Origin of the sequence: Bacteroides sp. MSK.20.82 (assembly GCF_019052485.1) — a bacterium.
Lineage (GTDB): Bacteria > Bacteroidota > Bacteroidia > Bacteroidales > Bacteroidaceae > Bacteroides > Bacteroides thetaiotaomicron.
Genome location: NZ_JAHQUN010000006.1, coordinates 1 through 115,343, shown reverse-complemented (window position 1 = coordinate 115,343; position 115,343 = coordinate 1). Strand labels below are relative to the sequence as shown.

Here is a 115,343-nt window from a genome sequence, read left to right as displayed (position 1 = left end):
CCTGATGGAATCTGGACTGCACCTACCGATGAAGCCCTTAAAAATGATATTTTACTAAGTAAGAAAGCCGGCTTCAACGGGGCACGGCTTCATCAAAAGTTTTTCGAAGAACGATTCCATTACTGGGCAGATAAGCTGGGATTTATCACTTGGGGAGAGTCTCCTAACTGGGGAATGAATCCCGATGACGAGGTCGCATCAAGAAATCTTCTCAGTGAATGGATAGAGATACTCGAACGAGACCGTAATCACCCTTCTATCATCACATGGGCACCTCTTACCGTACCATTGAGCAATGTTTCGTCCGGTACATTTGCACGCTTGGTATTTGACCTGCAAAAACTGACAAAAGCAATCGATCCCAGTCGTCCGTTCAACGACCTTACCGGCAGTGGATTCCATTTCCTGACAGATATCTGGAGCATCAGTACTTACGAACCGGATGCAACACGTTTCGCACTAAGCTTAAAGCCGGACAAGAACCAGGCAGCTTATGCCAACCAACCTTTTATCATCGGTGAATTCGGCGGTATTGTATGGGAGACATCCAGAACCAAGGAAGACACATGGGGACATGGAGGAACATTTACCAATGAAGATGCCCTCTTCGAACGCATCGAAAAACTCATCAATGCGATTCAATCCTCCGGAATCATCAGCGGATTCTGCTATACACAGTTTTCAGATATCGAACAAGAGAAAAACGGTATCTACACTTACGACCGACAGCCTAAATTTGATATGGAACGGATTAGATCTATCTTTGAAAAGATTCCAAGCAGACCGATAAAGAAATAAGTTCAGCTTGCTAATAGTATAATTCAGCCCGTCAATATATTCAAATCGAATTATATCGACGGGCTGAATATCCCTTTAATCAGGGTGAAACCTTACCGTTTACTCTCAATATATTCAATCGCTTTTCTAATCCACATATCTTCTCCTGCAGCTATATCTTCTACAGTCTGTTCCACCGGAATATCAATAGTCACTCCATCCCGTTGATTCAATTTCCATTCAGGATAGAATGCTCCCGCCATTGTATAGGTGAATTTGATTCCCCGAGGCAAATATAAATATCCGACATGACCGTTCGCACCGGCAGTTTGCGTACCGATAACCGCACTTTTTGGTGCCACTCTATAAGCGACAGACATTAGCTCTCCAAAACTCTGAGTCATCTCATTTACAAGAATAGCAATCTTACCTTTGAAATAATCAGGATTTTCTTTAAAACCAATTTTTCCAATTATATCAAGACCAAAGTTACCCGGAAATTTCTTCGAATTAATGGAATACCACATAAATGTAGTCGGTTGAGGATAAAGGTATTTTCCAAGTACTTCCATAATGTCCCATCTCGGATACTTACGCATATCCAATATCATTCCTTTGGCATTCAAATTTGTTTTCATCATCTGATCCAGTTCCAGAAGCCCTATTATACCTGCATCTACATAAAGAATCTTTCTGGCATCCAGTCCGTAATCTGACGGACTCTTTCGGCCTTTAAAAGATGCTCTTTCAAAAGACTGCATGGGTATCGTATATTCATGAGACTGCCCTTGATTCTCCACTGTGACTTTCATTTCATTCTCCGATGTAACAAATAGTCTGAATGAGACATTCCTCAGTAAACCATGCTCATTTGAAGAAGGCAATATAGAACGGTAATTGTCGATTATTTCCGAAATCGGTTTATCATTTACAGCCAGTATGACCGATCCCCGCTCAATCTGTTTTAATGCAGTTGATTCTACTACAAGCTTTCCGTCCGTTGTCTGAGTCAGTCCCAATGGAAGACCATACAATCGGGGAGCATGATTCGGAAATTCAAGCCCTCCATGTGAATCATTGATTTCAGCAGCCAGTTTTCGTATAGAATGGTCCAAATCTTTTTCCGAAGAGGCATTAAGAAATTCAGGCAGATATTGCGCCAGCAGAGTACTCCATCTATGGTCTGTAAGGTTGGCGTAAGGATATCCATGTTCGATGGCATTCCACAATCTATAAACCGTAAGAATACGATATCCCTGATCTTCCCAGTCGATTGAAGGATAAGGTTTGTCTCTGGCAAATTCCACCTCCTCCTTTCCGGTTAATATCGGAAGATAGTAGTTCAATACACTATTACGTTTGGCATTCTTGATTCTCACTAGTTTTTCAGACAGTTTCTTATCGAAGACATTCGGATCTTCCAGCCAGCCAAGCTGTGCAAAACGATGATATTGGGCCGAATCTCCGATTACATACTCCTCGGTTTCCGTGATTTTACCGTACTTATCTATCCATTCATTTAATAGTGAGTTCCTTTCCTTTTTGCTCTTCGCAGCTGCTATCCCGGGCATCACTCTGAACAATTCAAAATCCCAGTTATACTTTCCAACCACAACCTGCGGATGAAAATATTTAAGGAATCCCCAAACCTTGCCCAAAACCACCAAATTTTCCAATGTTTGCCCGTCAACGTCTCCAAGCGATATTCCTGAATTTCCTGCGAACTCCAGATCCTTGTCTACTTCAACATCCGGATTCTTAATTAAATCAAGTGACTGTCCATCTATCAGCACCTGGCAGTCGTTCACCCAAAGCCTGGCCTCCCCGTCACAGAGTATTCGAAAGAAAAATTTCTTGGAACGTGTAAACGGCATTTCCACATAAAAGTCTTTCCAGTCCTGACTGCCGTTACATTCAAAATCAATAGCCTTCTCGTCTATTCTTTGAAGGTGAGTGTCCAGTTTAATTGCGAAACTCACTTTGGCATTATTTGCCTGCTGATATTTGTATTTGCCTTTAAACACAATCGTCTTACCTGTAATATCGCGGTTATTCATGCTGAAATAAGCTTCTGTTTTCTTTCCCCGTACAGACGGAATCAACAATGACGACTGATTATTAAAGAGCACTTCTTCATCTACCCGAATATCTTGATTTTCACTATACCAAGCCATCTTAGGCATTTCCCGCATTGGATCAAAGGAAATAATACGCGTACCGGTAAAAGTAAGAAGTCCCTTTTTACTTTGATCAGACTGCGCATATAAGTTAAAAGCAACCAACGCGAACACTAATAAGCCAACTAATCTGTTTTTCATATGTATCATAGTTTTGTTGTCAATTCAAATATTTACAGGTTTGTACTCTGGACACACCAAAGGTCAGAAAAAAGAAACACTACCAAAGAAAATATCTGTTCATAATTTAGCAATATCTGTTTATTTCAACCCTAAACACATGTTTTAGCGAAAAATTCGATATACTCAACAAGAAAACAGAGACAGCTTCATACGTTTCGGACGTAATCTCTATTTTATAATTCAAACATAATATCATCTTATCTATTATGAGTATCTTTGCACTCCGAATATATACTTAACTATGAATAAAGTCAACGGTTTCCTGTACGGTCTGCTTTCGTCGGCCTCTTTTGGGCTTATCCCCCTATTCACCATTCCTGCCATGCAGGCGGGCATGCAATTCGAATCGATACTCTTCTATCGCTTCCTGTTTGCGTGTATGGCATTAGGCGGGATTCTGCTGATCAACGGGCAATCCTTTCGAATCAGCAGACGGGACATTCCTTCCCTGCTCCTGCTTGCGATACTTTATCTGATGTCTGCCGTCTTCCTGTTCTGGGGATATAAGTTTATGGCAAGCGGTGTAGCCACCACCATTCACTTCATGTATCCGGTACTGACTACTTTGGTCATGATGCTATTCTTCAAAGAAAAAAAGTCCGGTTGGCGGATAGCCGCCATCGCCTCTGCCGTGATAGGTGTCTACTTCTTATCCGGTGGAAATACAGAGACAGGAAGTTTCTCATTTTTCGGCCTTTTCATCGTTCTTTTATCAGCATTGGGATATGCACTGTACCTTGTCACGATGAGCCAGTTAAAAATCGGCCGGATGAAAGGATTACTGCTCACTTTCTATGTATTTCTTTTCGGAGGAATCTTTCTCTTTATCGGAACTACTAGTATCAGCCATCTTCAGCCTATCAGTGAATGGCATACTGCCGGAAATCTAATCTTGCTGGCATTGATCCCGACCGTCGTTTCCAATCTTGCACTGGTCAGAGCAGTAAAAAGCATCGGCTCCACACTCACCTCTGTATTGGGAGCTATGGAGCCGGTAACTGCCGTATGTGTAGGCATCTTCCTCTTTGGAGAAGCATTCACCACAAGTATTGGCGTAGGCATTGCACTGATTATCGTTGCTGTAATGGTAATTATACTGAAACGATAAGAGCAGCCTTCTTATAAGATTGTTTTGTTTTCCGTTTCAGCGGGTTAATTTCAGTTCCTCGATAAGGTTAGCAGCCTTTCCATACTTTTCCATAATGAAAAGCATATAGCGGACGTCTACTCCAATACAACGCTGCAAGTCCGGTTCAAAGACAATGTCACTGCTCATCGCTTCCCAATTGCCGTCAAAAGCAAGGCCAAGCAATTCCCCTTTCGCATTGAACATGGCACTGCCGGAATTTCCTCCCGTAATATCATTATTCGAGATAAAACAAACGTTCATATCTCCCTTTTCATCGGCATATCTGCCGAAATCACCGGAAGAGAGTAAAGCCAGAAGATCCGGTTGAACTGCAAAGTCTATATCGCCTGCATGTTCCTTTACTTTCTCGAAAATTCCTTTTACCGTCGTATAATAACTAAAGGTAGCCCCGTCAAAAGGAGAATATCCACAGACTGTACCAAAACTAAGGCGCATAGTGGAGTTGGCATCAGGATAGAAGTTACGGTCGGCATACATACGACGCATAGCGGCATTGAACAGGCGTTCATCCTGCTCGATCTGTTCGGAAGCCTCTGAAACGCTCTGATTCATCTCATAGTATTTCACTATCAGGTCGAGGCTTAAAGAAATGGCAGGGTCTTCGATGAGATTATAAGTCGTATCACGTTCAAGGAAGCGCTTCAGTCCCTTCGGGGAAGTGATTTGAGAGGTAGCATACAAAGAGTCTACATAAGTCTGGACATTTCCGTTATACAAGGTGTCTATTTGCAGATACATCGCCGGTAGGTATTTCTTATCCACTTTGGACCGGTACTCTTTGAGCATGGCCGCAAATACTTCCTTATCAATAGACAGATTCAGGTTATCGTATTTCTCCAGCAACTTCTTCATGCGGGTAACGACCAACTTCTCTTCGGCCTCAAAATCGAAGTTCAGAATTTCGAGTGCCAGCTGAACCAGTTCGGGACCATTAATGAACGACTCCCCGAAATAAGCAAGGGCACGGTTTGTTTCCCTACGATTATTATAATTCAGTTCCAGAGAAGAGAACAGGCGAATCAGTTTCTCCCTTTCTTCCGGATGAGACTGAATCCAGTCACGGAGGGCTGCTTCTGCTGCGCGCTTCTTTTCCAGCACTTTCAGGTGCCGGATGGCTTTATTGGTTCCTATGCTGTTTTTCCAGTAATTAGAACTTTCATCGTATTTAGAAGCATACTTGATACGGATATCCGGATGGCGATCCATTTCCCGCTTCCAGATAGCCTGTTTTACCCCGCGCACATCGATCATAGCCTGATTAATGCCGTTCATCATTTCTTCGATCCCATACGAAGAGAGATAGCGCTCCGTACTGCCCGGATAGCCGAGAGTCATACAGAAAGAGCCTTCTTTATATCCATCCAATGAAATAGGAGCTACGTATTCCGGATGATAAGGGACGTTCTCTGGCGAATAATCCGCCGGTCCGTTCTGTTTGTTGGCATAAATACGGAAAACGCTGAAGTCACCTGTATGGCGAGGCCACATCCAGTTGTCCGTGTCCCACCCGAACTTGCCGACTGAAGAAGGAGGAGCAAAAACCAGCCGGACATCATTATAATCGCGGTAGACAGAAAGCCAGAACTCGTTTCCGGCGTAATACGCATCGACAATTCCCGTCAGCGTAGAGTCCTTCTCTGATACTTCCATGCCGATTACATTCATGACAGAGTCGACAACTACGCGACGTTCGCTTTCCGTATGAGCATGTTTGGCAGCCGAGAGCACACGCTTGGTCACATCCTCCGTACGAAGAAGGAAACGGACATATAATTCAGGATTCGGCAGTTCTTCACCAAGATTGCGGGCTACAAAACCATCCTTCAGATAATCATGTTCTACGGAAGAATGCTGCTGGATACTGCTGAAACCACAGTGATGATTGGTAAACACCAGACCATCTTCGGAAACCACCACTCCCGAACAAAATCCACCGAAACTGACAACGGCATTTGCCAAAGCCGGCTTCTTCGGATTATACAGTTTATTTACAGGCATCTGCAAACCGAGTTCCTTCATCACCCGTTCCGCCTGTTTGTTCTTGCGAAGGTTCCCCAATAGCCACATTCCCTCGTCAGCAAATGCCTGTGACAGGCAAAGGGAGAGGAGAATCATTGCGGTTAGTCTGAGTTTCATGCTATTATTTTTAGATTTATATATTCTATGATCAATCCGGGGGCCATTATTCGGTAATGAGCCTCAACTTCTTCGCTCCCACCCGTGCTTTCAGCCATGCACTGATTTTCTCCTTCTCGGCAACTGACGGATGTTTGCCAAATTTCAAAACAGCCAGTGTCACCGTATCCGTTTTCATCGAGTCTACCCGTGTTTCCAGCGAGTGAGCGATAGAAAGCGAAGTGATGGAAGGATAAAGCACCTTCAATTCGGGCACTAAAGTACGTCCCATCGTATCATACTCTTTATATTGAGCGAGGTTTTCTTCCAGTCGGGTTATCTTTTTCTGCTGTTCCTGCAGGCGTTGTTCGCTGTTTTTATAAAAGTCCTCCATCACCATGGCACGAATGGAAGAGACATCTACCGCCTCATTATTCATCCCTTGCAGTACAGTCAGCTTTGTTTCTTCCAGCTTGTATTCTTTCAGTTTGCTACGGGCAATGGATATCGAAGCATCCGGAACTTCGGGACCGATCAGAACTACTCGGATGTCTTTATGCTCATAACTGATCTTCTTATCAAGTACCTGCGTATTCTCAAAGTTCAACTGCTCATTGATAAACCGATTGGCTGCCGTCTCATAAAAAGTACTTTTAATGATGCCGAACGTCAGATAAACAGCCGGGCACATCGTCAGCACAACAATCAGAATGATGTATTTACGCACCATCTTCTCGCGTGCCTTATCCACAAATTCCTTACGCTGGAAGTGCATCACCCGCACACCGATGAAGGTAGCCAGACTGATAAATACGGAGTTGATAAAGTAGAGGTAGAATGCACCCAGAAAGTAAACCAGATTGCCCGATGCCAGGCCATAACCTGCCGTACAAAGCGGAGGCATCAACGCCGTAGCAATGGCAACTCCCGGAATCACATTTCCCTTTTCTTTGGTAGACAGGGCGACAACTCCCGCCAAACCACCGAAAAGTGCGATGAATACGTCATAAATCGTAGGCGAAGTACGCGCCAACAGCTCCGATTGTGCTTCGGCAATAGGAGTGAAAAGGAAAAAGATGGTTGCCGTCGTCACACTGAAAGCAGTCGTGATGAGGAAGCTCTTCAAAGAACGTTTCATCAGCTCGAAATCATTCAAACCGACAGAAAGTCCGACACCCATGATAGGCCCCATCAACGGTGAAATCAACATGGCACCGATAATCACTGCCGTAGAGTTGACATTCAATCCCAGTGATGCCATAAAGATGGCAAAAATAAGAATCCACAAATTGGCTCCTTTGAATTCTACTCCTTTTCGGATAGAGTCAACGGTTTCCATTTCATTGTCTTTATCCTTTTTCAAGTCCAGGTATTCACCCAGGAACGACTTGATCGCAAACTTATTCCGTTCATCTGTCTTCATAGTCATTTCTTTTTTATAATCCGGTTAATAACAGGAATCTGACTCAAAGGCAGGTCCCGTTTGATAATATAAGCAATAAATAGTAGCAGAAGGACTGTGCGGAATGCAAGAAGCAAGACTGTATTATGAATCGGCGTCCATTCACCAATCAGATACAGAATAATAGCTAAGCCTACATAACAACCTATTCCACGCAGATCATAAGCAATAGGATATTTCTTCTGACCGACAAAATAAGAAAGCAACATAGCTATGGCATATCCGGTAAAACCCGCCCATGCGCAAGCTACATACCCATATACAGGAATCAGGAAGATATTCATCAGAACAACAGTCAGACAGGCTATAATGGAGAAATATGCCCCCCATCTGGTATCATCCGTCAGTTTATACCAAAACGAGAGATTAAAATAAATCCCCATAAACATCTCCGCAATCATCACGATGGGAACTACCCTGAGTCCCTCCCAATAGTCTTCTGCTATGATATAACGTAAAATATCCAGATAAAACATGACTGCCAGAAATGCCAGCAGCGTAAAGATAATAAAGAACTTCATTGCCTGCGCATAGATTCGTTTATTATCCTTATCCTTACTTTTGCCAAAGACAAAAGGCTCGTATGCGAAGCGGAAAGCCTGCGTGATCATTGCCATTATCATGGCTATTTTAGTAGCTGCACTGTAAATACCCAACTGTACATCCGCTTCCACCTTATCGGGGTAGACAAAAGGAAAAATAATCTTGTCTCCAACCTGATTCACAATGCCTGCCACTCCTAATATCAGAATAGGGAATGAATAATATAACATCCGCTTCATCAGCAAACGGTCAGGACAATAGCGGAATTCACGGAATTCAGGTATCAGCCCGAGCATTACAACAAAAGAACAGATCAGATTAATAAGAAAGGCTACCCCTACGTCATTACCTTTCATGACAACAAAATAAAGGATATTCAGCAAGATACTGACAAATATAAATAAGAGTTTCAGTCCGGCAAACTTGATAGGACGTTTCTTATAACGAAGATAAGCAAACGGAATAGCCTGAATGGCATCCATAGCCAGTACAATCAGCATCATGCCCAGATACCATGGATGTTCACTATACCCCATCAGCCCTGCAATAGGATTGAGGAAGACCAGACACAACAGCAAAAACAGGAGCGATACGCCCCCTACCATCAATAACGAAACAGAATATACCTTCTTCGGGTCGTCATCTCCTTTATTGGCAAAACGGAAAAAGCCGGTTTCCATTCCGAAGGTTAGCACCACGAGCAATAACGCCACAATAGCATACATCTTGGTGATCACTCCATATCCTCCGGAAGCAGCAGGAAGTGAAAAAGTATAAATCGGTACCAGAAAATAGTTCAGAAACTTACCAATAATACTGCTGGCACCATAAATCGCAGTGTCCTTTGCCAATGACTTTAGTTCTGCCATGTTTATTTAGATCTCTTTATTATCAATGAATAATATTATTTCTTTTGTTTGAACAGCCACTCCATGAAACCCGGATAATTGAATGCAGGATTCCAGCTGCCATGATTGCAACCGGGGAATTCGATATATTCCACCTTTGCTCCGGCAGCTTTCAGTGCTTTGTACGCTTCACGCGACCCTTCAACTGTTACCACATCATCGGCATCCCCATGAAATATACGGAACTTCACTTCTTTGGCAGCCGGCAAACGGTCCGGATTCACCGATCCGCAAATGGGAACGGCAGCCGCAAAAATCTCCGGATAACGGACCACCAAATCATACGTCCCCATCGCTCCCATTGACAATCCGACAATATATATCCGTTTTTTATCGACTTCGGGCATGGCCAGATAAGTATCCAGCAATTGTTTGAGAGTCCGGGTAAGAGAACTCATCTCCTGTCCTGCAGGCATATCTGCCGGAAACAGTGATTTCGGACGTTCCGTATAAGCCCAGTAGCTACCTGCCGGACATTGAGGAACAAGTACGAAAGCCGGATATTTCTCTCTGTTGACAGGATTCAGAAACATCTGTCCGCCATGCGTCAGTTGTCTTTCATTGTCATTTCCACGCTCACCGGCTCCATGCAGGAACAGGACCAGCGGATATTTCTTCCCCGCCTTCATTGACTCGGGACGAATCATCCGGTAAGGCAAAGAATCTCCTGTGGAAGAGACAAATACGTCCTTCTCATAACCTTGTTGAGCTGATAATGACAGACTCAAAGAGAGAAATACAAGTAAGATACTCCACTGCTTCATACTCCAATCATTCAATAAAATCAGTTATCTGTTTAAACGTTCCTCAAAAAGCCTGCTGTTAATTGTCGCCAACACTCTCCATACCGACAGCCGTCAGATCAGACTATCAGTCATTAAACAAGGTTTTCTGACTGCTATAGAGGCTCCTTCCCAAATGCTTATAGGCAAGCTCCGTCACTTCACGTCCACGAGGAGTCCGTTTCATAAAACCTTCCTTGATCAGGAAAGGTTCATACACTTCCTCGATAGTGCCCGCATCTTCGCCCAAAGCGGTAGCAATGGTTGTCAGACCGACAGGACCGCCTTTAAACTTGTCTATGATGGTGCAAAGTATCTTGTTGTCTATCTCATCCAAACCATACTTGTCGATATTCAACGCTTCCAGCGCAAACTGAGCTATTTCCGTATCGATAGAACCGGAACCTTTCACCTGCGCAAAATCGCGTACGCGACGAAGCAAAGCATTGGCAATACGGGGCGTACCACGACTTCGGGAAGCAATCTCCGATGCCGCCCGCACCGAACAAGGTACGTCCAGTATGGAAGCTGAACGCCGGATGATATTACTCAGAATATCATCGTCATAGTACTCTAAATGCAGATTAATACCAAAACGGGCACGAAGTGGAGCCGTCAGCAATCCGCTACGGGTGGTTGCACCGACCAGCGTAAACGGATTCAGGTCAATCTGAATACTGCGTGCCGAAGGTCCCTTATCAATCATGATATCTATCCGGTAATCTTCCATAGCCGAATAGAGATATTCCTCTACCACCGGCGATAAGCGGTGAATTTCATCGATAAAGAGCACATCGTTCGGTTCGAGGCTGGTCAAAACTCCCGCCAAATCACCCGGTTTGTCGAGCACCGGACCGGAAGTTACTTTAAAGCCTACTCCCAATTCGTTAGCTATAATATTGGAAAGCGTTGTTTTACCCAATCCGGGAGGCCCGTGCAGCAGAACGTGGTCGAGCGCTTCGCCACGCAGACGTGCCGCCTTCACAAAGATGCGAAGGTTTTCCACCACCTTATCCTGCCCGCTAAAGTCTTCAAAGCTTAACGGACGGAGCGCATTTTCAAAATCCCGCTCCCGTGAAGTCAGCTGATGTTCGCGTATGTTAAAATCTTCTTGTTCCATTTTCTTCTTGAAATGTAGGAGACAAAGATAGAGAAATCCATTCATTTTCGATATAAGAAAGAATAATAAAAACCTTCGGCCATTATCCATTTCTCTTTTCCAAGAGGAATAATGAAGAATAAATCTCAAAATCGATGCGATGATAAGATGTCATTCAGCCTTCTTTCGGTGACTTCATTCCCTGATAACAAGGGGATCATTTTCGATATTACCAAAGCGCAATTATTCTCAAAGGCATGAGAAAAATTTCTCAATGCAATGAGAAAATATTCTCATAGGCATGAGTATTTTTTCTCACGCCTTTGAGAATTTTTTCTCATCACGGTGAGAATACTCTGAGAATATAGCAACCTGCATCTGGCTGTGTATAAACACAATAACAAGTAATTGCTTTCCGCTTTTCCTCTGCTATTTAATGACCATAAAAGCCTCTTCTTCCTAAAAATACCGTATTTACACATTCTTTTCTTAAGCAACGCATCATTCTATTGAAGAATAGAGTGAAAAAGTACACAAGCCCGGTTCCGGTCTTCTACTCTTTTGCCCGAAAACAATTAGTTTATTTAAAACGTAATAACTACTTTTGCACCATCTATATACACGCAATCGACTATGGTTCTAAATTATATCTGGATAGCATTCTTCGTTATCGCCTTCATTATCGCCCTGATAAAAGTAATTTTTCTGGGAGACACGGAGATATTTACAGCTATCATGAACTCAACATTCGACTCTTCGAAAACCGCTTTCGAAATATCTCTGGGACTGACCGGAGTACTGGCCCTCTGGCTCGGTATCATGAAGATCGGAGAGAACAGCGGACTAATCAATGCACTCGCCCGCTTTCTGAGTCCGGTACTCTGCCGCCTGTTTCCGGACATTCCCAAAGGGCATCCGGTATTGGGTTCCATCTTCATGAATATGTCCGCCAATATGCTCGGGCTCGACAATGCCGCCACCCCATTGGGACTCAAAGCGATGAAAGAACTGCAGGAACTGAATCCGAAGAAAGATACGGCTTCCAATCCGATGATCATGTTTCTGGTTATCAATACTTCCGGCCTCATCATCATCCCGATCAGTATCATGGTCTACCGTGCGCAGATGGGGGCTGCCCAGCCTACGGATGTGTTTATCCCTATCCTGCTGAGTACTTTTATCTCGACTCTGGTCGGTGTCATAGCCGTCAGTATCGCCCAGAAGATCAATCTGATCAATAAGCCTATCCTGATATTGATGGGCGTTATCTGCCTTTTCTTCTCCGGATTGATTTATCTGTTTCTGAATATTTCGCGTGAGGAAATGGGTACTTACTCTACGCTGATAGCAAATATTCTTCTGTTCGGGGTGATCATCCTGTTTATTCTGACAGGGGTCCGGAAGAAGATTAACGTATATGATTCTTTTGTAGAAGGTGCCAAAGAAGGCTTCACGACAGCCGTACGAATCATTCCGTATCTGGTTGCCTTCCTTGTAGGCATTGCCGTATTCCGTACTTCGGGAGCGATGGATTTCCTTGTGGGAGGCATTGGTTATGTAGTCGGTCTGTGCGGAGTGGATACCAGTTTTGTGGGAGCATTGCCGACAGCGCTGATGAAGTCTCTCAGCGGTAGCGGTGCCAATGGGCTGATGATTGACACGATGAAAGAGATGGGACCGGATTCGTTTGTAGGCCGGATGAGTTGCGTAGTACGCGGAGCTTCGGACACCACTTTCTATATCCTTGCCGTTTACTTCGGCAGCGTCGGAATCAGTAAAACCCGGAATGCAGTCACCTGCGGCTTGATTGCAGACTTCTCCGGTATTATAGCCGCCATCTTAATCAGTTATTTATTTTTCTTTTAAAGCATAGACTCAATTATGGCTGTAACTTATCAAACCGAAGGCGTCAAGATGCCTGATATCAAAAAACGGGAAACTACAGAATGGATAAAGAATGTAGCTGCCTCTTATGGAAAAAGACTCGGTGAAATCGCTTATATCTTCTGCTCCGATGAAAAGATTCTGGAGGTAAACCGAGAATATCTGCAACACGATTATTACACGGATATCATTACTTTTGATTATTGCGAAGGTGATCGTCTGTCGGGCGACCTGTTTATCAGTCTGGATACGATACGCACCAATGCCGAGCAATTCGGGGCAGCTTATGATGATGAACTACACCGGGTTATTATTCACGGTATTCTTCATCTCTGCGGTATCAATGACAAAGGTCCCGGGGAAAGGGAAATTATGGAAGAGGCGGAGAATAAGGCGTTGGCAATGCGATAGTTGGCGATGCAATAAAAAGCCATTGACCGGATAAAATTAGCACCCCGCCACAATCACTGCGACGAGGTGCCCCCAAGTATCTAAGAGAGATAGTTATTGTTCCGTTAACGCTTGCTTTATTTTAAAGACAAGACTTTGATAATGTGCCCGGGTAGTAGCATCACCCGTATTTACTTTGCTTCGCAGCAAACTATAGCTATCCATTACCTTCTGATAAATAGCCGGATTCTTAACCATATCCACACTTCCGAGCGGGTTGAGTTCAAAGCCGGCTTTCGTCCAATCGACATTATCCGTAAGCAGTTGTTTCTCAACTTCATTCAAGTCTTTAAATGAGAATGGAGAAGATTTTTGTTTCAGCATTCCTCCTTCTTTCAACAACTTTTCCACATAAGTAATTTGCAGGTTACGGTCGTACATATTCAACCGGGCACCGGATATAGTTTTCTTCCACACAAAATCATAAATATCATCCATATATTCAGCAAAAGTATAAGCCTGTTTGGGATATAACTCCTCATACAAAACAAGACTGGATGTAATGTATGTGAAGAACAAACGATTCATAATGATTGACTGCAAAGTACTTGGCGAATAAGTCGGACCGGTATACTCAATCACCTTCTTGTCAAGTACCCATTCGGGTAGTTCCATCATAGTTTCCATAATAAACTTCAATGCCTCCTTCTGTTCAGCTTTCGGCACAAAACGGATAACAGGCTTTTCGCTGTCCCGTCTCGGCTCATCAAAATAAATTCCACCGATGGACACCATGGCATGCAGTAAGTAGCGTTGCATCTGCATAATCACTTCCTGATATGATTCCGTCAAGCGTTCATATTGATGATCATCTTCATAGGTCCATTCCGGCAGGTTTTTCATGATAAGTTTCAGATTCTTTAAGCCATATCTTCCTGCCTTCACGGCATTATCACCCAAATCCTCAGATTTACAAGAAGGATCGACCTCATTAATAAAAGGCTGCGGACCGTATTTGTACATCGGATCATTCTCTTTCTCTTTGATCCACTTGTTTAAAGTAGCTTTCTCATCTTCAGGAGATGCCGCATCAAATATAGGTTTATATCCCCATTTGATGGCAAACTTATCATATACACCCAAAAGCGGAGGAGTCAGAGCAACTCCTTTGTCTTCCGGCTGAGCTACATAATTATAGCGCGTATAGTCCATGATGGACGGAGTTGTACCATACTTCTGAGTGAAAGTGGCCGAACGGAGCGAATCTACCGGATACGAATAAGATGCACCAAAGTTATGCATCAGTCCCAGGGTATGTCCGATCTCATGCGCTGCTACATAACGTAACGAGCTTCCCATCGTCTCGTCATCAAACACAGCCTTGCGTACTTTGGGGTCAACAGTAGCAGTCTGAACAAACCGCCAGTTATGCAACAACTTAATGATATTTGAATAAAACAAGACGTCGCCCTGAATGATTTCACCCGAACGAGGATCGGCACAGGAAGGTCCCATTGAATTTTGTATCGGAGTGGTAATCATTCGGTAGCAGCTATAACGAATATCATCCGGATCAAAGTTCGGATCATCCTTCGGATAGTCTTTCGCTACAATCGCATTCTTAAATCCTATTTCCTCAAACGCAACCTGCCAGTCTTCTATTCCTTTCTTTATGTAATCTCTCCACTTGTCGGGGATAGCAGTATCAACGTAATATACAATCGGCTTCTGAGGTTCCACCAACTCACCTTGCTTATAACGTTCCAAGTCTTCTGGTTTTGGTTGCAAATCCCATCGGTTGATGTAAGTAAGTTCTTGCAAACCATCTTTCTTTTCAGTATAAAACCGCTTGCTTTCATCAAAATAACCGATACGCGAGTCTCCATAACGAGGACGCATAATTTCCTCCGGCAGCAAAATAATATTACGCGTCATGGTTACAGTGAACGGTCCTCCGTCAACAGTATAACTCATCAGCGTCTTGATGTTTATATTCAGCGGAAAACACTTCATTCCCAGAATAGTCGATTTGGAAGAAGCAAGACTTCCCTTCAGTGCTTTTCTCTTCATCAATACATCCATTATATTTTCCGAACGAAACGGGCTGAATTCGGGTACATCCGTTATGAAAAGCGAACTCATATCGATGACATATGCTGAAGAGTCCGGTGAAAGACTTTCTATCTTATATGCTTCCCAAATAGGGTCTGAGAAGTTGCGCTGAAAAGCAGCATACATATTGGAAGTGGTGTCACACAAATTGCGCACCATCTTTTTGTGCATGTAGATTTTCTTTTTATCTGCCGAGAAAGTTACCAGTACCGGATTGCGTGGCATTTGTCCGGCAGCTATATCTTTATTGTTACTGGTACTCGATACTCTGGACGCAATCATAAAATCGCGTCCCATCAAGTCTTTAGGTATTTCGAAATAATACTTATCCTTAACGATGTGTACCTTAAACATGCCATCAATCGTCTTGGCTCCTTTCAGTAGTTTTTTGTATTCGGTCATACTACTCTTTGTGGAATCTTTTGCCGCCGGCTGCTCTGTTTCCGCTTTTGCTTTCTTCTTTTTCTTTTTAAAAATCTGACTTTCGGCATTAGCAGTTACCGCTCCGGCAGTTAATGCTCCTACAAGTAATAAGGTGAAAATTTTGTTCATATCATGCTGTTTTTAAGTTCTATAGTTCCAGTTTGGACAGATCGAATCCGTTTTCAAGCATAGCTTCCCGAATCACATCATACTTCTTCTTCATTACCGGATATTTATCGCAGATTTCCTGAATCTCGGCAGGAGTTTTCTCAAAGACGAAATTCATCCATTGCGCAAGGTCTTCACTCTTTAAAGGAGCATAAATGGAATTAAAATCCGGCCAATCTTCATCAATATAGGAATTCTCAGAATAAGTAATCACCCCATACTTATAAAAATCGATTTCATTAGGGTCCGTTCCTTTAAAACGATACCAGTTCGGGTCGTACAATTTCGGTTCAACTTCTTCACTAGCTTCATAAAAAGCATCTGAAATAGTAAACAATCCTCTGACTTCCGACATATACTTTGCCCAAAAGCTGGCATTCACATCTGCTCTGATTTTCACAAACTCCTCATCGGTCATTGTTTTCAAAGAAGATGATACATTACCTAAAGCTATAAAGCTGCTACTAGCATAGCAATTCATGATGGTTGTCTCACCATAAGAGGCCATCCGGACCTCTTCAGATAACAATATAGAAAAAGGTAAATTCTTCTTTAAAAAACTATCCGAGTACAAATTCAATAATACCTTTTGCAAAAACTCAATCCCTTCATCAATAATCTCCTGCTTTTGTTCGGGAGCAGTTATTTTAATTCCGTTATTCGCTGTAAAGTTGAATTTATAATCAGCCTCAGTCGGATTGGTTATAATCACAGTCTGATATTTCTGATAAAACTGGTATATAAAATGCTGTGTCGGATCTGACGGGTCATCTGTCAAAATGTTATATTTATCCGGTTGCTCAGGAACGATTAATGCATCTTCATGATAACAAGAAGACATACCTGCCAACATACAAATTAATAATATAAGTTTCTTCATAATTGATCAATTATTAACAGGTTCACTATTCGGACGGTCGAATATTTCTATTTCCGTATTTCTCTCTCTTTCGCTCTTAGGAATCGGCAACACGTATGAGCCTTTCTCTTTCAGTTCGAAGACATCTCCTGCTCCCTCGTTCTCCTTTGAACTGTAAGTATGCGTAAGAGGAGGGCAGCCATATCTGCGCAAATCAAACCAGCGGAATCCTTCAAACGCCAGTTCTCTACGACGTTCCTTACGTACGGTTGCTACAATTCCGTCTTCATCAACAGCTAACGGCGGAGTTCCCGGTTTCATTCGATTTTCACGGAGCTCATTTAAGTCAGCAAGAGCCTTGTTCGTATTGCCAAGTTCAGCAAAAGCCTCAGCACGATTCAGATAAGCTTCCGAAATACGTAAGGCGTTGGCATAGACTGTAGCAGAATTTTTAGTCCACTTAATAGGTGTATAGACACTATACTGTTTGTTAGTAGGTCTGGTCTGGTTGCCGATTGTATTCTTGAAATAATTCGTAAGACGCAAATCATCTTCCGAATATAGCGCTAGTAAATCATCAGAAACCACCAAATTCCCCGTATACCTGAAATCTTCTTTCATATGCGTCTCAAGTGATGTAAGTCCGTAGGATAACAAGATTTCTTTGTTAGCAAGAGAAAAGAAATAGTGGTCCTTTTTTTCCTGAAGTTTGTAAAGTGGCTGAGTCGCGACCTTAAAGACCGAGTCACAATAAAGAATGGTCTCATCATATTTCTCCTGAAAAAGAGCAATACGTGATGCCAATAGATAAGCACTCGGCAAGTTAGGACGGAAAATAGTTTTCTCACCTCCTATAGCCTTAAAACACTGGATAGCCTTATTAATGTCTTCTTCCATTTGGGCATAAACAGCTGCATTCGTGGCCCGCTTCATCATCTTATCTGATAAGCCGATTTCTTTATTGAGCGGTACACATAAGTCTTCATTTGCCGTAGCAGGATGATAAGGCTTTCCATACAAATTAGCAAGCATAAAATACGAGAAAGCCCGCATGAAATAAGCTTCACCTGCTAAATCCTGACGTTCCATATCCGTCCCGTTCATGGTATAAAGCTGGTCCAGTATGATATTAGTCATCAATATCTTATGATAATAGACTGTCCATGCAACATCCGGCGTAAGTTCATTTGAAATTCCCACTTCCGGGTTTCCCTGCCACGTATAATATGCCCAAACATATTCTCTGAAATCATTAGAAATGACTTGTGGTCTGGTTCCATAGTAACATTGGTCTTTCACATCGTCTGTCATATATTCCAGATAAGGATGAGGTATGTCTTTTTCATTCGTTTTCATTACCTCACCGAAGAACAGTTCCTTGTAATCCTTCACCGATCTGGGTATCATCAAATCTTGTGAACTTTCTTCCAAAAAGTCACTGCACGACGATAATGTGCAGATAAACAATATGATATATAAATTGTACTTTTTCATCATCATTCATTATTAAAGAGTAATATTAAAGCGAAGTGAGTAAGAACGCTGCGGTGGTATACTTCTTGAGCCAAATCCAATCTGTTCAGGGTCTCTGCCCTTCAGCGCTTTATCTTTAATGACAAATACATTACCCATATCAAAGCTGACACTTGCTCCTTTCAGATAGACAGGTTTCAACCATTCACGTTTAAAATCATAGCGAATAGACATCGAACGGCATCTGAGGAAACTGCCTGAAACTACACGGATATCACTCTTATTATACATATCCCATCCATTATCCGCAATACGATAGGTCACATCCTTATCGTTGATCTGCAAACTCTTATCCGATAAAACCGGTATAATGGTTCTGTCTTCATCACCCGGCTCTCTCCAACGATTCACAAATTCACTGGACATATTCTGGTCCGGATAAGGAAGCCGCTGTCCGGAGGACTCATACAAATCGTTCAAGCGCATTTTATTACCAAAGCTGAATGAGAATAACGCATTAAATGTAATATTCTTATATTTCAAATAAGTAGAGAATCCACCGGTCAGATCGGGTTCACGTTTTCCGGAAAGAACAAAAGCACGGTCATACATCTCCTGCAAAGAATGAACCACAGCATTTCCTTCTTCATCTTTCTCATTAATATCCTTAAATGTAGGAAAACCCTGATCATCCAGTTTATCAAATTTATAAGAATAGAAACTATTTATCGCATTGCCATTGCTCACTAATGTTCCTGCAATATAGTCTTGCCAAGTGATCGCTGAGTTCCCGGCATTCAACACTTTATTGTAGTTTTTACCTGTATTGAATGATAAACTCCACATCCAGTCCCGGGTCTGAATCGGAACAAAAGAAACAGCCAAATCCCAACCTTTATTCTCAACATCACCATCATTAATGGAGACACTTGACGCACCTGTAGAAGGAGCTACGTTTTTCGTAACCACCTGATCTACTCCCTTTTTATAATATACATCAAGCGATCCATAGATTCTGTTATTCCAGAATGCCCAGTCGATTGCAATATTATACGAATTGGTTTTTTCCCACTTCAGTTTATTATTCGGCAGCTTATACAATGTTGAAATATACTCCTGTGGCATTGATTCCAATGTCCCCAAACTAGCAATCAAGTTAGGGGTCTGATCCGGATGCACGTTACCTTGTATACCGTATGAGGCACGAATTGCCAGATCATTCAGGAAATCGACGTTTTTCATAAACTTCTCATTGATGACATTCCATCGTGTAGACACTGACCATATCGGCAGAAAACGAACGCTCTTGCTCTGGCCGAACTTATTAGAACCGTCAGTACGTATATTGAAGTTCAGAATATAGCGACTGTCATAAACATAAGCAGCCGTAGCATATAATGAAATCACATTATTCTTTGTATCGGTCACCACATCCGGATGACTCTTTACCAAAGCACCGTATCTTTTCCAGACTGTCGGGTCAATATCAACAAACTTTTTACCTCTTTCGGGCAAATAACCATATTGTGTAGAGCTTAATCCGTCATATTTTGAAGATCTGACTTCTTGTCCGATGCTTCCGGAAACTTCATGTTTTCCGAAACTTTGCATCAATGACAGGCTATTTCTCCATGTATAAGAAGTATTACGTGTATTGGTCGTCATCAACTCTCCTCCAAACGGAAGCAGACAATATCTTTCTGCAAATTCGGAATCTTCAATGGGATTCGGCAACATCTTCCCATAGGGACTTTGTCGCATAGAAGAAATATAATATGATTGTTCATCACCCCAGTTTTCTTGTGTCACGTTGCTTCTGGACAGTCCTAATATGGATGAAAACCTCATCCATGAAGCAACCTTCCAATCCAGATTGACAGCTACATCTATAGCGGAATTATCATTCTTGTTTCCTGTATGATTCAGTTCGTTCATGATATTGTAAGACAATACTCCGTTACGTCCAGCCTCATTCGCATAGAAATACAACTCATTAGAAGCTGTCCGAAGTGGAATAGCCCGTGAAGTATTATAAGCATACTCATACACATCAATGGAAGTATGAGGATGTTCAGCTTTGGAAAGCGAACCGCTAACCTTTAATCCCAAATGTATATTCCGGTTAATTCTGGTATTTATTTTAGCCAGTACGTTATAGCGCTCTAACCCTTCCCCTATCGTCACACTGTTATTATTCGCATATCCCATGGACATATAATAATTACTCCGGTCATTTCCACCTGTAATGGATACCGAATGCTGATGTGTAAATGCTGTACGGAACAGCAAGTCATACCAGTCGGTATTTAATCCTTTCAGGGTCTTCACCTGGTTTAAGAATTCCTGATAAGTAATATCCTTATTCCACAGATGTTGCAATGCCCCTTCATAGCCAATATCCGAAGGTTTGTAACTTCCGAAAGATAATCCTCTCTCCTGCATTTCGATAGACATATCAATTCTGTCGGCAGAATTCATCCGAAACATTTTATCGTAAGTAGGAGGAGCTGTTATCCCCAATGTAGCGGTATACGAGATACTCGGTTTCTGGCTTTTTCCTTGCTTGGTAGTGACCACAATAACTCCATTGGCCGCTTTGATACCATAGATAGCAGTAGCACTAGCATCTTTCAGAATATCCACACGTTCAATATCTTCCGGATTGACCGAACCGATGGCATTTCCGATCAGATTTATCTTATCCGGACTGTTCAGCTCCTCTGTAGAGATATTGACAGGTTCTTCCAGAATAATTCCATCGACTACCCATACCGGTTCTCTATTTCCTGTAATAGAGGAAGATCCCCTGATTCTGATCTTAGGAGCAGCTCCCGGAGTAGATGACATATTCATCACGGCAACACCCGGCAGGCGTCCCTGCAGCATTTTGTCGATAGACAGATACTCTCCACCAATCAGATCAGCTCCCTTTATAGAGGATATAGAGCTTGCCAACTTGCGTCTGTCAATCTCCTGATAACCTGTTACTACAACTTCATCGATTGACTTTACATCCGATTTCATCACGATTGTCATAGGTTTAGTACCGGCAACTTTTACTTCCTGTACAATCATTCCCAAATACGAGACAATCAGGACAGGCTCTTTCTGATGGAACAAATTAATAGAAAACTTACCTTCATTATCAGTTATCGTCGAATGCTCCGTTTTAGAGAGTTTTATATAAGCTCCCGGCAAGGGCAACCCTCCCTCATCAACCACAACGCCCGTAGCCGTGCGGACATTCTCTTTAGGTTGCTGATATACAATGGTTACAATATTTCCTTCTATCTCATAACTGTATCCGGTATTTGCCAGCACTTTGTTCAGCACCTCACTAATAGGCTGACTATTGCTTTGAATAGTGATACGAGGCATATTCTTCACTTGCTCCGTACTATAAATAAAGTTCAGGCCAGTCTGTACTTTTACAGCATCAAAAAATTCTTTAACTGTTGCAGATTTAAGATCTAAGGATACCCTCATTGCATTAGATTGCGATGCAGCCAACACCGGTGTAAACAACAAGGAAATAATACAGAGAAACATGATAATGCGTTCTCGAGCTCTCTTTTTTTGCATGTCGTCCTCCTTTTTTAATAGTAGTTAATATGTTTATTTCTTTATAATTATGGTCTTCCCCTGTATTTCCATTTCCAGATGAGTCACCCGCTGTATCGCTTTCAATATGGGCTCTATTGAGCCGTAGCGATCAATATCTCCTGTAAAACGTATCTTCTTGGTATCTTCCGATTCGAATACGATATCTTTGTTGTACCAACGTGATATTACATTCATCAGACTCTCCAAAGAACAGTTATCAAAAACAAAGCGTCCACTGTTCCATGCGATATACGGTTCGATATCCACTACGCTAATTTGTACATCTTGCGTATCAGCCTGAAGAACCGCCAATTCCCCCGGTTTTATTTTATATTCCCCTCCCTGATTAGGAAGCACACTTACAGAACCTTTCACCAGCACTACTTTCGTTATTCCGGGCACATGTGTATTTACATTGAAAGTTGTCCCGTACTGCTTGACCACTCCATTCGCCGTAATGACACGGAAAGGACGCTTGCTATCCTTGGCTACCTGAAAATAAGCCTCCCCATCCAAATAGACCGTGCGAGTGGTAGTACCAAAATGTGGTGGATATTTCAACGTCGTATTATAATTCAGATGCACTCTGGTTCCGTCTTCGAACGTCATCCAGAATTCACTGTCATCATAAGTACTCAACTTATTATTTTCTACAACAGGAACCTCTTCCGATTCATTCATATCAGTCTTAGGGACAGACGGCTGAGCAACAGGAACCTGTTCCACCGAATCCTGTAACGGCTTAGCAGGCACTGATTTTAAATCCATCTTCTGTCCATTTGCCAAAACCAGCGTTGCCTTTTGTTTACCCATCTTCTCCGACCGGATCATAGCAATACGAACTTCATCCGAAATCACCGGCTGAGAATCCATCAGCCGCAAAGTCCAAAACCATATTGCAAAACCAATTATCGGCAATAAGAAAATTGCAGCATAGCGTCCTATTTTGATCCAACGAGCAGAACGAATAGAGAAATGCTTTTTCTGAAACCTTTCCCAAGCACGTGCCTCATCTACCTGGGCAAACTGTTTATACCTGTCAATCAAACAAGCCTCACGCATCAGACGATCATAGTTCTCTCTATTTTCTTGAGAACTATCAAGCCATGACTGCAACTGTTTTTTATCTTCTTCCGAAGCGTATCCCAGCAACTGATCATGGATAATAGAATTTATACTTCTTTTACGCTTTATCATATTATTTCAGGTTATTTATAGTAAAGACGACTAAGAAGAAAAAATGAGGGACAGGATTCTGAAGTTTTTTTATTCAAAAGATACTTTATTTACTTAGAAGACCGTTCTTTTTGTACAATAATCAAGAAAAACAACGAACATTTTGTTCATTGCAAACAGGTGTTAACAAGTAAAGCAGATTGAGTGTTATACTTCTTTTTAGAGAAATAACATTTGTAATAATAGAAAATGATAGGAGCCTAGTTTTTTTCTAAGGAAGGACATTGCTCTCTTCTTTTGAGTCTTCACAGTTTCAAGAGAAACATGGAGTGCAGTGGCAATTTCTTCGTTCTTCTTGCCTTCCATATACATCAAAAAAACTTCCCTGCATCGATCCGGCAGCGCATCAATTGTCTGAAGAAGCTGGCGATAGACTTCTTCACTAAAGAAGCCCTCTTCCTCCTCTTCCATCCTAAATGTAGTGGAATGACTATCAAGCATCTTCTGAAGATAGTTGCCTTCCACATCCTTATGTTTCAAATAATCCAAGGAAGCATTTCTGACAGAGTTATACAGATAAACCCTGAATGAAGCCAGAGACCGGAAAAACATCTTTTTCTCCCAAATAGTGGAGAATAACTCCTGGACAATATCTTCTGCAGATTCTGAATCTCCGACAATTGTTATTGCATAGCAAACCAATGCTTTATAATAATTCTTATAAAGCAGTCGGAAAGCAGCCGCATCCAACTTATTAATTTGTTCTATGGAAATCTCATTGTTAGTCATTTCGGGAGTTTTGCGCCAAAAATACAAATTAAATAATAATGTTCTATACAGAAAGACTGATATTTTTCTCTCAGGCAATCTAGTTGTATGGTACTTTCCAAAAGATATCCGCCTATAAAAGATTCACCCGGATTTACATTCGACAATGTAAACCCGGGTGAAAAATGCTCAATATTGCATAGAAGAAATCTTTAAAAATATCTCTTACAATATTGTTTTCATAGAGACAAATTAATTAAGAGAGAGTTTATGTAATAGAGATTTATTCAATTTCCGTAGCTTTATTGATGCGGTAGATCAACAGGTCATAATGAGAACGATCTGCCTCAGGAGCCGTCGAAATTGCTTTCTTGAGCATGTCTTTCGTACGCATCAACAAGTCAAAATAGTAAGCAGCTATTTTTGTCTGGTTGGTATAGATCGGCGGAATTGAAGAAAAGCCTGCTACTTCTTCTGCATTTTGCAATGAATACATCTTCATATCCACCTTTCCGCCATTTCTCAAAGCAGCCAGATTGATCTCCGGTTTGCCGGTAGCCGCAAATCCTGTTTTTGAGGCTTTGAAACTACCAATAGGCGCAGTTGCTGTCGATGTTGAAATAATACTTTCCAGAAACGCTGTCTGTAGTGCTCTCTCGAAATTCTCCAACGGACGATGCTTCAAGACACCTTCCCAAACAATTCCATAGATATCATCCAGATATTCCGAAGCAGTATATGCTGCATCCGGGAAGCGTTCTGTACAAACCTCGACATAAGGCAGACGTCCGAAAATACCATTAAAGATATCCAAACGTAAACGGTCAGCCTTCTTATCTGAAATTTCAAATTCATTCAAATGAGCGGTATCGTCCACCCAATCCAGATTCTTTGCCAGTTCCAATGCTTTACTCAAAGCTGCTTTCTGTTTCTCACGATCTACCATTGAGTAACTTGGTATCGCATCCTTCTCGCGAATATCATTCAAGTAAATACCGCCAATATAACTCAGTATTGCATAAATACGCCCGCTCAGTCTTTCACTAAGGGCAGAGTGTACACGTCTGCGCATTAAAAAATCGCGGTCTTCCTTGGCAAACCAACTATAATAGTTTTCAAATCCTTTGCGAACATTAGGAAGCATATAGTCGAATGATTTCAAATGGTCATCTCCCAGACTTCCGCGACTATTACGAGGATCAGAATCAAAACGTGACTGATTACGTATATAAGCATAATATGGGTCTCCCGTATGTTCACGAATCCAGCTATCCAATGTCTCTTTTTCTTCCTGTAATGAAGAAGCATAGATAGGCTGATATAAATATTTAATCACCAGTTCGTCATATGGACCAGGCTTTGTATTAACCAGACACACTCCATTACGAACATCCTCCTCCGTAGCTACGTCATTAATGATTACGCCTCCCATAACAGAAGAAGCGAGACCATACTTTTGAGTAAAGCTTGCCGAACGCAACGAATCCACCGGATAAGCACAGGAAGCTCCCCAGTTCATTGTTAGTCCCAGTCCGGTTCCTACAGCCTGAGCAATAGCAGCCTGAATCAACTCACCCTGTATCTCCTGCGGGAAAACAGTAGTACGCACACGAGGATCAATAGCAACAGTGGCCCCTATACGGTCAGCATACTGAACACTGATCATATTTGCATTAATCAGAATAGACGCATTCAATATTTCACCGGTACGTGTATCTGAGTGTATCGTTGTCTGTGCCGAATTCAGCCAAGAAGCCGAATAACGTATTGTCATACAGTCAAAGCTGTTTGCATTGAACAATGTGTCATTCTTCGGGAATTCTTTCACACAAATAACATCTTTAAAGCCGATCTTCTCAAATGCCTTATTCCACGATTCCGCACCAGCCTTGATATACGGATTCCATTTGACAGGCATCAGACTGTCGATATAGAACACCAGTTGTTTGACTGGCCGAACCAGCTCGCCACGGCGATAGGCAGCAGAGTCGGAAGGCTCGATACGCCAACGTTTTGCATAGCGTATACTCTTCACTTCCTGAGTTGCCCCTGAATAATCACTTTTCAATTGTGTAGTCAATCCCAAACGTGAGTCAGCCAGGCGAGGAGTCATCGGCTCCTCGGGCAGAATACAAAGCATTTTAGTGACGACCGCTGTCAACGGTACGTCTTTGTACATATTGTATGCTCCCATCAGCGTATGGTCGACAGTATATGACAACTCTTCACGTACACTTATATGATTTTCTGAAGCCGATACACCCAAAATAGCAGATTTATCCGATTGCAGAGAATGATCGCGCGACACGAATCCATAGTATCCGTTAGCCGATGTCGAAGGGAAAGGTTTGGTAAAAGCAGATCCCTCCAAAAATAATCCCTTCATATCTACCACAAGTGCAGAACTATCCGGAGTGCAAGCCAATACCTTAAAGCTTTTGAAAATACCCGGATTATGCGCATTGTCCAACGCACGTGCGATATAAGCATCACCACTGGTATTTACCGGCTTACTCAATAAAGGCATACGTGCCACAAGAGTAGAATCGATCATCTCAAAACGGAAACGTACGTCGGTACCCCCTAACTGTCCGGGAGCTCCTTCACCACCGTCACTCGTATTTTCAATAGAAGAAGCAAACAGCATCTCACGGCCTAACATGGCAACCGGGAACTCCACATACACTTTCCCTTCCACCTTATGAATAGTCATCAGCCCGTGTGCTGTCTGAACTTTCTTATTCTTGAACAGCTTCTGATATGGTGTCAGATTTTCCTTCTTATCTTCTTTTTTCTTCTTTTTAAAAGGCCAGAAAGCATTTCCTTCCTGTGGCAGGCAACATGCAAAAAGAAGCAATAAACAAAGTATCTTACTATATCTATTTCTCATACTTCCTATCATTTTAATGCCTGGTCAATTTTGTACAACAATAAGCGGTAGTGGCGTTGTGTATCAGCCGAACCGGTAGAAGCACTTGCTGCAACCAGACTACGAACCTTCTTCAACTCACCGTAGTATATATGTTCCATCGGTTCGATCGGTGCTTTCAGATCTACATCATCATCAAATCCACTGATTTCCTCCAAACGGGCAGCCTGCATCTCACGAGGCTTGTTATTAAAACATCCCATAAATTCCTCCGAGATGATTCCGAAACGTTCGCGCGAAGCGGCTTTCAGCCATTCGGGCACTTCAATGTGAGCATACATATCTGCGATACCTTTACGGGTAGCATTCTTTGCAACCCCTGCAACCGAACCTTCAATCAGCTTCGTCAGATAATTCATCTGCAAACGCATTTCTGTTTCTGTCAAGGTTCTTCCGGCGCGGGTAGGAGCCCATACAAAACGTTCTATATCGGCAAGATATTCTTTCTGAGTATAAGGAGCTGATGTCGCCTTACCCGAACAGATAGCCACCGCACCACAACGAGACAAGATACCATCAATAATTGCATCTTCCATCTGCATGGCCACAGAAGTACGGATAGGGAATTCTTTCAGTGTTTCGCGTGCATCCAGCCACGAAAGGTCCTTCAGTTCATTCAATAAGAAATTCAGAGCCTTTTTTTGTTGTTGCTTCGATACAGTTTTAAAACTTGGGCGCTGATCACCGTCATAGCGTTCGTTCAGATAAATACCACCGATATCTCCCAAAACGAAAGTCAAATAACGTACGTAAGCATATACAATTTCATCATAAACAGCCGTGCGGAACTCAAAATCCTTATCCTTATCCGCTACCCAATCATTGATATGCTTTAGCAGATATTGCAAGTTGCGACGTCCATATTCAGAAGCTTTCACCGGGTCGTCTCCCAAATCTTCCTCTACTGAACTTGGGTCAAAACGACGTCTGAACTGTTGTTTACCATAGCGATATTTAACATCTCCAGACTTCTCACTGATCCATTTATCCAAGATAGGAATTTCTTCCTCTGCCGTTTTAGCCTCAAAGATCGGTGAATACAACCAGGCGATAGCGTAATAATCATACGCTCCCAGTTCCGGAGGAGTCAAACGCACGCCTCTCTCTTTATCACCCGGTTGAGCAATATAATTGTTACGGGCATAGTCCATAATAGAGTAAGTCGTACCAAACTCCTGAGTAAACTTCGGATCACGCAAAGATTCCACAGGGATAGAAGAAGAACCTGCCATATTGTGCATCAATGACAATGTGTGTCCTACCTCATGCGAGAGCACATAAGCGATACAATCTCCCAGCAAGTCTTCACGCAAAACAACATCACGTACTTCCTCATCAGCAGGGGCAGTCTGCAAGAAGCGCCAGTACTGAACCAACTGCACAATATTGTGGAATACCGTAACAGATGCATTAATGATTTCTCCGGAACGCGGATCTATCCAAGAAGGTCCCATCGCATTGGCCACCGTAGACGGAGCATAACGTATACAGGAATATTTGATATTCTCCGGGTCGAAGTTCGGATCATCTTTCGGGAAATCTTTTGCAATGATGGCATTCTTAAAACCGATCTTCTCAAATGCTTTCTGCCATACTTCAACTCCTTTATGGATATATTTATTCCAACTCAACGGAAAAGTATCATCAATGTAGAAAACAATAGGTTTCTTCGGCTCTACCAGTTCGCCACGGAGATAGGCTGCTGAATCCGATGGCTCCAGATTCCATCTGTGAGCAATGTGACGAGTACGCAACCCACGACCTTCGGAAGCAAATTCTACTACAGAGTGTTCAAAAATACCAATACGTGGATCAGCATAACGGGGACGCATCGGTTGTTCAGGCAACAGAATGAAGCTACGATTCATAACCGCAGTAAACGGCATTTTCTTCACTGCATAATTTCCCTTCATACCCACGCTGATTTTGTAGGTCAGTAAAGAACGTATACTCACATTATCCTCAAAGCCTTTGACTCCCTGAATAAATGAGCTTTCCTTCTCAAAATCCTTACTAATATCGGCTCCCATCATCTCCATCATTGAATATGGTGAGAACGGAGAAAGGTTCTTTTTATCGCTCAGCAGATAGTCTGTCATATCGAATACCACTGCCGTGCTATCGTTATTATATGCTTTGATCTCGAATGTTTCAGCGATTGCCGGCATGGTACTGCTTACCAAGCGCTTCTTGATTTCACGATCTTCAGAGAACTGACCTGCCTGTACACGACGCAATGTAATAGTTGAGTCGCGTTGCACAAAACGAATCAGAAAAGGATCACCTGACTTCTCTCCTACACAGCCGAACTGGTTATCGGTCGTTTCCACGATGGTAGAACCAAGTAGAATATCCCGATTCATCACCTTAATCGGCAATTCAAAGTAAATTTTATTGTCCAACTTGTGAAGAGTAATGAAACCTTTAGCCGTGGTGACTTTCTTGTCTTTAAACAGTTTGTCGTACTTGGTTTCCTTCTTCTCTTTCTTTGTAGTCGCTTCGGTGGAAGCTTTCTTCTTGTTTTTCTTCTTAGCCACAGCGGGGCTGATCATCGCCCCACATAGTGCAACCAGAAGAAGTAAATACAGTTTTTTCAAGGTTTTATCGTTTTAAAGTTTTAACTAAATGATTCATTCCAAGATTCTTTCCATTTATAACGAACTTGAATTATTCGTCCAAAATCTTTTTCATGGAATAACACAAATTTATTTTCGGCATCATTCACCTGAATTACTTTATTCTGTTGGATCACATATTTTTTTAGAGTATAATCCGAATTATCATCATCTCCTTTCAAAATATAAACATCTCCATTTTCCAAACCCACTATAATATATTTGTTATTAAAGCATTCAGCATCAATTGAAGTAATTGGAGAATCAAACTGGGCACATGTATATATCTTATTTCCATCCGTATAATAAAAATAAAGAGTCTCTCCTTTACTTATAAAAAGATAAGGAGCTTTATCTTGATTGCGGCAAAGATAAAAGCAATTTTTGGACGTTCCGTCAATTACTGAACTTAGCCCCTCAATCTCACTTTGAGATGTAAAGCTAGCGCCAACTTTAGTGACAGAACTACCTCCTCCATAAGCTTCTACCGTAAATTTCTGTATATAGAACCTGCCAGCTTTATCTTTAATAATAGACATATAAGAGACATCTCCCCAATCAACTAAACTAGCGCCTACAAAGTATACAGAATAATCCTTCATGTTATCTAACCTAGCATCAGAAGGACCATACTCATACTCCTCCACCTTCAAAGGTAGTACCTTTCCAGAATAGTTATAACCTTGCCAACTCTTATAATCAGCAATATGCAAATATTGCGAAGAATTTTTATCATAAAGAACCATACCTCCATGTTCATCAAAAGGAGCATAAGCAATCATGCTACCATCCACTTTTACCTTGCCTTCTTCATCAGATGTTAATGGTCGGTCAAGGAAATTACTAGAGTTAAACAATAAATTGCTATCTTTAACGCGGGTATAAATAGTTCCATCCTCACCAATTGCCATTGTGAGAAACTGCATATCAATAACACCTACCGGAACAAATCCTTCTGGATATGATTTACTAAGGAACATTTGAGACAATATCCCTTCTTGCTTATAACTGCTACCTGATATATCAACAGCTCCTTGACCACCCTTCTGTGCTACCCATAGCCAACTGGTTTTATCTTCTCCATCCCAGCGCTCTGTCCAGTGAGGATACATAGAAACAGGCTGTGTTCCCATCGGTACACCATTAATCATTTGATAAATATCACGTGTAACAACAGGCTTTAATATTCCCTCTTCAGTCTGTTCTCTCAAAAAAGCTAAAGTACTGATACCTTCTTTCTCAGAAAGTACTACCCAACCATTAGAGGCATAAGCAGAAGAAACAGAAATGTACGTGGAACCAAAATAGGTAACTCCTGTGTTATTATCCATTACAGCCAACCTCAGTTCTTTAGTACTAGCAATTGTATCAGCTACCCACTCTAGATCTCTAGTATCAGCTATGACATGTCCATCAAACGTCCATTCATATGATAAATCAGAGGATTCTTTTCCTAAAGTGAAAACCAATTTTGGTTTTGATGTCACTTTATCTCCTAACGCATACGAAGAACTTTCAGTCTCTACAGAAATCTCGATATCGTTCATTTCTCTATAATCATAATTTCCCTTATCCTCATAACAAGACGTGATGATCAAAAGGAACATTACAACAAATAATATCTTTATTTTCATATTTCAATTGCTATTCTAATTAGTTAATAGGTACAGCCATCGGAAACTCCTCACCAGTTGTATCATTTTTATCCATTACATTGTTTACTGCAATGTAGTACTTGAATGTCAATGCATATTGCCGTTTTTCGGCAGTACTTAGTTTTCCAAAATCTGAGATATTGGTGCATTTTACAAACTCTTCATATTTCTTTCTAGAATATGTACCTAAATACAACTTCGTGACATCATTGGTCCACCATAAAGGTTTACTAATAATATTATTGAATATAATTTTAATTTGTTCGTATTCCGGTATTGATCCTTCGAAATACTCATTTGGGAGAAGTTTCAAACACAACTTCACGTTCTCTTTCAAATCTTCCGTTTTTAACAGCATAACCTCCAATGTATCATTAGATAGTCCAGCTTTAAACATTGGATTATCAGGCAAACGATAATTTTTCTGATCGGCATTTTTTATCTTATCTTCACTCTCATCTTCCGCAACCACACTTACTTTGTAAGGTGTATCTATTGAAAACGGTTTTCCGATTAGCCCCAGACCAATCTTCACAATAATAGCATTACTAGTAGGATAGTTATTGAAAGATACTTCGAAATCCTCATCACCAAATTCCTTCAGTTGGCTAAAATAAAGATATTGTCCACCATGATAAGGTTTTATCTCATCTTCCGAACATCCCCAAAAACAAAGAGATATTAAAGCAAATAGAATATATTTTTTCATCTTTCTTTTTCGTTGATTATCATACATTAAACATCTTCATTATCCGGTTTATCAAATACAAAGATTGCATTATCTACCGGTTTCTTATCCATACGTTTGTATTGAAAAAACATTTGCCCTTCTCCTACAAACTCCTTACGCATATCCTTCAATAACTCTGTATGAAATCCTTCCAATGACCCAATACTGTTCTCCATATTAGTAGTCAGAATTCCTCTCGCATAACGTACTTCATCCAGCATTTTGCCAGCTTGAGAATATTCACCCTTACGAGCAAAGTATTCCCCCATAATATAATACATCTCACTCAAACGTATGCCTGGAACCATATCTGAACCATCCTGTCCCAACTTAATATCATATTTTAAAGAATATGCATTAGAATTATAAGAACCTGTCTGTAGAAGGAAACGACGATCCTGTTCTTTATTATCAGCAAAGATATTATCACTGTCAAGGATAAACAGTGTCTGATTTCCTCTTGTAATATAAGGTATATAGTCTTCTTGTAATGTTTTATTAAAAAAACACATAATAATACTATTATAGTCTTTAAGATTCGTACCTAAGCTTGAGTATTCCACAAAATTAAAACAGGATTCAGGCTTGCTTCCATATGGATAAGTCGCTTCTACGACCTCTTTTGCTTCTTTATAAGCCAGTTCATATTCTCCTTCCCAATAATATACACGTGCCAATGCCGCTACTATAGCATAATAATTCATACGATATCCTCTATAAGCGAAGAATACATCACTAGAAGCAATATCGCTAGAAAGTATGCTTGATGCCAACATACGATAACCTGTACTCATCCAAATTTTATGTTCATCAGTTATATCACACTTAGCTAACATCTCTTTTGCAGCTTTTAAATCTCTAATTATCTTAGAAAGAATCTCTTTACTACTTTCATATGGAGGAACAATGGTAGGATATACCTCTACATAGGGAATATAAGACTTTCCATCATCTTTCGATATGGCAGGAGCAAATAAACGAAGTAAATCAAAGTGTATAAAAGCTCGTAGTGCCAATGCTTCTCCCCAAATCATATTTTTCTCAAATTCTCCCTCTTTGAAAATAGAAGAACTAGCTTCGCTAACATTGAGAATCAAATTATTACAATTAGCTATATTATTATAACCAATAGACCATATATTGGAAATGAAAGTTTTCACATCCGAATCATCAAATTGGAACTTAGCCGATTTATAATAAGCTGAATTTTTAGGTATAAAATTATTATCTGTTTGATAATATTGAGCAATAGCATCCATAAATCCCCATGACATTGTTCGTCCATACATAGAAGAAGTGCCCAAATTCAAATATATTCCATTCAAAGCATTTCGATATCCATCTCCTACCTCAAAAAGCTTATCCCCATTCACCTGATTACTCGGTGCTACATCCAGCCAATCACTACAACTTGTAGTAAACAGACTTGTAGCCAACAGTAATATTGTATATAATTTCTTCATATTATTCATCTACTTTAAACTATTAAAAACTCATCTTCACCGAAGCTGCAAAAGACCGTGAATATGGATAATCCAAACCACGTTCAGCACGTACAGTAGCAACACGGAATAAATCATTTCCTGAAAGTTCTACACGTAACAGACCGATACGCGCTTTCTTCAACCATTCAGCATTAAAATCATATCCTAAAGTAAGAGAGTTAAATGTCAGCACATTATAATCTTGGATGAAACGGCTAGTAGGACGAGTCACTGCAACTACACCATCAGTCTGTAAACGTCCATAAGGAGTACAATCTCCAGGCTTTTGCCAACGTCCTGTCAATACACGACGGTCTACATTACTACTTTGAATATGTGCATTCTCAACCTTACTTACCAATGTAGAATTATAACGCTGTCCACCAAATTCATACATAAAGGTAGAATAGAGAGAAAACTGCTTCCAACGAAGGTTAAATCCAAAAGTACCCTGGAGTTTTGGCTCTTCGTTTCCAATCACAACTTGGTCAGCCGCATTCCAGTCATATGTTATTGTACCGTCAGGACGAAGATAAATTTCCTTACCATCTGCTGGATTGATACCTAATGATCTCACACCAAAAATAGATGTCAGAGAACCACCTTCTACATACTGCAAGTAAGTCTCACTATATTTTGAATCTCCTTTTCCAGAATCATATTTCGCATATTTTTCTTGTACGCGCTTATTGTACTCTTTCAGACTATCTGAGATTTTAGTTATTTTATTTTCATTATGAGCCATATTTGCAAAAACTGCAACAAACCAATCCTTTGCATTCAAAATATTACTTCTCAACTGGATTTCAACACCCTTATTCATCACCTCACCAATATTATCTTTGTAAGAAGTAAAACCTGTAGAACTAGGTAATGTAACACTATTAACCAAGTCCACCGTTTTCTTACGATAATATGAAAAGTTCATCTGGAGTAATCCCTTAAACATATCAACATCTAGACCTAAATCCATGTTATGAGTCTTTTCCCAACCCAATCCATTATTTCCCAATGCCATCAATGATGCTCCTAGACCTGTTTTAAACCAGTTGTCTGTAACTACTTTATAAATAGTCTGCGCTTCATAGGGAGAGAAGTCAACTTTACCAGTAATACCATAAGTTCCACGAATCTTTAGACGGTCCATCCATTCAAACTGTTTCATGAACTTATAATTATGCAAGTTCAAACCAAGACCACCGGAAAAGAAAGGTGCAAAACGTTGATCAGCACCAAACTCTGAGTTTCCATCGAAGCGTACAGAAACGTCCGCCAAATAAATATTATCAAATGAATAGTTGAATGTCCCTAATGCACCGAAAAGACGGCTTTTACTATCCGAGTTAGAAGGTAATCCAGAGACTTTATTACCATAGCCTGGAGAAGACAATTCGCCAGACGGAAATCCTTTGTAAGTAATACCAAAACTATCACCAGTACTTGAAGTAGCATTAATACCTACCAAAAAATTCAGATTGTGCTTCTTTATATTTCTGTTATAAGATAAAGTAGCAGTAGCATCCCAACTTAAACTATTGGAAGTAGCGATATCCAACTGTCCTGAAACCACATTATTTAAGCCTAACAAATCATCATTCTTCTTTGAACGCGGATCAAGAAAGGTACGTGCATCCGAATTTGACTTCGTAACACTAAATTGTCCTTTTAACAACCAGTAACTGTCGATATTCCACAACAATTCTGTATTATTAATCAATTCCCAAGACTTACTTCGATCATAATTCTTCAATGTAGCTTCATACAAAGGGTTTACTTCTCCTGATCCTCCGGTCCAAGGATAAGTTGTCTCCAAATATCTTCCATTCTCATCAATATATTCATCATATGGCAATTTTGAAGTATAGTCGGAGAAGCTTCCATAAGGAGACTCCTGAGATTTAGTATAAGTATATGAAAAATAGTTTCTTACCTGAAAAGCTCCAAGTCGATAAGATAAAGACAACCCACCAGCCATACGGTCGCGATAAGAACCTTTCATAACGCCTTCTCCACTATTATAAGAAAAGTCAGCTCCCCAACGCAAATCCTCCGTACCACCATCCAAATACAAACTATGTTTGTGATTGAATACAGTACGAAGGGGTTTAGATAACCAATAAGTATCAACTCCACGAACTACATTGTTCAGTTTTTGGTTGTAAAGTGCATCTAACCGACTTTGTTCACTAAAACCTTGTTCTGGATTTGCCTTAAATAAACCTGCAGCAACCTCTGTTTCAAGTTTCTCTCGTGCATTCATCATATTATAATCAGTTAGGTCAGGATATTCCAATGTTCCGGTAAAGTTATAATCGATATTGACTTTACCAGCTTTCGGAGTTACTGTTGTAATAATAACCACACCATTCGCTGCACGCGAACCGTACATAGCCGTAGCGGCAGCATCTTTCAAGATCGTAATGCTTGCAATACGGCTAGGGTCCATATCATACAATTTCTGCACGCTGATTTCAAAGCCATCCATGATAAAAGTCGGAAGGTTAGGATTGTTCTTCAATGATGTTTTAGAAAGGCTTTGCGCATCCAATTGTGTTGTTCCAATACCCGAACGTCCACGAATATACAATTCCGGAACATTATTCGGGTTCGAACCTGCTAAATTATTTTCAGCAATACGAAAAGAGGGATCGAACGTTTGCAAGGCCCCTAATACATTTGTTTTGGAAACCGACATCAACTGATCTGCCGTAACCGTCACAGAAGTACCCGTAAAGCTATTTTTACTGATCTTTGCATAACCGGTTACCACCACCTCTTCCAATTGCTTTGAATCGGGTTTCAACTTAAAGGTATGCACTTTATCAAGATTGAGCTTGCCAGTATATATTTCCAAAGTTTGCATGCCTACAAAGGAAAGACGAATTGTTACATCTCCTTCAGGAAGTCCTAAAGAAAAAGCACCGTCTGCATCAGTCATTGTTCCGATATTTCTTTCTTTCCCCAGTATCAGCACCGTCACACCCGGTAGTTCGCCACCCTGTTCATCCACCACTTTACCTTCCAACGTACGTGTCTTCTGATCTTTCTTCTTGATGACCACAATACCATCTTTGGTAGCATAAGTGAAACCTTTAGGTGAAAGAACGCGGTCCAGCAATTCCTTCCAAGGCTCGTTGGTAGCTTTTACAGTCACCGGTTCAACTCCTTTAAACATCTGAGAGTTATAAAGCATGTTGATTCCAGCTTTCTGTTTTACCGTGTTTAAAAATGTTTCCATCGGCACATCCTTCAAATCAAGCGTCACTTTCTTCTCATCAGGTGGAAGTGCCCATGCACTGAGTACCATACTCAATGCAAAAAGACATAGCATAAAGACTCTTCTTTTTTTCATAATTTTTAAATCAAAACTCAATATTACTCATTCTCATATATCAATATATTTCTTCCGTTTATTCTATAGTAGATATCGCCGGTTAGTTCTAATGCATTCAGGAAAGTATTGATCGTGCCATATCGCTGCAAGTCACCACTATAAGTCAGGTCGCGCAGAGACTCCTTCTCATAATAGACATGAACATCATACCAGCGCTCGAAGGTTTTCATGATATCGCCCAGCCGTCTGTTATTGAAAACATATACACCTTGTGCCCAGCCGATATATTCATTGACATCCACCACCCGCTTTTCAATGCCACGGGAAGAGGCGACTGCCTGTTCACCCGGCGCCAGCGTAATTGTATTCTGATCGGGTGTCGAGAAATTTACTTTCCCATATACAAGGGTGGTATAGCACGCATCCGCATCATTATAAGCATTGATATTAAATGCCGTACCAAGTACTGTTACTTCTCCGAAACGAGTCCGGACCACAAACGGATGTTCCTCATCCTTTCTCACATCAAAATAGGCTTCACCTTCCAGTGTCACAATTCGGCGCTTTCCGACAAAACGGACCGGATAAAGCAATTTAGAACCGGCATTCAAATGAACAGTGGTTCCATCAGCAAGAAGGACAGTATTCTCTCCTCCCCGTGGTATAACCAGTTCATTTGACTTCACCGGACTTTCATCGACATTTTCTTCTTCGTGTTGTTGTGTTGTGACGGTCGGTCGATATGACAGCACCCCTTTATTGTATTTCACCTGGACGCCGTCTACTATTACATTTATATCTTTCTTTTGTACATCAATAGTGCTTCCATCGGGCAAAGTCAACACTGCCTGTTTGCTACCCGGCTTGATTTGCGCGATACGTGTCTGGGACTCCTCCACTGCCTGATAATGATTCACGGCATAAAAAGAAATTCCTACTGCCAGTACTACCACTGCTGCGGCAGCATACCACCATGTCCGGATACGACGAATCTTTCCACCGGACGAATTCTCTTTTTGTTGAATTTGTTGAAGGAAATGCTCGTAAGCCTTTTCCGATGAATATTCTTTATACTTATTAAAAGCATCTTTTAATTCCTCACTATCCTGCAATTTCTCATACACGGCTTTCAGTTCCGGATGCATAGATAAACGTTGTTCCAACACCTGCTGCTCTTTGTCGCTTGCATCTCCCAAAAGAGCCTTTTTTATCAAAGAGGCATCTTGATATGTGTTTTCTAACTTTTTCATAATTTTATCTATTTCTAATGAGGATTTTATCTTTGCTTTACTATAATTATACATAACGTCCATAAATGGGTGACAAAAAGATGATTATTTTTTATGAGATACTCTCCGTACGAAAACAGAAAAGAACGAAAAACTATCATTATGACATTATTCAGCAACAAAAATGACGTATTTAACAAATCATTCCCTTTTCGGAATCAAAATTCAGCCATCAATAAATGACAATTAGGCATCTTAAAAAATATTTGTTTTTTTCCGTTACCGCTATTAAAATGATGTATTTTTTAGCTTTTATCAAGGAGTTTGAAACTCATATTTTATCATCATCCGTCACTTTCGGACTTAGCTGATTGATATACAATGCAATAAGACACAGACATGGAACGAACACATATAGCTTACTAAAAATGCTAACCAAGCTTTGTTTACCTGTTAAACATACCGGCTCATCCACTTAAATAAGCCACATCACAGTCACTTCACCCCCACAAAAGCAAGGATGCACAGCCCGGTTTTTAATAAAAGATAAGAGTAAGAAGTACAGAATAACTGGAATTTGCCAGCTTCTCGCGTAAGAATTTATAGCTACGGCTTTTCTGAGTTTTAACCGTATTGATGCTAACTCCCAGCCGGGATGCGATTTCGTCCCACGAATGTCCTTCAATTCTCAGCAGGATGATACGGCGTTGTTCGGCAGGAAGCTCCTCGATATAGAAATAAAGTTGTCGGATAGCTTCTTCTTTCACAGTCAAAGCATACAGCATTTCCTCGTCTTCAAAATCTTCTTCCTGAGGCAAGCCATTCAATATAGAATCATGAATCTGATGGTTGCGGATATACAACAGTGCATTATTATAGCAGGCACGATAAAGATAATTAGTCAGCTCACGGGAGTCGGAAAAAGTACGCTTACCTTCCCACACGGATATAAACACCTCCTGAACCAGATCTTCTACGGCATCGGTGAGGAACAGGATTTTCTCGACATATGAGCACAAGGCCGCATAATAGCGATTATAAAAGTCCCTCCAGATTCCCTTATCTTTCTGGTTGACACCTGCTACTATCAAATCATCTTTATCGCTCATACGGCAACAAGATTAATCAAACAATAAAAGACTCTCTTCAAATTACTGCAAAAACTGGTTATAATAGATATGACTTACAAATATATCTGTTTTTTCAGTATGTAAGTTCACCCCTCATATAAAAAAATAGAATAAAGGGGCATAAAATAAAAAAAGAGCGAATAACTCCGCCCCACCTAAAGAATCCCCCATAAATGGGATTCTTTTTTCTGCATCTCAATTTACCTGTTACCTGAAAACTACTTTTTTCTAATACCTAATCAAAACAATCTTTTTCCTAAAAACTAATCTTAAAATCTAATACCTTAATTTTATAAACTAATACTACTCTTTTGTTATTACCTTTTTCTAATACCTAAAAATCTTAGTAGTTTCACAACTACACTGCAAAGGTAGAGGTGTTTTGGAAAACAACAAGAATTCTTATGCTAAAAAACATGTTTTACCTTATTTTTTTGATTTATGTCAAGAGAAAGAGTGGAGGTTGGGTATAAAACATACATCCGAATGTTGATTTGATACAAATTCTGTCCAAACGCTCCGTTCGTCTTCTATTTCATCACACGGCCGCGCACTTTTTCAAGTGACAAAAAGTAAGCCTAGAATGTCGAAAAAGAGCATTTACATCTCTTTTTGAAAGGAATCGAAGCCTTAACACAAAAGAAAAGAAGCCAAAAACGTTACATCTTGCATATTTCCAATCCAAAATTACGGCGTTTTTTTGCGCCCGCCCCGCCTCCTCCTCGAAATTTCGGAAGCAAAAACCGGCAGAAGATACAACTCTCGCAACTTTTCCGTAACTTTGCAGCGTTTGATAATAAATAAGGTAGAATGGATTTTAAGTACGATGTAATTGTAATTGGTGCCGGACATGCTGGTTGTGAAGCGGCAGCCGCCGCTGCGAATTTAGGTTCCAAAACTTGTCTGATCACAATGGACATGAACAAGATCGGACAGATGAGTTGCAATCCGGCAGTAGGAGGAATCGCCAAAGGACAAATAGTACGCGAAATAGACGCACTGGGCGGACAGATGGGATTGGTGACGGATGAAACTGCTATCCAGTTCCGAATCCTGAACCGCTCGAAAGGTCCCGCCATGTGGAGTCCCCGCGCTCAATGCGACCGTGCCAAGTTTATCTGGTCATGGCGTGAGAAACTGGAAAATACTCCCAACCTTCATATCTGGCAGGATACCGTCTGTGAATTGCTCGTTGAAAACGGTGAAGTAGTCGGACTCGTCACTCTTTGGGGTGTCACATTCAAAGCGAAATGTATCGTACTGACCGCAGGAACATTCTTGAACGGACTCATGCACGTAGGCCGCCACCAATTGCCCGGCGGAAGAATGGCAGAACCCGCATCTTACCAGCTGACAGAATCCATCGCCCGACATGGCATTGCCTACGGAAGGATGAAGACCGGCACACCGGTACGAATCGACGCACGCAGCATCCACTTCGATCTGATGGATACACAAGACGGAGAATGCGACTTCCACAAGTTCTCATTCATGAATACCAGTACGCGCCATTTGAAGCAACTGCAATGCTGGACCTGCTATACCAACGAAGAAGTGCACCGGATTCTGCGCGAAGGGCTGCCGGATTCTCCCCTGTTCAACGGACAGATTCAAAGTATCGGTCCGCGCTATTGCCCCAGCATCGAAACCAAGATTGTCACCTTCCCCGACAAAGAGCAGCACCAACTGTTCCTCGAACCCGAAGGTGAAACAACACAGGAATTATACCTGAACGGATTTTCTTCTTCTCTTCCGATGGATATTCAGATCGCCGCGCTGAAAAAAGTACCGGCATTCAAGGATATCGTCATCTATCGTCCCGGATATGCGATTGAGTACGATTACTTCGACCCCACCCAATTAAAACATTCGCTGGAATCGAAGATTATCAAAAACCTGTTCTTTGCCGGGCAAGTGAACGGAACAACCGGTTACGAAGAAGCGGGAGGACAAGGACTGATCGCCGGAATCAACGCACACATCAACTGTCACGGTGGTGAAGCCTTCACACTGGCTCGCGACGAAGCATATATCGGTGTATTGATAGACGACCTGGTGACCAAAGGAGTAGACGAACCATACCGTATGTTCACTTCACGTGCCGAATACCGTATTCTTCTCCGCATGGACGACGCCGACATGAGACTGACCGAAAGAGCATATCACCTCGGACTGGCAAGAGAGGATCGCTACCAATTAATGAAGACCAAGAAGGAGGCATTAGAGCAGATAGTAAATTTCGCAAAGAACTATTCGATGAAACCGGCATTAATTAATGATGCCCTCGAAAAGTTGGGAACAACTCCCCTTCGTCAAGGCTGTAAGCTGATCGAAATTCTCAATCGTCCGCAAATCACGATTGAGAATATCGCGGAACATGTCCCCGCCTTCCAAAGAGAATTAGAAAAAGCAACCGCTGCAGACTCCGACCGTAAAGAAGAGATTCTGGAAGCGGCAGAAATACTGATCAAGTATCAAGGCTATATTGACAGAGAGCGAATGATAGCAGAAAAGCTGGCACGCCTGGAAAGCATCAAGATCAAAGGCAAATTTGATTATGCTTCCATCCAGTCGCTATCTACGGAAGCTCGTCAGAAGCTAGTGAAGATTGATCCGGAAACGATTGCTCAAGCGAGCCGGATCCCGGGAGTATCACCAAGCGACATCAACGTATTGCTGGTACTTTCCGGCCGATAAGCGGCAACGTTTCACGTGAAACAAATCATTTAAAGAAACGAGATAAACCAATGATTATGAGCAAAGAAACGCTAATTAAAAGCATCCGGGAAATTCCCGATTTTCCGATCCCCGGAATCCTTTTCTACGATGTCACCACCCTGTTTAAAGACCCTTGGTGCTTGCAAGAATTATCGAACATCATGTTCGAAATGTACAAGGATAAAGGTATCACCAAAGTAGTAGGTATAGAATCCAGAGGATTCATCATGGGGCCTATCCTAGCTACCCGACTGAACGCAGGTTTTATTCCTATCCGCAAGCCGGGCAAACTTCCCGCAGAGGTGATCGAAGAAAGCTACGACAAAGAATATGGCACGGACACTGTGCAGATTCATAAGGACGCACTCGATGAAAACGACGTAGTTTTACTACACGACGACCTGCTGGCAACGGGAGGAACTATGAAAGCAGCCTGCGAACTGGTGAAGAAACTGAAGCCTAAAAAGGTATATGTAAACTTCATTATCGAATTGAAAGACCTGAATGGCAAATCCGTATTCGGAGATGACGTAGAAGTAGAATCCGTATTGACTTTATAAACAAATTGCTTATATTTGCAGGGCGTAGAGAATCTACGCCCTTTTTTATTTCCCGCTATTTCATCTATAACGATTATGAATACAGAACCGGAAGCCAAAACGAATGAATATCTGAGAGGTATTGTAGCCAACCTGCCCGAAAAGCCGGGAGTCTATCAGTATCTGAACACAGAAGGGACTATTATATACGTTGGAAAGGCTAAAAACCTAAAAAAAAGGGTATATTCTTACTTCAGCAAAGAGCATGAACCCGGCAAGACACGAGTATTGGTCAGCAAGATTGCCGATATCCGTTACATCGTTGTTAACACCGAAGAAGATGCATTATTGCTGGAAAACAATCTGATCAAGAAATATAAGCCCCGCTACAATGTATTGCTGAAGGACGACAAGACCTACCCTTCCATCTGCGTGCAGAATGAATACTTTCCACGCATTTTCAGGACTCGAAAGATTATCAAAAACGGTTCTTCTTATTATGGTCCCTACAGCCACCTTCCTTCGATGTATGCGGTGCTCGACCTGATCAAGCATCTATACCCGTTGCGTACCTGCAATCTGAACCTTTCTCCGGAGAACATACGGGCGGGAAAGTTCAAGGTTTGTCTGGAGTATCACATCAAGAAGTGCGCCGGACCATGCGTTGGACTGCAATCGCACGAGGATTATCTGAAGAACATCGATGAAATCAAAGAGATTTTGAAAGGAAATACGCAGGATATTAGCCGTATGCTGGTAGAAAAGATGCAGGAACTGGCCAATGAAATGAAGTTTGAAGAGGCTCAGAAGATTAAGGAGAAGTATCTGCTGATAGAGAATTACCGGTCTAAATCGGAGGTAGTAAGTTCTGTCCTGCACAATATCGACGTCTTTTCCATCGAAGAAGACGATTCAAATTCGGCTTTCGTCAACTATCTGCACATCACCAATGGCGCCATCAATCAGGCATTCACCTTTGAGTACAAGAAGAAGCTAAATGAATCGAAAGAAGAGTTACTGACGCTAGGCATTATTGAAATGCGGGAGCGCTACAAGAGCCATTCACGGGAGATTATTGTTCCTTTCGAACTTGATCTGGAGTTGAATAATGTCGTTTTCACCGTTCCTCAAAGGGGAGATAAGAAAAAACTGCTCGATCTTTCTATCCTAAATGTGAAGCAATATAAGGCCGACCGATTGAAACAAGCCGAGAAACTGAACCCGGAGCAGCGCAGTATGCGTCTGCTGAAAGAAATACAAAACGAACTGCATTTAGACAAGCCACCTTTGCAGATTGAATGTTTCGATAACTCGAATATACAAGGATCGGATGCCGTAGCTGCCTGCGTAGTATTCAAAAAGGCGAAACCATCGAAGAAAGATTACCGTAAATACAATATTAAGACGGTCGTGGGACCGGATGATTACGCTTCCATGAAAGAGGTGGTCAGACGACGTTATCAGCGCGCCATTGAAGAAAATTCTCCCCTTCCCGACCTGATTATTACCGATGGTGGTAAAGGACAAATGGAAGTCGTCAGAGAAGTAATCGAGGATGAACTGCATCTGAATATTCCGATTGCCGGTTTGGCTAAGGATAATAAGCATCGCACGTCAGAGCTACTTTTCGGGTTTCCCGCACAGACGATTGGGATCAAACAACAAAGTTCTTTATTCCGTCTGCTGACGCAGATTCAGGATGAAGTACACCGTTTTGCGATTACTTTCCACCGCGACAAGCGCAGCAAGCGACAGGTCGCATCGGCTCTGGATAGCATTAAAGGGATTGGAGAAAAGACAAAAACAGCCCTATTGAAGGAGTTTAAAAGCGTAAAACGAATCAAAGAGGCATCCCTTGAAGAAATCGCAAAGGTCATAGGAGAAGTGAAGGCTCAGACTGTAAAAAAAGGGTTAAGCAACGAATAGGCTCACTTCTATGTGGCTATACGCTAAATTGTTAGTCCATATAAATCAAGTATCAGTATCATATGGGGCAAGCGTTAGTTTCCTCGGAGGAAACGCCAGTTCCCTTTAAAAGGAACGGTCGTTTCCATTAAAAGGAACGGCCGTTCCCTCGCCGGGAAACGACAGTTTCCATTAAAAGAAATCATAGGAAACTATATACCATTGATTTCTAACCACATAGAGTACTACCGGTAATGTTATAGAGTTTATGTTCATGTCTATACGGTTCTAAGGCAAACTCAATCAAGTTATGAGGCAAATACATCTGTCGTCCTAATAGATATGCTTCTGCACAACAGACAGACACGCTTCCGAATGACAGCTACGGTTAATACTTAATACCTAATACTTATCTCCTATAATATTTCCTTCCAATCCATCGTTTTTTCTTCTTAATTTCGTAAATTTGCCTTTCGTAACATTCAATAGAATAGAGAAAATATCAATGAGAATAGTTGTACAACGAGTAAGCCACGCATCAGTAACCATCGAAGGACAGTGCAAGTCTTCCATTGGAAAAGGGATGCTGATATTAGTCGGCATTGAAGAATCCGACGGACAGGAAGATATAGACTGGCTCTGCAAAAAGATAGTAAATCTGCGTATTTTTGACGATGAAAGCGGAGTAATGAACAAGTCGATCCTGGAAGATGGAGGTGAAATTCTGGTCATCAGTCAGTTCACGTTGCACGCTTCTACCAAGAAGGGCAACCGTCCGTCATACATCAAAGCCGCCAAGCCGGAGATATCTGTCCCACTCTACGAACGGTTCTGCAAAGACCTGAGCAGGGCGCTGGGAAAAGAAATCGGCACAGGAACTTTCGGAGCGGACATGAAAGTTGAACTTTTAAATGACGGTCCTGTTACTATATGTATGGACACCAAAAATAAAGAGTAAAACCTTGATGAAAAAGCCGGTAAAGCTCTTCGAAGAGTGATAAACAGGCTCTAAACATCAAACTAATCATCATAAACCAACAGCAATTATGACCCTGGAAGAAGCTCAAAAAGAAGTAGACAAATGGATAAAGACATACGGTGTCCGCTACTTCAGCGAATTGACAAATATGGCCGTACTGACTGAAGAAGTCGGAGAATTAGCCCGTGTCATGGCCCGCAAATACGGCGACCAGTCTTTCAAAGAAGGCGAGAAAGACAACCTTGACGAAGAAATAGCAGACATCTTATGGGTGCTCCTGTGTATCGCCAACCAGACAGGCGTAGACATCACCAAAGCCTTCAGGGAAAGCCTGGAAAAGAAAACGAAACGAGATAATAAAAGACATATCAATAACCCAAAACTGAACGATCATGGAAGAGAATAGCTCACAATCCAACAAGTATGATGCCGCATTGGCAAAGTATAACACCAATCTGAGCGATGCAGACATACAGGCTCGGGTGGCTGACCTGATTGAAAAGAAAGTGCCGGAAAACAATACGGAAGAAGTCAAGAAACTCCTGTTCAACTGCATCGACCTGACCACGCTGAACAGCACCGACAGCGATGAAAGCGTGATGCATTTCACCGAAAAAGTGAATGAGTTCGACAATGAATTTCCCGATATGAAGAACATCGCTGCCATCTGCGTATACCCCAATTTCGCGGATATTGTAAAGAATACACTGCAAGTGGACGGCATCAATATCGCTTGTGTTTCGGGCGGATTCCCTTCTTCTCAGACTTTCATCGAAGTGAAAGTAGCGGAAACGGCACTGGCTATCGCCGACGGTGCGGACGAAATAGACATTGTTATCTCAATCGGTAAATTCCTGAGCGGTGACTACGAAACAATGTGCGAGGAAATTCAGGAGTTAAAAGAAGTCTGCAAGGAACGCCACCTCAAGGTAATCCTCGAAACAGGTGCTTTGAAAACCGCTTCCAACATCAAGAAAGCCTCTATCCTATCCATGTATTCGGGTGCGGATTTCATCAAGACATCGACCGGAAAGCAACAGCCTGCCGCTACTCCGGAAGCCGCTTATGTGATGTGCGAAGCTATCAAGGAGTACTATCAGAAAACAAATAACAAGATCGGATTCAAACCGGCAGGAGGAATCAATACCGTCAATGATGCGATCATTTATTACACCATCGTGAAAGAGATATTAGGCGAAGAATGGCTGAACAATCAGCTCTTCCGCCTGGGAACCAGTCGTTTGGCCAACCTGCTTCTTTCCGATATCAAGGGCGAAGAGATCAAGTTCTTCTAAGGAATTACATTAGCAATCAAATATGCCGTACCGCGCTTCATCTTCCGTTCATACGGAAAGAAGCGCGGTATTTTTTGTTTAATAAAAACTAAAGATACTTATAGGGAGAATCATTATTTTCATTATCTTTGTCAAAGAAGAAGCTATATAAATATAGCTAATCTACTGTACTAGAGAACGTTTCATTTATTACCTGATTCCTGGAATTCGGCAAAATTCAAAGTTATGAATGGTAATAAGCAAACGGGTCTCACGCACCTTCATGTATATACTCTTGTTATATATCGAACGGAGCGTGAGACTGTTGCTTATATGTCATCATAACGGTTTGCCGAAGCCCCAGGGAAAGACATATTGCAACAGTTCTCACGCTTTTTTAGTTAACCATAAGTGATAAAGAGTATAAAATGAAGTCACACACAAAGAACCTACGTTTTAACCGCAACCCCTTAAGCCTTATACTCGGCGCCAAAAAAAGACAAGGGCTGCGCATCGGTTATATGGAGGCCGCACTGGACGGCTTCTATCTCAACTGCATAGAAACCGGAGTGCACCCACTGAAACTAACTCAATTATTATCGGATAAATTTCATTGCATAGATACCGTTTCGTCCTGCCAGCTGTTTCTATTCCTCATCAACGAAGGAGACAGGGCTTCATACTCTATCATGCTCCCCTATCTGCTCTCGACTGAGAACCTAAATCAGTTTGAAAACATCATCCGCGAACGCTTCTACGGGATAGACCGATTCATTCAGCAGGGTAGAAATCTGTACAAATTCAAGGAGTATATAGAAGAAAGAGGAGACCCCATTGTATGGATTAATGACTTGGAGAGAGGAGTAATCGGATGGGATATGGCACAAGTCGTCGGACTGGCAAGGGCTGCCAAAGACTGCGGATATATCACCAAAGAACAAGCATGGGATTATATCGAACAGGCAAGCACGTTATGTTCCGAAATTCTCCGTACACCGGAAGAAATAGACAAAAGTTTCCTCATCGGAGGAGCGATGAAATCGAATAAAATTGAAGATTGGGAGGAATTAATCCTGTGTTACTCTCTGCTCAGAAACAGTGGGGAGTAGTTATTTCTCACGGGCGACCACGTAATCCAGATAAGTCCGCAGGGCAAGGCAAATATTTGAATCCGGCAAGGTAGCCAGCAAATCAAAGGCCTTCTTTTTATATTGTTCTATCGTACGACAGGCATATTCAATACCTCCATTATCCTTGGTAAACTCAATCAGACGTACGATTTCATCGGGAGTTGCCGTACCTTCCTTCACCTTGAACGCTATCTGCTCCGCCCACTCATCTTTCGTCGCATTCAATGCATACAGAGCAGGCAGCGTCAGCTTACCTTCCAGCATATCATTACCAGTCGGCTTGCCGATCTTCTTGCTATCAAAGTAATCGAAAATATCATCCTTAATCTGAAAACAGATACCAATATATTCGCCCAACAGACGGGCAAAAGCGACTTCTTCCTCACCCACCTGCACTGACAAGGCAGCCGCCTCGGCACAAGCAGCAAAAAGAGCCGCTGTTTTTTTACGTATTACGTCAAAATAAACTTCCTCTGAGAAGCTATGATTACTTACATTCGAAAGTTGAAGCAGCTCTCCTTCAGCAAGTTTCTGTCCCAGTGAAGATACCAGGCGGATAATCTCATAATTATTAGTCTGCTCGGCGTGCACAAGGCTTGTAGCCAGCAGATAATCACCCGCCAGTACAGATACTTTATTATTAAATACAGCATTTACCGAAAGCTGGCCGCGACGCTCGGTACTTTCATCGACTACATCGTCGTGCACCAAACTGGCTGTATGAAGCAATTCCAGAGAAACCGCCGCGTGAAGGGTGGCGGGAGTCACAGCCCCATAAAGGCGTGCCACCAACAAGACAAGAATAGGACGCATCATCTTACCATTCCTCTTGCGTATATGAGTTATTACGCTATCGAGCAATGCATTCGAATCGGAAAGAGGAGTGTCAAAAAGAGCTTTAAAATCCTCCAGTTCCGCTTCTATCGGGGTTTTGATGAGAGAGATACTATCCATTCATAATACTATTTGAGCACAAAAGTAATAATAAAACGCTTAATACGGTATTTTTTTGTACTTTTACCATGAAAAATTAATTAAATCTATGGAGTCAGACAATAAATTATTTCTTTTAGACGCTTATGCACTGATATATCGGGCTTATTACGCCTTTATCAAGAATCCCAGAATCAACTCCAAAGGGTTCAATACTTCAGCTATCCTCGGATTTGTCAATACCCTCGAAGAGGTGCTGAAAAAGGAGAATCCGTCACATATAGGAGTAGCCTTCGACCCCTCCGGACCGACCTTCCGCCACGAAGCTTTCGAACAATACAAAGCCCAGCGTGAAGAAACTCCGGAAGCCATCCGCCTCTCCGTACCTATTATAAAGGATATCATCCACGCCTACCGCATCCCGATTCTGGAAGTGGCAGGATACGAAGCCGACGACGTGATCGGAACTCTAGCCACAGAAGCCGGACGTCAGGGCATCACCACCTATATGATGACTCCCGACAAAGACTACGGCCAGCTGGTGACGGACAACGTATTCATGTATCGCCCCAAACATACGGGAGGTTTTGAAGTGATGGGCATCGAAGAAGTGAAAGCGAAGTTCGATATCCAGTCGCCCGCACAAGTAATCGATATGCTCGGACTGATGGGCGACGCCTCCGACAATATCCCCGGCTGTCCCGGTGTCGGTGAAAAGACTGCCCAAAAACTAATCGCCGAATTCGGAAGTATCGAAAATCTGCTGGAACATACCGACCAACTGAAAGGAGCCTTAAAAACAAAAGTGGAAACCAACAAGGAACTGATTACTTTCTCCAAATTCCTTGCCACTATCAAAATCGATGTCCCTATCCAACTCGAAATGGACAAGCTCGTCCGCGAACAGGCAGACGAAGATTCACTACGACGAATTTTTGAAGAACTGGAATTCCGGACACTGATCGACCGGGTACTGAAAAAAGAAAATTCTGCCGGCGGAGTAACAACAGCAACCGGAAGCAAAACGGCAACGACCAAAAGTGCTCCCTCTCCTCTTCCACTTTTTCCCGAAGAAGGAGGAGCCATACAAGGCGATTTATTTGCGAGTTTTACGGGCAATGAGGCAGGCGAAGCCAAAAAATCGAATCTAGAGACGTTAGAAACGCTTAGTTGCGACTACCAACTCATTGATACAGAGAAGAAAAGAACTGAAATTATTCAAAAGTTACTTACATCGAAAATTCTCTCGTTAGACACGGAGACTACAGGAACGGAACCAATGGACGCCGAACTGGTCGGAATGAGTTTCTCTATCACCGAAAATCAAGCTTATTATGTGCCGGTCCCCGACAATCGTGACGAAGCGTTAAAAATCGTCAATGAGTTCCGTCCGGTCTTCGAAAATGAGAATTCATTGAAAGTCGGACAAAATATCAAGTACGACATGATCGTTCTTGAAAATTACGGAGTGCAAGTGAAAGGTGCGCTCTTTGATACAATGATCGCCCATTACGTTCTTCAACCGGAACTTCGTCATGGAATGGACTATCTGGCAGAAATCTATCTTCACTATCAGACCATCCACATCGACGAACTGATAGGTCCGAAAGGGAAGAACCAGAAAAACATGCGCGATCTCGACCCGAAGGATGTCTACCGCTATGCCTGCGAAGATGCAGACGTAACATTGAAACTCAAAAACGTCCTGGAGAAAGAACTGAAAGAGAACGATGCCGAACGTTTGTTTTACGATATCGAAATGCCGCTTGTACCCGTATTGGTCAATATAGAACGGAATGGAGTACTGCTGGATACGGAAGCGCTCAAACAATCGTCTGTTCATTTCACTGCTCAGATGCAACGCATCGAGCAGGAGATTTATGAACTGGCAGGCGAAACCTTCAATATCGCTTCGCCCAAACAAGTAGGCGAGGTACTGTTTGACAAACTAAAAATCATCGAGAAAGCGAAGAAAACCAAAACCGGTCAGTACGTCACTTCGGAAGAAGTGCTCGAAAGCCTCCGGCATAAACATCCCGTAGTAGAAAAGATCCTGGAACATCGCGGACTGAAGAAACTGCTGGGAACTTATATCGATGCACTTCCTCAACTGATCAACCCGCGCACGGGACGGGTACACACGTCTTTCAACCAGACCGTCACCTCTACCGGACGCCTCAGCTCCAGTAACCCGAATCTGCAGAATATTCCTATCCGCGACGAGAACGGCAAGGAAATCCGCAAGGCATTTATCCCTGACGAAGGTTGCCTGTTCTTCTCTGCCGACTATTCGCAGATAGAACTCCGTATCATGGCCCATCTCAGCGAAGACAAGAATATGATCGACGCCTTCCTCAGCAATCACGATATCCATGCGGCTACAGCTGCCAAAATATATAAGATCGACCTGAAAGATGTAGACTCCGATATGCGACGCAAAGCGAAAACCGCCAACTTCGGTATCATCTACGGCATCTCCGTATTCGGTCTTGCAGAGCGAATGAACGTAGACCGGAAGGAAGCCAAAGAACTGATCGACGGCTATTTCGAAACTTATCCAAGCGTGAAAGCCTATATGGATAAGAGCATCCAGGTAGCTCAGGAGAAAGGGTATGTAGAAACGATTTTCCACCGGAAGCGCTTCTTACCGGACATCAACTCACGAAACGCCGTTGTACGCGGCTATGCCGAGCGAAACGCCATCAACGCACCGATCCAGGGAAGTGCCGCAGATATCATAAAGGTAGCAATGGCACGCATTTATCAGCGATTCCAGACAGAAGGCATACAAGCCAAAATGATATTGCAAGTACATGATGAATTGAACTTCAGCGTACCCGTCAACGAAAAAGAACGTGTAGAAGAGATCGTTATTGAGGAAATGGAACATGCTTACCGTATGCACGTCCCCTTGAAAGCAGATTGCGGCTGGGGCAAGAACTGGCTCGAAGCACACTAAAACAAGGTTTATCCTGCCATAACAAAACAGGATAAATCAGCTAAATAATGGAGAGAATGAGTTATAACATTATTTAACTCACTATCCAGAAAGCAAGGAAAAAGATCACTTCCCCAACGAAGTGCTTCATTCTATATCCGGCAGGTTGACTGCCGGATATTTTTTTGTCACCAATCTTGGCAAAAAGCAAGGTATCGCCCCAACCATACTCTGACATTTTGATATTATTTCAGCCTCATATTTGCATAAATACCGAATAAATATATAACTTTGCAGTGTAATACAAGAGTATTACTAGACAAATGAAAGTATAATACTAAAATCAAATAGCCATGAAAACAAAAGTATCTTTAAAAATGTTTGTTCTATCCGTAGTTCTTCTCATGACCTCTTTTGTTGCTTCTGCACGCAGTTATGATGGTCAGTTGGTTTATAATCCAGTAGAAGAAAATGGAGTAATGGTAGGTCAGACCGTTTACAAAATGAACGGAAGTACACTTGCCAACTATATGAAGTACAACTATAAGTACGATGACAACAAGCGCATGATTGAAAGCGAGACCTTGAAATGGAACAGCACCAAAGAGGAATGGGAAAAAGATCTCCGCATCAATTATACATACGAAGGAAAAACGGTAACAACCAATTACTATAAATGGAACAATAAGAAACGCGCTTACGTGTTAGTTCCGGAAATGACAGTGACCATGGACAATACTAATTTGTAACAGCATTTTTTTAACAACATACTCTCTCATTCTAATATTCTAACAAAGAGAAAACGCCGTTCCTGATGAAGAAACGGCGTTTTCGCATCTATCTTAAGGAATCATTGTCACAACACAAAGAACCGGTCCTGCAACCCTTTCAAAAAACTTCGGGAAATCACCAGATCACTCTTATCATGAAAAGGCGGATAAAGTTGACAACACTTCCCATCAATCATCGCCAGATAATTAACATTGACAATAGCCGACTGACTGATCTGGATAAAAGCTTGTGAATAACCAATGATATCTTCGGCTTTTGTATTTCGCTTCAGATTCAATCGGGTCTGATTGAACAAGACTACCTGCCACTGCCGCTTGTCTTTCAGATATTCGAAATAGCCGATCTCTTCTAATCGCAAAAGCTTGAATCCCGTCACCGTGCTGATCATAAACATTCCCTGTTGCGGCATCAAAGCACTGACAGAAGAAGAAAAAGAGGAAGAAGGAATTGCTGGTATCGAAGCTACAGCCTTCCGGTAGCGCTCTATAACAACTTTCAGATCTTCCGTCTCAAAAGGTTTCAGCAAGAAGTCGAAGGCAGACTCACGCAGGGCCTGAAGCAAATATTTATCATACGAAGTATAAAAGACAACTTTCATATCCCACAGCACCTCATCGCGCATCTCACTCAACAAGTTAAGCCCCAGCACATCCGGAAGTTCCACATCCAGAAACAACAGGTCCGGACGGAGTTCCATTATCATCTTTTTACCTTTTGCGCCATTGTTTGCAGTTCCTTTTATTTCAAATTCCTGATAGGCGCCCAGCTCCCTGCGCAAAGCATCGATTGCCGTACGCTCATCATCTACAATAACGACTTTATATTTATCTTCTGCATTCATCATAAATCATAAGAAAAATGAAACGGTATATACACCGACACTTGCGTACCGGTCTGCCCATCGTTTCGGTTACCTATATTGAAACGTATCTTCTCATTTTTATTCTTTGTATTGAGTAGCTGTATCGTCTGATAGAGCACTTTCAGACCTGTTCCCGTTCCTCTGGTCGAAGAAGCCACTTGCGGAAGATACCCCCGCCCGTTGTCACAAATCACGATACGGACTCCTTTTCCTTCACGGGAAATACGGATAGTCAATTCTTTCTCACCGTCTTTTCCGGCGAGCCCGTGCTTTATCGCATTCTCTACCGGAATCTGTACAATCATGGAAGGAATCATTATACTTTTTGCGTCCAGCCCCTCCTCCACTACGACCGACGCCGTAAAGTCTTCGCCGACACGCCCGCTTTCCAAGCCAATATATGACTGTACAAAATCCAGTTCGTCCTGCAAAGATACACTTAGTTTTTCTGTCAGTTCAAGACTCCGGCGGAGATATTTGACCAGTTCCATCAAATTATTCTTCACCTCTTCCGATCCATTGAACTGATTAATCTCACGCCCCAGCACATTGAATGTGAAATGGGGAGAAATCCGGCTCCGCAAATTCTCCATACGGACACGATTTATCTGCTGGAAGAAACGTTCACGAAGAAACTCCCGTTTTTTCCGCATATACCAGATGATCACCACCGTTCCGGCTGCCAGCAACAGGCAGACAAGCACCCAGATATACATGCTCAGTTTCAAGACACGCACTTCACCCGCCTGCCGTTGAATCTGCATTTCCTTGCGCAATACAATCGTGTCCTGACGGTAACGCATATCCAGTTCGGCTACACGGGTGCGAATCCGCTCGCTACGGATGGAGTCATTCAGTTGATAGTCACGTTTCAGATACTCATACGCATTGCGGTAGTCACCTGCCTTTTCATAATAATGTTGCAGATATTGGTTGCGTATAGTAAGCATATTGGCATCCACATGTCCGGTAGAAGCAGTCCGTGCTATCATTTCTCTGGCACGCGCGATATTTCCTTTTTTCAGGGAAAGCTCAATCATCAGGGTTTCAATATAGTGCATGGCGGAGTTGTTCTTTATCTCCGAAAAGTAGCGGTAGCCTTCATTCAGATTGTTTTCGGCAGAATCCAGCCGGTTCGTCAGCAGATAAAGATCGCCCAGATTGACTTTCGAAAGATTGCTTTCGAATACCATTTGCGGGTAATCCGCTATCAGCTCCGCTGCTTGCCGCATATAGACCAGGGCTTCCTGATAATCTTTCTTGTAATAGTAATGATTTCCCCGATTATTAAGATACACCCACTTTTCGCTGACTGTCATTTCATCAAAGAACTGTCCTGCCAGTTCGTAATAATGATTGGACAAATCAAAATCACGCAGGTCCATGTAAGTCTGTCCCAGTCCGCAATAGACCGGAAATTTGGAATGTTCCGACAGGTGCAGGGAGTCACAGATAAACAATGCTTTCCGGTAATAGGAAGCGGTATGTGCCAGTTCGCCACGATGCAGATGGGCATCCGCCAGATTCATACAGATATCCGACAGAAGATGCGCCTTATCTCCTTTCAGACGGTAAGCATAGGATTTCTCATAATAGGCAACCGCCGAATCGGGCTGATTGAGTTGCATCCAGACATTTCCCTCAATGTTATACACATCCGAAAGTACATCATTCCATCGCGGGCAGGCAGCTGCACGCTTATCATACTCTTTTACAGGGCGGTTATAATAGAGGATAGAGTCGAAATCGGACGAGATGAAGAAAGTCTTTCCATACAATCCCATCAAGCGGTAATAACTCATCGAGTCCTGTGCCTGACGCATTGCGTTACGCAATAAAGAACGTGAATAAGGTAAGTTGGAAAACAGAGAATCCTGTGCACGGACTTCTAAAGAATCGATAAGTGACTGTTCACACAAAGCGTGACTGCGGTGCCTATCCACGCAACTGCAGTTCCACAATATCAACAACCCTATCAACCCAAATAGCTTCATAGTAGATTTCGCTTTATTCATCCCCTTTGTCCGTGTTGAATTTTGAATGCCACAAAAATACATTAATTATATTGAATCTCAACGAAATTTATTATTTTTTTTAATACCTTTGTCCCCATATAAACATGAGTAACTGACCTAATGAGTCCATTGAACTTTACCCACATTCTGACACAGGCAGTCGATGAGCTATCGGAAAGCGAATCTTACAAAGGGCTGTTTCATCAACATAAAGATGGCGAACCATTGCCCTCTGCTAAAGTTTTGTATGAAATTATCGAGCTTTCACGTGCCATTCTCTTCCCCGGATACTACGGAAATTCCACCATCAACAGCCGGACAATCAATTATCACATCGGTGTAAATATCGAAAAGTTATTTGACTTGCTCACAGAGCAAATCCTGGCCGGACTATGTTTCAGTACGGCAGAAGGAGACTGCAACGTCTGCTCGGAGTCGAGAAGAGAAGAAGCCGCCCGACTGGCTGCGAACTTTATCAGCAAACTACCCGCCATGAGAAGAATACTGGCTACGGACGTAGAAGCCGCCTACAACGGTGACCCCGCCGCCAAAAGTTATGGTGAAGTAATTTTCTGCTATCCCGCCATTAAGGCAATCAGCAATTATCGTATTGCGCACGAACTGCTGGAACTGGGTGTTCCCCTGATTCCTCGCATGATCACGGAAATGGCTCATAGCGAGACGGGTATCGATATCCATCCGGGAGCGAAGATAGGCAGTCACTTTACCATAGACCACGGAACGGGTGTCGTGATCGGTGCCACAAGCATCATCGGGAACAATGTCAAATTATATCAGGGTGTCACCCTGGGAGCAAAAAGCTTCCCGCTGGATGCCGACGGAAAGCCGATCAAGGGTATCCCCCGCCACCCGATACTGGAAGACAATGTCATAGTCTACTCCAACGCCACCATCCTTGGAAGAATCACTATCGGAAGCGACGCAACCGTAGGAGGAAATATCTGGGTAACGGAAAACATCCCTGCCGGAGCAAAGATTGTACAAACAAAAGCAAAGAAATAAAATCAATAAACTATATATGAGCGAACAATTCGAGATGATAGCCAAGACCTTCCAGGGACTGGAAGAGATACTTGCTGAAGAACTTACAACATTGGGAGCCAACGATATCCAGATAGGACGTCGCATGGTTTCATTTACAGGAGACAAGCGTATGATGTACAAGGCAAATTTCTGCCTCCGTACTGCTATCCGCATTCTAAAACCGATCAAGAATTTTACGGCAAAGGATGCTGATGAAGTTTACAACCAGATACAGGCCATTCCATGGGAAGAGTATCTTGATGTAAACAAGACGTTTGCGATAGACGCGGTTGTATTCAGCGAAGAATTCCGCCATTCAAAGTTCGTCTCATATAAGGTGAAGGACGCCATCGTGGACTATTTCCGTGAAAAGACAGGCAAACGCCCGTCAGTACGCATCAATAATCCGGATGTGCTGCTCAATATTCACATTGCACAAACGACTTGTACGTTGTCTCTGGACTCTTCCGGAGAGTCGCTTCATCGTCGCGGATACCGCCAGGAACAGGTAGAAGCTCCGTTGAACGAAGTATTGGCTGCCGGTATGGTTCTGATGACAGGATGGCGCGGTGAATGTGACCTGATTGACCCGATGTGTGGTTCGGGAACGATTCCTATAGAAGCTGCGCTGATCGCAAGAAACATCGCTCCGGGAGTATTCCGCAAAGGATTCGCATTCGAGAAATGGGTGGACTTCGACTCGGAGATGTTCGATGAGATTTACAATGACGATAGTCAGGAGCGCGAGTTTACTCACAAGATATACGGATACGACAACAATCCGAAAGCAAATGAAATCGCAACCCATAATATAAAAGCAGCGGGTGTATCCAAAGATGTGACGCTGAAATTGCAACCGTTCCAACAATTCGAACAGCCGCAGGAGAAGTCCATCATTGTGATGAATCCTCCTTATGGCGAGCGTATCTCCACCAATGACCTGCTCGGACTGTACCAGATGATTGGCGAACGTCTGAAGCACGCATTTGTAGGAAACGAGGCTTGGGTACTCTCTTATAGAGAAGAATGCTTCGATCAGATCGGGCTGAAACCAAGCAAAAAAGTGCCGTTGTTCAATGGTGCATTGGAATGCGAGTTCCGCAAATACGAGATTTTCGACGGGAAATATAAGGAGTTCAAGAGTCAGGAGGGAGAAGGAGAAGAGAAGAAAGAGACTGAAGGAAACTATGATACTTCCAGACCCAGAGAAAGAAAGGAATTCAAACCGCGCGGGGAAGGAGAATTCAAACCCAGACGGGAAGGCGAATTCAAACCTCGTCGCGAAGGGGAATTCAAGCCACGCAGAGAAGGAGAGTACAAGCCACGTCGGGAAGGGGAATTCAAACCTCGTAAAGAAGGAGACTTCAAGCCGAGACGGGAAGAAGGAAGCTTTACCCGGGATGACAGGGACAGAAAGCCTAGAGGCGAGTTCCGTGGGGAAAGAGATTCGAGAGCTCCGAGAGAATTCAGAGGAAACCGTGAGCCTAGGATACCGAAGAAGGAAGAAGAGTAATTTCATAGATAGTTAATGGCATCTCACTAAAAAAATGCCATTAACTTAATTGATAGACAATATAAGGTCGCATCTTGCGATCTTATCATTTGATGAGTAAGAAAGCGAACTGAATATCTCGAAAAAGACGTATCATCCGACAGAGAAAGACAACTCTCCTGAACAGGGTAAAATAGAAGGATTTAAAACCAATAAAGATAAATAAAAGCAATGAGTAAAATTGGAAAAAGAGCCATTCTGATATTGCTGGCGCTACCAATCGGATTCAATGTTATGGCACAGGAAATCAAAAAGCTGACACTGGAAGACTTGATTCCGGGCGGCGAGACCTACCGTTATGCAGAAAACCTGTACGGCCTGCAATGGTGGGGAGACGTGTGTATCAAACCGAGTACCGACACCATCTACACTGTTCAACCCAGAACAGGGAAAGAGACAGTGCTGACTACCCTCGGACAAATCAACAAAGTACTGGCAGACAATAAAGCAGGGAAGCTGCCGACCCCGTACTCAATCCGCTACCCGTGGGCGGACAAACCGCAAATGTTACTGAAAGTATCCGGTAAGTACATCGTATACGATTTCGAGAACAACCGGATTGTCAGCACGCTGAAGCTGAAAGATAAAGCAGCCAACGAAGATTATTGCGTCGCCAACGGAAACGTAGCCTACACAGTCAACAACAACCTGTATGTGAACGAACAGGCAATCACCGACGAACCCGAAGGCATTGTCTGCGGGCAGTCTGTCCATCGCAATGAGTTCGGCATCAATAAAGGTACCTTCTGGAGCCCGAAAGGCAACCTGCTCGCTTTCTACCGCATGGACGAAAGCATGGTGACGCAATACCCGCTTGTAGACATCACCGCACGTGTAGGAGAAGTGAATAACGTCCGTTACCCGATGGCAGGAATGACCAGCCACCAAGTAAAAGTAGGCGTCTACAACCCCTCCACCGGTAAGACCATCTATCTGAATGCAGGTGATCCGACCAACCGTTACTTCACCAATATCAGCTGGTCACCGGACGAAAAGAGCATCTACCTTATCGAACTGAACCGCGACCAGAACCATGCCGTACTTTGCCAATATGACGCAACGACAGGCAAGTTACTGGGCAAACTGCTGGAAGAAACGCACCCCAAATATGTAGAGCCTCAGCACCCCATCGTATTCTTACCGTGGGACAGCAGCAAATTCATCTATCAAAGCCAGCGTGACGGATATAACCATCTATATTTATGCGACCTCACCTCCAGCCTCAAAGGCGAATGGAAAAGCGATGCCGCAGGCGGCAAGCATATCGAATACATCCCGACGAAGCAACTGACCGAGGGCAAATGGCTGGTAGGCGACATTCTGGGCTTCAACGCCAAGAGGAAAGAAGTCATCTTTCAAGAAGTGGACGGCACAGGCTCCAATAACTTTGCAGTAAATGTCAACACAGGAAAGCGCAGCCTCCCATTCAGCTTCCGTTCTACCACAGAAGGAGAACATAACGGAATGCTCAGCGCATCGGGAAGCTACCTCATCGACCGTTATTCGACTCCCACCCTTCCGCGCCGCATTGACATCGTGGACACCAAAAGCCTGAAAACAGTCAACCTGCTGACAGCCAAAGACCCATACGAAGGCTACGAGATGCCGACCATCGAAACCGGTACTATTAAAGCCGACGACGGAACGACCGACCTATACTACCGCCTCACCAAACCCGCAGATTTCGACCCGAACAAAAAGTATCCGGTCATCGTCTACGTATACGGCGGCCCGCACGCACAACTCGTCACCGGTGGCTGGCTGAACGGCTCCCGCGGATGGGATATTTATATGGCTAACAAAGGCTATATCATGTTCACCCTCGACAACCGCGGCAGTGCCAACCGTGGACTGGAGTTCGAAAACGCCACCTTCCGCCACCTCAGCATCGAAGAAGGCAAAGACCAGGTGAAAGGCATTGAATTTCTGAAGTCCCTCCCCTACATAGACGGAAACCGCATCGGTGTACACGGATGGAGCTTCGGAGGACACATGACCACTGCCCTTCTGCTCCGCTACCCCGAAATATTCAAGGTAGGCGTAGCCGGCGGACCTGTCATCGACTGGGGATATTACGAAGTGATGTACGGCGAACGTTACATGGACACTCCGGAAAGCAATCCGGAAGGCTACAAAGAGTGTAATCTGAAGAACCTTGCCGGACAGCTGAAAGGTCATCTGCTCATTATCCATGACGACCACGATGACACTTGTGTACCGCAGCACACACTGTCGTTCATGAAAGCCTGTGTAGATGCCCGCACCTACCCCGACCTGTTTATCTATCCGTGCCACAAGCACAACGTATCAGGCCGCGACCGTGTACATCTGCACGAGAAAATCACCCGATACTTTGAGCAGAACCTATAGCAACCTATAGTTGACAGTTCACAGCATCACACCGAAAAACTCATAACTGAAAACTCATAACTTAATACTCATTATGAAGATATTATTACTAGGCTCGGGCGGCCGCGAACATGCACTGGCATGGAAAATTGCCCAAAGTCCGAAAGTTGAAAAGCTGTACATCGCTCCGGGAAACGCCGGAACAAACGCCGTAGGCGAGAATGTCAACATCAAAGCTACCGACTTTGAAGCGATCAGCGCTTTCGCTCTGAAAGAAAACATCGGAATGGTGGTAGTAGGTCCCGAAGACCCGTTGGTAGAAGGCATCTACGATTACTTCCAGAATCGTCCCGAACTGAAACATATCGCCGTTATCGGTCCGTCCGCCAACGGAGCACAGCTGGAAGGTAGCAAGGAGTTTGCCAAAGGCTTCATGATGCGTCATCAAATCCCGACAGCCCGATATAAAAGTATCACAGCCGAAAATCTCGAAGAAGGTCTGGCCTTCCTCGAAACGCTGGAAGCTCCATACGTGCTGAAAGCCGATGGGCTCTGTGCCGGAAAAGGCGTTCTGATCCTCCCCACACTGGACGAGGCAAAGAGTGAGCTGAAAGAAATGCTTGGCGGTATGTTCGGCTCCGCATCGGCAACAGTCGTTATTGAAGAGTTCCTGAGCGGTATCGAATGTTCCGTATTCGTGCTTACCGACGGCGAACACTACAAAGTCCTCCCTGTAGCGAAAGACTACAAGCGTATCGGTGAAGGCGACAAAGGACTCAACACAGGCGGTATGGGCAGCGTGACTCCGGTTCCGTTTGCTGACGAAGAATACATGGAAAAAGTACGTACCCGCATCATCGAACCTACCATCAACGGACTGAAAGAAGAAAACATCGTCTACAAAGGCTTCATCTTCCTCGGACTGATTCGGGTGAAAGGCGAACCGATGGTGATTGAATATAACGTCCGCATGGGCGACCCGGAAACGGAAAGCGTGATGCTCCGCATTCAGAGCGACCTCGTGGAGTTGCTGGAAGGTACAGCCGCAGGCAACCTCGATGAAAAGACACTGGTCATGGACCCGCGCTCGGCAGGTTGTGTGATCCTTGTCAGCGGCGGTTATCCCGAAGCATACGAAAAAGGCTTCCCTATCAGTGGTCTGGAACAGGCCGCCGCTACCGAAAGCATCATTTTCCATGCCGGAACAGCCATGAAGGACGGACAAATCGTAACGAACGGAGGACGTGTGATCGCTGTCTGCTCTTATGGCGCAACGAAGGAAGAAGCGCTGGCACAGAGCTATAAAGTGGCAGATATGATCGACTTCGACAAGAAGTATTTCCGACGCGATATCGGATTCGACTTATAATGAGAAACAAGAGACTACAAGGTCTGGTCACAGCAGGGCGGTGGACACTCCCTGCTGCGATTTTCATCTGCACCCTTTGTTGGGTGCTGACCTCTGCCCTATTGCCCGAACTCACCATGACAGCGGGCGAAGAAGGCGGTTCCGTGCTTTGGCAGTCTGCCCGCACGTTGCTGCTCCCCGCATGGGCGGAGCATCTTGTCAGTTTCTTGATTTACGCGGCTATCGGCTATTTCCTGATCGAGCTGAACAACCGGTTCAGTATCATCCGTATGCGGGCTTCCGTGCAGACAGCTATCTATTTTCTGCTGGTCACCGTCTGTCCGGAGATGCACCTGTTATATGCCGGAAACGTTGCCGCCATAACCTTTTTATTCTCCATCTATTTCCTGTTCAAGAGTTACCAGCAGTCGCAGGCGTCAGGATATCTGTTCTACTCGTTCCTGTTTATCGGTGCAGGGAGCATTCTCTTTCCCCAGCTCACCTTCTTCTCGGTGCTCTGGTTGTTTGAGGCGCACCGCTTTCAGTCACTTACGTTCCGCAGTTTCTGCGGCGCACTGATAGGATGGACAATGCCCTACTGGATGCTGTTCGGACACGCTTTCTTCTATGATCAGATGGAGCTGTTCTATCATCCTTTCAAAGAACTGGCTACCTTTGGAGATATATTCAACCTACAGATACTCCAGCCGTGGGAACTGGCGACTCTCGGTTATCTGCTTGTATTGTTCATCGTCAGCGCCGCTCATTGCGTCGTTGCCGGATTCGAAGATAAGATACGCACGCGCGCCTATTTACAGTTTCTCATAGACGTGACACTCTTTCTCTTCGTACTGATTGTGCTACAGCCGTCACAATGCAGCAATCTCTTGCCGTTGCTCATGATAAGCAACAGCATACTGATCGGACACCTTTTTGTGCTGACCAACAACAAAACATCGAATATATTCTTCATTGTTGCCACGGTCTGCCTCATCCTTTTATTTGGTTTTAACGTATGGACGCTTTTATAGATTCAACGATACAACTCCTCATCGAATGGGGACTTCCGGGATTGTTTATCTCGGCCTTACTCGCAGGGAGTATTGTACCATTCAGTTCCGAACTGGTGTTGGTAGCACTGGTAAAACTCGGACTGCCACCCACTGCCTGTATATTGGCTGCCACCCTCGGCAATACGGCAGGCGGAATGACCTGCTACTATATGGGGCGTCTGGGCAAAATAAGCTGGATTGAGAAATACTTCAAAGTAAAGAAGGAGAAAGTAGACAAGATGGTGAAATTCCTGCAAGGGAAAGGAGCATTGATGGCATTCTTCGCTTTCCTGCCGGCCATCGGAGAGGTGATCTCCATCGCACTGGGATTTATGCGAAGTAATATATGGCTTACCACCGCCTCCATGTTTGTCGGCAAACTGATACGTTACATTCTGCTTCTGTATGTACTGGAAAGCGCATGGAACGTCGTTGCAGGATGAAATAACAGGTAATAAGTAATAGGTAACAGGTAATAAGTTTTTTGAGATGAAAAGAGTGATTGAAAAGACTGATGACGGGAGCGCCACCCTATTTGTTCCGGAATTGAATGAACATTATCATTCGACCAAAGGAGCACGTACGGAGTCCCAGCATATTTTCATCAACATGGGACTGAAAGCCTCCGCTACCCCCTCTCCGCATATTCTGGAGATCGGTTTCGGAACGGGGCTGAATGCTTGGCTTACCCTTGAAGAAGCAGAAAGAAGCGGACGTAACATACATTATACAGGACTTGAACTCTACCCGTTGGAATGGCAGATGGTGGAGCAACTGGGATATTTAGAACAACCAGCAGCTATCGACCTGTTCAGAGCAATCCATACATCACCGTGGGAAGAAGAAATATCCTTTACCCCACACTTCACTCTTTGCAAAGTACAAGCCGACGTCAATGAATGGATTACCCAGCGCAGCCATTCTCCATTATCCATTCTCCATTCTCCATTATCATTCGACGTTATCTATTTCGACGCCTTCGCTCCGGAAAAGCAGCCGGAAATGTGGTCGCAGGAACTATTTAACCGTTTATATGTTTTATTAAATGAAGGAGGTATCCTCACCACTTATTGTGCCAAAGGAATCATCCGACGTATGTTACAGGCCGCAGGCTTTACCGTAGAGCGCCTTCCCGGTCCTCCGGGAGGAAAGCGGGAAATACTACGTGCCCGAAAACTGGAACAGAATCACCCCCCGATATTAATACAATAGTCATGAAACAACAACTAAAAGATTTGAAAACACTCCTTCTTCTCGGCTCCTGCCTCCTGTTGGCAGCCTGCACGGGTCGCACGTCCAAAGCAAGCGGCAGCGAAGAAGCGAAACCGGTCATTACCGTCACTATCGAACCGCAGCGCTACTTCACGGAAGCGATTGCCGGTGATAAATTCACGGTAGTCAGCATGGTCCCGAAAGGTTCCAGTCCGGAGACATACGACCCTATTCCTCAGCAACTTGTCTCTCTGGGAGACAGCAAAGCCTATCTCCGCATCGGCTACATCGGCTTTGAGCAGACCTGGATGGACCGACTGATGAATAACACCCCTCATATCCAAGTATTCGACACCTCGAAAGGCATAGACCTGATTCTGAACAACGGTGAGCACAACCACGCAGCAGGACATCATGACCACGACGGGCACAACCACGCCGTAGAGCCACATATATGGAACTCTACCGCCAACGCCCTCATCCTTGCCGGAAACACATTCAAGGCACTTTGTATGCTCGACAAGCCTAACGAAGCATATTACCTGGCACGTTACGACTCCCTCTGCCAACGTATCCAGCACACCGACAGCCTCATCCGCCGGCAACTTTCCGCTCCGAAATCGGCCAAAGCCTTTATGATTTACCATCCGGCTCTCTCCTACTTTGCCCGTGACTACGGCCTGCATCAGATTTCAATCGAAGAAGGAGGCAAAGAACCTTCGCCCGCCCATCTGAAAGAACTGATAGACCTGTGCAAATCGGAGAAAGTAAGCGTCATCTTCGTCCAACCGGAGTTCGACAAGCGCAACGCGGAAACCATCGCACAGCAAACCGGCACAAAGGTAGTCCCCATCAACCCGTTAAGCTACGACTGGGAAACGGAAATGCTGAACGTAGCCAAAGCTCTCACACCTATGGACCCCGAATAACAACGGGCCTCCATAGCGTTAATGACCGAATGATACATAAACGAAGTAATTCTCCAAACATGAAACCGATTATCGAAATAAAGAACCTTGCTGCCGGATACGACGGCCGTACCGTACTCCACGACATCAACCTGAACATTTACGAACGGGACTTTCTGGGCATCATCGGTCCGAACGGAGGCGGTAAGACAACACTCATCAAGTGCATCCTCGGTCTGCTGAAACCGACAGCCGGAGAAATCATCTTCCATGCCCCTACAGAAGCATCCTCCCACTCTCAACTTTCCACTTCCAACTCTCCACTTTCCCTCGGCTATCTGCCGCAATATAACACCATCGACCGGAAATTCCCGATTTCGGTAGAGGAAGTGATACTTTCCGGACTAAGTATCCAGAAATCCCTCACCTCCCGCTTCACTCCCGAGCAAAGAGAAAAAGGCAAGCATATCATCGCCCGTATGGGACTTGAAGGACTCGAACACCGTTCCATCGGACAGCTTAGCGGCGGGCAACTGCAACGCGCACTGCTGGGACGTGCCATCATCTCCGACCCTTCGGTACTGATTCTTGACGAACCCAGCACGTATATCGACAAACGCTTCGAAGCCCGTCTCTACGAACTGCTGGCGGAGATTAACAAAGAATGCGCCATCATCCTTGTCAGTCACGACATCGGCACTGTACTGCAACAAGTGAAATCCATTGCCTGCGTCAACGAGACACTGGATTACCACCCTGACACAGGCGTCTCCACAGAATGGCTGGAAAGAAACTTCAACTGCCCCATCGAACTGCTGGGACACGGCACGTTGCCACACCGCGTTCTCGGTGAACATCATCATCATCACTAAACATTCATTTGCCGGTGCTACATCAAAGAACGGCTGCACCGCATATCAGTCATTTACAACGGTCACATCAAGCAGCAACAACTGACTTCTCAACTGTTAATGATTGAGATGTCAGATGTTAATAGTTGACATCTCAGGTATTAACAGTTGAGAAGTCAGCTATTAATGTCTGACAACGCAAGTATTATTGACCAATAAATGATTCAATGCTTAATATAAAAGATACAAAATTAATATCTTTATACCTACTGTTGTTTATACTGTTTAGTGATTCCCCCGTTTCACTAAAAGGGCATAAGATAAAGTAAATCACCTTTCTGTTACTTAATATTTCTTACTTTCTGCCTCATTATCCTTACAAATCACTATCTTTGCGCCCACGTAATCTGTTTTTTAACGAAAAATCTAGATAGTGCTAATGAAACAGTACAGAACTATAAACAACCTCGTGGGTTGGATTACATTCATCATTGCGGCAACGGTCTACTGCCTGACAATAGAACCGACCGCAAGTTTTTGGGACTGTCCCGAGTTTATAACTACCGGTTATAAACTGGAAGTAGGACACCCGCCCGGCGCACCTTTCTTCATGCTGGTAGCGAACCTGTTCTCTCAATTCGCCTCCGATGTAACCACCGTAGCGAAGATGGTAAACTACATGAGCGCACTGATGAGCGGTGCCTGTATCCTGTTCCTTTTCTGGAGCATCACCCATCTGGTACGCAAACTGGTAATCACCGACGAGAACAACATCACGAAAGGACAACTTATCACTGTCATGGGTAGCGGACTGGTCGGCGCGCTGGTCTACACATTCAGCGACACCTTCTGGTTCTCTGCCGTAGAAGGCGAAGTATATGCTTTCTCCTCCCTCTTTACAGCCATTGTATTCTGGCTGATTCTGAAATGGGAAGATGTAGCCAACCAGCTCCACAGCGACCGCTGGCTGATCCTGATCGCTTATCTGACCGGACTGAGTATCGGTGTTCACTTGCTGAACCTCCTCTGTCTGCCGGCAATCGTATTGGTGTACTACTACAAGAAAACTCCGAACGCCACTGCCAAAGGCTCATTGCTCGCCCTGCTCGGATCGGGCGTACTCGTAGCAGCCGTGCTTTATGGCATCGTGCCCGGTATCGTTAAAGTCGGCGGCTGGTTCGAACTGCTGTTTGTCAACGGACTCGGCATGTCGTTCAACTCCGGCGTCGTTGTCTATATCATTCTGCTCGCCGCCGCCCTTATCTGGGGTGTGTACGAAAGCTACACCGAAAAGAGCAGACTCCGCATGGCCATCTCATTCATTCTGACCATCGCCCTGCTGGGTATTCCATTCTACGGACACGGCGTAAGCAGCATCCTCATCGGTGTCGTAGTGATCGCAATTCTTGGCATCTACCTTGCTCCGCAAGTACAGGAAAAGATCAAAGAGAAATGGCGCATCTCCGCCCGTACCATGAATACGGCATTGCTGTGCACCATGATGATCGTGATCGGTTATTCCTCTTATGCACTGATCGTGATCCGTTCTACCGCCAACACACCGATGGACCAGAACTCTCCGGAAGATATCTTCACGCTGGGCGAATACCTCGGCCGTGAACAATACGGAACCCGTCCTCTCTTCTACGGTCCTGCTTTCTCCTCGAAAGTGGCACTCGACGTGAAAGACGGATACTGCGTCCCCCGCCAGTCACAGACGGGAAGCAAATACGTCCGCAAAGAAAAAACCTCACCGGACGAAAAAGACTCATACATCGAACTGCCGGGACGTATCGAATACGAATACGCGCAAAATATGCTTTTCCCCCGTATGTACAGCTCCGCGCACTCCTCACTCTACAAGCAGTGGGTAGACATCAAGGGGCATGACGTCCCATACGACCAATGCGGCGAAATGGTGATGGTGAACGTACCGAACCAATGGGAAAACATCAAGTTCTTCTTCTCCTACCAGCTCAACTTCATGTACTGGCGCTACTTTATGTGGAACTTTGCCGGACGGCAGAACGACATTCAGAGCAGCGGAGAAATAGAACACGGTAACTGGATCACCGGAATCCCGTTTATCGACAATCTGCTGGTGGGCAACCAGGAATTGCTTCCGCAGGACCTCAAAAACAACAAAGGACACAACGTATTCTACTGCCTGCCGCTGCTGCTCGGCCTGATCGGACTCTTCTGGCAAGCATACCACAGCCAGCGGGGTATCCAGCAATTCTGGGTGGTGTTCTTCCTGTTCTTTATGACAGGTATCGCCATCGTGCTCTACCTTAACCAGACACCTGCGCAGCCGCGTGAACGTGACTATGCGTATGCCGGTTCGTTCTACGCCTTCGCCATCTGGGTAGGTATGGGAGTCGCAGGTATCATCCGTATGTTACGCGATTACTGCAAGATGAAAGAAGTTCCGGCTGCCGCTCTCGCATCAGTACTCTGTCTGCTTGTCCCCATCCAAATGGCCGGACAGACATGGGACGACCACGACCGTAGCGGACGCTTTGTTGCCCGTGACTTCGGTCAGAACTATCTGATGACCTTGCAGGAAGAAGGAAATCCGATCATCTTCACCAATGGTGACAACGATACTTTCCCGTTGTGGTACAATCAGGAGACAGAAGGTTTCCGTACCGATGCACGTACCTGTAACCTCAGTTACCTGCAGACCGACTGGTACATCGACCAGATGAAACGTCCCGCCTACGACTCTCCGTCACTCCCGATCACTTGGGACCGTGTGGAATACGTTGAAGGACAGAACGAATACATCCCCATCCGTCCGGAAGTAAAGAAGAATATCGACCAGATGTATGCACAGGCAGACAGCGCGCTCGAAAACGGAAATCCGGAAGCGATGAACGAACTGAAAGAACAGTTCGGAGAAAACCCGTATGAACTGAAGAATATCCTCAAATACTGGGTTCGTTCGGATAAGGAAGGACTGCGCGTCATCCCTACCGACAGCATCGTAATGAAGATCGACAAAGAAGCTGTCCGCCGTTCCGGCATGAAAATACCGGAAGCACTGGGCGACTCCATCCCCGAATATATGACCATCTTGCTGAGAGACGCCAACGGCAACCCGAAACGCGCCCTCTACAAGAGCGAACTGATGATGCTCGAAATGCTTGCCAACGCCAACTGGGAACGTCCCATCTACATGGCTATCACCGTAGGCAGTGAAAACCACCTCGGCATGGACAACCACTTCACGCAGGAAGGTCTGGCATACCGCTTCACTCCGTTCGATACAGACAAGCTGAACAGCAAGATCGACAGCGAAAAGATGTACGACAACCTGATGAACAAGTTCAAGTTCGGCGGCATCGAGAAACCGGGCATCTACATCGACGAAAACGTAATGCGTATGTGCTACACACACCGGCGCATCTTCACACAGCTCGTAGGACAACTCATCAAGGAAGGCAAAAAAGACAAGGCACTCGCCGCACTCGACTACGCCGAGAAGATGATCCCGTCATACAACGTACCGTATGACTGGGCAAACGGCGCCTTCCAAATGGCGGAAGCCTACTACCAGCTGGGACAAAACGAAAAAGCGAACAAGATCATCGACGAACTTGCCAACAAGTCTCTCGAATACATGATCTGGTATCTCAGCCTGACTGATTACCAACTTTCTATCGCCAGCGAAAACTTCATGTACAACGCAGGACTGCTTGACGCAGAAGTACGCCTGATGGAGAAATACAAATCAGAAGAATTGGCTAAACATTACTCGGAACAACTCGACCAGCTATACAATGAGTATGTTGCGAGAATGAAAGGGAAATAAAAACTAAGTAATAAGTATTAAGTAATAAGTAATAAGCTGCGCCATAAGCCGCACGGTTATTACTTATTACTTATTACCTGTTACTTATTAATAAAGACTCTTATGTTTATAGAACAACCACCTTGGTTCTTCCGAGCGCTGTATCCACAAGCCATCTTCCGGATGGACCCAAACGAACGGGCTGTCTACCTGACTTTTGACGACGGCCCTATCCCGGAAGTAACCCCTTGGGTACTGGAGCTACTGAAGAAACACGATATTAAAGCTACCTTCTTCATGGTAGGCGACAATATCCGCAAACACCCGGACGAATACCGGATGGTGGTAGAACACGGACACCGCATCGGCAACCATACTTTCAACCACATCCGCGGCTTTGAATATTCCAATCCGGATTATCTGGCCAACACCAGACGGGTAGACGAAATTATCCACTCGGACCTATTCCGCCCTCCACATGGGCACATGGGATTCCGGCAATATTACACTCTTCGCCACCATTACCGTATCATTATGTGGGACCTCGTAACCCGTGACTACAGTAAGCGAATGCGCCCGGAACAGGTACTGAATAACGTAAAACGCTACGTACGCAACGGTTCCATCATCACCTTCCACGACTCTCTGAAATCGTGGAACAACGGGAATCTGCAATATGCCCTCCCCCGTGCCATCGAATTTCTGAAAGCGGAGGGCTATGAATTCAAGGTATTTTAATGGAAAAGTTCCTCTCCTCAGACCGAATCAAAGCCGAAGCACTACGCCTCGGCTTTTCCGCCTGCGGACTGGCGCCTGCCGAAGCTGTGGATGAAACTGTGGCTACCGCCTTCCGTCAATGGCTGGCGGACGGTTGCCAGGCAGAGATGGCGTATATGCAGAATTATGAGGATAAACGGCTCGATCCGCGCTTGTTGGTGGAAGGGGCACGTACGGTGATCAGCGTTGCCCTAAACTATTATCCGGCAAAAAAACTTCCCGAAGGTGAGTATCAGATTGCATGGTATGCCTATGGGAAAGATTATCACGATGTGATGAAGGGGAAATTGAAGGAACTTTTTGAGTTTATAGAAAAAGAAGTTTCATTCTCCGAAGAAACAGACAGTACTATCGCCTCGACAAACAATATCGGCACATATACTGAAAACTACGCCTCAGCACCCCAAGCCCCAGTATCCCAAACCTCCGCTTCTCCGCTTCAAGGCCGCATATTCTGTGATACCGCTCCCATACTCGAACGTTATTGGGCATGGCGTACCGGCTTGGGATGGATAGGAAAGAATACACATCTCATCATTCCTCACGCCGGCTCCTGCTTCTTCTTAGGGGAAATTATTCTTGATAGGGAAGCTGACAATTATGACTCTCCACAACGAAATCAATGCGGTTCGTGTACACGTTGCCTGGATGCCTGCCCGACAAAAGCGCTGGAAGCCCCTTTCAGGCTCAATTCCGAGAGATGTCTTTCTTATCTTACCATTGAGTATCGTGGGGAACTTTCGCTCAATGTAGGCAAAAAAATGGGTAATAAAATATATGGCTGTGACGAATGCCTGAAAGCTTGCCCTTGGAATCGCTTTGCCACTCCTTGCCGGACAGCCGAATTTCAACCGTCTCCTTCTTTGTTAAGTATGAGGAAGGATGATTGGCATTCGCTGAGTGAGGAGCAATATAAAACCATTTTCAAAGGTAGTGCAGTGAAAAGGGCTAAGTATGGTGGATTGATGCGTAATATAAAGATTATTAAATAAATATTTAAATATTAAGAGCTACTACCTTACGATAATAGCTCTTAGGATCAATTAATGCAAGTTCTTCTCATAACAAACAGTTAAACCACTATATAAAAATAGTATTTCATGCAAAATATTATTCAGCATATTGCATCAAAATAGCAGGAAAATCAATAGAAAGTCCTGCATAATTTGCAGGAGACGGAACTCTTCCCTTAAATAATCCCATTGACATATATGCATCTGTAATATAAGCTAACGCAACCTGCCCATCATTCATTAATACAGGAGAAAGAATAATTTTTCCCTGTAAATACAAACCATCATCAGTTTTAGTTATTATTGAGCCGTACATCACTCCTCCTTGCCCATCAGACAAAGCATAATTTTGCTGCTGTGGAGTGGTTATAACTAAAGCTCCATCTTGATAGGTGACCGCTAAAACAATCGTTGCTCCCAACAGTCTTGTCATTGGTAGCTGGAATATATAGCCATTACCACCCGGATTTTTAACAATTTGAGTATTTTCCTCTAATGAAAGAACTTGATTAATACCAAATGCTGTAGCAACGACTTTCACAACACCTGTCCATTGTCCCAATAAGTCATCAATATCGTACTGCAATAAAGCATATTCAATTTCACGAATGCCAGTAGTCACTTTTACAATGGCCGAACGAATTTTACCAGTGAGATTCTCTTTTGCAATAAACTTAAATCCATCACTCGTCATTTCATAGGATAACCATTGAGAAGCATCTGCTGGAATAGATACCTGAATAGGCAAATTACTCGACATTTCAACAGGGACCTCCTCTGCAGCATCTGTCAATGTGAAATAGGTAGCATCTCTATTATATTTCCAAATAGCTCCTTCCTGCAGTATGGTTGCTTGCTGCGTACTCACACCATCAGTTAAAACGATTTGTGCGCTACGCCCCGGATAACCTGTATTAGCATCTACAGAAATGGAAACTTTATGATCTGCAACTTCGATTACCTGACACCAATCGGCATTCACCGTAGCCGTGACAGTTCCAGTTGCTGCAAATTCGACAGTTCCAGTGCCACCACTAGCTTTCATATCCAAATCTGATTTTATAATTGTCAATTTTACAGTGGCAGCATCGTCATCTGAAGAACATCCTGCAACAAAAAATAAGCAGAATATTATTAAGTATAAATTCAGTATATTTTTCATAATCTAGTTTTTTATTTATTCCTCAACTTTCATAAAGACCATCTCTCCATACATACGTTCCACCCCTTGAACATATGAACTTTGACTATAATCAGGTGCCGAATAGCGGTCGAAGGCCATATAATCAGCTTTTGCACCACCTACTGCTTCGAATACCCCATCATCCTCAAATGTAAATCCAAACGGAGACTGTTGTACATTTGCCACAAAACCAAACATCAGACCTGCCTGATAACTAATATATGTAGGATAAAATCCCATGGCATAACAATATGTAGTACATCCCAAATAATATCCTGATATATAACCTACCTTTTGAGTCTTAAAGGACATAATTCCTTCACCTCTATCATAATCGAGCACTATATCACCAATTAGTCCCCTGAGAATATAACTCTTATTTTCTACATCCTCCATAATAGATATTGGTAATTCTTCGTCTGTCAAATTATTATCTTTATACATCTTGCAGGTAAGAGTATAATTACCTAGATAATCATTATATTTAATATATCCCTCCGGATAAATTCCTTTCATTTTAACGTTAGTTGCCCCCTCGTCAGTACAAGTAAAAAGCTCGGAGGAAGGGTCCCACACAAAATTTTGCACAGTTACTCCTGCCAGTGAAACTGGTTCCCGGAAACGAAAGCCATCGGTTGTAAAAAGGAAAGGAGATTGCTCTTGTACAATGTTACCACCATCATTATAGGCTATAACAAAAGTATAATTACTTCGCTGCGTCATACCAACTAAATTTCCATCAACCAACAACTGATATTGTATAAAGAAAGCATTCTCTTCTACATCATTCACAGAGTTTATATATGCCTCCCAGTTCAAATCATCCGGAAGCGCATACATTACTATCGTATTTCCATACTTTTTGCCCTGCATTACAATTTTCTCGGCTGAAGCTTCCTTTATAATAAACTCGTAATCTCCTTGCAGGTTGGCATTGGGGTTGGAACCTCCGCCTTGTGGCTTGGCATATGCATGAATAAAAGCATTATAAGTGTCGAATGTAAGCATAGTAGCTTCCTCCGATACAACCTTATAAAGAGAGGAAATAGTCTCATCGCCTTCGTATCCTTGAGATGCCATTGTAACTCGCTGACCATCAAACTTGCACAGAAGAGTTATGCCTCCCAAAGCATAGTCCTGACCTATGTAATATTCCATTCTCCAACCATTAGATGCCGATTCTAATAGCTCACTATATTGCTTCACTTCCTCTGTTGCACGGTTCGCTGAAGAATCATCAAAATAATCCTCTTCCTGGAAAAGACAGGATTGCAAACCAAAGCATACAAGAGCCATCAACAAATAAATCATTATATTCTTTTTCATAATCTTCCTGTTTTATTCAATAGTACTTAAATCCAGCTCCGGAATTTCTTGCTGACGCCTTAACACAATCTCACGCAAATCATCTAAATTAATACCCCAAGTTTCAAGCATATAATTGTATACAATAGTAAACTTCTGATTAATAATAGCCGCTCCGGCAGTTCCGGCAACCTTCAGCATATTATCCCAGTAAGCCTGATCGTGAGTAACATACATGGCGATATTCTCTACAAAATCTTCTCTTGCCTCACTCATCGCATATGCCGTCACAAATCCTTCCGGCCATGCATCCGCATCCTCTCGCAAATATGAATTTCCATTTTCAGCAACATAGAAATACCAGTCGGAACCAACATATTTTCCTTCGGTAATGCGATCAAACGATGGGTCATAATTACGCTTCTGATGCAGGATATGTGCAAATTCATGGTGCATCGTCTTAAAGTAATACTCATTCAAAACTTCGATATCGACATTCTCAAAGTCCAGACTGTTCACTTCGTACAATGTTATCTTCTTTCCTCCCTCGGCAGTACCCAACACCTTCGTACCACTGCTATCATAAGCCGGAGAACCTATCAAGTGAAAAGTTTTTGGCACATAAGACCGAAGAAAAGCCGGTCCGGCAAGTTCAGTATATGCCTCCATCCATACATGCTTGATAATCTTGGCCAAAGCAACCGATTTATCGTAATCCGCCGGTACCAGATTATATTTGTGATCACTTTCAATATCTTGCATACGATACTTGAAATCAACGTTATACGGATATGTATAATTAGCAAGCAACCATTCATCAAAACCATTATGTTCCATTGGCTCTGTTGAAAAAATACTATGCTTGGTGTCAATATCATCGCCATTATTACAGGCTCCCCAAAGAATGGGCAAAACAGCCGTTAGTATATAAATATAATATTTCTTCATATTATTTCCTCCTTTTAATTTTCAGTACGTGGATTGGGTTGCATTCCTGCCAGAACTACACTCTTAGGAATTTGCATAGCACGTCTTGCGTCATTTACCGGCATTTCATCTGTTACGACTATATTGTTATTAGCAATAGAACGGCGATAGATAACAATTCCATAACGTTTAATATCCGGCCAGCGCAGACCTTCGTGCAAAGTAGCAATACGTCTCATATGCAGAATGCAGTGAATAAAGTTCTCCTGTATACCTGATTCAATAGTAAAATCAGGCTGAAGCTTTTTCTTGGGAGTCGGATTTTGTGTCGGATTGTAATAATCCATCTTATCATAATACTCATTTATCATCCCCGGAGTTAAAGTTTGCTTATTAGAAGTATATGCTTTCTCCCATGTAGTAAGATCTGCAGCAGCCATTGGATAGTTCTTTTTCAGCGTATAAGCCTCAGCCCTGCAAAGCAAAGTCTCGTCTGTAGAGAAAATCACAGGCATATAATACAGGTAGTCACCAGCATAATAACCGCCCTTTCTCAACATACTGCATTCATAGCCCGATGTTGTAAAAGGCTGCATATACATGCGGTCAGGGATACCCCATAATCCGGAAGAACGTGATGTTTCGTAAGAAGCAATTAACTTATTATGTAGATAACGTTTTCCTGTCATGTAATTACTCAGAATAATACCCCAGTTAGATACGGTACTACCTATCAACAAGTTAGCCTTACTTGTAGAAGCAATATATGCGTCGGGCTGTACATTATCATTAGCAGAGAGTTTTCCCAACGCTTCCCAATCCCGTAATTCGGCAGCAGGATCACTTCCCAACACACGATCTGCATATTTTATCACCTCATCACAATTAGAAAAGTCAGGCTTCATATAATAAAGATAGAAACGTGCAGCAAAAGCATATGCAGCTTTCCTTGTGAAATGATATTTCGGCACAGAATAACTATCATCGGAAATAAGAGCCATACCATCTAATAAGTCCTTCTCAATCTTCTCATAAGTCTCCTGCAAAGTACCCCGCCCGTATTGTGGTTGCACAGTTGTTTCAACTTTAGTCATATAAGGAATACCTAATTCCTGTGATGCATGAGTATTATAAGCATTACAAAAAATATTTGCTAATACAAAATGATTGTACGCCCGACAAACAAGAGCCTCTCCTCGCTGCGGCATCAACGATTCCGGATTTCCCCGTTTCTCAATCTCTTCCAAAGCCATGTTAGCAGAAGCAATAGCTATATAATGGGTTTCCCAAAGATTTGTAGGCGTATCCTGATATTCTTCCTGGGTATCTTTCCAGTTATAGCACTCTTCCTCAGATAACTTATAATAAGAATATCTGGCACTGTTATCGTCGGTATTATCACTATAAAGTTCAAACAGTTCATTCGCAGATCCTTCCGGATAAGCAGAAACAAGCATTTTAGCTATTTTTTGCTCAGAATTCAGCTCCGTCCGGTTATCTGGTAATTCGTCAAGAAAATCATTACAAGAGCTACCGACAATAGCAAGCGTTGCGATGAACAATGGAATATATAATTGATTTCGTCTCATCTTTAATCTTTTTTTTTATTATTAAAATCATTCTCTTACAATCCTAAACGCAGAGTTAATGTAAACTGACGTGGCACCGGTGAAGCTACACCACCAGTATTAAAGAATTCAGGATCTTGACCATTCAATTTCTTATCTGCATAAATAAGGAATAAATTAGTTGCCTGTAACTTCAAAGAAAGATTGGAAATCTTCGCAGCAGAAATCCAGCTCTTAGGAAACTCATAAGAAAGTGAGATTTCTTTCATACGGATAAAATCACCTTTTGCAATTCGCTCTGTAGAATAATTGTAAGCATTGTAAGCTTTATACAATGTTCGGTTTGCTTCATATTGCGGATTACTCAAGATTGCAGGAATATTAGTCTTTGCCTCATCCCCAGAAAGCGTCCAACGATTCTTGAATTCACGAGGCATAGCACTCAAATCGGAATATTTATAATTAAAATATGGATTCAAACGAACAACATTACCAAATGAATAAGTCATGAATACATTGAGTTTAAACCCTTTATATGCAAAAACGTTACCGAAACTACCAGTTATTGTAGGATCTGTCGGACCTTCATATTTCAAATAATCTAACTTCTCACGTTCCTGGAAATTAATATCAGTCGATGTTATATTTCCATTGATATCGAACATAGGAATACCTTTTTCATCCAAACCTGCAAAAGGAATGGAGAAAAGCCCGCGCACAGGATATCCTTCACGTGCAAATCCATTTCCCGAAACAAGTTCCATCATACGAGTACGTCCTCGCAAATCAGTAACTTCATTCTTAGCATGAGAAAAAATAAAATCAGAATTCCATGAGAAGTCTTTCGTTTTAATATTGCTGGTTGAAAGGGTAAATTCAATACCATGTGACTTCATTGTAGCTACATTGGCATATTTATAAATAGTACCTCCCACTCCTTGTGTTGGAATCAACCCAATCAGGTCATAGTTATTGCGCGTGTACCAGTCAGCTGAAAGATTAATGCGATTATTAATAAAACCTACATCCACTCCTATATTCAATTCATGCTTCTTTTCATACGTTAATTCACTATTTTCCAAATCCACTATATGAAGACCCGTTTCTTGAATATCAGTGAAAGGACGATAAGGTGAATAACTCTTAATAATAGCTTGTGAATTTGTTACATCAGCCGGACCACGATCAGCTGTCAATGAGTAAGATGCCTTAAATGTCAAATTTGAAAGCGTTGGTTGAAGTGATTGGAAGAATTTCTCTTCATGAACATTCCACGCTGCAGAAAGATTCCACGTTGGCAGCCAACGAGCAGAACGGCTACGCCCCATTCTATTAGTTCCTTCATAGCGGAAAGTACCATTCAGCGTATAACGTCCGTCATACGAATAAGTAGCATTTGCAAATGTAGCTACACTCCGATATCTAGTATGCCCCATAGAATAATACTTTTCTCCAGTCTCAATACCTTTCTTAAAGTACTGATAAACATATGATGGAATCTCACCCATAGAATATTGCATACCCCATCCTTGGAATGAAGAGTTAGAGCGTTGAAGATCATTTACTTCCATTCCTGCAAAAAGATTAGTTATATGCTTTTCTGCAAATAGATGATTCCATGATACAGTACCACGGAAATCCAGTCCCAACATCTTACGATCTTGACGCTGATAAATACCTCCTTCAGGAAGAATCGAAATAGGTAATGCATATGGGTTATCTGGATTCTTATACAACCAGTCGTTTTCATCACGAATAGTAGCATCGTCCAACCCCGTACGATAAGCAATTGCTTGATTAGAATCATCCATTATATTATGTTCTTGTGATGATGATTGATAACGCACAGCACCCAGCGCACTGACTTCTAGACCCTGCAACACCTTCCATTTCAACTCCCCCTGGAACTTTACATCAACAACATTCAACTCAATAAAATTATTGTCCAATTCACGGAGAATATTAAATGGAGCATAATTAGCCACATAATCTGTATTAGGATCTAATGTACGTGAAGTATTCAGTGCGTATGAATAGGGGTTGATATCAAAATCACGTGTAACCTGACCTGCCGCAACGTCCAATGATGAGTTCATGGTACCTGGTGCATTCTGTTTACGGTAAGAAGCACTTGATATCAAGTTTATGCTTAGGTTCTTTAAGATATTATAAGTCGTATTCAAATTGGCTGTATAACGTTTCACTTCACTCTGCTTATACCATCCCGGATCAAGCATGGCACTCAATGACGCATAAAAAGATGATTTATCAGAACCTGAAGTAATACTTACAGAGTGATTCTGTGAAATATTATTTGAGAATAATACATCAAACCAGTCGGTATTACGCATTTCGGCTTCGGTCAAATAAGCATTACGTGCTTCTAAAGTATTCATCAGCCCAAATTGACCATTCGTTTCATTAAACTGGTCGATCAGTTTATACATACGTCCGTACACACCTGAATTCTTTGCACGAAATAAATCAGCACTATTCAACCAACCTTTTTGCTCCAATTCTTTATATATTCCCATTTGCTCCTGAGAATTCATAATATTGAACTCTTTGTATGAGGGCACCATACGCGTAGTAAACTCACCCGTATAATTAATTTTGCTGACTCCGGCTTTACCTTTCTTTGTAGTAACAACGATTACACCTGCCATTGCACGTGCACCATAGATTGAGGTTGCTGAACCGTCTTTCAAAATCTGAAAGCTCTCAATATCATCGGAATTTAAACCAGCAATAGCCGAACTAATCAGAGTTTCAGCATCACCTGAAGATAAATCATCAGGTCCCACATCAATAGCATCTTCCATAATAACTCCATCCACCACCCATAATGGTTTGGAGCTACCATAAATGGAAGTAGCACCACGTACACGAATTTTAGGAGCAGTACCAAACGTACCGGATACGTTCTGGACTGACACACCCGCAGCACGGCCTTCAAGTCCACGGCTAATATCAGGGAGACCATCCAATTTTACATTATCAGCTGTTAATTGTTGAGTTGCACCAGTAAAAAGGCGTTTGTCCATTTTTTGCATGCCGGTTACCACTACTTCCTCCAGAACTTCTGCATCTGGTTTCATCAGAATTCTTATCGTTCCTGCTTTTATGGGGACCTCCTGAGTTTTCAATCCGATATAGCTAATCTTCAAAGTTCTAGCAGAACTTATTTTATTTTCTCTTTTTTACGTAACACATAATTGTATCATATTCTCCTATAACCTATTTTCATACTAATTATTTATATCTAATATAATTTTTATATTATTCAAGGCTTAGTTAAAGATAAAAAGGGAGTGTTTAGATGACATAATGATTATTTAAACAAGGCTAAATTTGCATATACTGACAGAAATATGACATTATGATAGTTTGATGATATGTATTTGTTTTCATAACTATCATAATGTATTTGCAATAGTTTTCAAATTTATTTTGAATAATTGTTTTGTATTTATAAATATGTGCTTATATTTGCAAAATAGCACTAAGCGAAAATAAGCGACTTACTAATTCTTATAATAATAAAGAGTGTTTATGAAAAGAAAATTAATGCTGTTATTGGCCTGCTTGCTGGCAAGCATAGGTCTAGTGATTGCCCAAACACCTAAAAAGGTGACAGGTGTCGTCATTTCTGAAGAAGATGATCAGCCTGTTGTGGGAGCATCCGTATTAGTGAAAGGTACAACGATGGGAACAGTCACCGATATCGATGGTAAGTTTACCATAAACGATGTACCAAGTTCTGCTAGAACTTTGAAAATTAGCTACATTGGAATGAAAACTCAGGAGATTCCTATCAAAACAGGAACAATAAGAATTCTGATGAAACCAGATGCAGAAGTTCTGGAGGAAGTAGTGGTAACCGGTATGCAAAAAATGGACAAGCGCCTTTTCACGGGAGCTGCAACAAAACTTGATGCAGAAGGCGTAAAACTTAATGGTATGGCAGATATCAGCCGTGGTCTTGAAGGCCGTGCTGCGGGTGTGTCAGTCCAGAATGTATCCGGTACATTTGGTACAGCTCCCAAAATCCGCGTTCGCGGTGCTACCTCCATTTATGGTAGTTCCAAACCATTATGGGTAGTGGATGGAGTTATTATGGAAGACGCTGTAGAAGTCAGCGCTGATCAACTATCTTCAGGCGATGCTGAAACTCTGATTAGTTCGGCTATTGCCGGTCTGAACGCAGATGATATTGAAAGCTTTCAGATTTTGAAAGACGGCTCAGCAACCTCAATCTATGGCGCACGTGCAATGGCAGGTGTAATCGTTGTTACTACAAAGAAAGGTAAAGCTGGAGTCAGTAGAATAAGCTATACCGGTGAATTTACTACCCGTTTAGTACCAAGCTACAATGACTTTAACATCATGAACTCGCAAGATCAGATGGGAGTATACAAAGAAATGCAACAGAAAGGCTGGTTAAATTTCGCTGAAACCTCCCGTACTGCAGAAAGTGGTGTATACGGAAAGATGTATCAGTTAATTAACACATACGATCCTACTACCGGACAATATGCGTTATTAAATACTGACGAAGCTAAAAATGCCTATCTACGTGAAGCTGAAATGAGAAATACCGATTGGTTTGACACACTTTTCTCTCCCAGTCTAAGTCAGAATCATTCTGTAAGTCTTAGCTCTGGTACAGAAAAGTCATCGTTCTATGCTTCTTTAAGTGCTATGCACGATCCGGGATGGTACAAGCAAAGTGGAGTTGATCGCTATACAGCCAACTTAAATATGAATCATAATATCTTAAAGAACCTAAGCATAAACTTGATATCAAGTGCTTCTTATCGTAAGCAAAAAGCACCGGGAACTTTAGGACAAGACATTGACCTAGTAAACGGTCAGGTAAAACGTGAATTTGACATCAACCCCTATTCATATGCATTGAATACTTCACGTACATTAGACCCAAACACTTATTACACCAGCAACTATGCTGATTTCAACATTCTGAACGAATTGGACAACAATTACATGGAACTGAACATTGCAGATTTAAAGTTCCAAGGCGAGTTGAAATGGAAACCAATTACCGGATTAGAGCTAAGCGCTTTGGGAGCCGTGAAGTATCAATCAACTTCACAGGAGCACAACATTAAAGACCAGTCAAACCAGGCATCGGCTTATCGTGCAGGTCTAGATGACAAGACAATTATGGACCGCAATCCATTTCTTTATAAGAACCCAGATAATCCATATGCACTACCGATCTCTATCTTACCGGAAGGTGGTATTTATCAACGTAGAGACTATAAGATGCTAGGTTATGACTTCCGAGCTACAGCTAGTTGGAACCACGTATTTAATGATATACATATCACTAACTTCTTTGCAGGAACAGAAATCAACTCTACAGACCGATCAAAGAATTACTATCAAGGGTGGGGTATGCAATACTCAATGGGCGAAATACCCTACTATGTATATGAATTCTTCAAAAAAGGTATCGAAGACGGCAATAATTACTACTCATTGAGTCAGACCCGTAGCCGTAGTGCCGCCTTCTTCGCCAATGCTACCTACTCTTATAAAGGTCGTTATACTGTGAATGGAACAGCCCGCTACGAAGGTACTAACCGTATGGGTAAGAGCCGCTCGGCACGTTGGTTACCTACATGGAACGTATCAGGAGCATGGAATGCCCACGAAGAAAAATTCTTCAGCAATTTAACTTCTGTTCTTTCACACTTTACACTGAAAGCATCTTATTCGTTAACAGCCGACCGCGGTCCGGCAGACGTAACAAACTCACAGGCTATTATAACCAGCTATAGTCCTTATCGACCATTTACTTCTATCCAGGAGTCCGGATTGTATATTAAGGAACTAGAAAATAGCGAATTAACTTATGAAAAGAAGCACGAGTTGAATATTGGTGCCGACATGGGCTTCTTGAATAACCGCATTAATTTAGCTGTAGACTGGTACAAACGTAACAACTACGACTTGATTGGTATCGTTAATACACAAGGCGCAGGTGGACAGATCCTGAAGTATGCAAATATCGCTTCAATGAAATCACATGGTATTGAATTCACTTTATCAACTAAGAATATTAAAACAAAAGATTTCAACTGGAACACCGACTTTATATTCTCTAATGCAAAAAATGAAGTCACTGATTTGAAACAAAATGCGAATGTGATGGAGCTTATTTCCGGTAATGGATTCGCTAAACAAGGCTATCCGGTTCGTGGGCTATTCTCTATCCCATTTGTAGGTCTCGACAAAGATGGTATTCCAGTCATTATAAATGAAAAGGGCGAAGCGACTAGTACCGATATAAATTTCCAGGAACGCCAAAATACTGGTTTCCTGAAGTATGAAGGTCCGACTGATCCTACCATTACAGGTAGTTTGGGTAATATGTTCTCATACAAAGGTTTCCGTTTGAATTTATTTATCACTTATTCATTTGGAAATGTTATCCGTTTAAATCCCGTATTCAAAGCATATTATTCGGATCTAACGGCAATGACTCGTGAATTTAAAAATCGATGGACACTCCCCGGAGACGAAGCAAAGACTAATGTTCCTGCTATTTTGAGCAAACGTATGTACGACAGCAATGAAGACTTGAAGTATGCCTACAATGCTTACAATTATTCAACAGAACGCATTGCAAAGGGGGATTTTATCCGTCTGAAAGAAATCTCACTGGCTTATGACTTCCCCAAAGCATGGATCAACCCATTGAAGTTAACAGACCTCTCGCTGAAAGTCCAAGCCACCAACCTTTTCTTAATCTATGCGGATGATAAGCTAAATGGTCAGGACCCGGAATTCTTTAATGCAGGTGGTGTTGCCTCACCGGTTCCCCGCCAATTTACTATTACTTTAAGACTGGGGTTATAATTTAAAATAAGAACGAATATGAAGAAATACATAATAATGGCCAGTGTGGCCGCGCTCGCAATAGGGCTCTCATCGTGTTCTAATTTCTTAGATGAGCTTCCCGACAATCGTACCGAGCTGAATGAAAACAATGTTGGCAAAATATTACTTTCCGCCTATCCTACTACAGCAATCTGTGAGATGGGGGAAATGTCATCAGACAATACTGATGCTTATCCGAATCGCTTTTCTTCTTTCAACCGTTTGCAAGAAGATCTCTATAAGTGGGCAGACTCTGCAGAACAAGATCAGGACTCTCCCCATGCACTTTGGGAATCTTGCTATATGGCAATCTCTGCCTGCAACGAGGTTTTGAAAGTGATTGAAGACGCAGGAAATCCAGCTTCTCTTAGCGCTGAAAAGGGAGAAGCCCTAGTATGTCGCGCCTATGCTCATTTTTTACTTGCCAATATATTTTGTAACGCTTATAGCAGCCAAGCAAGTTCAGACTTGGGTATCCCCTACATGAAAACGATAGAGACAACCGTAAGCCCTGATTATCAACGCGGAACTCTAGAGGAGGTATACCAAAATATTGAGAAAGATCTATTGGAAGGTCTAGATCTGGTTACTGATATTTATGCAGTCCCCAAATATCACTTTACAAAGAAAGCAGCTCAAGCTTTTGCTGCACGCTTTTACTTGTACTATGTAAAATCGGATAAATCCAATTACACTAAGGTGATCGATTACGCAACAAAAGTATTAGGAAGCAATCCAGCCACCTCTGTACGCGACTGGAAATCTTTGGGTGCACTAGACATAAATGGCAGTGTTCAGCCAAATGCTTATGTAGATGCAACGAATGGCGCTAACTTATTATTGGTCAGTGCAGGTTCTTATTGGGGATATGTTCATGCACCTTATGGACTAGGCGAAAGATACGCCCATGGACCGAAAGTAGGCAATGAGACATGCAATTCCGTCGGTCCTTGGGGAAGTGACTATTATATGGGTGTTTGGAGTAACTCAAGTGCACTGCCGACCAAAATCGTTGTTATGAAAATAACTCAATATAAAGAAGTGGTTGACGCAGTAGCCGGAACAATCAACGGACACATGATCAATGCAGCATTTACTACAGATGAAACATTACTCTGTCGTGCAGAAGCTTATGCGATGAAAGAAATGTATCCACAGGCAATTGCTGATTTAAATATATGGCGAGAAGCATACACACGTTCTACTACCCCGCTTACCACAGAATCTATAAACGATTTCTACGGAAGCATGGAATATTACACTCCTACTGAATCTACAGTTAAGAAAAAATTGAATCCCGACTTTACTATAACAAATGAAACACAGGAAAATGTAATCCACTGCATACTTCATGCACGACGTTTAACAACTTTACATGAAGGGTTACGCTGGCAGGATATTAAACGCTACGGTATTACTATCTATCGTCGTTTAATGAATGATAATGGTACTATTACCGTCACAGATAAGCTGGAACCCAATGATCCTCGTCGAGCAATACAGATACCGAGCGATGTTATTTCAGCCGGATTAAAACCAAACCCTAGAACTAAATAAAAATCGATAAGTTATGAAAAAATATATAATATATACATTGATCGTTACTATAGCCGTTTTTTTAGGCTCATGTAATAAAGATGATATTGATACCAAACGCAGTATATTTGATCCTACTGAAGTTTATGAGCCCAACGAGTTTGACAAATGGCTACTTGACAACTATGTTTACACTTATAATATCCAGGTAAAATATCGTCTGGATGACAATGAAACGGATGTAGAATATCATCTGGTTCCAGCCAAGTATGACAACGCAATTACATTGGCTAAGATTGTAAAATTTGTATGGATGGAAGCTTATGACGAAATATGGGGAATTGACATGACCCGTACGTATGTCCCTAAGCTACTCCAGTTCATTGGAAATGTTGCTTATACCGAGTCAGGTATGATCCTCGGACAAGCTGAAGGAGGAATGAAAGTAACCCTGTTTCGTGTAAATGAAATAGATAAAAACAATCTCAGTGTAGCTCAATTAAATGAGTACTATTTCAAGACAATGCATCATGAATTTACACATATTCTTAATCAGAAAAAAGCCTATGATACATCATACGATCGTATATCGGAATCCGACTACGTAGGTTCAAGCTGGTATAGGGTATCTGAGTCGGTTGCTCTGCAAAAAGGATTTATCTCTCCTTATGCAATGGACCGTGCTACGGAAGATTTTGCGGAGATGGTTGCTATTTATGTCACCAATGACGCTAGTACTTGGGAAGATATGCTAGCAAGTGCCGGCACAACAGGAAGACCGATCATAGAAAAGAAATTTGAGATTGTATTTGATTACATGCTCAATTCCTGGGGACTTGATTTAGACAAATTGCGCGAAATTGTTTTGCGCCGGCAAAGTGAAATTACCGAATTAGATTTAAGTACGCTTTAATAATTGTAGGATATGAGAAAGATTAAAATATATGGCTTACTGACTTGCGTTTGCCTGATGATGCAATCGTGTCTGTTTAATGAAGATGATATCTTTGATGAATCTTCTGCACAACGGGCTATAGCCTCCGTCAACGAATGTCAGGAGATTTTAAAGGGCGCAGCCAATGGGTGGTTACTCGAGTATTATACAGGAGAAGACGGAGAATATGGTGGCTTCAATGTTTTGGCACGATTTGATGGCAATAATGTAATTATGGCTGCAGATTTCGCTACAGATAATTACGAAATTGGAGAAGAATCTACTTCCTTGTATAAAGTTGAATCATACCAGGGAACAGAATTAAGTTTTGATTCATACAATGAATTAATTCACGAATTCTGTGAACCGAGTGGTTATAATTCACCAGGATATGCCGGAGATTATGAGTTCGTCTTCAGAAGCGTTTCAAAAGAAAAGATCGTACTGACTGGGAAAAAACATGGAGTAACGTTGATCATGACACCTCTGCCTGCTGAAACAAATTGGCAAGAGAAACTGACCAATATTGCCAATGTCGCTTCACAGGCTTCATATGTAACCTATAAGTTAATTGTGAATGGTCAGGAAATAACTAAAATGGGACAGGAAGAGCATGCCTTCTCAGTTACCAAAGTAGACGAAACCGGTGAAACAACCGTAAGTCTATATCCGTTCATATATACAGAGGAAGGCATTAAAATGTATGAACCATTAGTAGTTAATGGAGTAGAAATAAACAACTTCAAATGGGATAATGAAAACCTTACATATATTTGTACAGATACAGGTGTAGATGCAAAAATAGAATTCTATTGTCCGGAAGGATATCTCAACTATTTAGGCAACTATATACTACAATTAGCAAATGGGCAACGTATACAACTTGAGCTCAAACAAAAAATGATAGGAAAATCATTTGCAATGAATTTTGCTTTGAGTGGTACTCCTATTGAATTTGTCTATAACTATAATATGACAACAGACTGTATTGATGTACCTTCTCAGACAGTTGGCGTATATCAAGGTTACAACGTATTATTATATCCAGGAATTCCTGGAGGCAATTTCTATGCAGATGACTCAGCTGTATTCCAAGGACGTATTGCAAATACAGATCCGCTTACAATTAAGTTCACTTATGTAAACAATCCTATTTGCACCCTTATGTTGCTGGTATATCAAAAAACAGACGGTTGGTATGGATTCTCTACAATGTTCCAAGATGTAACATTGATAAAAGTTGATTAATTAACAAACAGCATATTATGAAGAAAATAACAAGCATATTTGCATTATTATTATGCGTATTCGTCTTCTCATGTAGTAACGACGACGATAAAGAAACATCTTCTTTGCAGATTGTTAGCTCAAATGTCACATTTGAATCTGCTGGAGGAACCGGTACAATAAAAGTTAACGCAATAAGTGAAATTACTGCTACCTCCAATAAAGATTGGTGTACCGTAAGCGTGAATGGAGATATTATAAATGTTTCTGTCATTGAAAATAATGACATGTCCGGACGTACGGCAGCAGTAACCATAACAGATGGTGAAGCATCCACTTTGGTTCCTGTTTCACAGGGTGGCTGTGTTATTCTGTATAATAAATCAGAATTGGGGCATGCTTTTACTTATGCCGGTGGTTCTGCTACAGTATCTTTCTCAACCACAGCATCTTATTCAATAGAAGTACCCGCCGAAGCCCAAAGTTGGTTATCATACACACTTGACGAAGAAAACAGAACTATAACATTTAATGTTGCTGCGAGTGCTGATAAAACCCCACGAGGAGCGGCAGTTAAAGTTACCGCAGGTAAAAAAACGATTTACTATCATCTTGGAGAGTATGAATTGAAAGACATCGCAGGCAAATGGAGAGTATCCTTTGTTGATGGAGATGATAGTACTCTAGCTGGAGAAATAGAAGTAGTTCAGGATGAAGAGGAACCTACCATCTTCTACTTGTCAGGTATTTCCAATTTCTTTGACCTACCGTTAATCTATAATGGAGAGGCCTTACTCACAATGGGAGGTCTTAATTTAGGAACATACGCTGGGAGATATAACATCTATACAGTAACATTGTCTGAAGGTGGATATGTCAGTTGGGATATGTCAACGCAATATGTTGCTTATCCGTCATCCATCAATGGCAAATTTGCATTGGTATTTGGTGATAATGGCTCCTGGGATGGAGACGTAGTCAATGGCATTGCCTACTGGGCATTCTCCGGTGCTGCGGGAACAGGAAGTGCAGGATGGTTGGAGAAATTCAACGCTCTTACACTAAGCAAATAAGACGGCAAGCGTGCTTAGCTAAGTCTGTCTCTCTAACATGTATAAGATTTAGCTTTACATTAATTATTCATATAAAGGGTGTTCAACATTGGACACCCTTTACATTATCCTTTTCCATATAAAAAGCAATACAAAAGATGATGTTATTATTAAATTAATTCGTATCTTTCGGACACACAAAAAAGTTAAACCAACAATCACACATATGAAAATGATTCTTTTCCGACTAATATGTTTAAAGACATGCCTACTATTAATCCCTGTACTTTACGCACAAAACAACTATCGTCCGGGATTTATCATCACTGTTCAGAAAGACACAATATATGGAGAAATCGACTACCGTACAGATAAGATGAATGCTAAACGCTGCGTCTTTCAATCACAAGGTAATGATACCGAACCAGTAACCTATCATCCTTTCGAAATCTTGGGATACCGTTTTACAGACGACGGTAAATACTATGTCTCCAAGAACATAGAATTGAAATACGGTGTCTCTACCCCCGTCTTTCTCGAATATTTGCTACAAGGAATGAAAAGCTTGTACTACTATGAGACAGAAGATAACATACCAATCTATTTTGTTGAAGATAATAATACCCTTGTAAAAATAGATGCGCCCAAACTGTCCAAGCAGGCTACCAATATACAGTTTAAAGGCCAGACTGACCGATATATTCCCCTTCTTCATTACGCATTCAAAGACTGCCCAAGCCTGGCTCCCCAAATAGACCGGGCCCGTTTCAGCCGAAAGGAGATAATAAAAATCACAAAAGAATATCATTATGCAATGTGTACCAGCAATGAAGATTGCATTGAATTTGAAGCAAAAGAAGATAAACGTTCAATACAGTTAGATATAACTCCTTATGTAGGAGTTATTCAATATAATGTACCATCGGGTAGTCCGATCGGGCTCTATAGCTCACCCGAACTATCTTACCTGGCAGGAGTCACTTTAGCTATCAGCAATAGACGGTGGATGAGTTCGCTCAGTGGTTGTTTTGATGTGTCTTTTTCCCGCATAACATCCTCTGCAAGATCATTGAATAATGAAAATTCATCCACTATATTTAAACATAGCGGAACAATGTTTTCGGGTAAGTTAGGAATACGCTATACCTATCCGAAAGGAATGGCGCGACCATTTGTTGAGCTTGGAGCAGACTTCAGTGGAATGATCAATGCCAAGATAAAGATAAATGATAAGAGCGAGAGATGGCTGGATGGTGTCTACCCTGGCTATTACGCCAATGCGGGAGTAAACTTCAAACTTTCGCGGAAAAACAAACAAATGATATGCATACGCGCTCAATTCAAAGGCTTAAGAGACATGATGGAAAAATCAGCCCTCGTTAATGGATGGTCAGGAGTGATAGGATATACATTTTAAGTACTGCATTATTCGTTTATATAGTACTCACACTAGGAAATCTCTTATAAAACCGTTTTTCTTGTTATACCCATATTCTACCCGACAATAAAACTCCCCTTATTTCAGCCTTTCGAATGAAATAAGGAGAGCCTTATATAACTGGGTTCTCAGCTATTAATACTTGACTTCTCAGGTATTAATAACTGACGCGACAAGTATTAATACCTGAGAAGTCAGATATTAAGACCTGTCGTGACATATTAGAATGCTTGTACCAGAGTTTATTAACTACCGTCTTAGTAAGTCACCGTCAACGGTGTACGCACCTTCTGCGCATACTCAGCCATATACGCATTCCACGCATCAACCGTCTTGATAGCAGCCTTATCCCAGGCAGAACCCCAGTAATAAGTATATTCCGAGCCCGGTTCATACTCGCTGATTGCCAATACATGACCGTCAGCTCCACCGCGCAGCTCCTTCTTCTCCTTTTCCGGGAAAAGAACGGTCTTTGCCTCTTTTACCAGTGAAGGAAATGCAGCGCCGATAAATATCTCACCGTTACCGCCGCTTCTGTCGGTTGTAGGGTCTACATAGGTGATATAGCCGTTTGCAGCGTCTGCTGTAACCACACCGTCCGGTTCACGAAGAACGATTCCGGTAGTCACAGGCATCGCTTCTTTCAGGTTAGTATACGAAACAACGGTTTTGTTGAGATACGAACCGGCATCCAATGTGATGACACGCGTCTCCACCACGTTAGAATCGCCACGGACAGTCAACGGGTTAAATTCCAGCTTCACTGTGAAACGCAGCGGGCCATTATCAAGGATTTCCTGTGTCCGATAGCAATAAGGATAGATAATCGTATCACCCGCCATCAGAGCGGCTGTACCGCAGCCCAGCGTAGGACCTACGGCATAACAATCCATTCCGTAGCCGTGGTCAATGTGATAAGAGATGGCATTTTGCAGTTCGGCAGCCGCTTTAGGGTCTGTCTTTTTCAGTTCGGCAATTCTGGCACGCTTTTCCTTATCCAGTTCTTCAGCGTAAAGACTTTCAAGAATCGGTTCCGTAGTGTTATACTTCGTAAAGAGGTCGTAGCCGAAACCACGTTCACCACGCTTCTGCAAGGCAGGGCCATAGGCACGGTATCCGCCCAGGTCATTCTCCCATGCCACGTCGTCCAGACGTTCGGGATAATAGCGGCCGCAGGCAATTACATTATACGGGTCGGGAGTACCGGATTGGATAGTATAAGTGGCTGTGCCATTTGCTTTCACCGTAGCCGGGAAAACCACTTTCTCGTCATACGTCACTTGATAAGGTACTTGCTGGCCATCTTCACCAAGCACTACGATCTGAGCCGTATCAGCCAGCTGCAGCTTGGCTGTAACGTCACTCATCGGAACTTCAACCATTTCACCTGTGCGCTCCAACGCCAGAGGATTGGTCACTGTAACCGTCATTGACTGCTTGCTGTCAGCACAAGAGGCAAAACCCATCAGGGCAATAGCAGCCAAAATAAATATCTTCTTCATATTATACACAACAAATAAGGGGATAGAATCAGGTAAAAAAACGAAAGGGGATAAATGTAAACCGTAAACTATTCAACAGAAAAACGATAAGGTGACAGGCGGTAAAGAATCTCCTTACCACCCTATCACCTTATAATAATCTCTTGTTATCGTTATTTCGGCTGTTTTCCGATATAAGCCAGGATACCACCGTCTACGTAAAGAACATGACCGTTTACAGCGTTAGAAGCCTCAGAAGCCAGGAATACGGCAGGACCTGTCAGTTCTTCCGGATCCAACCAACGACCGGCAGGAGTCTTGGCGCAGATGAATGAATCGAACGGGTGACGGCTTCCGTCTGCTTGTTTCTCACGAAGAGGAGCAGTTTGCGGAGTAGCGATATAACCCGGGCCGATGCCGTTACACTGAATGTTGTATTCACCATATTCAGAGCAGATATTGCGAGTCAACATCTTCAATCCACCTTTGGCAGCAGCATAAGCCGATACAGTTTCACGACCCAGCTCAGACATCATAGAGCAGATGTTGATGATTTTACCGGCACGCTTCTTCATCATGGCAGGCAACACAGCCTTAGAAACGATGAACGGAGCGTTCAAGTCGATATCAATCACACGACGGAAGTCAGCAGCTTCCATTTCGTGCATAGGAACACGGCGGATAATACCGGCGTTATTAACAAGGATATCAATCGTACCTACTTCTTTCTCGATAGTAGCAACCATTGCCTGAACAGCCGGTTCGTCTGTTACGTCGCATACATAACCGTGAGCTTTAATTCCCTTTTCAGCATAGGCAGCCATGCCTTTGTCTACCAACTCCTGGTTGATGTCGTTAAAACATACAGTAGCGCCTTGTTCTGCGTAAGCAGAAGCAATTGCAAAACCGATACCGTAAGAAGCACCTGTAACGAGAGCTACTTTACCTTTCAAAGAAAAATTCAAATACTGATTCATAATTTTTTGTTATTAAATGATGAAAACTATTGTAGTTGTTTATTTTAAATCTGTAATTAATGAGAAGTCCTGATCGCCATAATCGAGGTTTTCACCGCCCATACCCCAGATAAAGGTATAGTTGTGGGTAGCCGCAGCCGAGTGGATCGACCATTCGGGAGACAGAACAGCCTGATCGCCCTTCATCCATACGTGACGAGTTTCGTCCACCTCACCCATAAAGTGGCAGATAGCGTGCTCTTCGGGGATTTCGAAGTAGAAGTAAGCTTCCATACGACGGCTGTGCACGTGGGCAGGCATCGTGTTCCATACGCTTCCCGGAGCAAGTTCCGTCATACCCATCTGCAGCTGACAGGTAGGCAATACCTGATTGACCAGCATCTTATTGATGTTACGGTGGTTGGAACCTTCCAACGAGCCCATTTCAGCCACTACGGCATCCGCTTTCGTCACTTTACGGTCGGGATAGTTGCGGTGTGCGGTCAGTGAGTTGAAATAGAATTTGGCAGGATTGGAAGCGTCCTTGCTTTCGAACGTCACCACACGGTCGCCCGAACCAAGGTAGAGGGCTTCTTTATAGTCAAGTTCGAAAACCGCATCTCCGGCCTTCACTACGCCCGGTCCGCCTACATTGTAAATACCCATTTCACGACGGGTCAGGAAGAACGGAGCCTTCAGCGGGTCGATCGCTTCGAGTGTCAGCACCTCTCCTACCGGAAGCGCGCCGCCTACAACCATACGGTCGTACATGGAGTACACCATATTCACTTCGTTGGGAACAAATATTTTTTCGATTAAGAAATCGCGACGGATTCTTGCAGTATCATAACTTTTTGCATCCTCGGGATGCGCAGCATAGCGAATTTCATAGTTCGTTTTCATACCTTATTTATTTATAGTTATTGAATAAGCTCTCTTTCTCAAATGCACATCGTTTACGTACACGATGCAAAAATAGTAAAAGAAAACGGGTTAACCTTGCAATTTTGTTCCAATTATCCACCAAAAATGTCCAGAATTGATGCAATGTACATCTTTTTAACGAACTATAATACGTTTTGAAGGAGTTTGACGACTATTTTCAATGATACAAAACGATATAAAAAAAGGAAGCTCCAATAATCAATGATTATCAGAGCTTCCTTTTGGTTGTCCTACCAAGATTCGAACTTAGACAAACAGAACCAAAAACTGTTGTGCTACCATTACACCATAGGACAAACATATGCGCTTTCTGTTAAAAAGCGGTGCAAAGATAGAGGTTTGCAAGCAAACCTCCAAATATTTCGATTACTTTTTTACTTTGCCACCTTGCAAATCGCTGAATTTTACTTCGCGATCAGCAGAAAATAGTTCTTTTTACCACGCTGAACAAGCAGATATTTCCCGTCAAGCAGATCGGCAGTCGTAATAACCTGGTCAAAAGCTTCCAGTTTTTCTTTATTCAATGATACGCCACCGCCTTGAACCAACTTACGCATTTCGCCTTTCGAAGCAAATACAGCCGCATTATCGACAAACAGATCAACAGCCTTCACTCCTTCCGCCAAGGCGTCACGAGAGATTTCAAACTGGGGTACGCCTTCGAATACAGCCAGCAACGTATCTTCGTCCAACTTGCGCAACGACTCGGAAGTAGCGTTACCGAACAGGATATTAGACGCATCTACCGCTGCATTGTAATCTTCTTCGGAGTGAACCATGATAGTCACTTCCTTGGCCAGACGTTTCTGCAAAGCACGCAAGTGCGGAGCCTGCTGGTGCTCGGCCACTAATGCTTCGATTTCTTCCTTCTCGATCGAAGTGAAAATCTTGATATAGCGTTCTGCATCAGAGTCGCTTACGTTCAGCCAGAACTGGTAGAACTTATAGGGAGAAGTATAACGAGGGTCCAACCAGATATTTCCAGATTCAGTTTTACCAAACTTACCACCGTCAGCTTTTGTGATCAGCGGGCAAGTCAGCGCGAACACCTCTCCCCCATTGGTACGGCGGATCAGTTCTGCTCCGGTAGTGATATTTCCCCACTGGTCGGAACCGCCCATCTGAAGTTTACATCCTTTAGTTTCATACAGATGAAGGAAATCGTAGCCTTGAAGCAGCTGATAAGTAAATTCGGTGAATGACAGTCCGTCACGTGCTTCTCCGTTGAGGCGACGCTTTACAGAATCCTTTGCCATCATATAGTTTACAGTGATATGCTTACCTACTTCGCGAACAAAGTCAAGGAAAGAAAACTCTTTCATCCAGTCATAATTGTTCACTAATTCAGCACGGTTAGGCACATCCGACTCGAAGTCGAGGAACTTGGCAAGCTGTTTTTTGATACACGCCTGATTGTGACGCAATGTTTCCTCGTTCAGCAGGTTACGTTCTGCCGATTTTCCGGAAGGGTCTCCAATCATACCTGTAGCGCCACCGATGAGTGCCAGCGGCTTATGGCCGCAGCGTTGTAAATGACGAAGGATCATCACTCCACAAAGGTGACCAATGTGTAGCGAATCGGCAGTCGGGTCGATACCCAAATAGGCAGTCACCTGCTCTTTGTTTAACAACTCTTCCGTTCCCGGCATGATGTCCTGCAGCATGCCACGCCATCTCAATTCTTCTACAAAATTCATCGTATTACTCTTTTTATTAGGTTTTTATTGTCTTTCAATTCCATGTGCGACAAAAGTACGACTCTTTCTCGGAAGATACAACTCTTAACGCCTAAAAAAGACTTTTTGAATATTTTCCCGAATCGCCTGCCGCAGCTCTTCCGCATCCGTGCTTCGTGCTTTCGCCACCTGCTTCAGCACTTCTTCAATGTCGACCGGACTGTCATCCGTCTCCAGAAACAGGCGACCGACAGGCACTCCCTTCACCGTTTCCTCCGAATAATGCGCACCGAAAGAAAGATAAATGCCGTTCTTTATCAGTTGCCCTGCCTGCTGCGGTTTCCCGCGAAAGCCGTGCCAAATCCAGGGTTGAGCCGGATTCAGTTTCTTCCTCACCGCCAGCAACTCATCCATCGCCTTCACACAATGAATAATCAGTGGCAACCGATATTTCTCCGACAATTCCACCTGCTTCTCAAACATCCTTACCTGAAGCTCCATCGGAGCAGCTGTCAGTTTATCGAAACCCGCCTCTCCTACCGCCACAAACTGCTCTTTCACAAGCAACTGCTGCAGAAGTTCAAATTGCTCTTCCGCATTGCGTTCCGTCAGTTTCCAGGGATGAATGCCGGCCGAATAGAAATATCCCTCTTTACCTGCCGTCCTGACATCCGAAGCCGACAGGCACAGCGAATCATCCACCGGTAATGGAAAATTGATAATCGCCCTGCCGTGGGAAGCATCCTCCGACTTGTGAGTATGAATATCCAGAATATGACTCGCGTTATTCTCCATATCTCTCGTTCTTTAGGGTAAATCGTTTTTAAGGCACAGGATCATAACCGGAACCACCCCACGGATGACACCTGAGAATGCGCCGGACAGCCAGATAGAGTCCTTTGACGGGACCGTGTTCCTTGATTGCTTCGACCGCATAGGCCGAACAAGTGGGCGTAAACCGACAAGACGGAGGGGTAAGGGGCGAAATACACACCCGGTAAAAATAGATAGGAATCAGCAGTAAGAATGAAAACACCTTCCTCACAAGACTTTTCAGGGACATCCAGCAGACGGACACCCGGTGAGCACGGGGTTTCATAAGGATAACTTTTCAGAAATGCGCGAAAGCGCTGTCTTCATTTTCTCTTCCAGTTCGGCAGTGGCTACAAGTTCGTCCGACAGATAGATAAAAGCAATTGCCAGACGCTGCCCTTTGTTTTGCAAACCGTCCAGCAGTGGCTGTTTGTTCTTCCGGTAGACTTCGCGTATCTGCCGCTTCACCCGATTGCGCTTTACAGCACGTTTGAAACGCCGCTTCGATACGCTGATAAGTATCGTTGCCGGCACTTCACCTTGTTCTACGGGCATATATACAACGCGTATCGGAAAGATGGAAAACGACTTGGAATGGCCGCCTTCGAACATCTTTCCGATCAATATTTTACTATTCAGCCTTTCGGCTTTACGCAAAGTATATACGCTCACGCTGTTTATTTATTGTTTTCCTTGATGAACATATCAAGCGCAGCCGTCATTGACGGAGCCTGCACAGTCGGTGCTTCAAGGTCCAAACGGAGTCCGGCGTCGCGTACAGCCTGCGCGGTAGTCGACCCGAAGGTACCGATTCTGATCTCTTTCTGGTCAAAGTCCGGGAAGTTCTTCTTCAAAGAAGTCACTCCGGCAGGGCTGAAGAACACGAGCATGTCATAATCAAATTCCTCATCCGATGTAAAGTCATTGCTCACAGTGCGATACATTACAGCTTCTGTATGCTGTATGTTATTCTTGTCGAGCAGGTTTTTCACATCATCATTGTGCACGTCCGACATAGGGACGAGATATTTCTCCGTTTTATGCTTTACGATAGATGGCACCAAATCTTCAATCTTTCCGGTAGCACCGAAGAAGATTTTACGTTTGCGATATTGCACATACTTCTGAATGTACAATGCAACCGCTTCTGTGACACAGAAATACTTCATTGTTTCCGGAATAGTCACACGCAGCTCCGTACACAGATTAAAGAAGTGATCGATTGCGTGGCGTGAAGTGAATATAACAGCAGTGTGATCAAGAATTGAAACCTTCTGTTGCCGGAATTCTTTCGCCGAAAGACTCTCGACCTTTATAAACGGCCGGAAATCTATTTTTACGCCATATTTCTCTGCTATGTCGTAATAGGGAGATTTCTCTGACGCAGGCTTAGGCTGCGAAACTAGTACTTTTTTAATTTTCAACGTCCTAAATTTTTATTAGCAATACATTGTTTACCTGGATCATTCCCTGATAGAGTAGCAGACAGGGTATGATTTCAAGAGCGCAAAAGTACAAAATTAATAGGAAAGCCGCACTTAATTGATGAAAAAAAAGCTTTACCCACTTATAAAACATCAATATTTTAGTAAAAATTAGAATAATTAGTCCGATTATCACTAAATTGGTCAGGTTCAGATCGAAATAAACAAGGAATAGAACAAAAGGAAAAAGGGCGAATCCGACGTAATATATGAGCGTAGAATAAGATTCCAACCATATATTTGTCTTGTTTTTGTCAAAAAACACCCATCCGAGGAACATATAAAGTAACCATTTCAGTAAAAAATAGGCAAGACAGAAGCCGACATAAATCCCCAATAGCAGGAGAGGGGAGACCTTGGTCATCAGCATCGGACATGTATCATGAAAATAATTGAAGAACACGATACCTGTCAATACACAGGTCTGCACTACCAGTACGAGTAGATAGCGCACATCGGCTGCCGTAGAACTATCAAAAATGCTTGTCCGCTCGCGATGCAATACAAAGTCTTTCACCTGTTGGGTGAGAAACTTCTTTCCACGAGCCAGAGCGATGGAGGAAAGAAAGAAGCAGGCAAGCAATGTCAAGGCAATCACATCATCCGTACGGGGAGAGTAGGAGATAGGGATTCCCTCGAATCCGGAGTTCAGAATATCGGCTATCATATGGCTGCAAATTTACGGATAGAAGCGTCCCATACGGGAGTTGTCTGAAGTAACTCCACCGCTTCTTCCGGTGTTTGTGCCACTTTCCATATATCACCGTGTTGCTGGCGCATGAAGTTTTCCTCTATTGCCCGTTCGAGCATTTGGAACAGCGGATCAAAAAAGCCGTTTATATTCAGAATGATAATCGGATTCAGATACAGTCCGAGCTGTTTCCATGTGATGATTTCAAGCAATTCTTCCAGAGTGCCGCATCCGCCCGGCAAGGCAATGATGCCGTCGCTCAGATTCGCCATCTTCTGCTTGCGTTCGTGCATGGAAGTGACTTCGATCAATTCCGTCAACCCTGTGTGATGCCAGTTCTGTTCGACCATGAAGTGGGGGATAACACCTGTCACCTCACCGCCATTCTTCAGAACTGCGTCGGCTACGGAGCGCATCAGTCCGATGCTTCCGGCACCGTTTATCAGACGGATATGTTGTTTGGCAAGCAGGCGGCCGAGTTTTTCGGCTGCTTCAAAATATACGGGGGCTATCTTAGTGCTGGATGCGCTGTATACGCATACGGAATGTATCTGATTCATTGTCTTTTGCAAGTTTACTGGATGAATGGGTACAAAAGTACAAAGAAATCATATACATATCAAAATGAATGTGCAATTTATGTCAAAGTGAAGATAGAAGAATAAACACAAAGGCAAGACTGCATATTCTATTTCTATAAATAGCACAGTCAAGCCTATATTCTCCTACTTCAACACTCATTATTTAAATATTGGCATAAAAACAGAAAATTGAATATTTCGTGAAGTTACTTTTCCAACACCACTAGTATTCATCAGATTGCAAGTACCTTGTTTATAAGATAGTTGTAGTTCAAGCCATTTCAGCGTATAACTAACTCTTGCCACAATAGGTATATCGATCGCATTTTTTTTGCTATTATAAGTAGATGCACCCAATCGATTTACATACCAAGCCACATCTGCTCCGACTCCAAGTCTAAAATTAGAAAAACATTCATAACTGAACACAGTCCCTATTGATAGATATTTTCCGTTTACACTATACTTAGGACTATCCGAATTGAAGGCTTGATAATCAGTCCCCTGCGAGCCAAAAAGAGCAATGCCATCCATTGCAAATTTACGATTACCCCAATACTGCCGATAAGCATATCCAATATGATAATGAAGTTTATATCCCTCAAAATTACTGGAAACCACACTCACTTTTTCATGCAATGTTCCTAAAGAGCCTCCTAAAACAGGACCATGTTCCTGTGCAGATAATGATGCTGTAACAAATAGCAAAGCTATAAATATTAAATTAGTAATTGTTTTCATTAGAAGTTCAGTTTTTATTATTTAATATACAAATGATGAGGACAAAAGAGTTTATGGTTGTTGCTACTTTCGTCCTCATTTACACTTTTATAATCTCACAGTGGCAAATCCTCTTTGGTCATACGGCACACCCCGAGACCAGATTTCTATTGTACCCGTACACTCTTGTGCTAACTTACGTCCAAAAACTTTGGTTACATTTCCACCCATTTCTTTGGTATCAATAGCAAAAGGAATACCATCTTTATTTACATACACTGGACCATACCCCAGTAGTTCTCCTTGAGCAAACTCAAAACCACGAAGGTTTACTTTAGCATGGTATGTCGTAGAGTAACGGCTCCATCCAAAGACTCCTTTCTTTTGCGAAGTAAAATTAGCATGTATTATTCCTGATGAAACAGATAAATATAATCCTACTTTTCTATCTTTTTGACGACTATATGCTTCGTTTATAGAACTTAAATCTGAAACAGACGAACGAGTAGAAACCGTAAATTGTTGTTGACGCTCTTTAAAGTCAGTATATACCTTATCCACAACCAAAGAATCGCCAATCATAAATTCACCTTTCATATTAACAAAGTATTCATTGGCTACATAAACAAGCCTTGAATAAGGTGACAGATCAGTAGCATCGATAGTATTAAACATAAATACATCACCATATTTATGTTTATATTTCTCATATAGAACATCAAACTCCGCTTTATCAGCAGCTTGATTACAGATTTTATCCAACTCACCATCCGCTTCTTGCATCAGAATCATCTGAGACTTAAAAGATAATGAATTAAGAAAACTAACTTGTTCTGAAGTAGACATTGCACTCACTTTCAAAAGAGCATTCTCGTACGATTCCACATCTTTAAATTTAATCATAGTACCGTCGTTTATTACTTCTATTTCAGAATTAGCATTCGTCGGTTTAACCATATTCACTTCCTGTTCATCATTGGTACAAGAAATAAATGCACCTAAACATACTGTTAGTGTCAGTGTTGAAAATAGTTTTTTCATTGTTTTTTCTTTTTTAGTTAATATCAATTCGTAGTTGCAACTATCTTTATGCTATTTTTTATGACTCAATTATTTAATAGCTTTTTCTATCCTTCAATAATCCTGTACTCAAAATACCCTTACCAAAACTTTGACCAGATTATCTGCTACAAAAGTAGAGATAATGGAGGTATCGACCTAGATATTCAATTCAGTAATAATTCAGAAATAAAAAATGCCATTTGATCTAAAAACTGAATTATTTCTGAACTCATCCATACTAAACAATCAGACAATTAGCCTTTAATTTGCAAAAAAAATAAAAGAACGATCATGATGAAAAAACTACTATTTATTGCAATTATTGCAGTATTAGGATGCACAGCACTCCAAGCTAAAAATCGCATCAGAATAAAAAGAGAGTCTTGGGAAGTAAAAGCAAGTACTAGAGTGCCAATATCTACCCCCCTTAATCTTTACTACGAAGGGAGTACACTCTTTATTCATGCTAATATAGATTTAGAAAACATTATAATTGAAGTAAAGGATTCCTTCAACAAAACTATCTACCTAGACCTTACAAGTATTCAAGCTAACAATGAACATGTATTTACTCTGGAAAATATATCTTCCGGAGAATATATTATCGAAATAAAATCCGGCGAAAACTATATTATCGGTTGTTTTATATTATAAGTCTTGATATATGTGTATATTTGCGCAAATAAAATCGCAATGATACATACATTCAAATGAAACAAAGACGAAAATTTATACTATTCTATTTAAGCATTATATGCCTATTCTCATGCACTGCCCCATACCCCAACACAATACTGCGGGTGGAAAATATTATTAAAGAATATCCAGATAGTGCATTAACCATTTTAGACTCTCTGAGTGAGAGTATCACAAAGGAATCACAATCAGCAAGAATGTACTATTACCTGCTGTTAACAGAGGCACGTGACAGATGTTACGTGCCTCATACGTCTGATTCTCTAATGTTATCCGTCACTGATTATTATGAAAGAGAAAATGATAAGGACAAACTGATAAAATCCTATTATTACACAGGCAGAGTATACCTTGATCTTCATGAAGGTCCTACAGCACTTTCTTATTTCCACAAAGCTTTTGATATCTCTACAGATAGCAAGAACTACGCTTTATTGGGGCGAATATACAGCCAAATGGGAACTCTATTTGCCTATGAAGGTCTCACAGAGGAAGTACTACAAGCTTATCGAAACGCTTATCACTACTTACAACTAGGCAAAGACAGTCTTACTAGCGCTTATGCACTACGAGATTTAGGAAGAGCATTCAATTTACTTGAGATAACAGACAGCACAATCTATTATTATAACAAAGCATACCAATTAGCTAATAGCAATGGAGACATACAAAGGGAAGTAAATATTCTCGAAGAATTGGCAGGCATCTATATTCAAATGGGAAAATATGACGAAGCATTGAAAACGCTACAAGAAACAAATAGTAAATGGCAAGATGAGAAAGATATAAATTATGATGTTTGGGGAAATTTCTATGTAAGTATAGGACAAAAAGATTCAGCAGCCTATTACTTCAAGAAAAATATAGGACATAATAATGTATATTCAGACATAGGAGCCTATCGGAATTTATATGAAATAGAAAAAGAACGTGGCAACTATGAAGAAGGATTAGCATATCTGGAGAAATATACAGAATGTTCTGATAGCATTTACGACATATCCAACACAGAATCTTTGCGAAAAATAAAGGCTTTGTATGATTACCAACATATTGAGAAAGAAAAAGAATATTTGCGCAAGAAAAATGCAGAACAACGAGCATGGATCATCTTTATTGTTATTGCCATCGTTTTAGGAGTTATCATCCTTATTCGATATAATAGAAACAGGAAAGCTATGATTCGGGAACAAGAGAAAAAACTTCATGAGATTAACGAACAACAATATCGGAAAAGCCAACTATATATAGAAGAAAACAAGAAAAAAATTGAAGAATTAAAAGAAAAGGTAAAATCGTTCGAACAGGAAAACAATGATTTACAACAAAAACTTTTACTTGCAAAAAAGGAAAAGCTAGAACAAACCAATCAAGCTATCGAAACATCACAAAGAGAACAAGCATTACTTGAGGAAGCGCTTAGAAGGTCTGATATTTATGCTTATTGTTATCGTGCGATAGAAGATTCCTCGATCAGACTCACCGAAACAGAATGGAAAGAACTAGAAAATATCATTAATGATACATATGACAATTTCACCAACAAGTTATTCATACTGCATCCCTCTATTACCAAGATGGAACTACGTATTTGTTTACTGTTAAAAATTAAAATTCCAGTTTCTACAATTTCACAATTGGTATGTCGTACACAAAGCGCTGTATCTATGAGCAGAAAACAGCTTTATAAGAAGATATTCAATAAAGAAGGGACACCCGCAAACCTAGATGACTTCATTGTCTCTTTTTAAAAAGATGAACTAAATCTCTGATATTCCACACAAAGAAGAAATACCCGCATTCAGAATCTTCAGTTTCACCCGCAAACGCCCTGTCGGAAGGGGATAGCGGCTGAAGGCACAGTTTTACAACTCCATTCTTGAAGCTTTATGAAGGGAGTAAGGTGCTTCAGTCCTTTCAGTCCCCAAAAACAATTTCGAACTTGATACCGTTCAAGATATCAGATGGTACCTCTCAGTGTGTCAGAAAGTACCATTCCGCAGGTCAGCCAGTACCATTCCGCAAGTCAGCCAGCACCATTCAAGGAGTTGGAAATCTCCCCATATTTTATTCATTCCTACACAGGCTTTCCGCTAATTACTATCCGAGTCACTGTGTATAATGAATAAACTCTGCCAACAGTTGAAATAGAACCTGCATTTACCTCAAACAGAGCCTGTATTCAAGATAAACAGAGCCTGTATCCAAGGCAAACAGACCCTCTGTTTGATCAGAACACACTCTTCGCTTGATTGATCTGAAATAAGCCGGCAGCTCGCCAACTTTCACCTCGGAGGCGAACAGACTTTAGCTCGGCGATGAATGAAGTTCAGCTCAGGGCTTACAAAATTTAGCCCGTATGTCAGGGCTGAAAGAACTGAAACCACCTGCCCCCTTTCAAAGTATGTCAGAGACGGGGTTGTAAAGCAGTGTTTTCAGCCGCTATCCCCTTCTGACAGGGAGCTTGCGGACGAAACTGAAAAAGCTGAATGCAGATTACAGGATAATAATAGCATAGAATAAAAGTCATACATCTTTCATTCAATTGTTGTACATCTCCGCCCCAAACGTTATACATCATCAACCTAACTGTAGTACTGAAACCCAGCAACTGAAGTACTTCTCACAACCAAGTCATGTACTATATATCACAACCCATACTTTGTGTCAGAAATCAAAAAATAGTCATCTGCTGTTTACAAGTTTGTCAACCGCAACAAATATAACGATTTTATTAATCATAACTTATAAACAGTTCAAATTCAACCTATTTATAAGTCGTAACTTATAAAATCGCCCGAATAACAAAAGCCGCAATCCATCTCTCCCGTATAAGAAGAGATGAGATTGCGGCTCACTATGGACTAAATAGCCGTAAAGCTATAAGCTGATTTCAAATAAAATTACAGACCAAAAGCTGCCTTGATCTTATCCACGTAGTCCAGTTTCTCCCATGTAAAGAGTTCTACTTCTACGGTCTTATTGCCCTCATAGCGGGAGAAGAACGTTTTCGATACCACTTGCGGCTCACGTCCCATGTGGCCATAAGCGGCAGTTTCCTGATAGATCGGGTTACGAAGTTTCAGACGCTCTTCGATAGCTTTCGGACGAAGGTCGAACAACTGGTCGATTACACGGGCAATCTCGCCATCGGTCATATTCACGTGGCTACGCCCGTAAGTGTCCACGAAGATGTTGATCGGGCGTGCTACACCGATAGCATAGCTCACCTGTACAAGCATTTCGTCGGCAACACCTGCCGCAACCATATTCTTAGCAATGTGACGGGCAGCATAAGCGGCACTACGGTCCACCTTGCTGGGGTCTTTTCCGGAGAAAGCACCACCACCGTGAGCGCCTTTGCCACCGTAAGTATCCACAATAATCTTGCGGCCTGTCAGACCGGTATCTCCGTGAGGACCACCGATCACGAACTTTCCGGTCGGATTGACGTGATAGACGATCTGATCATTGAACAATGCCAGTACTTTATCATGATGAATAGAAGCAATGACACGGGGCATCAGGATTTCGATAACGTCACGACGGATGATAGACAGCATTTCTTCGTCAGCTTTGAGCTGTGCTTCGGCAGAGTCATCAGCCGGCTGAATAAAGTCATCGTGTTGCGTAGAAACAACAATAGTATCAATACGGACAGGAGTTCCGTTGTCGTCATATTCAATCGTCACCTGGCTCTTGGCGTCCGGACGGAGGTAGGTCATCACCTTTTCTTCGCGGCGGATATCAGCCAGCACCTGCAGAATGCGGTGTGCCAGATCAAGCGAAAGCGGCATATAGTTTTCTGTCTCGTTCGTTGCATAGCCGAACATCATGCCCTGATCGCCCGCACCCTGTTCCATCGGGTCCTGACGCTCTACGCCACGGTTGATGTCGGGACTTTGCTCATGAATGGCAGAAAGCACACCGCAAGAGTTACTTTCGAACATGTACTCTCCTTTAGTGTAACCGATTTTCTTAATCACTTCACGTGCGATGAGCTGGAGGTCAACGTACGCTTTAGTTTTCACTTCACCCGCTAATACTACCTGTCCGGTAGTTACTAGTGTTTCGCAAGCTACTTTAGAACTGGGGTCGTAAGCCAACAGTTTGTCAAGCACGGCGTCCGATATTTGATCGGCTACCTTGTCGGGGTGTCCTTCCGACACCGATTCGGATGTAAATAAGTATCCCATCTTTTTAAATTAAAGATTATAAATTGAAAATTAAAATTGGGAAAATAAAGAGGGGAGGAAGAGAGCTGCGGAAGCATTGCCGAAAAGGCGTCAACAAGACGTGTTTTAGCATTTTTTTCCGTGGTTGCAAGCTGCTCAAATCTGTCCACACTTTCATTTCGGGGACAAAGATAGGTATTATTCGGAGATTATATTTATCTTTGGGCAATGTTTAACACATATATACAGGAAATTGGTATGAGAACAATTACATTAATGCAATATGTATTTTCCATTATCCTTCTGGTCATCATCTTCCTCGTCATGGATTATTTCTGGAAAGGAGACGAATTTTCATGGACGTATGAGTTTGCAAAAGGAGGAATCGGCGGAACTATCATCTGCCTTCTGAACCGTCATTTATTCCTCCGCCATCCTAATCCTAAACAGAAAAAAATATGATTATCAACAATAAATTAAGAACTCTTTTTGTACTGGCGCTTTATATAGGATTCACCATTGCCATTTACGCCATTGTATGCCACTTCCTGAAGATTGAGTTTCAGGATATTCACTTGTTATATGCAGTATTGGTGGGCTGTGTGGCTTATCTGCCGAGGTTTATCGCCGAAAAGAAAAGTAAAAAGTAAAAGGATAAGCAAGGGGAAGAGAATGCTGTATTATTTTTCTATCTGCGCCAGCAGCACCTTCATTGCCTTTCCCAATACCGGATGCACCAGTTCGGGGGCAATCTCCGTTAAGGGGCGCATCACGAAGTCACGTTCCGCCATCAAAGGGTGGGGGAGGTTGAGTGCTGCTCCGGAAGGAGAAGTAACCGAAAGTATCAGATCATCATAAAGCAGCAGGTCTATATCAATCAGCCGGTCGCTATATACGCCACCGACAGACTTATGCGTACGTCCCAGTTCCCGTTCGATCTCCTGCGTCTTCTGCAGTACTTCCAGAGGCGACAGTTCCGTTTCTACACACGCCGCCGCATTCAAGAAACTATGCTCCGAATCGAATCCCCAAGGGGCAGTGATGTAAAAAGCAGACAGGGAAATGACTTTCCCTACCTGCTCCTCTATCTTTTGCACGGCAGTCCGGAGATTCTGTTCTTTATCTCCCAGATTAGTGCCGAGACTTATATACACTTTCGCCATTACCGGTCTATTCTACCTTAAACTCCCGCTCCCTGTCCAAAGGAACAAAGAACTCTACTTTGCCACATTTCGGGCAGACGTATAAGTCGAATGCTTCGCGATTCTGGAATAACTCAAACAAGTTTCCAAAAATGCCCGTGTTCATTCCTTCATGAAACTCATATTTTCCGGAATAAACCATCCTGACCTGACAACGCAGACAGTCGATAGACCGCCCGCTGTCATCACTCTCTTCCGCCGGAGTCATATCCAATATCTTATCGTCCGGAAAGCTGTAATTACAGTTCCAGCAGATTTCAAAGCTATCTTCTACTTCTTCGTGGCATTTGGGACAGATTTTCATAGCGGTATCTTTTCGTTTATTTATCCAGAATCAGCATCGCATCACCGTATGTACCGAAGCGATAACCTTCCTTCAACGCTACATGATAAGCATCCATCACCTGTTCGTAACCACCGAAAGCGGCCACAATCATCAGCAGTGTAGACAACGGCATATGGAAGTTGGAAATCATCGAATTGGCCACAGTAAACTCATACGGAGGGAAGATAAACTTGTTGGTCCAGCCTTCAAATTCTTTCAAATGTCCGTCGGTGCTCACCGCACTTTCGATAGCACGCATCACAGTTGTACCTACCGCACACACGTTTTTACCCTTATCCTTGGCACGGTTGACCGTATTGACAGCTTCCGCGTTTACAATCATCTGCTCGGAGTCCATCTTATGCTTCGTCAAGTCTTCTACGTCGATATCACGGAAGTTGCCCAGACCGGCATGCAAGGTGATATAAGCGAAATCAATACCTTTGATTTCCAGACGCTTCATCAGCTCACGGCTAAAGTGCAGGCTGGCTGTCGGAGCAGTTACCGCACCTTCGTTCTTGGCGAAGATGGACTGGAAACGTTCCGAATCTTCCGGCTCTACAGGACGGTTGATGATGGAATGGGGCAGGGGAGTCTCACCCAGAGCATAGAGGGCTTTCTTGAACTCATCGTGCGGTCCGTCATAAAGGAAACGGAGCGTACGGCCGCGGGAAGTGGTGTTGTCTATTACTTCCGCTACCATCGAGTCGTCGGCACCGAAATACAACTTGTTGCCGATACGGATTTTACGGGCAGGATCTACCAGCACATCCCACAGACGGAGTTCTTCGTTCAGCTCACGCAACAGGAATACTTCGATACGAGCTCCCGTCTTCTCCTTATTACCATACAGACGTGCCGGGAATACCTTCGTATCGTTGAATATAAATACGTCTTTATCATCAAAGTAGTTCAAAACATCCTTGAACATCTTGTGTTCAATCTCTCCAGTACGACGGTGCAACACCATCAAGCGCGACTCATCTCTATACTTCGTAGGATGCAAAGCGATTTTATCCTCGGGTAACTTAAATTTGAATTGTGATAGCTTCATATCTATTCCTTATTACGTTAATTATTATCTTCGTCGTTTTCTATTTCCTGCCGGTCGATCCACTCTTTAAAGTGTTCGGGGTCCAGGCAATCTTCCAGACGGACATCCCCCACACGTGTGCGGATCAGTTCCGTCAGATGGGCTCCGCTCTGAAGCACTTCGCCGATGTCACGGGCCAGGGCACGGATATACGTCCCTTTGCTGCACACCACGCGGATTCGGATCGTCGGTTCCGGATCGTCCAGACGGCATTCAAGCAACTCTATCTCATCAATAACAAGTTGCTTCGCCTTTAGTTCCACCTCTTCACCTTTACGTGCCAGCTCATAAGCGCGCTTGCCGTCCACCATGCAGGCGGAAAAGGCAGGGGGCACCTGCTCGATGGCACCAAGGAAGTGCGTCAGTGTTTCTTCCACCAGCTCCCGGGTGATATGTCCGGTAGGGTAGGTGGCATCTATTTCATGTTCCAGGTCGTACGAGGGAGTGGTAGCGCCCAGCCGGAGCGTGGCTACATATTCCTTGGTATGATACTGAAATTCTTCTATTCGTTTCGTAGCCTTGCCGGTGCAGAGGATCATCACTCCCGTGGCGAGAGGATCGAGCGTTCCGGCATGACCTACTTTCAGTTTTTTCACTCCTATCCGGCGGCAGATATGATAGCGGACGTGTCCTACTACCTTAAATGATGTCCAGCCGAGAGGTTTATTGAAAAACAGTACTTCTCCTTTTTTAAAATTCACGTTATAGAGTTATAAATAACGAGTTGTGAGTGGGAGTAAAATGACCCACGACTTACAACTGCGTAATAATTACCGCCAATCCCGCTATTGCACAATAGATGGCAAAGTAGATCAGCTTTCCTTTCTTCACAATATTAATCATCCACTTGCAGGCAAGGCAACCGGCTACAAAAGCCGCCAGAAAGCCAACAATCAATGATAACGCAGGGATATCCCCTACTACATCTTCACCTTTCATCATCTTTACACTATCAAGCAACGCTTCCCCGAGAATGGGAGGGATCACCATCAGAAAAGAGAACTGCGCCAGTTTTGCCTTGTTATCTCCCAACAGAAGTCCCGTAGCAATAGTAGATCCCGAACGGGACAGCCCCGGCAACACCGCACAAGCCTGTGCCAGACCAATGATAAAGGCATCTTTCATCGAAATCTTATCCTTTTGGCGTGGCTTATAATAGTACGAGAATGACAGCAGGGCAGCAGTCAGCAACAGCATACAGCCTACAATCATCAGTCCCGAACCGAAAATAGCTTCTACATAATCTTTAAAGAATACGCCTACAATACCAATCGGTATCATCGAAATCACGATATTGATCACATAACGAGTCTCATCGTTCATCTGAAACTTGAATAATCCTTTGAAAATCCAGTCAATCTCTTTCCACAGAATCACCAGCGTACTACATACGGTAGCTACATGCACGACAATCGTAAATGCCAGATTCTCTTCCCCTTGTATCCCAAACAATGCCGATCCGATGGCCAGATGGCCACTGCTGCTTACAGGCAAATACTCTGTCAATCCCTGAATCAATCCGAGGATCATTGCTTCCAACCAACTCATAATTTCTTTTTATTATTCTTTTGTTTTAGGTTTACGCAACACTGCGTATATCATCGATATAAAGCCAAACAGGCAAACAACAGGTGCTACCTTGATTCTGCGTACACTGAAAATATCCGGTTCGAAAACCGTTTCGGACGACGTAGGTCCCGTCATCAATAGAAATCCGATAATGACAATCGCCATCCCTATCGCGAGCAAGATAAAGTTCACTTTATCGAAGGCAAATTTCTGTTTGTCAGACATAAGCTTATTTTGTTACAAGTTACTAAATTTCCAACTATATGTTATTCTCCTAAATATAATATAAGGTATTGGCTTTCATCCTCAGATATTTATTCATCGAGATGTAAGCACACAACCACGTTATCACTATTCCGAATACCAGCACGCTGCCGCAGACAATGAGCATCACTTCGGGTGTGATGACCTGAATCAGCTCCTGCTCGTACGTCACCGCCCAGTAGGCAGTTCCCATCAGAATGGCATCGGCAAGCATACCTGCCAATACGCCGCTCCACACGTTTTTCCGCAGGAAAGGTCCGCGGATAAAACTCCAGCTGGCACCCACCAGCTTCATGGTATGAATGAGGAACCGCTTGGAGTAGATGGCAAGCCGTATCGTATTGTTAATCAGTGCAAAGGATATGAAGGTGAGCACCACCGCCAGCGCCAGCAGCACAAGGCTGATGTTCCGTATATTCTCATTGACGGCATCGATCAGCTCTTTCCGATAGAGCACATCCTGTATGTTAGAGTTCTTCTTGATCATTTTCTCTATCTTCGCGATACTGTCGGAATTGGCATAATCGGAGTGAAGTTTGATTTCAAGGGAGGCCGTGAAAGGGTTATAGCCAAGAAACTCTTCGGGATCGGTGCCCATCGCCTCCGTCTGCTCTTTCAGAGCCTGTTTTTTGGAGATGTACTCGGACTGCTTCACAAAAGGTTCCTGATTCAGTTTCTTCTGGAGTTTCAGAATATCCGCCTCCTTCATGTCATCACTGATAAGAACGGAGAAACTGATATTTTCGCGGACGTATACAGACATATTGTGCGCTGTGAGCACAAAGAACACAACCAGCCCCAACAGCAGCAACACCAATGTCGTACTGATACTGGACGTTATGAATTGCATATCGAACAGTGACTTCGACTTATATCTGTTTTTATTTCCCATGCGCTATCTTTTTTTCCGGAATACGTAAATCATCGAACTGCTCCGTTCTTTCCGCCCCAACGTGCTGAACCACGCAAGCGTCCCCACATACATCCCTTTGAGGAAACTGCACGAACTGCCGCGATGTTTCTCACTCAACATCGATACATAGAACGCATCAAACGGCATCGGATGACGAGCCGCCATAATGAATCCATGACGGGAAGCCAGCTGCTGAATAGTGACGGGAGTGAAATGCCAGAGATGGCGGGGGACATCGTATGCCGCCCAATATTCACCATAACGTCCTGCATCATAGGAAGAACAGTTGGGCACTGCCACAATGAGCATCCCTTTCTCTGTCAGCAGTTCACGAAGCATTTCCCATGTTTCATTGAGGTGTTCCAGATGCTCCATCACGTGCCAAAGGGTGATCACATCAAAACTGCCGGGAGCAAACTCCTGCAAAGCGGATTCGGGTTTTACGTCCAAATCGAAATGCTCCTTTGCAAAAGCACGTGCCTGCGGACTTTTCTCCACTGCTTCCACCTTCCATCCACGGCGTGCCATGGTGTCGGCAAAGTATCCGGTTCCCGTCCCGATATCGAGCAAACGCCCTCTTTTACGGTGTGCTTCTCTTGCTACCAGACGCGCTTTGCGACCCAGCATATAGGAACGTACATAATGGTAGATGGTATTCATCGCGCCCTTGCGCGTATCAGTGTGGGAAATGTAATCGGGAGTCTCGTAATACTTGCCTATCTCTGCTTCTACCGGCACACCTTGCGTGAACGTAAATCCGCAGTCTTCACACGAACACAGTTCAAACTGTTCGCCCGAAGCATAAAAATCCGTACAAGTCATGACGCGTTTCAAGTGCGTACTGCCACACACCGGACAAGCATTTATAATGAGTTTCTCCATTAATTTCTAAGCAAAATTAAGTGCTGCCTCGATTCACAAGACAACACTATTCCCGAATTTGGTGCAAAGAAACAAATAAAAAGTGATGGATTGGGCTTTCGTTAAGTACTTTTAATAATATAACGTTACTCTGACACTTATTTCAAAGTGTATCTCAAAACAGAGAATGAAATTAAATGTGAATCAACTTCCCTCAATCAGAACAGCCATTTCTCAGTACATGAAGAATGGATAGGAATCATCTCGTAGAATCAGAAATATACAACACAAGTACGGACTGAACAGGAAAAACGGAAGGATTCGCGATTGGCATATTTCCGAATCACACAGATTTTACTTTATAGCGATCAATAAAACACAGATAAGATCAAAAACATAAATTCCGAATATGTATTTCATCATTTAACTTTCAATCTAACATTTTCAAACTCTTCTGTAACTGACGACATCCGGAGCAAAACAAGCACTCAAAGTACCTTTTTACCCGTTCCTTTAAATGAAACGAAGTGCTTCTCACCGACCAACGAGTCGTTCCTTTAAAACCAACGAAGCTTTTCTTTAAATGAAACGTCTCCTAACATTGGTAGTTATCATGCATATTTCACCTATTTATATCCAAAAGCAAGATCATTCCTGCATATTCTTGCAGCTTTTTATGCAGTATTTCTTCTATCAGGATAAGTCTGAACATCCCCTTTTTAAAAGTAATCTTCAAAATAGAACATATAATTTGTGAGGGTATTCATGCGGGAACGTATCTTCTAATTTAATAGGCTACCACAAGCTATGATATCAATTACAGCGGATTTTTTCTCCACCATTAAAATATCTCAAATGAAAATTCTAGTTAATTTCAGTGTCATAACCTATTTGTGTAAAAGCTGATTTATCTAATTACTTATCTTTGATGTATACCCATATTCGTGGATCTTGTCCATGATAGCCATCAGGCATATCATCTGGATATGAAATACCTAATATTCTACTAACTCTCTTTTCACTCAGCGCTTTTTTCCCTTCCAAATAAAAAAGAATATATTTATCTTTGTAATTCATAGCATTGGTAGGTAAAATTTACCCCCTGACAGGCAACTGCCAGGGGAATAGTCAATACTATTGATACGTATATCAAAGAAATAATCACTTTTCTCATAATCACCAAAATGAAAAATTTACTTTATTTCAACCCATCCTCTACTTCAATGAATAAATTAAGTGATTCATCTATTTCAAGATCCACAACCTTTTGACTCTCGAAAAGTCAAATTGTTCGTGCCATCAAACCATGACAGCTGTAATATCATCTTCTGATGTAGCAATTCATTTTCCATCTTTCTGAACTTCCCAATAGCAATATGTCATTATACGATTCCCACTATCAAATTCCATAAGAATAATTGAGTAATTACCTCCATCAGAACTACTATATACGATGTTACAACCTATATTCTTTTTTAATTCAGTATTAAAATTCATATTATCTAAATAAATCAATTTTCACATAGCTCCTCGAATAAAAGGTACCCCAACATGAGTATATATATCGTTTCATGTCAGGGTAACACTTATTAATGCAAGAGGCCAATCTATATCAAAATATCTATAATTATTTCATATTTATAATCTTCCTTATTTGGAATACTACAAACCAGATAATAATAATAATCGTAAATAAATGAGGTATAAGTTCTGTACCATAATACCAATAATCATCTTGCATATCTGAGACATTTTTAACCATAGTCCCAAAAACAAAATTAATTAATTGAAAAAATAATGCACCTAAACTTAGTAGCACTGCAACTACTCTGAAAATAATTTTCAATATGTTATTGTCCATAATTTATTTGTATATTTGGATTTTGTATTAACCATGAATCTAAGATTGGCATAAGTTGATTCCAAGTTATACCATTGTTAGCATTCCAAAAACTTCCACTATCAATCCAATCTCTATGCCTATATTGATACCCTTCATTGCTTTTCTTTCTTATTTTATAATTCGCATTAGGAATATCTCTGCTACCATCTATTGGAAGACTTAATCCTTGTACCCAATCATTAGTAATCGTAGCATCAATCAAAAATGTTCCAACCGAGCCCATCAATTCAGAAGGCAACCATGTATTTAGATGAATTGAGAAATCAACATTCCAACCTTGCTCTTTTAAATATCGAATAATACCTTCTGAAAAAGCACCTCCCATACTATGAGAAATAATTCGGAATACATCCTCTTGTGGATTCATACCCATTATCAATTGTTTGTAATTTTCTTTAGCATATGCATATCCATCTAAATTTCTTAAAAAGGTAGAACTACGCAAATAGTTAAAATCAAAGTCGGTGAAATAGGCACTTTGATCATTAAAAAAGTTTTTTGCACCTTTAACAAAAGAACTATTTACTCCTCCCCAATAAGTGCCACCTCCTCTAGGAGATCCAAACCCTAAATACCCATTAACAAAAATAATCTTCTGCCCATCGGGGTCAATACAATTATGTGGTGTATTTAATCCATATACATACGAACTAATTGAATAATACTTCTCACTCATCGGATCAACCGCATGCCATCTACCAAGCGCTGCATCATACATACGCGCCCCATAATCATACCAATCAAGACCATTCTTCCTATCAAGTTCTTTACCGTTATACTTACGAATGTTTATCTACTAATGTACTCTCTGCAAATGACACCTCATAAGGATAATAGTGATTAGTCCGGACAACTGTTCCATCAAACTTTGCTACCACACGGCTATTACCCTGATGATCCTGAAGATAAAAAGAATACTGCCCATCTTCAATATAGCCAACTTCATTTAAACTGCTGTAATTCTAATCCCACTTAAAAAAACGTCGTATTCTCTCTTCTTTATCATAAACCCCTTTATTATAAATATACCTTACCCTTTTTGATAAAGAATCTCTTAAGTCACTCGAATAAACTGCATCATTATGCATTATTCTAAATTTCTGTGGGATATTATTAATATTCAAGAAGCAAAAAGTCGAATCGCTAAACAGCTTATACATAGACATCCAAATATCCTTATCCGGTAAATTCTGAAGAAATGAATGGGGAGGTTCACTATCATATTTCAAGGATTTAAAATCATGAGGGGCAATAGCAACTGGAAGTGAATCCCTCAAAACCAATTTTAATGTATCCGGTCCATTTATTACAGCATAGCACATACTCCTCGCTGAATTCCTCGATAATAGCAAAACGGAATCAGTCTGATTTCTTACAAATATTTCTCCTGAGAATCTTTCTACATAATTCTTCAGACTATCAATCTCAAGTTCAAAAAGGTCCGGAATATATGAACTGGGAACAATAATATCGTGCGAAGTCAATCCCATCAATGCAGTTTTCTCCTGGGGTATATCTCCAGAAAAATACGACCAAAGTTCCGGATATTCAAATAGACGATAATAATTAGGCAACATCTTTACTAAGATATGTTTATCTTCATATTTTCGAAGAGCCAACAGCCAATCACGACCTCTGTTTAAACATAAATTTTCATGAAAGTTAGAGTCCGAAACAAAACCTCTCTCAAACAATTCTGTGCGTGACATTTCAGGCTCATCTAATTCGATAAAGCAAAGATATCTTTCTTTATACTTTATCACTCTGGAAGGTAACTCAGCACCATCAGAACCAGGAGAATCTGATTCACCGATATAATAAAGTGAATTAGAATCTGTCGAAAACACTTCATCTATTTCTATATATGTCGTAAGTAAATAGCCACTATCTATCAGCACTTCCACCTGTTTTGCTACACGCTGATGAATATCTTCCAAAGAAGGGGAGGGGGGTATGCATCCCCCCAGTATAATTAATAGAACAACATAGACTAATTTTCTCATAAGCATATCATTTACGTTTTATATATTGCAATAAATCTGTAGCATCATATACACGAATAGAATTTACCCGACTTGCATTTTTGGTATATTCATATATCATATCCTTTTTATCAGTACTCACACGGTTATCTTTCATATACACAGCATTCTTACGTTGTGGCTTAGCTAAGTTAAAATCATTACCAGCTCCACCTTTCGTTCCTCCGGGCAAATGAGAATGAATATCTATAACTTTTTCTCCTTTCACAGAAAGTTTATTTTGAGCATATACACCATTATCTACCCCATATGGATCTCGATCTGTCGCAACAACAGCTGTTCTTGTACCATTATCATCATAAACATCTAACTTCCATTCAACAGTTGTGTGATCAGCAGCAAATTTAAAAACAGTAGCAGCTGTCTCCAAATCTTGAGTACTTCCATAAGATTTCTTCACCCGATTTTCCTTCTGCTCTTTCGCCTGCATACTATGCATTTCCCCAAGTAACCCCTGATTTACAGTTACTGAAATAGAACGATCACTGGAAAGATATAAATTATCTGTTGAGCCTTTACCTCTCTTATCAATAGGAGTCTCATTAAATAATCTTCCTGATCTGCTGATAACATAATCATCCTTTCCGTCTAAGTCTATCCTCAACACAGGATTGTTCTTACAATAAGTATACGGACTCCAACTATAATACTTCTCACTCATCGGATCAACCGC

Annotated in this window: 89 protein-coding genes and 1 tRNA gene (1 of these 90 running past the window's edge); 35 read left to right on the top strand and 55 right to left on the bottom strand. The window is 42.4% G+C overall.

From position 1 onward, the window contains the following. A protein-coding gene (locus tag KTR07_RS08390) for a glycoside hydrolase family 2 protein (RefSeq protein WP_117981498.1) crosses the window boundary here: on the top strand, positions 1 to 798 show its 3' end. 978 nt of this gene lie to the left of the window's left edge; 798 of the gene's 1,776 nt are visible here — the last part of the coding sequence; the start codon falls outside the window, past its left edge; the stop codon is at positions 796 to 798. Between the two features lie 92 nt (positions 799 to 890). Here the strand turns inward: KTR07_RS08390 and KTR07_RS08385 are convergent, their stop codons facing one another. Beyond that, positions 891 to 3,095: a S41 family peptidase gene (locus KTR07_RS08385; protein ID WP_254306546.1), complete on the bottom strand. Its 2,205-nt coding sequence runs from the start codon at positions 3,093 to 3,095 to the stop codon at positions 891 to 893. A 283-nt stretch (positions 3,096 to 3,378) separates the two neighbouring features. On the opposite strand from KTR07_RS08385, the gene KTR07_RS08380 reads away from it, so the two are divergent. Further along, positions 3,379 to 4,245, top strand: a complete 867-nt coding sequence (locus tag KTR07_RS08380) for a DMT family transporter (RefSeq protein WP_117981496.1) — start codon at positions 3,379 to 3,381, stop codon at positions 4,243 to 4,245. A gap of 36 nt (positions 4,246 to 4,281) precedes the next feature. On the opposite strand, the gene KTR07_RS08375 is transcribed toward KTR07_RS08380, so the two are convergent. The 5 genes from KTR07_RS08375 to ruvB form a co-directional block, all read right to left on the bottom strand. Beyond that, a complete protein-coding gene (locus KTR07_RS08375) occupies positions 4,282 to 6,423 on the bottom strand; it encodes a S46 family peptidase (protein ID WP_117981495.1) in 2,142 nt (713 codons plus the stop codon). Positions 6,424 to 6,469: 46 nt separating this feature from the next. Continuing rightward, positions 6,470 to 7,825, bottom strand: coding sequence for a TIGR00341 family protein (locus KTR07_RS08370; RefSeq protein ID WP_008762895.1), 1,356 nt, complete (start codon positions 7,823 to 7,825; stop codon positions 6,470 to 6,472). 2 nt (positions 7,826 to 7,827) lie between these two features. Continuing rightward, on the bottom strand, positions 7,828 to 9,276 hold the full coding sequence (locus KTR07_RS08365; protein WP_117981494.1) for a lipopolysaccharide biosynthesis protein: 1,449 nt from the start codon (positions 9,274 to 9,276) through the stop codon (positions 7,828 to 7,830). 35 nt (positions 9,277 to 9,311) lie between these two features. Continuing rightward, on the bottom strand, positions 9,312 to 10,079 hold the full coding sequence (locus tag KTR07_RS08360) for a dienelactone hydrolase family protein (RefSeq protein WP_011108741.1): 768 nt from the start codon (positions 10,077 to 10,079) through the stop codon (positions 9,312 to 9,314). A gap of 106 nt (positions 10,080 to 10,185) precedes the next feature. After that, the gene (gene ruvB, locus KTR07_RS08355; RefSeq protein WP_008762892.1) at positions 10,186 to 11,217 is read right to left on the bottom strand and encodes a Holliday junction branch migration DNA helicase RuvB; all 1,032 of its coding nucleotides are present in this window, start codon (positions 11,215 to 11,217) and stop codon (positions 10,186 to 10,188) included. Positions 11,218 to 11,829: 612 nt separating this feature from the next. On the opposite strand from ruvB, the gene KTR07_RS08350 reads away from it, so the two are divergent. Both KTR07_RS08350 and ybeY read left to right on the top strand, forming a co-directional pair. Then, positions 11,830 to 13,062, top strand: coding sequence for a nucleoside recognition domain-containing protein (locus tag KTR07_RS08350; RefSeq protein ID WP_008762891.1), 1,233 nt, complete (start codon positions 11,830 to 11,832; stop codon positions 13,060 to 13,062). Between the two features lie 15 nt (positions 13,063 to 13,077). Then, positions 13,078 to 13,491 (top strand): rRNA maturation RNase YbeY, encoded by a 414-nt coding sequence (ybeY, locus tag KTR07_RS08345; protein ID WP_117981492.1) that lies wholly within the window; start codon positions 13,078 to 13,080, stop codon positions 13,489 to 13,491. 93 nt (positions 13,492 to 13,584) lie between these two features. Here the strand turns inward: ybeY and KTR07_RS08340 are convergent, their stop codons facing one another. The 14 genes from KTR07_RS08340 to KTR07_RS08275 all read right to left on the bottom strand — a co-directional run bounded on the left by KTR07_RS08340 (position 13,585) and on the right by KTR07_RS08275 (position 39,137). Further along, positions 13,585 to 16,134, bottom strand: a complete 2,550-nt coding sequence (locus KTR07_RS08340; RefSeq protein ID WP_008767505.1) for a zinc-dependent metalloprotease — start codon at positions 16,132 to 16,134, stop codon at positions 13,585 to 13,587. Positions 16,135 to 16,153: 19 nt separating this feature from the next. Beyond that, positions 16,154 to 17,053, bottom strand: coding sequence for a hypothetical protein (locus tag KTR07_RS08335; protein ID WP_008762888.1), 900 nt, complete (start codon positions 17,051 to 17,053; stop codon positions 16,154 to 16,156). Between the two features lie 6 nt (positions 17,054 to 17,059). Then, positions 17,060 to 18,526 carry a RagB/SusD family nutrient uptake outer membrane protein gene (locus KTR07_RS08330; RefSeq protein ID WP_016269236.1) on the bottom strand — a complete coding sequence of 489 codons (1,467 nt, stop codon included), beginning with the start codon at positions 18,524 to 18,526 and terminating at the stop codon, positions 17,060 to 17,062. A gap of 12 nt (positions 18,527 to 18,538) precedes the next feature. Then, the gene (locus tag KTR07_RS08325) at positions 18,539 to 22,087 is read right to left on the bottom strand and encodes a TonB-dependent receptor (protein WP_011108737.1); all 3,549 of its coding nucleotides are present in this window, start codon (positions 22,085 to 22,087) and stop codon (positions 18,539 to 18,541) included. Positions 22,088 to 22,120: 33 nt separating this feature from the next. After that, entirely contained in the window at positions 22,121 to 23,305 is a 1,185-nt protein-coding gene (locus tag KTR07_RS08320; RefSeq protein ID WP_074857592.1) for a FecR domain-containing protein, read from the bottom strand. Positions 23,306 to 23,503: 198 nt separating this feature from the next. Then, on the bottom strand, positions 23,504 to 24,073 hold the full coding sequence (locus tag KTR07_RS08315) for an RNA polymerase sigma-70 factor (protein ID WP_055219211.1): 570 nt from the start codon (positions 24,071 to 24,073) through the stop codon (positions 23,504 to 23,506). A gap of 262 nt (positions 24,074 to 24,335) precedes the next feature. Next, the gene (locus tag KTR07_RS08310; protein WP_055300103.1) at positions 24,336 to 26,942 is read right to left on the bottom strand and encodes a zinc-dependent metalloprotease; all 2,607 of its coding nucleotides are present in this window, start codon (positions 26,940 to 26,942) and stop codon (positions 24,336 to 24,338) included. Between the two features lie 8 nt (positions 26,943 to 26,950). Beyond that, the gene (locus KTR07_RS08305) at positions 26,951 to 29,533 is read right to left on the bottom strand and encodes a zinc-dependent metalloprotease (RefSeq protein ID WP_011108733.1); all 2,583 of its coding nucleotides are present in this window, start codon (positions 29,531 to 29,533) and stop codon (positions 26,951 to 26,953) included. A 65-nt stretch (positions 29,534 to 29,598) separates the two neighbouring features. Further along, a complete protein-coding gene (locus tag KTR07_RS08300; RefSeq protein ID WP_055219209.1) occupies positions 29,599 to 31,230 on the bottom strand; it encodes a PKD-like family lipoprotein in 1,632 nt (543 codons plus the stop codon). 19 nt (positions 31,231 to 31,249) lie between these two features. After that, complete coding sequence (locus tag KTR07_RS08295; protein WP_011108731.1) at positions 31,250 to 31,960, bottom strand: DUF4843 domain-containing protein; 711 nt, start codon at positions 31,958 to 31,960, stop codon at positions 31,250 to 31,252. Between the two features lie 26 nt (positions 31,961 to 31,986). Beyond that, positions 31,987 to 33,453 carry a RagB/SusD family nutrient uptake outer membrane protein gene (locus KTR07_RS08290; protein WP_011108730.1) on the bottom strand — a complete coding sequence of 489 codons (1,467 nt, stop codon included), beginning with the start codon at positions 33,451 to 33,453 and terminating at the stop codon, positions 31,987 to 31,989. 13 nt (positions 33,454 to 33,466) lie between these two features. Continuing rightward, entirely contained in the window at positions 33,467 to 36,796 is a 3,330-nt protein-coding gene (locus KTR07_RS08285; RefSeq protein WP_055219207.1) for a TonB-dependent receptor, read from the bottom strand. Between the two features lie 44 nt (positions 36,797 to 36,840). Continuing rightward, positions 36,841 to 38,049: a FecR family protein gene (locus KTR07_RS08280; RefSeq protein WP_055219482.1), complete on the bottom strand. Its 1,209-nt coding sequence runs from the start codon at positions 38,047 to 38,049 to the stop codon at positions 36,841 to 36,843. Positions 38,050 to 38,564: 515 nt separating this feature from the next. Then, on the bottom strand, positions 38,565 to 39,137 hold the full coding sequence (locus KTR07_RS08275; protein ID WP_008762876.1) for an RNA polymerase sigma-70 factor: 573 nt from the start codon (positions 39,135 to 39,137) through the stop codon (positions 38,565 to 38,567). 831 nt (positions 39,138 to 39,968) lie between these two features. Between KTR07_RS08275 and mnmG the strand changes: the two genes are divergently transcribed. The 7 genes from mnmG (at position 39,969) to KTR07_RS08240 (ending at position 47,682) form a co-directional block, all read left to right on the top strand. After that, positions 39,969 to 41,855, top strand: coding sequence for a tRNA uridine-5-carboxymethylaminomethyl(34) synthesis enzyme MnmG (gene mnmG, locus KTR07_RS08270; RefSeq protein ID WP_008762875.1), 1,887 nt, complete (start codon positions 39,969 to 39,971; stop codon positions 41,853 to 41,855). A gap of 50 nt (positions 41,856 to 41,905) precedes the next feature. Then, the gene (locus KTR07_RS08265; protein WP_008762874.1) at positions 41,906 to 42,436 is read left to right on the top strand and encodes an adenine phosphoribosyltransferase; all 531 of its coding nucleotides are present in this window, start codon (positions 41,906 to 41,908) and stop codon (positions 42,434 to 42,436) included. Between the two features lie 75 nt (positions 42,437 to 42,511). Then, entirely contained in the window at positions 42,512 to 44,341 is a 1,830-nt protein-coding gene (uvrC, locus tag KTR07_RS08260) for an excinuclease ABC subunit UvrC (RefSeq protein WP_011108727.1), read from the top strand. Positions 44,342 to 44,825: 484 nt separating this feature from the next. Next, positions 44,826 to 45,278 carry a D-aminoacyl-tRNA deacylase gene (gene dtd / locus KTR07_RS08255; RefSeq protein WP_011108726.1) on the top strand — a complete coding sequence of 151 codons (453 nt, stop codon included), beginning with the start codon at positions 44,826 to 44,828 and terminating at the stop codon, positions 45,276 to 45,278. An 88-nt stretch (positions 45,279 to 45,366) separates the two neighbouring features. After that, complete coding sequence (locus KTR07_RS08250; protein ID WP_008762871.1) at positions 45,367 to 45,705, top strand: nucleotide pyrophosphohydrolase; 339 nt, start codon at positions 45,367 to 45,369, stop codon at positions 45,703 to 45,705. Continuing rightward, entirely contained in the window at positions 45,692 to 46,594 is a 903-nt protein-coding gene (gene deoC / locus KTR07_RS08245) for a deoxyribose-phosphate aldolase (RefSeq protein WP_117981490.1), read from the top strand. The genes KTR07_RS08250 and deoC overlap by 14 nt, the downstream gene beginning before the upstream one ends. A 407-nt stretch (positions 46,595 to 47,001) precedes the next feature. Then, positions 47,002 to 47,682, top strand: coding sequence for a DUF1266 domain-containing protein (locus tag KTR07_RS08240; protein WP_117981489.1), 681 nt, complete (start codon positions 47,002 to 47,004; stop codon positions 47,680 to 47,682). On the opposite strand, the gene KTR07_RS08235 is transcribed toward KTR07_RS08240, so the two are convergent. After that, the gene (locus tag KTR07_RS08235; RefSeq protein WP_117981488.1) at positions 47,683 to 48,657 is read right to left on the bottom strand and encodes a polyprenyl synthetase family protein; all 975 of its coding nucleotides are present in this window, start codon (positions 48,655 to 48,657) and stop codon (positions 47,683 to 47,685) included. An 88-nt stretch (positions 48,658 to 48,745) separates the two neighbouring features. Between KTR07_RS08235 and polA the strand changes: the two genes are divergently transcribed. After that, positions 48,746 to 51,595: a DNA polymerase I gene (gene polA, locus KTR07_RS08230; protein ID WP_117981487.1), complete on the top strand. Its 2,850-nt coding sequence runs from the start codon at positions 48,746 to 48,748 to the stop codon at positions 51,593 to 51,595. 73 nt (positions 51,596 to 51,668) lie between these two features. Here the strand turns inward: polA and KTR07_RS08225 are convergent, their stop codons facing one another. After that, complete coding sequence (locus tag KTR07_RS08225) at positions 51,669 to 51,812, bottom strand: branched-chain amino acid ABC transporter (RefSeq protein ID WP_117981486.1); 144 nt, start codon at positions 51,810 to 51,812, stop codon at positions 51,669 to 51,671. 115 nt (positions 51,813 to 51,927) lie between these two features. Here KTR07_RS08225 and KTR07_RS08220 point away from each other — a divergent pair, with 115 nt between their 5' ends. After that, entirely contained in the window at positions 51,928 to 52,323 is a 396-nt protein-coding gene (locus tag KTR07_RS08220) for a DUF3836 domain-containing protein (RefSeq protein WP_008767482.1), read from the top strand. Between the two features lie 107 nt (positions 52,324 to 52,430). Here the strand turns inward: KTR07_RS08220 and KTR07_RS08215 are convergent, their stop codons facing one another. Both KTR07_RS08215 and KTR07_RS08210 read right to left on the bottom strand, forming a co-directional pair. Beyond that, entirely contained in the window at positions 52,431 to 53,210 is a 780-nt protein-coding gene (locus KTR07_RS08215) for a LytTR family DNA-binding domain-containing protein (RefSeq protein WP_117981485.1), read from the bottom strand. Beyond that, complete coding sequence (locus tag KTR07_RS08210; protein WP_217315326.1) at positions 53,207 to 55,243, bottom strand: histidine kinase; 2,037 nt, start codon at positions 55,241 to 55,243, stop codon at positions 53,207 to 53,209. The genes KTR07_RS08215 and KTR07_RS08210 overlap by 4 nt, the downstream gene beginning before the upstream one ends. Positions 55,244 to 55,363: 120 nt before the next feature. On the opposite strand from KTR07_RS08210, the gene epsC reads away from it, so the two are divergent. The 12 genes from epsC to queG all read left to right on the top strand — a co-directional run bounded on the left by epsC (position 55,364) and on the right by queG (position 71,121). Continuing rightward, on the top strand, positions 55,364 to 56,266 hold the full coding sequence (gene epsC, locus KTR07_RS08205) for a serine O-acetyltransferase EpsC (protein WP_008762864.1): 903 nt from the start codon (positions 55,364 to 55,366) through the stop codon (positions 56,264 to 56,266). Between the two features lie 16 nt (positions 56,267 to 56,282). Continuing rightward, on the top strand, positions 56,283 to 57,800 hold the full coding sequence (locus tag KTR07_RS08200; protein WP_195380596.1) for a class I SAM-dependent RNA methyltransferase: 1,518 nt from the start codon (positions 56,283 to 56,285) through the stop codon (positions 57,798 to 57,800). A 210-nt stretch (positions 57,801 to 58,010) separates the two neighbouring features. Then, the gene (locus KTR07_RS08195) at positions 58,011 to 60,209 is read left to right on the top strand and encodes a S9 family peptidase (protein WP_217315324.1); all 2,199 of its coding nucleotides are present in this window, start codon (positions 58,011 to 58,013) and stop codon (positions 60,207 to 60,209) included. 73 nt (positions 60,210 to 60,282) lie between these two features. Continuing rightward, positions 60,283 to 61,557, top strand: coding sequence for a phosphoribosylamine--glycine ligase (gene purD, locus KTR07_RS08190; protein ID WP_217315322.1), 1,275 nt, complete (start codon positions 60,283 to 60,285; stop codon positions 61,555 to 61,557). Further along, positions 61,557 to 62,567, top strand: a complete 1,011-nt coding sequence (locus KTR07_RS08185; RefSeq protein WP_008767475.1) for a hypothetical protein — start codon at positions 61,557 to 61,559, stop codon at positions 62,565 to 62,567. The genes purD and KTR07_RS08185 overlap by 1 nt, the downstream gene beginning before the upstream one ends. Beyond that, positions 62,552 to 63,031, top strand: a complete 480-nt coding sequence (locus KTR07_RS08180) for a YqaA family protein (RefSeq protein WP_008767474.1) — start codon at positions 62,552 to 62,554, stop codon at positions 63,029 to 63,031. The genes KTR07_RS08185 and KTR07_RS08180 overlap by 16 nt, the downstream gene beginning before the upstream one ends. 46 nt (positions 63,032 to 63,077) lie before the next feature. Next, complete coding sequence (gene mnmD / locus KTR07_RS08175) at positions 63,078 to 63,800, top strand: tRNA (5-methylaminomethyl-2-thiouridine)(34)-methyltransferase MnmD (RefSeq protein ID WP_217315320.1); 723 nt, start codon at positions 63,078 to 63,080, stop codon at positions 63,798 to 63,800. A 2-nt stretch (positions 63,801 to 63,802) separates the two neighbouring features. Next, positions 63,803 to 64,729 carry a metal ABC transporter solute-binding protein, Zn/Mn family gene (locus KTR07_RS08170; RefSeq protein ID WP_072067219.1) on the top strand — a complete coding sequence of 309 codons (927 nt, stop codon included), beginning with the start codon at positions 63,803 to 63,805 and terminating at the stop codon, positions 64,727 to 64,729. A gap of 59 nt (positions 64,730 to 64,788) precedes the next feature. Further along, positions 64,789 to 65,580 carry a metal ABC transporter ATP-binding protein gene (locus tag KTR07_RS08165; protein WP_016269216.1) on the top strand — a complete coding sequence of 264 codons (792 nt, stop codon included), beginning with the start codon at positions 64,789 to 64,791 and terminating at the stop codon, positions 65,578 to 65,580. A 418-nt stretch (positions 65,581 to 65,998) separates the two neighbouring features. Next, the gene (locus tag KTR07_RS08160; protein WP_113747995.1) at positions 65,999 to 69,373 is read left to right on the top strand and encodes a protein O-mannosyl-transferase family; all 3,375 of its coding nucleotides are present in this window, start codon (positions 65,999 to 66,001) and stop codon (positions 69,371 to 69,373) included. 102 nt (positions 69,374 to 69,475) lie between these two features. Then, entirely contained in the window at positions 69,476 to 70,090 is a 615-nt protein-coding gene (locus KTR07_RS08155) for a polysaccharide deacetylase family protein (RefSeq protein WP_016269215.1), read from the top strand. Continuing rightward, a complete protein-coding gene (gene queG, locus KTR07_RS08150; protein WP_117981478.1) occupies positions 70,090 to 71,121 on the top strand; it encodes a tRNA epoxyqueuosine(34) reductase QueG in 1,032 nt (343 codons plus the stop codon). The genes KTR07_RS08155 and queG overlap by 1 nt, the downstream gene beginning before the upstream one ends. A gap of 118 nt (positions 71,122 to 71,239) precedes the next feature. Here queG and KTR07_RS08145 read toward each other — a convergent pair whose 3' ends face one another. From KTR07_RS08145 to KTR07_RS08125, 5 genes are read right to left on the bottom strand one after another with little or no spacing between them, the layout of a single operon-like run. Then, on the bottom strand, positions 71,240 to 72,304 hold the full coding sequence (locus KTR07_RS08145) for a BACON domain-containing protein (protein WP_117981477.1): 1,065 nt from the start codon (positions 72,302 to 72,304) through the stop codon (positions 71,240 to 71,242). A 15-nt stretch (positions 72,305 to 72,319) separates the two neighbouring features. Beyond that, positions 72,320 to 73,651 (bottom strand): DUF4302 domain-containing protein, encoded by a 1,332-nt coding sequence (locus tag KTR07_RS08140; RefSeq protein WP_008767466.1) that lies wholly within the window; start codon positions 73,649 to 73,651, stop codon positions 72,320 to 72,322. 12 nt (positions 73,652 to 73,663) lie between these two features. Further along, a complete protein-coding gene (locus KTR07_RS08135; RefSeq protein WP_008762851.1) occupies positions 73,664 to 74,578 on the bottom strand; it encodes a putative zinc-binding metallopeptidase in 915 nt (304 codons plus the stop codon). A gap of 14 nt (positions 74,579 to 74,592) precedes the next feature. After that, positions 74,593 to 76,146, bottom strand: coding sequence for a RagB/SusD family nutrient uptake outer membrane protein (locus KTR07_RS08130; RefSeq protein WP_008767465.1), 1,554 nt, complete (start codon positions 76,144 to 76,146; stop codon positions 74,593 to 74,595). Between the two features lie 35 nt (positions 76,147 to 76,181). Then, complete coding sequence (locus tag KTR07_RS08125; protein WP_032841336.1) at positions 76,182 to 79,310, bottom strand: SusC/RagA family TonB-linked outer membrane protein; 3,129 nt, start codon at positions 79,308 to 79,310, stop codon at positions 76,182 to 76,184. A 367-nt stretch (positions 79,311 to 79,677) separates the two neighbouring features. On the opposite strand from KTR07_RS08125, the gene KTR07_RS08120 reads away from it, so the two are divergent. From KTR07_RS08120 to KTR07_RS08095, 6 genes are all read left to right on the top strand, one after another. Next, positions 79,678 to 83,010: a SusC/RagA family TonB-linked outer membrane protein gene (locus tag KTR07_RS08120; protein ID WP_008767463.1), complete on the top strand. Its 3,333-nt coding sequence runs from the start codon at positions 79,678 to 79,680 to the stop codon at positions 83,008 to 83,010. A gap of 18 nt (positions 83,011 to 83,028) precedes the next feature. Continuing rightward, the gene (locus tag KTR07_RS08115) at positions 83,029 to 84,588 is read left to right on the top strand and encodes a RagB/SusD family nutrient uptake outer membrane protein (RefSeq protein ID WP_008762846.1); all 1,560 of its coding nucleotides are present in this window, start codon (positions 83,029 to 83,031) and stop codon (positions 84,586 to 84,588) included. Positions 84,589 to 84,601: 13 nt separating this feature from the next. Further along, on the top strand, positions 84,602 to 85,480 hold the full coding sequence (locus tag KTR07_RS08110; RefSeq protein ID WP_008762845.1) for a putative zinc-binding metallopeptidase: 879 nt from the start codon (positions 84,602 to 84,604) through the stop codon (positions 85,478 to 85,480). Between the two features lie 12 nt (positions 85,481 to 85,492). Continuing rightward, positions 85,493 to 86,749 (top strand): DUF4302 domain-containing protein, encoded by a 1,257-nt coding sequence (locus KTR07_RS08105; RefSeq protein ID WP_118337566.1) that lies wholly within the window; start codon positions 85,493 to 85,495, stop codon positions 86,747 to 86,749. Positions 86,750 to 86,766: 17 nt separating this feature from the next. Further along, on the top strand, positions 86,767 to 87,801 hold the full coding sequence (locus tag KTR07_RS08100; protein WP_008762843.1) for a BACON domain-containing protein: 1,035 nt from the start codon (positions 86,767 to 86,769) through the stop codon (positions 87,799 to 87,801). A gap of 205 nt (positions 87,802 to 88,006) precedes the next feature. Then, a complete protein-coding gene (locus tag KTR07_RS08095) occupies positions 88,007 to 89,197 on the top strand; it encodes a hypothetical protein (protein ID WP_008762842.1) in 1,191 nt (396 codons plus the stop codon). A gap of 278 nt (positions 89,198 to 89,475) precedes the next feature. On the opposite strand, the gene KTR07_RS08090 is transcribed toward KTR07_RS08095, so the two are convergent. The 13 genes from KTR07_RS08090 to KTR07_RS08030 all read right to left on the bottom strand — a co-directional run bounded on the left by KTR07_RS08090 (position 89,476) and on the right by KTR07_RS08030 (position 99,606). Next, positions 89,476 to 90,720, bottom strand: coding sequence for a DUF4861 domain-containing protein (locus tag KTR07_RS08090; protein ID WP_217315317.1), 1,245 nt, complete (start codon positions 90,718 to 90,720; stop codon positions 89,476 to 89,478). A gap of 152 nt (positions 90,721 to 90,872) precedes the next feature. Continuing rightward, the gene (locus KTR07_RS08085; RefSeq protein ID WP_008762840.1) at positions 90,873 to 91,676 is read right to left on the bottom strand and encodes a gluconate 5-dehydrogenase; all 804 of its coding nucleotides are present in this window, start codon (positions 91,674 to 91,676) and stop codon (positions 90,873 to 90,875) included. 39 nt (positions 91,677 to 91,715) lie between these two features. Next, a complete protein-coding gene (kduI, locus tag KTR07_RS08080; RefSeq protein WP_008762839.1) occupies positions 91,716 to 92,558 on the bottom strand; it encodes a 5-dehydro-4-deoxy-D-glucuronate isomerase in 843 nt (280 codons plus the stop codon). Between the two features lie 264 nt (positions 92,559 to 92,822). After that, positions 92,823 to 92,896: transfer RNA gene (locus KTR07_RS08075), tRNA-Gln, on the bottom strand. A 108-nt stretch (positions 92,897 to 93,004) separates the two neighbouring features. Next, entirely contained in the window at positions 93,005 to 94,297 is a 1,293-nt protein-coding gene (gene tyrS / locus KTR07_RS08070; RefSeq protein WP_008762838.1) for a tyrosine--tRNA ligase, read from the bottom strand. Positions 94,298 to 94,381: 84 nt separating this feature from the next. After that, positions 94,382 to 95,071, bottom strand: coding sequence for a TatD family hydrolase (locus tag KTR07_RS08065; protein ID WP_008767460.1), 690 nt, complete (start codon positions 95,069 to 95,071; stop codon positions 94,382 to 94,384). A gap of 28 nt (positions 95,072 to 95,099) precedes the next feature. Then, positions 95,100 to 95,339, bottom strand: coding sequence for a membrane protein insertion efficiency factor YidD (gene yidD, locus KTR07_RS08060; protein WP_371737206.1), 240 nt, complete (start codon positions 95,337 to 95,339; stop codon positions 95,100 to 95,102). Between the two features lie 32 nt (positions 95,340 to 95,371). After that, the gene (gene rnpA / locus KTR07_RS08055) at positions 95,372 to 95,761 is read right to left on the bottom strand and encodes a ribonuclease P protein component (protein WP_032841333.1); all 390 of its coding nucleotides are present in this window, start codon (positions 95,759 to 95,761) and stop codon (positions 95,372 to 95,374) included. Positions 95,762 to 95,766: 5 nt separating this feature from the next. Next, on the bottom strand, positions 95,767 to 96,513 hold the full coding sequence (locus KTR07_RS08050; protein WP_008762834.1) for a uroporphyrinogen-III synthase: 747 nt from the start codon (positions 96,511 to 96,513) through the stop codon (positions 95,767 to 95,769). A gap of 4 nt (positions 96,514 to 96,517) precedes the next feature. Beyond that, positions 96,518 to 97,240, bottom strand: coding sequence for a DUF4271 domain-containing protein (locus KTR07_RS08045; RefSeq protein WP_008767457.1), 723 nt, complete (start codon positions 97,238 to 97,240; stop codon positions 96,518 to 96,520). Beyond that, positions 97,237 to 97,824: a TIGR00730 family Rossman fold protein gene (locus KTR07_RS08040; RefSeq protein WP_008767456.1), complete on the bottom strand. Its 588-nt coding sequence runs from the start codon at positions 97,822 to 97,824 to the stop codon at positions 97,237 to 97,239. The genes KTR07_RS08045 and KTR07_RS08040 overlap by 4 nt, the downstream gene beginning before the upstream one ends. A 180-nt stretch (positions 97,825 to 98,004) precedes the next feature. Beyond that, a complete protein-coding gene (locus KTR07_RS08035) occupies positions 98,005 to 98,586 on the bottom strand; it encodes a hypothetical protein (protein ID WP_008767455.1) in 582 nt (193 codons plus the stop codon). An 87-nt stretch (positions 98,587 to 98,673) separates the two neighbouring features. After that, complete coding sequence (locus KTR07_RS08030; protein WP_008767454.1) at positions 98,674 to 99,606, bottom strand: DUF4848 domain-containing protein; 933 nt, start codon at positions 99,604 to 99,606, stop codon at positions 98,674 to 98,676. A 312-nt stretch (positions 99,607 to 99,918) separates the two neighbouring features. Between KTR07_RS08030 and KTR07_RS08025 the strand changes: the two genes are divergently transcribed. Then, the gene (locus KTR07_RS08025) at positions 99,919 to 100,281 is read left to right on the top strand and encodes a DUF3244 domain-containing protein (RefSeq protein ID WP_011108706.1); all 363 of its coding nucleotides are present in this window, start codon (positions 99,919 to 99,921) and stop codon (positions 100,279 to 100,281) included. Positions 100,282 to 100,427: 146 nt separating this feature from the next. Then, a complete protein-coding gene (locus KTR07_RS08020) occupies positions 100,428 to 102,074 on the top strand; it encodes a lipopolysaccharide assembly protein LapB (protein ID WP_225011794.1) in 1,647 nt (548 codons plus the stop codon). A gap of 1,152 nt (positions 102,075 to 103,226) precedes the next feature. On the opposite strand, the gene metK is transcribed toward KTR07_RS08020, so the two are convergent. Next, positions 103,227 to 104,519: a methionine adenosyltransferase gene (gene metK / locus KTR07_RS08015; RefSeq protein WP_008762826.1), complete on the bottom strand. Its 1,293-nt coding sequence runs from the start codon at positions 104,517 to 104,519 to the stop codon at positions 103,227 to 103,229. A 237-nt stretch (positions 104,520 to 104,756) separates the two neighbouring features. Here metK and KTR07_RS08010 point away from each other — a divergent pair, with 237 nt between their 5' ends. Both KTR07_RS08010 and KTR07_RS08005 read left to right on the top strand, forming a co-directional pair. Beyond that, positions 104,757 to 104,960 (top strand): hypothetical protein, encoded by a 204-nt coding sequence (locus KTR07_RS08010; protein ID WP_224200534.1) that lies wholly within the window; start codon positions 104,757 to 104,759, stop codon positions 104,958 to 104,960. Further along, complete coding sequence (locus KTR07_RS08005) at positions 104,957 to 105,148, top strand: hypothetical protein (RefSeq protein WP_008762824.1); 192 nt, start codon at positions 104,957 to 104,959, stop codon at positions 105,146 to 105,148. The genes KTR07_RS08010 and KTR07_RS08005 overlap by 4 nt, the downstream gene beginning before the upstream one ends. A gap of 30 nt (positions 105,149 to 105,178) precedes the next feature. On the opposite strand, the gene folK is transcribed toward KTR07_RS08005, so the two are convergent. The 12 genes from folK to KTR07_RS07945 form a co-directional block, all read right to left on the bottom strand. Further along, entirely contained in the window at positions 105,179 to 105,661 is a 483-nt protein-coding gene (gene folK / locus KTR07_RS08000; protein WP_008762823.1) for a 2-amino-4-hydroxy-6-hydroxymethyldihydropteridine diphosphokinase, read from the bottom strand. A gap of 7 nt (positions 105,662 to 105,668) precedes the next feature. Further along, positions 105,669 to 106,004, bottom strand: coding sequence for a hypothetical protein (locus KTR07_RS07995; RefSeq protein WP_008767450.1), 336 nt, complete (start codon positions 106,002 to 106,004; stop codon positions 105,669 to 105,671). Between the two features lie 16 nt (positions 106,005 to 106,020). Next, complete coding sequence (queA, locus tag KTR07_RS07990; protein ID WP_008762821.1) at positions 106,021 to 107,079, bottom strand: tRNA preQ1(34) S-adenosylmethionine ribosyltransferase-isomerase QueA; 1,059 nt, start codon at positions 107,077 to 107,079, stop codon at positions 106,021 to 106,023. A 17-nt stretch (positions 107,080 to 107,096) separates the two neighbouring features. Beyond that, positions 107,097 to 107,819, bottom strand: a complete 723-nt coding sequence (gene truB, locus KTR07_RS07985; RefSeq protein ID WP_048697329.1) for a tRNA pseudouridine(55) synthase TruB — start codon at positions 107,817 to 107,819, stop codon at positions 107,097 to 107,099. 52 nt (positions 107,820 to 107,871) lie between these two features. Further along, positions 107,872 to 108,666, bottom strand: coding sequence for an undecaprenyl-diphosphate phosphatase (locus KTR07_RS07980; protein WP_008767449.1), 795 nt, complete (start codon positions 108,664 to 108,666; stop codon positions 107,872 to 107,874). Between the two features lie 12 nt (positions 108,667 to 108,678). Then, a complete protein-coding gene (locus KTR07_RS07975) occupies positions 108,679 to 108,912 on the bottom strand; it encodes a DUF3098 domain-containing protein (protein WP_008762818.1) in 234 nt (77 codons plus the stop codon). A 49-nt stretch (positions 108,913 to 108,961) separates the two neighbouring features. Beyond that, positions 108,962 to 109,843, bottom strand: a complete 882-nt coding sequence (locus KTR07_RS07970; protein WP_008762817.1) for an ABC transporter permease — start codon at positions 109,841 to 109,843, stop codon at positions 108,962 to 108,964. A gap of 3 nt (positions 109,844 to 109,846) precedes the next feature. Continuing rightward, positions 109,847 to 110,746: a methyltransferase domain-containing protein gene (locus KTR07_RS07965; RefSeq protein WP_022471749.1), complete on the bottom strand. Its 900-nt coding sequence runs from the start codon at positions 110,744 to 110,746 to the stop codon at positions 109,847 to 109,849. 894 nt (positions 110,747 to 111,640) lie between these two features. After that, positions 111,641 to 111,802: a hypothetical protein gene (locus KTR07_RS28395; protein WP_206665472.1), complete on the bottom strand. Its 162-nt coding sequence runs from the start codon at positions 111,800 to 111,802 to the stop codon at positions 111,641 to 111,643. A 773-nt stretch (positions 111,803 to 112,575) separates the two neighbouring features. Further along, positions 112,576 to 113,415, bottom strand: a complete 840-nt coding sequence (locus KTR07_RS07955) for an RHS repeat-associated core domain-containing protein (RefSeq protein WP_074859788.1) — start codon at positions 113,413 to 113,415, stop codon at positions 112,576 to 112,578. 175 nt (positions 113,416 to 113,590) lie between these two features. Further along, the gene (locus tag KTR07_RS07950) at positions 113,591 to 114,631 is read right to left on the bottom strand and encodes an Imm65 family immunity protein (protein ID WP_224200533.1); all 1,041 of its coding nucleotides are present in this window, start codon (positions 114,629 to 114,631) and stop codon (positions 113,591 to 113,593) included. Positions 114,632 to 114,638: 7 nt separating this feature from the next. Then, the coding region (locus tag KTR07_RS07945; RefSeq protein ID WP_217315310.1) for a JAB-like toxin 1 domain-containing protein at positions 114,639 to 115,343 on the bottom strand (705 nt) is incomplete at its 5' end.

Coding starts and splice junctions, on each gene's coding strand:
- KTR07_RS08385 (WP_254306546.1), bottom strand. CDS start 3,095: ATGAAAAACAGATTAGTTGGCTTATTAGTGTTCGCGTTGGTTGCTTTT.
- KTR07_RS08380 (WP_117981496.1), top strand. CDS start 3,379: ATGAATAAAGTCAACGGTTTCCTGTACGGTCTGCTTTCGTCGGCCTCT.
- KTR07_RS08375 (WP_117981495.1), bottom strand. CDS start 6,423: ATGAAACTCAGACTAACCGCAATGATTCTCCTCTCCCTTTGCCTGTCA.
- KTR07_RS08370 (WP_008762895.1), bottom strand. CDS start 7,825: ATGAAGACAGATGAACGGAATAAGTTTGCGATCAAGTCGTTCCTGGGT.
- KTR07_RS08365 (WP_117981494.1), bottom strand. CDS start 9,276: ATGGCAGAACTAAAGTCATTGGCAAAGGACACTGCGATTTATGGTGCC.
- KTR07_RS08360 (WP_011108741.1), bottom strand. CDS start 10,079: ATGAAGCAGTGGAGTATCTTACTTGTATTTCTCTCTTTGAGTCTGTCA.
- ruvB (WP_008762892.1), bottom strand. CDS start 11,217: ATGGAACAAGAAGATTTTAACATACGCGAACATCAGCTGACTTCACGG.
- KTR07_RS08350 (WP_008762891.1), top strand. CDS start 11,830: ATGGTTCTAAATTATATCTGGATAGCATTCTTCGTTATCGCCTTCATT.
- ybeY (WP_117981492.1), top strand. CDS start 13,078: ATGGCTGTAACTTATCAAACCGAAGGCGTCAAGATGCCTGATATCAAA.
- KTR07_RS08340 (WP_008767505.1), bottom strand. CDS start 16,134: ATGAACAAAATTTTCACCTTATTACTTGTAGGAGCATTAACTGCCGGA.
- KTR07_RS08335 (WP_008762888.1), bottom strand. CDS start 17,053: ATGAAGAAACTTATATTATTAATTTGTATGTTGGCAGGTATGTCTTCT.
- KTR07_RS08330 (WP_016269236.1), bottom strand. CDS start 18,526: ATGAAAAAGTACAATTTATATATCATATTGTTTATCTGCACATTATCG.
- KTR07_RS08325 (WP_011108737.1), bottom strand. CDS start 22,087: ATGCAAAAAAAGAGAGCTCGAGAACGCATTATCATGTTTCTCTGTATT.
- KTR07_RS08320 (WP_074857592.1), bottom strand. CDS start 23,305: ATGATAAAGCGTAAAAGAAGTATAAATTCTATTATCCATGATCAGTTG.
- KTR07_RS08315 (WP_055219211.1), bottom strand. CDS start 24,073: ATGACTAACAATGAGATTTCCATAGAACAAATTAATAAGTTGGATGCG.
- KTR07_RS08310 (WP_055300103.1), bottom strand. CDS start 26,942: ATGAGAAATAGATATAGTAAGATACTTTGTTTATTGCTTCTTTTTGCA.
- KTR07_RS08305 (WP_011108733.1), bottom strand. CDS start 29,533: ATGATCAGCCCCGCTGTGGCTAAGAAGAAAAACAAGAAGAAAGCTTCC.
- KTR07_RS08300 (WP_055219209.1), bottom strand. CDS start 31,230: ATGAAAATAAAGATATTATTTGTTGTAATGTTCCTTTTGATCATCACG.
- KTR07_RS08295 (WP_011108731.1), bottom strand. CDS start 31,960: ATGAAAAAATATATTCTATTTGCTTTAATATCTCTTTGTTTTTGGGGA.
- KTR07_RS08290 (WP_011108730.1), bottom strand. CDS start 33,453: ATGAATAATATGAAGAAATTATATACAATATTACTGTTGGCTACAAGT.
- KTR07_RS08285 (WP_055219207.1), bottom strand. CDS start 36,796: ATGCTATGTCTTTTTGCATTGAGTATGGTACTCAGTGCATGGGCACTT.
- KTR07_RS08280 (WP_055219482.1), bottom strand. CDS start 38,049: ATGAAAAAGTTAGAAAACACATATCAAGATGCCTCTTTGATAAAAAAG.
- KTR07_RS08275 (WP_008762876.1), bottom strand. CDS start 39,137: ATGAGCGATAAAGATGATTTGATAGTAGCAGGTGTCAACCAGAAAGAT.
- mnmG (WP_008762875.1), top strand. CDS start 39,969: ATGGATTTTAAGTACGATGTAATTGTAATTGGTGCCGGACATGCTGGT.
- KTR07_RS08265 (WP_008762874.1), top strand. CDS start 41,906: ATGATTATGAGCAAAGAAACGCTAATTAAAAGCATCCGGGAAATTCCC.
- uvrC (WP_011108727.1), top strand. CDS start 42,512: ATGAATACAGAACCGGAAGCCAAAACGAATGAATATCTGAGAGGTATT.
- dtd (WP_011108726.1), top strand. CDS start 44,826: ATGAGAATAGTTGTACAACGAGTAAGCCACGCATCAGTAACCATCGAA.
- KTR07_RS08250 (WP_008762871.1), top strand. CDS start 45,367: ATGACCCTGGAAGAAGCTCAAAAAGAAGTAGACAAATGGATAAAGACA.
- deoC (WP_117981490.1), top strand. CDS start 45,692: ATGGAAGAGAATAGCTCACAATCCAACAAGTATGATGCCGCATTGGCA.
- KTR07_RS08240 (WP_117981489.1), top strand. CDS start 47,002: ATGAAGTCACACACAAAGAACCTACGTTTTAACCGCAACCCCTTAAGC.
- KTR07_RS08235 (WP_117981488.1), bottom strand. CDS start 48,657: ATGGATAGTATCTCTCTCATCAAAACCCCGATAGAAGCGGAACTGGAG.
- polA (WP_117981487.1), top strand. CDS start 48,746: ATGGAGTCAGACAATAAATTATTTCTTTTAGACGCTTATGCACTGATA.
- KTR07_RS08225 (WP_117981486.1), bottom strand. CDS start 51,812: ATGTCAGAGTATGGTTGGGGCGATACCTTGCTTTTTGCCAAGATTGGT.
- KTR07_RS08220 (WP_008767482.1), top strand. CDS start 51,928: ATGAAAACAAAAGTATCTTTAAAAATGTTTGTTCTATCCGTAGTTCTT.
- KTR07_RS08215 (WP_117981485.1), bottom strand. CDS start 53,210: ATGATGAATGCAGAAGATAAATATAAAGTCGTTATTGTAGATGATGAG.
- KTR07_RS08210 (WP_217315326.1), bottom strand. CDS start 55,243: ATGAATAAAGCGAAATCTACTATGAAGCTATTTGGGTTGATAGGGTTG.
- epsC (WP_008762864.1), top strand. CDS start 55,364: ATGAGTCCATTGAACTTTACCCACATTCTGACACAGGCAGTCGATGAG.
- KTR07_RS08200 (WP_195380596.1), top strand. CDS start 56,283: ATGAGCGAACAATTCGAGATGATAGCCAAGACCTTCCAGGGACTGGAA.
- KTR07_RS08195 (WP_217315324.1), top strand. CDS start 58,011: ATGAGTAAAATTGGAAAAAGAGCCATTCTGATATTGCTGGCGCTACCA.
- purD (WP_217315322.1), top strand. CDS start 60,283: ATGAAGATATTATTACTAGGCTCGGGCGGCCGCGAACATGCACTGGCA.
- KTR07_RS08185 (WP_008767475.1), top strand. CDS start 61,557: ATGAGAAACAAGAGACTACAAGGTCTGGTCACAGCAGGGCGGTGGACA.
- KTR07_RS08180 (WP_008767474.1), top strand. CDS start 62,552: ATGGACGCTTTTATAGATTCAACGATACAACTCCTCATCGAATGGGGA.
- mnmD (WP_217315320.1), top strand. CDS start 63,078: ATGAAAAGAGTGATTGAAAAGACTGATGACGGGAGCGCCACCCTATTT.
- KTR07_RS08170 (WP_072067219.1), top strand. CDS start 63,803: ATGAAACAACAACTAAAAGATTTGAAAACACTCCTTCTTCTCGGCTCC.
- KTR07_RS08165 (WP_016269216.1), top strand. CDS start 64,789: ATGAAACCGATTATCGAAATAAAGAACCTTGCTGCCGGATACGACGGC.
- KTR07_RS08160 (WP_113747995.1), top strand. CDS start 65,999: ATGAAACAGTACAGAACTATAAACAACCTCGTGGGTTGGATTACATTC.
- KTR07_RS08155 (WP_016269215.1), top strand. CDS start 69,476: ATGTTTATAGAACAACCACCTTGGTTCTTCCGAGCGCTGTATCCACAA.
- queG (WP_117981478.1), top strand. CDS start 70,090: ATGGAAAAGTTCCTCTCCTCAGACCGAATCAAAGCCGAAGCACTACGC.
- KTR07_RS08145 (WP_117981477.1), bottom strand. CDS start 72,304: ATGAAAAATATACTGAATTTATACTTAATAATATTCTGCTTATTTTTT.
- KTR07_RS08140 (WP_008767466.1), bottom strand. CDS start 73,651: ATGAAAAAGAATATAATGATTTATTTGTTGATGGCTCTTGTATGCTTT.
- KTR07_RS08135 (WP_008762851.1), bottom strand. CDS start 74,578: ATGAAGAAATATTATATTTATATACTAACGGCTGTTTTGCCCATTCTT.
- KTR07_RS08130 (WP_008767465.1), bottom strand. CDS start 76,146: ATGAGACGAAATCAATTATATATTCCATTGTTCATCGCAACGCTTGCT.
- KTR07_RS08120 (WP_008767463.1), top strand. CDS start 79,678: ATGAAAAGAAAATTAATGCTGTTATTGGCCTGCTTGCTGGCAAGCATA.
- KTR07_RS08115 (WP_008762846.1), top strand. CDS start 83,029: ATGAAGAAATACATAATAATGGCCAGTGTGGCCGCGCTCGCAATAGGG.
- KTR07_RS08110 (WP_008762845.1), top strand. CDS start 84,602: ATGAAAAAATATATAATATATACATTGATCGTTACTATAGCCGTTTTT.
- KTR07_RS08105 (WP_118337566.1), top strand. CDS start 85,493: ATGAGAAAGATTAAAATATATGGCTTACTGACTTGCGTTTGCCTGATG.
- KTR07_RS08100 (WP_008762843.1), top strand. CDS start 86,767: ATGAAGAAAATAACAAGCATATTTGCATTATTATTATGCGTATTCGTC.
- KTR07_RS08095 (WP_008762842.1), top strand. CDS start 88,007: ATGAAAATGATTCTTTTCCGACTAATATGTTTAAAGACATGCCTACTA.
- KTR07_RS08090 (WP_217315317.1), bottom strand. CDS start 90,720: ATGAAGAAGATATTTATTTTGGCTGCTATTGCCCTGATGGGTTTTGCC.
- KTR07_RS08085 (WP_008762840.1), bottom strand. CDS start 91,676: ATGAATCAGTATTTGAATTTTTCTTTGAAAGGTAAAGTAGCTCTCGTT.
- kduI (WP_008762839.1), bottom strand. CDS start 92,558: ATGAAAACGAACTATGAAATTCGCTATGCTGCGCATCCCGAGGATGCA.
- tyrS (WP_008762838.1), bottom strand. CDS start 94,297: ATGAATTTTGTAGAAGAATTGAGATGGCGTGGCATGCTGCAGGACATC.
- KTR07_RS08065 (WP_008767460.1), bottom strand. CDS start 95,071: ATGGAGAATAACGCGAGTCATATTCTGGATATTCATACTCACAAGTCG.
- yidD (WP_371737206.1), bottom strand. CDS start 95,339: ATGTCCCTGAAAAGTCTTGTGAGGAAGGTGTTTTCATTCTTACTGCTG.
- KTR07_RS08045 (WP_008767457.1), bottom strand. CDS start 97,240: ATGATAGCCGATATTCTGAACTCCGGATTCGAGGGAATCCCTATCTCC.
- KTR07_RS08040 (WP_008767456.1), bottom strand. CDS start 97,824: ATGAATCAGATACATTCCGTATGCGTATACAGCGCATCCAGCACTAAG.
- KTR07_RS08035 (WP_008767455.1), bottom strand. CDS start 98,586: ATGAAAACAATTACTAATTTAATATTTATAGCTTTGCTATTTGTTACA.
- KTR07_RS08030 (WP_008767454.1), bottom strand. CDS start 99,606: ATGAAAAAACTATTTTCAACACTGACACTAACAGTATGTTTAGGTGCA.
- KTR07_RS08025 (WP_011108706.1), top strand. CDS start 99,919: ATGATGAAAAAACTACTATTTATTGCAATTATTGCAGTATTAGGATGC.
- metK (WP_008762826.1), bottom strand. CDS start 104,519: ATGGGATACTTATTTACATCCGAATCGGTGTCGGAAGGACACCCCGAC.
- KTR07_RS08010 (WP_224200534.1), top strand. CDS start 104,757: ATGAGAACAATTACATTAATGCAATATGTATTTTCCATTATCCTTCTG.
- KTR07_RS08005 (WP_008762824.1), top strand. CDS start 104,957: ATGATTATCAACAATAAATTAAGAACTCTTTTTGTACTGGCGCTTTAT.
- folK (WP_008762823.1), bottom strand. CDS start 105,661: ATGGCGAAAGTGTATATAAGTCTCGGCACTAATCTGGGAGATAAAGAA.
- KTR07_RS07995 (WP_008767450.1), bottom strand. CDS start 106,004: ATGAAAATCTGTCCCAAATGCCACGAAGAAGTAGAAGATAGCTTTGAA.
- queA (WP_008762821.1), bottom strand. CDS start 107,079: ATGAAGCTATCACAATTCAAATTTAAGTTACCCGAGGATAAAATCGCT.
- KTR07_RS07980 (WP_008767449.1), bottom strand. CDS start 108,666: ATGAGTTGGTTGGAAGCAATGATCCTCGGATTGATTCAGGGATTGACA.
- KTR07_RS07975 (WP_008762818.1), bottom strand. CDS start 108,912: ATGTCTGACAAACAGAAATTTGCCTTCGATAAAGTGAACTTTATCTTG.
- KTR07_RS07970 (WP_008762817.1), bottom strand. CDS start 109,843: ATGGGAAATAAAAACAGATATAAGTCGAAGTCACTGTTCGATATGCAA.
- KTR07_RS07965 (WP_022471749.1), bottom strand. CDS start 110,746: ATGGAGAAACTCATTATAAATGCTTGTCCGGTGTGTGGCAGTACGCAC.
- KTR07_RS28395 (WP_206665472.1), bottom strand. CDS start 111,802: ATGAATTACAAAGATAAATATATTCTTTTTTATTTGGAAGGGAAAAAA.
- KTR07_RS07950 (WP_224200533.1), bottom strand. CDS start 114,631: ATGAGAAAATTAGTCTATGTTGTTCTATTAATTATACTGGGGGGATGC.